Source organism: Pseudomonas sp. DSV-1 (genome assembly GCF_035830915.1).
In the GTDB taxonomy this organism is placed as follows: domain Bacteria; phylum Pseudomonadota; class Gammaproteobacteria; order Pseudomonadales; family Pseudomonadaceae; genus Aquipseudomonas.
The window spans coordinates 1,246,227-1,359,393 of record NZ_JAYMYG010000001.1; the positions used below are offsets into that span (position 1 = coordinate 1,246,227).

The 113,167-nt window shown below is 55.9% G+C and carries 108 protein-coding genes, 1 tRNA gene and 4 pseudogenes (2 of these 113 only partly in view); 75 read left to right on the top strand and 38 right to left on the bottom strand.

What is annotated here, in order from left to right:
• Positions 1–540, top strand: partial view of a 3-deoxy-manno-octulosonate cytidylyltransferase gene (gene kdsB, locus VSQ83_RS05965; RefSeq protein ID WP_326425680.1) — the 3' portion only. It extends 225 nt beyond the left edge of the window; the window shows 540 of its 765 coding nt (coding positions 226–765); its start codon lies beyond the left edge, outside the window; the stop codon is at positions 538–540.
• The gene (gene murB, locus VSQ83_RS05970; RefSeq protein ID WP_133075684.1) at positions 537–1,556 is read left to right on the top strand and encodes a UDP-N-acetylmuramate dehydrogenase; all 1,020 of its coding nucleotides are present in this window, start codon (positions 537–539) and stop codon (positions 1,554–1,556) included. The genes kdsB and murB overlap by 4 nt, the downstream gene beginning before the upstream one ends.
• Before the next feature lie 79 nt (positions 1,557–1,635).
• On the opposite strand, the gene rne is transcribed toward murB, so the two are convergent.
• Complete coding sequence (gene rne, locus VSQ83_RS05975; RefSeq protein WP_326425683.1) at positions 1,636–4,875, bottom strand: ribonuclease E; 3,240 nt, start codon at positions 4,873–4,875, stop codon at positions 1,636–1,638.
• 721 nt (positions 4,876–5,596) lie between these two features.
• Here rne and rluC point away from each other — a divergent pair.
• From rluC to VSQ83_RS05990, 3 genes are read left to right on the top strand one after another with little or no spacing between them, the layout of a single operon-like run.
• A complete protein-coding gene (rluC, locus tag VSQ83_RS05980; protein ID WP_019827927.1) occupies positions 5,597–6,556 on the top strand; it encodes a 23S rRNA pseudouridine(955/2504/2580) synthase RluC in 960 nt (319 codons plus the stop codon).
• Complete coding sequence (locus VSQ83_RS05985; RefSeq protein ID WP_133075682.1) at positions 6,543–7,208, top strand: HAD-IA family hydrolase; 666 nt, start codon at positions 6,543–6,545, stop codon at positions 7,206–7,208. The genes rluC and VSQ83_RS05985 overlap by 14 nt, the downstream gene beginning before the upstream one ends.
• 20 nt (positions 7,209–7,228) lie before the next feature.
• Positions 7,229–8,218, top strand: coding sequence for a S49 family peptidase (locus VSQ83_RS05990; RefSeq protein ID WP_133075681.1), 990 nt, complete (start codon positions 7,229–7,231; stop codon positions 8,216–8,218).
• A 207-nt stretch (positions 8,219–8,425) separates the two neighbouring features.
• On the opposite strand, the gene VSQ83_RS05995 is transcribed toward VSQ83_RS05990, so the two are convergent.
• Positions 8,426–9,004, bottom strand: a complete 579-nt coding sequence (locus VSQ83_RS05995; RefSeq protein WP_326425686.1) for a Maf family protein — start codon at positions 9,002–9,004, stop codon at positions 8,426–8,428.
• 105 nt (positions 9,005–9,109) lie between these two features.
• Between VSQ83_RS05995 and VSQ83_RS06000 the strand changes: the two genes are divergently transcribed.
• The 25 genes from VSQ83_RS06000 (at position 9,110) to VSQ83_RS06120 (ending at position 32,249) form a co-directional block, all read left to right on the top strand.
• Entirely contained in the window at positions 9,110–9,637 is a 528-nt protein-coding gene (locus tag VSQ83_RS06000; RefSeq protein WP_019827935.1) for a YceD family protein, read from the top strand.
• A gap of 13 nt (positions 9,638–9,650) precedes the next feature.
• Positions 9,651–9,833: a 50S ribosomal protein L32 gene (rpmF, locus tag VSQ83_RS06005; protein WP_003442519.1), complete on the top strand. Its 183-nt coding sequence runs from the start codon at positions 9,651–9,653 to the stop codon at positions 9,831–9,833.
• A 4-nt stretch (positions 9,834–9,837) separates the two neighbouring features.
• Positions 9,838–10,848, top strand: a complete 1,011-nt coding sequence (gene plsX / locus VSQ83_RS06010) for a phosphate acyltransferase PlsX (RefSeq protein ID WP_133075679.1) — start codon at positions 9,838–9,840, stop codon at positions 10,846–10,848.
• Between the two features lie 126 nt (positions 10,849–10,974).
• On the top strand, positions 10,975–11,913 hold the full coding sequence (gene fabD, locus VSQ83_RS06015; RefSeq protein WP_133075678.1) for an ACP S-malonyltransferase: 939 nt from the start codon (positions 10,975–10,977) through the stop codon (positions 11,911–11,913).
• A gap of 16 nt (positions 11,914–11,929) precedes the next feature.
• A complete protein-coding gene (gene fabG, locus VSQ83_RS06020; protein WP_133075677.1) occupies positions 11,930–12,673 on the top strand; it encodes a 3-oxoacyl-ACP reductase FabG in 744 nt (247 codons plus the stop codon).
• 191 nt (positions 12,674–12,864) lie between these two features.
• Positions 12,865–13,101: an acyl carrier protein gene (acpP, locus tag VSQ83_RS06025; protein ID WP_016779952.1), complete on the top strand. Its 237-nt coding sequence runs from the start codon at positions 12,865–12,867 to the stop codon at positions 13,099–13,101.
• Positions 13,102–13,212: 111 nt separating this feature from the next.
• Complete coding sequence (fabF, locus tag VSQ83_RS06030; RefSeq protein WP_133075676.1) at positions 13,213–14,457, top strand: beta-ketoacyl-ACP synthase II; 1,245 nt, start codon at positions 13,213–13,215, stop codon at positions 14,455–14,457.
• The gene (gene pabC / locus VSQ83_RS06035) at positions 14,457–15,275 is read left to right on the top strand and encodes an aminodeoxychorismate lyase (RefSeq protein WP_326425689.1); all 819 of its coding nucleotides are present in this window, start codon (positions 14,457–14,459) and stop codon (positions 15,273–15,275) included. The genes fabF and pabC overlap by 1 nt, the downstream gene beginning before the upstream one ends.
• Before the next feature lie 3 nt (positions 15,276–15,278).
• A complete protein-coding gene (mltG, locus tag VSQ83_RS06040; protein ID WP_133075674.1) occupies positions 15,279–16,373 on the top strand; it encodes an endolytic transglycosylase MltG in 1,095 nt (364 codons plus the stop codon).
• Positions 16,374–16,385: 12 nt separating this feature from the next.
• A complete protein-coding gene (tmk, locus tag VSQ83_RS06045; RefSeq protein WP_219262524.1) occupies positions 16,386–17,018 on the top strand; it encodes a dTMP kinase in 633 nt (210 codons plus the stop codon).
• On the top strand, positions 17,011–17,997 hold the full coding sequence (locus VSQ83_RS06050; protein WP_219262523.1) for a DNA polymerase III subunit delta': 987 nt from the start codon (positions 17,011–17,013) through the stop codon (positions 17,995–17,997). The genes tmk and VSQ83_RS06050 overlap by 8 nt, the downstream gene beginning before the upstream one ends.
• A 32-nt stretch (positions 17,998–18,029) precedes the next feature.
• Entirely contained in the window at positions 18,030–18,821 is a 792-nt protein-coding gene (locus tag VSQ83_RS06055) for a TatD family hydrolase (protein ID WP_133075644.1), read from the top strand.
• 430 nt (positions 18,822–19,251) lie between these two features.
• Positions 19,252–19,893, top strand: a complete 642-nt coding sequence (locus VSQ83_RS06060; protein WP_019827947.1) for a TetR/AcrR family transcriptional regulator — start codon at positions 19,252–19,254, stop codon at positions 19,891–19,893.
• Between the two features lie 125 nt (positions 19,894–20,018).
• A complete protein-coding gene (locus VSQ83_RS06065) occupies positions 20,019–20,987 on the top strand; it encodes a GTP 3',8-cyclase MoaA (RefSeq protein WP_133075643.1) in 969 nt (322 codons plus the stop codon).
• Between the two features lie 101 nt (positions 20,988–21,088).
• Complete coding sequence (locus VSQ83_RS06070) at positions 21,089–21,694, top strand: DUF4823 domain-containing protein (RefSeq protein WP_219262522.1); 606 nt, start codon at positions 21,089–21,091, stop codon at positions 21,692–21,694.
• Positions 21,695–21,709: 15 nt separating this feature from the next.
• The gene (locus tag VSQ83_RS06075; protein ID WP_133075641.1) at positions 21,710–22,270 is read left to right on the top strand and encodes a DUF1285 domain-containing protein; all 561 of its coding nucleotides are present in this window, start codon (positions 21,710–21,712) and stop codon (positions 22,268–22,270) included.
• Between the two features lie 254 nt (positions 22,271–22,524).
• Positions 22,525–23,343: an SDR family oxidoreductase gene (locus tag VSQ83_RS06080; protein ID WP_219262521.1), complete on the top strand. Its 819-nt coding sequence runs from the start codon at positions 22,525–22,527 to the stop codon at positions 23,341–23,343.
• A gap of 60 nt (positions 23,344–23,403) precedes the next feature.
• Entirely contained in the window at positions 23,404–24,408 is a 1,005-nt protein-coding gene (locus VSQ83_RS06085; protein ID WP_133075639.1) for a substrate-binding domain-containing protein, read from the top strand.
• Positions 24,399–25,919 carry an L-arabinose ABC transporter ATP-binding protein AraG gene (gene araG, locus VSQ83_RS06090; protein WP_326425693.1) on the top strand — a complete coding sequence of 507 codons (1,521 nt, stop codon included), beginning with the start codon at positions 24,399–24,401 and terminating at the stop codon, positions 25,917–25,919. The genes VSQ83_RS06085 and araG overlap by 10 nt, the downstream gene beginning before the upstream one ends.
• A 25-nt stretch (positions 25,920–25,944) precedes the next feature.
• Positions 25,945–26,913, top strand: coding sequence for an L-arabinose ABC transporter permease AraH (araH, locus tag VSQ83_RS06095; protein WP_133075637.1), 969 nt, complete (start codon positions 25,945–25,947; stop codon positions 26,911–26,913).
• 218 nt (positions 26,914–27,131) lie between these two features.
• The gene (locus VSQ83_RS06100) at positions 27,132–28,121 is read left to right on the top strand and encodes a 2-dehydro-3-deoxygalactonokinase (RefSeq protein WP_326425696.1); all 990 of its coding nucleotides are present in this window, start codon (positions 27,132–27,134) and stop codon (positions 28,119–28,121) included.
• Position 28,122: 1 nt separating this feature from the next.
• The gene (locus tag VSQ83_RS06105; RefSeq protein ID WP_219262518.1) at positions 28,123–28,752 is read left to right on the top strand and encodes a 2-dehydro-3-deoxy-6-phosphogalactonate aldolase; all 630 of its coding nucleotides are present in this window, start codon (positions 28,123–28,125) and stop codon (positions 28,750–28,752) included.
• A gap of 40 nt (positions 28,753–28,792) precedes the next feature.
• On the top strand, positions 28,793–29,941 hold the full coding sequence (dgoD, locus tag VSQ83_RS06110) for a galactonate dehydratase (protein WP_019827958.1): 1,149 nt from the start codon (positions 28,793–28,795) through the stop codon (positions 29,939–29,941).
• Between the two features lie 148 nt (positions 29,942–30,089).
• A complete protein-coding gene (locus VSQ83_RS06115; protein WP_326425698.1) occupies positions 30,090–31,400 on the top strand; it encodes an MFS transporter in 1,311 nt (436 codons plus the stop codon).
• A gap of 63 nt (positions 31,401–31,463) precedes the next feature.
• Entirely contained in the window at positions 31,464–32,249 is a 786-nt protein-coding gene (locus VSQ83_RS06120; protein WP_326425700.1) for an IclR family transcriptional regulator, read from the top strand.
• Positions 32,250–32,259: 10 nt separating this feature from the next.
• On the opposite strand, the gene VSQ83_RS06125 is transcribed toward VSQ83_RS06120, so the two are convergent.
• The gene (locus VSQ83_RS06125; RefSeq protein ID WP_133075632.1) at positions 32,260–33,324 is read right to left on the bottom strand and encodes an NAD(P)-dependent alcohol dehydrogenase; all 1,065 of its coding nucleotides are present in this window, start codon (positions 33,322–33,324) and stop codon (positions 32,260–32,262) included.
• A gap of 179 nt (positions 33,325–33,503) precedes the next feature.
• On the opposite strand from VSQ83_RS06125, the gene VSQ83_RS06130 reads away from it, so the two are divergent.
• The gene (locus tag VSQ83_RS06130; RefSeq protein ID WP_219262516.1) at positions 33,504–34,397 is read left to right on the top strand and encodes an AraC family transcriptional regulator; all 894 of its coding nucleotides are present in this window, start codon (positions 33,504–33,506) and stop codon (positions 34,395–34,397) included.
• Positions 34,398–34,550: 153 nt separating this feature from the next.
• Here VSQ83_RS06130 and VSQ83_RS06135 read toward each other — a convergent pair whose 3' ends face one another.
• The gene (locus VSQ83_RS06135; protein ID WP_219262515.1) at positions 34,551–36,215 is read right to left on the bottom strand and encodes an electron transfer flavoprotein-ubiquinone oxidoreductase; all 1,665 of its coding nucleotides are present in this window, start codon (positions 36,213–36,215) and stop codon (positions 34,551–34,553) included.
• Positions 36,216–36,762: 547 nt separating this feature from the next.
• Between VSQ83_RS06135 and VSQ83_RS06140 the strand changes: the two genes are divergently transcribed.
• From VSQ83_RS06140 to VSQ83_RS06190, 11 genes are all read left to right on the top strand, one after another.
• Positions 36,763–37,512 (top strand): electron transfer flavoprotein subunit beta/FixA family protein, encoded by a 750-nt coding sequence (locus VSQ83_RS06140; RefSeq protein WP_326425703.1) that lies wholly within the window; start codon positions 36,763–36,765, stop codon positions 37,510–37,512.
• A 2-nt stretch (positions 37,513–37,514) separates the two neighbouring features.
• Positions 37,515–38,444 (top strand): electron transfer flavoprotein subunit alpha/FixB family protein, encoded by a 930-nt coding sequence (locus tag VSQ83_RS06145; RefSeq protein ID WP_133075628.1) that lies wholly within the window; start codon positions 37,515–37,517, stop codon positions 38,442–38,444.
• 137 nt (positions 38,445–38,581) lie between these two features.
• On the top strand, positions 38,582–39,400 hold the full coding sequence (locus tag VSQ83_RS06150) for a substrate-binding periplasmic protein (RefSeq protein WP_133075627.1): 819 nt from the start codon (positions 38,582–38,584) through the stop codon (positions 39,398–39,400).
• A gap of 9 nt (positions 39,401–39,409) precedes the next feature.
• Positions 39,410–39,766 (top strand): DUF4398 domain-containing protein, encoded by a 357-nt coding sequence (locus VSQ83_RS06155; protein ID WP_133075626.1) that lies wholly within the window; start codon positions 39,410–39,412, stop codon positions 39,764–39,766.
• Positions 39,763–40,578, top strand: coding sequence for an OmpA family protein (locus VSQ83_RS06160; protein ID WP_133075625.1), 816 nt, complete (start codon positions 39,763–39,765; stop codon positions 40,576–40,578). The genes VSQ83_RS06155 and VSQ83_RS06160 overlap by 4 nt, the downstream gene beginning before the upstream one ends.
• A 247-nt stretch (positions 40,579–40,825) precedes the next feature.
• Entirely contained in the window at positions 40,826–42,298 is a 1,473-nt protein-coding gene (locus tag VSQ83_RS06165) for an aminotransferase-like domain-containing protein (protein WP_133075624.1), read from the top strand.
• A 71-nt stretch (positions 42,299–42,369) separates the two neighbouring features.
• Complete coding sequence (locus VSQ83_RS06170) at positions 42,370–42,843, top strand: translation initiation factor 2 (RefSeq protein ID WP_326398301.1); 474 nt, start codon at positions 42,370–42,372, stop codon at positions 42,841–42,843.
• Positions 42,844–42,996: 153 nt separating this feature from the next.
• A complete protein-coding gene (locus VSQ83_RS06175; RefSeq protein WP_133075623.1) occupies positions 42,997–43,251 on the top strand; it encodes a YkgJ family cysteine cluster protein in 255 nt (84 codons plus the stop codon).
• A gap of 47 nt (positions 43,252–43,298) precedes the next feature.
• Positions 43,299–43,907, top strand: a complete 609-nt coding sequence (locus VSQ83_RS06180) for an START domain-containing protein (protein ID WP_326425705.1) — start codon at positions 43,299–43,301, stop codon at positions 43,905–43,907.
• Positions 43,908–44,171: 264 nt separating this feature from the next.
• Positions 44,172–44,513: a ribonuclease E inhibitor RraB gene (locus tag VSQ83_RS06185; RefSeq protein ID WP_019827425.1), complete on the top strand. Its 342-nt coding sequence runs from the start codon at positions 44,172–44,174 to the stop codon at positions 44,511–44,513.
• Between the two features lie 642 nt (positions 44,514–45,155).
• Complete coding sequence (locus tag VSQ83_RS06190; protein ID WP_133075621.1) at positions 45,156–45,878, top strand: amidotransferase; 723 nt, start codon at positions 45,156–45,158, stop codon at positions 45,876–45,878.
• 110 nt (positions 45,879–45,988) lie between these two features.
• Here VSQ83_RS06190 and VSQ83_RS06195 read toward each other — a convergent pair whose 3' ends face one another.
• The 3 genes from VSQ83_RS06195 to VSQ83_RS06205 all read right to left on the bottom strand — a co-directional run bounded on the left by VSQ83_RS06195 (position 45,989) and on the right by VSQ83_RS06205 (position 48,735).
• Positions 45,989–46,960 (bottom strand): magnesium and cobalt transport protein CorA, encoded by a 972-nt coding sequence (locus VSQ83_RS06195; protein WP_326425707.1) that lies wholly within the window; start codon positions 46,958–46,960, stop codon positions 45,989–45,991.
• Between the two features lie 83 nt (positions 46,961–47,043).
• Positions 47,044–47,826 (bottom strand): lysophospholipid acyltransferase family protein, encoded by a 783-nt coding sequence (locus VSQ83_RS06200; protein ID WP_133075619.1) that lies wholly within the window; start codon positions 47,824–47,826, stop codon positions 47,044–47,046.
• Positions 47,827–48,045: 219 nt separating this feature from the next.
• The gene (locus VSQ83_RS06205; protein WP_133075618.1) at positions 48,046–48,735 is read right to left on the bottom strand and encodes a crotonase/enoyl-CoA hydratase family protein; all 690 of its coding nucleotides are present in this window, start codon (positions 48,733–48,735) and stop codon (positions 48,046–48,048) included.
• Positions 48,736–49,042: 307 nt separating this feature from the next.
• On the opposite strand from VSQ83_RS06205, the gene VSQ83_RS06210 reads away from it, so the two are divergent.
• From VSQ83_RS06210 to VSQ83_RS06235, 6 genes are all read left to right on the top strand, one after another.
• Positions 49,043–49,132: transfer RNA gene (locus tag VSQ83_RS06210), tRNA-Ser, on the top strand.
• Between the two features lie 164 nt (positions 49,133–49,296).
• Positions 49,297–49,815 (top strand): hypothetical protein, encoded by a 519-nt coding sequence (locus VSQ83_RS06215; protein WP_326425709.1) that lies wholly within the window; start codon positions 49,297–49,299, stop codon positions 49,813–49,815.
• Positions 49,816–50,178: 363 nt separating this feature from the next.
• A complete protein-coding gene (locus tag VSQ83_RS06220) occupies positions 50,179–51,354 on the top strand; it encodes an acyl-CoA dehydrogenase family protein (RefSeq protein ID WP_133077885.1) in 1,176 nt (391 codons plus the stop codon).
• A gap of 2 nt (positions 51,355–51,356) precedes the next feature.
• Positions 51,357–51,632 carry a MoaD/ThiS family protein gene (locus VSQ83_RS06225; protein WP_133077884.1) on the top strand — a complete coding sequence of 92 codons (276 nt, stop codon included), beginning with the start codon at positions 51,357–51,359 and terminating at the stop codon, positions 51,630–51,632.
• A gap of 46 nt (positions 51,633–51,678) precedes the next feature.
• Positions 51,679–52,470, top strand: a complete 792-nt coding sequence (locus VSQ83_RS06230; RefSeq protein ID WP_133077883.1) for a hypothetical protein — start codon at positions 51,679–51,681, stop codon at positions 52,468–52,470.
• Between the two features lie 64 nt (positions 52,471–52,534).
• Positions 52,535–53,746, top strand: a complete 1,212-nt coding sequence (locus VSQ83_RS06235) for a ThiF family adenylyltransferase (RefSeq protein WP_326425712.1) — start codon at positions 52,535–52,537, stop codon at positions 53,744–53,746.
• A gap of 102 nt (positions 53,747–53,848) precedes the next feature.
• On the opposite strand, the gene VSQ83_RS06240 is transcribed toward VSQ83_RS06235, so the two are convergent.
• Positions 53,849–54,184 (bottom strand): hypothetical protein, encoded by a 336-nt coding sequence (locus VSQ83_RS06240; protein ID WP_133077881.1) that lies wholly within the window; start codon positions 54,182–54,184, stop codon positions 53,849–53,851.
• Positions 54,185–54,394: 210 nt separating this feature from the next.
• Between VSQ83_RS06240 and VSQ83_RS06245 the strand changes: the two genes are divergently transcribed.
• A complete protein-coding gene (locus VSQ83_RS06245; RefSeq protein ID WP_326425715.1) occupies positions 54,395–54,913 on the top strand; it encodes a DUF4142 domain-containing protein in 519 nt (172 codons plus the stop codon).
• Positions 54,914–54,975: 62 nt separating this feature from the next.
• On the opposite strand, the gene VSQ83_RS06250 is transcribed toward VSQ83_RS06245, so the two are convergent.
• The 3 genes from VSQ83_RS06250 to VSQ83_RS06260 form a co-directional block, all read right to left on the bottom strand.
• Positions 54,976–55,272, bottom strand: a complete 297-nt coding sequence (locus tag VSQ83_RS06250; protein ID WP_133077879.1) for a DUF6388 family protein — start codon at positions 55,270–55,272, stop codon at positions 54,976–54,978.
• A 106-nt stretch (positions 55,273–55,378) separates the two neighbouring features.
• Positions 55,379–56,581: an MFS transporter gene (locus VSQ83_RS06255; protein WP_326425718.1), complete on the bottom strand. Its 1,203-nt coding sequence runs from the start codon at positions 56,579–56,581 to the stop codon at positions 55,379–55,381.
• 147 nt (positions 56,582–56,728) lie between these two features.
• The gene (locus VSQ83_RS06260; protein ID WP_133077877.1) at positions 56,729–57,046 is read right to left on the bottom strand and encodes a DUF883 family protein; all 318 of its coding nucleotides are present in this window, start codon (positions 57,044–57,046) and stop codon (positions 56,729–56,731) included.
• 178 nt (positions 57,047–57,224) lie between these two features.
• Here VSQ83_RS06260 and VSQ83_RS06265 point away from each other — a divergent pair, with 178 nt between their 5' ends.
• Positions 57,225–57,476 carry a hypothetical protein gene (locus VSQ83_RS06265; RefSeq protein ID WP_133077876.1) on the top strand — a complete coding sequence of 84 codons (252 nt, stop codon included), beginning with the start codon at positions 57,225–57,227 and terminating at the stop codon, positions 57,474–57,476.
• A 108-nt stretch (positions 57,477–57,584) separates the two neighbouring features.
• Here the strand turns inward: VSQ83_RS06265 and VSQ83_RS06270 are convergent, their stop codons facing one another.
• A complete protein-coding gene (locus VSQ83_RS06270; RefSeq protein WP_133077875.1) occupies positions 57,585–58,067 on the bottom strand; it encodes a GreA/GreB family elongation factor in 483 nt (160 codons plus the stop codon).
• Positions 58,068–58,191: 124 nt separating this feature from the next.
• Here VSQ83_RS06270 and earP point away from each other — a divergent pair, with 124 nt between their 5' ends.
• From earP to VSQ83_RS06285, 3 genes are all read left to right on the top strand, one after another.
• A complete protein-coding gene (gene earP, locus VSQ83_RS06275; protein ID WP_326425720.1) occupies positions 58,192–59,325 on the top strand; it encodes an elongation factor P maturation arginine rhamnosyltransferase EarP in 1,134 nt (377 codons plus the stop codon).
• 49 nt (positions 59,326–59,374) lie between these two features.
• On the top strand, positions 59,375–59,947 hold the full coding sequence (locus VSQ83_RS06280; protein WP_016780001.1) for an elongation factor P: 573 nt from the start codon (positions 59,375–59,377) through the stop codon (positions 59,945–59,947).
• A gap of 134 nt (positions 59,948–60,081) precedes the next feature.
• Positions 60,082–60,834 carry a sulfite exporter TauE/SafE family protein gene (locus tag VSQ83_RS06285; RefSeq protein WP_133077873.1) on the top strand — a complete coding sequence of 251 codons (753 nt, stop codon included), beginning with the start codon at positions 60,082–60,084 and terminating at the stop codon, positions 60,832–60,834.
• On the opposite strand, the gene VSQ83_RS06290 is transcribed toward VSQ83_RS06285, so the two are convergent.
• Positions 60,824–61,681, bottom strand: coding sequence for a LysR substrate-binding domain-containing protein (locus VSQ83_RS06290; protein ID WP_133077872.1), 858 nt, complete (start codon positions 61,679–61,681; stop codon positions 60,824–60,826). The two genes, VSQ83_RS06285 and VSQ83_RS06290, sit on opposite strands and share 11 nt — an antisense overlap.
• A gap of 96 nt (positions 61,682–61,777) precedes the next feature.
• Between VSQ83_RS06290 and VSQ83_RS06295 the strand changes: the two genes are divergently transcribed.
• Entirely contained in the window at positions 61,778–61,957 is a 180-nt protein-coding gene (locus tag VSQ83_RS06295; protein ID WP_133077871.1) for a DUF1127 domain-containing protein, read from the top strand.
• Positions 61,958–62,033: 76 nt separating this feature from the next.
• Here VSQ83_RS06295 and VSQ83_RS06300 read toward each other — a convergent pair whose 3' ends face one another.
• A complete protein-coding gene (locus VSQ83_RS06300; protein ID WP_133077870.1) occupies positions 62,034–63,380 on the bottom strand; it encodes a class II 3-deoxy-7-phosphoheptulonate synthase in 1,347 nt (448 codons plus the stop codon).
• A 158-nt stretch (positions 63,381–63,538) separates the two neighbouring features.
• Between VSQ83_RS06300 and VSQ83_RS06305 the strand changes: the two genes are divergently transcribed.
• Entirely contained in the window at positions 63,539–64,294 is a 756-nt protein-coding gene (locus VSQ83_RS06305; protein ID WP_326425722.1) for a spermidine synthase, read from the top strand.
• A 370-nt stretch (positions 64,295–64,664) separates the two neighbouring features.
• Positions 64,665–66,335: a DEAD/DEAH box helicase gene (locus VSQ83_RS06310; RefSeq protein WP_133077868.1), complete on the top strand. Its 1,671-nt coding sequence runs from the start codon at positions 64,665–64,667 to the stop codon at positions 66,333–66,335.
• Positions 66,336–66,507: 172 nt separating this feature from the next.
• Here the strand turns inward: VSQ83_RS06310 and VSQ83_RS06315 are convergent, their stop codons facing one another.
• Positions 66,508–67,275, bottom strand: coding sequence for a DODA-type extradiol aromatic ring-opening family dioxygenase (locus tag VSQ83_RS06315; RefSeq protein WP_326425724.1), 768 nt, complete (start codon positions 67,273–67,275; stop codon positions 66,508–66,510).
• Between the two features lie 101 nt (positions 67,276–67,376).
• Between VSQ83_RS06315 and VSQ83_RS06320 the strand changes: the two genes are divergently transcribed.
• A complete protein-coding gene (locus VSQ83_RS06320) occupies positions 67,377–68,042 on the top strand; it encodes a thiopurine S-methyltransferase (RefSeq protein WP_326425726.1) in 666 nt (221 codons plus the stop codon).
• 56 nt (positions 68,043–68,098) lie between these two features.
• On the opposite strand, the gene htpX is transcribed toward VSQ83_RS06320, so the two are convergent.
• A complete protein-coding gene (htpX, locus tag VSQ83_RS06325; RefSeq protein WP_133077865.1) occupies positions 68,099–68,986 on the bottom strand; it encodes a protease HtpX in 888 nt (295 codons plus the stop codon).
• A gap of 313 nt (positions 68,987–69,299) precedes the next feature.
• Positions 69,300–70,511 (bottom strand): pyridoxal phosphate-dependent aminotransferase, encoded by a 1,212-nt coding sequence (locus VSQ83_RS06330; protein ID WP_095028529.1) that lies wholly within the window; start codon positions 70,509–70,511, stop codon positions 69,300–69,302.
• A gap of 222 nt (positions 70,512–70,733) precedes the next feature.
• Between VSQ83_RS06330 and msrB the strand changes: the two genes are divergently transcribed.
• Positions 70,734–71,129: a peptide-methionine (R)-S-oxide reductase MsrB gene (gene msrB / locus VSQ83_RS06335; RefSeq protein ID WP_133077864.1), complete on the top strand. Its 396-nt coding sequence runs from the start codon at positions 70,734–70,736 to the stop codon at positions 71,127–71,129.
• A gap of 15 nt (positions 71,130–71,144) precedes the next feature.
• A complete protein-coding gene (locus tag VSQ83_RS06340) occupies positions 71,145–71,630 on the top strand; it encodes a glutathione peroxidase (RefSeq protein WP_326425728.1) in 486 nt (161 codons plus the stop codon).
• 126 nt (positions 71,631–71,756) lie between these two features.
• Here VSQ83_RS06340 and VSQ83_RS06345 read toward each other — a convergent pair whose 3' ends face one another.
• Entirely contained in the window at positions 71,757–74,072 is a 2,316-nt protein-coding gene (locus VSQ83_RS06345; protein ID WP_219262501.1) for a response regulator, read from the bottom strand.
• A 175-nt stretch (positions 74,073–74,247) separates the two neighbouring features.
• Between VSQ83_RS06345 and VSQ83_RS06350 the strand changes: the two genes are divergently transcribed.
• Entirely contained in the window at positions 74,248–75,141 is an 894-nt protein-coding gene (locus VSQ83_RS06350; protein ID WP_326425732.1) for an ATP-binding protein, read from the top strand.
• On the top strand, positions 75,134–75,616 hold the full coding sequence (locus tag VSQ83_RS06355; protein WP_133077860.1) for a GAF domain-containing protein: 483 nt from the start codon (positions 75,134–75,136) through the stop codon (positions 75,614–75,616). The genes VSQ83_RS06350 and VSQ83_RS06355 overlap by 8 nt, the downstream gene beginning before the upstream one ends.
• A gap of 6 nt (positions 75,617–75,622) precedes the next feature.
• Here the strand turns inward: VSQ83_RS06355 and VSQ83_RS06360 are convergent, their stop codons facing one another.
• Together VSQ83_RS06360 and VSQ83_RS06365 are read right to left on the bottom strand one after the other, a co-directional pair.
• Positions 75,623–78,577: an HD domain-containing phosphohydrolase gene (locus VSQ83_RS06360; RefSeq protein ID WP_326425734.1), complete on the bottom strand. Its 2,955-nt coding sequence runs from the start codon at positions 78,575–78,577 to the stop codon at positions 75,623–75,625.
• Positions 78,578–78,672: 95 nt separating this feature from the next.
• Positions 78,673–80,388 (bottom strand): annotated as a pseudogene (locus VSQ83_RS06365) (ATP-binding protein); the annotation flags it as partial.
• A 182-nt stretch (positions 80,389–80,570) separates the two neighbouring features.
• On the opposite strand from VSQ83_RS06365, the gene VSQ83_RS06370 reads away from it, so the two are divergent.
• Positions 80,571–80,873: a hypothetical protein gene (locus VSQ83_RS06370; RefSeq protein WP_326425736.1), complete on the top strand. Its 303-nt coding sequence runs from the start codon at positions 80,571–80,573 to the stop codon at positions 80,871–80,873.
• Positions 80,874–81,000: 127 nt separating this feature from the next.
• Here VSQ83_RS06370 and VSQ83_RS06375 read toward each other — a convergent pair whose 3' ends face one another.
• A complete protein-coding gene (locus VSQ83_RS06375; RefSeq protein ID WP_326425738.1) occupies positions 81,001–81,468 on the bottom strand; it encodes a helix-turn-helix domain-containing protein in 468 nt (155 codons plus the stop codon).
• A gap of 188 nt (positions 81,469–81,656) precedes the next feature.
• On the opposite strand from VSQ83_RS06375, the gene VSQ83_RS06380 reads away from it, so the two are divergent.
• The 3 genes from VSQ83_RS06380 to VSQ83_RS06390 are packed head-to-tail and all read left to right on the top strand — an operon-like array spanning position 81,657 to position 82,916.
• Positions 81,657–82,064 carry a DUF6957 family protein gene (locus VSQ83_RS06380; protein ID WP_326425740.1) on the top strand — a complete coding sequence of 136 codons (408 nt, stop codon included), beginning with the start codon at positions 81,657–81,659 and terminating at the stop codon, positions 82,062–82,064.
• Positions 82,065–82,106: 42 nt separating this feature from the next.
• Entirely contained in the window at positions 82,107–82,529 is a 423-nt protein-coding gene (locus VSQ83_RS06385; RefSeq protein ID WP_326425742.1) for a hypothetical protein, read from the top strand.
• A 24-nt stretch (positions 82,530–82,553) separates the two neighbouring features.
• A complete protein-coding gene (locus VSQ83_RS06390) occupies positions 82,554–82,916 on the top strand; it encodes a hypothetical protein (RefSeq protein ID WP_326425744.1) in 363 nt (120 codons plus the stop codon).
• A 178-nt stretch (positions 82,917–83,094) separates the two neighbouring features.
• Here VSQ83_RS06390 and VSQ83_RS06395 read toward each other — a convergent pair whose 3' ends face one another.
• Both VSQ83_RS06395 and VSQ83_RS06400 read right to left on the bottom strand, forming a co-directional pair.
• Positions 83,095–83,394 carry a hypothetical protein gene (locus tag VSQ83_RS06395; protein ID WP_326425746.1) on the bottom strand — a complete coding sequence of 100 codons (300 nt, stop codon included), beginning with the start codon at positions 83,392–83,394 and terminating at the stop codon, positions 83,095–83,097.
• 405 nt (positions 83,395–83,799) lie between these two features.
• Positions 83,800–84,177 (bottom strand): annotated as a pseudogene (locus VSQ83_RS06400) (IS66 family transposase); the annotation flags it as partial.
• A 188-nt stretch (positions 84,178–84,365) separates the two neighbouring features.
• Here VSQ83_RS06400 and VSQ83_RS06405 point away from each other — a divergent pair.
• The 6 genes and pseudogenes from VSQ83_RS06405 (at position 84,366) to VSQ83_RS06430 (ending at position 94,230) form a co-directional block, all read left to right on the top strand.
• Positions 84,366–85,382 carry a hypothetical protein gene (locus VSQ83_RS06405; RefSeq protein WP_326425748.1) on the top strand — a complete coding sequence of 339 codons (1,017 nt, stop codon included), beginning with the start codon at positions 84,366–84,368 and terminating at the stop codon, positions 85,380–85,382.
• Positions 85,383–86,041: 659 nt separating this feature from the next.
• On the top strand, positions 86,042–87,244 hold the full coding sequence (locus VSQ83_RS06410) for an AAA family ATPase (RefSeq protein WP_326425750.1): 1,203 nt from the start codon (positions 86,042–86,044) through the stop codon (positions 87,242–87,244).
• Entirely contained in the window at positions 87,228–87,920 is a 693-nt protein-coding gene (locus VSQ83_RS06415; protein WP_326425752.1) for an HNH endonuclease, read from the top strand. Before VSQ83_RS06410 ends, VSQ83_RS06415 begins: the two co-directional genes overlap by 17 nt.
• A gap of 440 nt (positions 87,921–88,360) precedes the next feature.
• Positions 88,361–88,459, top strand: a pseudogene (locus VSQ83_RS06420) (transposase domain-containing protein); the annotation flags it as partial.
• A gap of 33 nt (positions 88,460–88,492) precedes the next feature.
• Positions 88,493–89,083: a nucleotidyltransferase family protein gene (locus VSQ83_RS06425; RefSeq protein WP_326425754.1), complete on the top strand. Its 591-nt coding sequence runs from the start codon at positions 88,493–88,495 to the stop codon at positions 89,081–89,083.
• Positions 89,084–89,403: 320 nt separating this feature from the next.
• Positions 89,404–94,230, top strand: a complete 4,827-nt coding sequence (locus VSQ83_RS06430) for an ATP-binding protein (protein WP_326425756.1) — start codon at positions 89,404–89,406, stop codon at positions 94,228–94,230.
• Positions 94,231–94,416: 186 nt separating this feature from the next.
• Here VSQ83_RS06430 and VSQ83_RS06435 read toward each other — a convergent pair whose 3' ends face one another.
• The 12 genes and pseudogenes from VSQ83_RS06435 to VSQ83_RS06490 form a co-directional block, all read right to left on the bottom strand.
• Positions 94,417–95,130: a hypothetical protein gene (locus VSQ83_RS06435; RefSeq protein ID WP_326425758.1), complete on the bottom strand. Its 714-nt coding sequence runs from the start codon at positions 95,128–95,130 to the stop codon at positions 94,417–94,419.
• 386 nt (positions 95,131–95,516) lie between these two features.
• The gene (locus VSQ83_RS06440; protein ID WP_326425760.1) at positions 95,517–95,960 is read right to left on the bottom strand and encodes a TetR family transcriptional regulator; all 444 of its coding nucleotides are present in this window, start codon (positions 95,958–95,960) and stop codon (positions 95,517–95,519) included.
• Positions 95,957–97,828, bottom strand: a complete 1,872-nt coding sequence (locus tag VSQ83_RS06445; protein ID WP_326425762.1) for an integrase — start codon at positions 97,826–97,828, stop codon at positions 95,957–95,959. Before VSQ83_RS06445 ends, VSQ83_RS06440 begins: the two co-directional genes overlap by 4 nt.
• Complete coding sequence (locus tag VSQ83_RS06450; RefSeq protein ID WP_326425764.1) at positions 97,821–99,500, bottom strand: hypothetical protein; 1,680 nt, start codon at positions 99,498–99,500, stop codon at positions 97,821–97,823. Before VSQ83_RS06450 ends, VSQ83_RS06445 begins: the two co-directional genes overlap by 8 nt.
• The gene (locus tag VSQ83_RS06455; RefSeq protein ID WP_326425766.1) at positions 99,500–100,645 is read right to left on the bottom strand and encodes a tyrosine-type recombinase/integrase; all 1,146 of its coding nucleotides are present in this window, start codon (positions 100,643–100,645) and stop codon (positions 99,500–99,502) included. The genes VSQ83_RS06450 and VSQ83_RS06455 overlap by 1 nt, the downstream gene beginning before the upstream one ends.
• A 147-nt stretch (positions 100,646–100,792) precedes the next feature.
• A pseudogene (locus VSQ83_RS06460) lies at positions 100,793–102,690 on the bottom strand (transporter substrate-binding domain-containing protein); the annotation flags it as partial.
• Positions 102,691–102,698: 8 nt separating this feature from the next.
• Positions 102,699–103,325, bottom strand: coding sequence for a response regulator transcription factor (locus tag VSQ83_RS06465; RefSeq protein ID WP_219262499.1), 627 nt, complete (start codon positions 103,323–103,325; stop codon positions 102,699–102,701).
• Between the two features lie 390 nt (positions 103,326–103,715).
• On the bottom strand, positions 103,716–105,047 hold the full coding sequence (locus tag VSQ83_RS06470) for a deoxyguanosinetriphosphate triphosphohydrolase (RefSeq protein WP_219262498.1): 1,332 nt from the start codon (positions 105,045–105,047) through the stop codon (positions 103,716–103,718).
• 107 nt (positions 105,048–105,154) lie between these two features.
• Positions 105,155–105,493, bottom strand: coding sequence for a hypothetical protein (locus VSQ83_RS06475; protein ID WP_133077855.1), 339 nt, complete (start codon positions 105,491–105,493; stop codon positions 105,155–105,157).
• The gene (locus VSQ83_RS06480) at positions 105,490–105,864 is read right to left on the bottom strand and encodes a phage holin family protein (RefSeq protein WP_133077854.1); all 375 of its coding nucleotides are present in this window, start codon (positions 105,862–105,864) and stop codon (positions 105,490–105,492) included. The genes VSQ83_RS06475 and VSQ83_RS06480 overlap by 4 nt, the downstream gene beginning before the upstream one ends.
• A gap of 1 nt (position 105,865) precedes the next feature.
• On the bottom strand, positions 105,866–106,180 hold the full coding sequence (locus tag VSQ83_RS06485) for a DUF883 family protein (protein WP_133077853.1): 315 nt from the start codon (positions 106,178–106,180) through the stop codon (positions 105,866–105,868).
• A gap of 141 nt (positions 106,181–106,321) precedes the next feature.
• Complete coding sequence (locus VSQ83_RS06490) at positions 106,322–108,055, bottom strand: cation:proton antiporter (protein ID WP_326425771.1); 1,734 nt, start codon at positions 108,053–108,055, stop codon at positions 106,322–106,324.
• A 210-nt stretch (positions 108,056–108,265) separates the two neighbouring features.
• Between VSQ83_RS06490 and VSQ83_RS06495 the strand changes: the two genes are divergently transcribed.
• Positions 108,266–108,502, top strand: coding sequence for a glutaredoxin family protein (locus tag VSQ83_RS06495; RefSeq protein ID WP_046809656.1), 237 nt, complete (start codon positions 108,266–108,268; stop codon positions 108,500–108,502).
• A gap of 67 nt (positions 108,503–108,569) precedes the next feature.
• The gene (locus tag VSQ83_RS06500) at positions 108,570–109,460 is read left to right on the top strand and encodes a pseudouridine synthase (protein ID WP_219262495.1); all 891 of its coding nucleotides are present in this window, start codon (positions 108,570–108,572) and stop codon (positions 109,458–109,460) included.
• A gap of 74 nt (positions 109,461–109,534) precedes the next feature.
• Here the strand turns inward: VSQ83_RS06500 and VSQ83_RS06505 are convergent, their stop codons facing one another.
• Positions 109,535–109,756, bottom strand: coding sequence for a YgdI/YgdR family lipoprotein (locus tag VSQ83_RS06505; protein ID WP_133077850.1), 222 nt, complete (start codon positions 109,754–109,756; stop codon positions 109,535–109,537).
• A gap of 104 nt (positions 109,757–109,860) precedes the next feature.
• The gene (gene mobA / locus VSQ83_RS06510) at positions 109,861–110,430 is read right to left on the bottom strand and encodes a molybdenum cofactor guanylyltransferase MobA (RefSeq protein ID WP_219262494.1); all 570 of its coding nucleotides are present in this window, start codon (positions 110,428–110,430) and stop codon (positions 109,861–109,863) included.
• A 78-nt stretch (positions 110,431–110,508) separates the two neighbouring features.
• On the opposite strand from mobA, the gene moaB reads away from it, so the two are divergent.
• Positions 110,509–111,048 (top strand): molybdenum cofactor biosynthesis protein B, encoded by a 540-nt coding sequence (gene moaB, locus VSQ83_RS06515; protein WP_133077848.1) that lies wholly within the window; start codon positions 110,509–110,511, stop codon positions 111,046–111,048.
• Complete coding sequence (locus VSQ83_RS06520; RefSeq protein ID WP_133077847.1) at positions 111,032–112,258, top strand: molybdopterin molybdotransferase MoeA; 1,227 nt, start codon at positions 111,032–111,034, stop codon at positions 112,256–112,258. The genes moaB and VSQ83_RS06520 overlap by 17 nt, the downstream gene beginning before the upstream one ends.
• 75 nt (positions 112,259–112,333) lie before the next feature.
• Here the strand turns inward: VSQ83_RS06520 and VSQ83_RS06525 are convergent, their stop codons facing one another.
• Positions 112,334–113,167: the 3' portion of a mannose-1-phosphate guanylyltransferase/mannose-6-phosphate isomerase gene (locus tag VSQ83_RS06525; protein WP_326425777.1), read on the bottom strand. Its footprint extends 615 nt past the window's final position; only the last 834 of its 1,449 coding nucleotides appear in the window; its start codon lies off the right edge, out of view; it ends in the stop codon at positions 112,334–112,336.

Consider the following 113,167-nt stretch of genomic DNA (forward strand, 5'->3'; position numbering starts at 1 on the left):
TCAGGCACCGACCGTCTGGCCGAAGTTGCCACGCAACTGGGTTTGGCCAGTGACGCCATCGTGGTCAATGTTCAGGGCGACGAACCCATGATCCCGCCACAGGTGATCGATCAGGTTGCCGTCAACCTGGCCGCCCACAGTGAGGCGAGCATGGCGACCCTGGCCGAGGCGATCGATGATGTCGAGACGCTGTTCAATTCCAATGTGGTCAAGGTCGTCAGTGACATCAACGGGCTGGCGCTGACATTCAGCCGGGCCACGTTGCCGTGGGCGCGGGATGACTTCGCCCTGCACCCTGACACCTTGCCGGCGGGCGTACCTTATCGCCGCCACATTGGCATCTACGCCTATCGTGCAGGCTTCCTGCATGACTTCGTGAGCTGGGGCCCTTGCTGGCTCGAAAATACCGAGCGCCTTGAGCAGCTTCGGGCGCTGTGGCATGGCGTGCGCATTCACGTGGCTGATGTGCTTGAAGCTCCGCCAGCCGGCGTTGATACCGTTGAAGACCTTGAACGCGTTCGGCGTTTGCTGGAGTCATGAGTTTGGACGTGCAGGTCAATGCGTCGCTTAAACCGTTCAACAGCTTTGGCGTTGATGTTAAGGCCAGCCTGTTTGCGCAAGCCCACAGCGATGCCGATGTGCGTGAGGCGTTACTGTGCGCGGTTGAGCACCAGTTGCCGTTGCTGGTCATTGGTGGCGGCAGTAATTTGCTGCTGACCGGTGATGTTTCAGCGCTGGTTTTGCGCATGGCCAGTCGCGGCATCCGTTTGCTGGCGGATGACGGCGACCGGGTTGTTGTCGAGGCCGAGGCGGGGGAGGTATGGCATGCCTTTGTGCTGTGGACTCTGGAACAGGGTTTGTCGGGGCTTGAAAACCTCAGCCTGATCCCCGGCACCGTTGGGGCTGCCCCGATGCAGAATATTGGCGCCTACGGCGTCGAGATCAAGGATGTCTTCGCCGGGCTTACGGCCCTTGATCGACAGACTGGCGAGTTGCGTGAATTCAGCCTTGCAGAGTGCAACTTCGCCTACCGCGACAGTCTCTTCAAGCAGCAGGCCGGGCGTTGGTTGATTCTGCGGGTGCGGTTTGCCCTGAGTCGTGCCACACGTCTGCATCTGGAATACGGCCCTGTACGTCAACGTCTTACCGAGCAGGGCATTGATCAGCCGACGGCCAGCGACGTCAGTCGGGCGATCAGCAGTATTCGCAGCGAAAAGCTGCCAGACCCGGCGGTGCTGGGCAATGCCGGCAGTTTTTTCAAAAACCCGTTGGTATCGGCTGTCCAGGCTGATGAGTTGCGCCTGGCTCACCCGGGGTTAATTGGCTATCCGCAAGCGGATGGCCAGGTAAAGCTGGCGGCAGGCTGGTTGATTGAAGCGGCGGGCTGGAAAGGCTTCCGGGAAGCCGACGCAGGCGTGCACCGTTTGCAGTCGCTGGTGCTGGTCAATCATGGTTCGGCCACCGGCCTGGAGTTACTGGCACTGGCGCAGCGCATTCAGGCCGATATCCTGCAACGCTTTGCCGTGGAGCTGGAGATGGAACCCAACGTTTACTGACGTATCAACCGGTTATCTAACTCCATAAAAAAAGCCCCGCCAGTTCAGAACTGGCGGGGCTTTTTAGTGGCCTTTGGAATTAGGCGAGAGGTTTAGACTCGTGTTCCTGTTCCTGGGCTACGGCTTCGCTTGCAGGTGCATGAGCTGCTGCAGCGGCGGCTGCAGCAGCCTCTTCACGCTTGCGACGACGGACTTCGCGCGGGTCGTTAGGAGCACGACCGTTGCTTGGAGCGCTGACAACCGGAGCTGCAATCACGACTTCAACCACTTCAGACGCCACAACAACTTCAGCTTCAACTGGAGCCGGCTGTGCGGTGACTACGGTCTCGACTACGGCTTCAACCGCTACCACTTCAGGGGTGGCTGGTTCTGCTGCAGGCGCTGCTTGAACAACGGCAGGCTCGGCAACTGGCTCGCGAACAACGCGGACTTCCTTGGCAGGCTCCGGTGCTTTTTCGAAAGCAGGTGCTTCGACTGCTGGCGTCTCAACGACCGGGGTTTGCGCCACGACTTCGACTACAGGCTCTGGAGCCGCTACAACTGGCTCGGCAACAGCCTGGACTTCAGGGTGTGCTTCTTGAGCCGGTGCAACTTCAACTTCCGGTGCCTTGATCGCTTCGATCGGCGTTACGGCTTCGACAACCGGTGCTTCTGCAACTGGAGTTTCAATAACGGTTGCTTCTACAGCGGCGGTGGCTTCAACCACTGGAGCTGGAGCGGCAGGTGCTTCTGCGGCAGCCACTTCCTGCGCAGCTTCAACGGCAACCACGGTTTCAGCCGGGGCCGATTCCTGGGTTGCTTCAGTCGCACGCTCTGCCTGTTCGTGAGCCTGGGCTTCAGCGGGGGCGCTGATTACCGAGCTGGCAACGGCTTCTGTCACGGCCAGGCCGGCAGCGATTTCAAGGGTGGTAGCAGGAGCGTTTTGGGCGTTGCCTTCTTCGCTGTTCTCTTCCGAGCCTTCAATCACGTTGCCGTTTGCATCACGCTGACGTTCACGACGGTTGCTGCGACGACGCTGACCACGGGAGCGGCGACGTGGACGATCGCCTTCGGCATTGTCCTGTGTCTCGTCCTGGGATTGCTCTTCGCTGGACAGCACTTCTTCGTCTTCAGCAGCAGCCACAACTTGCTCTTCACGTGGAGCGCGTTCTTCGCGAGGGGCGCGAGGCTGGCGTTCTTCACGAGGCGGGCGGGCCGGGCGTTCTTCGGCTACGACTGCAGCTGCGGCGCCGGCAACGACAGCAGGCGCTGCGTCCAGAGGCTCACGCAGTTCGCGTACGCGCTCTTCACGGCCTTCGCCACGAGGTTTGCGGTCTTCACGCGGTGCGCGTGGGGCGCGCTCTTCACGAGGTGGACGCGGTGCGCGCTCTTCGCGAGGTGCTTGAGCAACAACCGGAGTTTCTTCGCGGGATGTACGTTCTTCACGTGGTTCGCGAGCAGCACGCTCTTCACGTGGTGCGCGCTCTTCGCGTGGCTTGCGTTCTTCGTCACGACGACCGTTGCGGTTACGGCTTTGCTGGCGGCCGTTGCGACGCTCTTCGTTGCGTGCAGGGCGCTCAGGGGTGGCTGGCTTCTCTACCACGGTCGGAGCAACAGGCTCTTCCTTGGAGGCGAACAGGCTCACCAACGACTTGACCAGGCCTTTGAACAGGCTTGGCTCGGAGATGGTTGCCGCGGGTGCAGGTGCGGCCGGGGCAGCGACGACTTCGGCAGGAACCGGAGCCGAGGTGCGTGGCGGTGCAGTTTTAACCGCGGCTTCCTGGCGAACCAGAGTGCGGGTAGCTGCAGCAGGCTGGACTTCTTCCACTTCAGCGGCAGCGGCAGCAATTTCATAGCTGGACTGGTTGGTGTGGGCTTCCGGGCTGTCATCACGCAGGCGCTGAACTTCGAAGTGCGGCGTTTCGAGGTGGTCGTTCGGCAGGATGACGATGCGGGCACGGGTACGCAGTTCGATCTTGGTGATCGAGTTGCGTTTTTCGTTGAGCAGGAATGCAGCAACCGGGATTGGCACCTGGGCGCGTACTTCGGCAGTACGGTCTTTCAGGGCTTCTTCTTCGATCAGGCGCAGGATGGCCAGCGACAGCGACTCAACGTCACGGATGATGCCGGTGCCGTTGCAGCGTGGGCAGACGATGCCGCTGCTTTCGCCCAGGGATGGACGCAGGCGCTGACGGGACATTTCCAGCAGGCCGAAGCGCGAGATACGGCCGACTTGTACGCGGGCACGGTCTGCTTCCAGGCATTCGCGGACTTTTTCTTCCACTGCGCGCTGGTTTTTGGCTGGGGTCATGTCGATGAAGTCGATGACGATCAGGCCGCCGATGTCGCGCAAGCGCAACTGACGGGCGATTTCTTCAGCCGCTTCAAGGTTGGTTTGCAGCGCGGTTTCTTCGATATCGCTACCTTTGGTGGCGCGGGCCGAGTTGATGTCGATGGACACCAGGGCTTCGGTCGGGTCGATAACGATGGAACCGCCGGAAGGCAGTTCAACGACACGCTGGAAGGCGGTCTCGATCTGACTTTCGATCTGGAAACGATTGAACAGCGGAACGCTGTCTTCGTAGAGTTTGATTTTGCTGGCGTACTGCGGCATCACCTGGCGAATGAAGGTCAGGGCTTCGTCCTGGGCTTCAACGCTGTCGATCAGTACTTCGCCGATGTCCTGGCGCAGGTAATCACGGATGGCGCGGATGATCACGTTGCTTTCCTGGTAGATCAGGAATGGCGCGGAGCGATCCAGCGAGGCTTCTTTAATGGCTGTCCACAGTTGCAGCAGGTAGTCGAGGTCCCACTGCATCTCTTCGCTGCTGCGGCCCAGGCCGGCAGTGCGTACGATCAGACCCATGTCGGCAGGGGCAATCAGGCCGTTAAGCGCTTCACGCAGTTCGTTGCGCTCTTCGCCTTCAATGCGACGGGAGATACCACCGGCACGCGGGTTGTTCGGCATCAGAACCAGGTAACGGCCGGCGAGGCTGATGAAGGTGGTCAGGGCTGCGCCCTTGTTGCCACGTTCTTCTTTCTCGACCTGCACGATAACTTCCTGGCCTTCGCTCAGGACGTCCTTGATGTTTACGCGGCCTTCGGGAGCCTTCTTGAAGTACTCGCGGGAGATTTCCTTGAGGGGCAGGAAGCCGTGGCGCTCGGAGCCGAAATCGACAAAGGCAGCCTCAAGGCTTGGTTCGATGCGAGTAATACGGCCTTTGTAGATGTTGGCTTTCTTCTGCTCGCGTGCACCCGACTCGATGTCCAGGTCGTAGAGGCGTTGGCCATCTACCAGTGCAACGCGCAACTCTTCAGGTTGAGTTGCGTTAATCAGCATTCTTTTCATGTTGTACCGTCGGTTTCCGGGCTACCGGAAACGGCGTTCGGCACACACGACTTCTCATGGTCGGTGTCAGGTGCGTCAGGAGTTGTTGGCCACTCCTGTGTACAGCGAGGTTCGAACCTTGGGGTCGAAGTCGCGACTTACGCTTCCTGCTTGCTGTGGTGCTAAAGCACCTCTTAAGCAAAAGTCTGGTCAGGAGGAGGAATCAACCGGCGGCTGTGGACGAGATGAAGCGTCTTGATAAAGCCTATTGCTACACAGTCCGGCGGTTGTGCGTCTCCACCCTACACGTATCCCTGATAATTCGGGTGCTGCCGCGCGCAGAATCCGCAGCGGGTTGGCATTTACCGTGTTCTCCAAAAGGGGAGTTCACGCATCATGGCTAATAAAGGCAATGTTTCTGAAGCTTTCGCCCGAAATTCCCGAAGCTGACTGCACTTTGTGAACTGGCCGTGAATATCGGCGTAGAAGGGGAGTTTGCACTCTGCTTTCCAGGCTCGCTTCAGGCCTCATGTCACCTGCGCTTGTTACAACTCCAGGTCTTGCGTGTGTAGCGAAAGCCCCGTGGGACGGCCTCGCGTCCTTGTTAAGAGCGTTGGTCAGGGCCGGTGATACACCGTTAATCCTCTGTCCAGGCCGCTTTTGGCGGCGTTCGCGACTATAGCAGCAATGATTAAGTGCTTCAATTCCATAAAAAATTGTTATCATCGGCGCCATGACGACGACTACCCCCCCGACCCCCAGCGTCCAGCTGCTTGAGGTCTCGCCGGAATATGCCGGCCAACGCATCGACAATTTCCTGCTTGCTCGACTCAAGGGTGTTCCCAAGACCTTGATTTACCGCATTTTGCGTAAAGGCGAAGTGCGCGTGAACAAGGGCCGGATCAAACCCGAGTACAAGCTGCAGGCGGGCGACATCGTGCGCGTGCCGCCGGTTCGCGTGCCTGAGCGCGACGAGCCTGTGCCTGTGGCCCAAGGTTTGTTGTTGCGCCTTGAGGCGGCGATTGTCTATGAAGATAAGGCGCTGATTGTCTTGAACAAGCCGGCAGGCATCGCCGTGCATGGCGGCAGCGGTTTGACCTTTGGCGTGATCGAAGCCTTTCGTCAGATGCGTCCTGACGTCAAGGAATTGGAATTGGTGCACCGCCTGGACCGTGACACGTCCGGCCTGTTGATGATTGCCAAAAAACGCAGCATGTTGCGCCATCTTCACGAGGCGCTTCGCGGTGACGGTATCGACAAGCGTTACATGGCGCTGGTGCGTGGCAACTGGGCGGCTTCGATCAAGCAGGTGCGTGCGCCGCTGATGAAGAGCAACTTGCGTTCGGGTGAGCGCATGGTTGAAGTCAACGAAGAAGGCAAAGAGTCCGTCACCGTGTTCAAGGTGCTGCGCCGCTTCGGTGATTTTGCAACCATGGTCGAGGCTCGTCCGATCACCGGCCGTACTCACCAGATTCGCGTGCATACCCTGCATGCCGGTCATTGCATTGCCGGTGATACCAAGTACGGCGATGAAGGCTTCTCCAAGGAGATCCGTGATCTGGGCGGCAAGCGGTTGTTTCTGCATGCCTACATGCTGACTGTGCCGATGCCCGATGGCGGTGAGATGAAATTCCAGGCCCCGGTAGATGAAATGTGGGCCAAGACCGTGGAGCGACTGAGTGTCCCCTACTGACTACAAGCTGCTGATTTTTGACTGGGACGGCACGTTGGCCGACTCCATTGGTCGGATTGTTACTGCAATGCAGGTTGCAGCGCAGCGAGCGGGTCGCCCTGAGCGCGATGCGCCAGCAGTCAAGGGGATTATCGGGTTGGGCCTGCCCGAGGCGATTCTGACGCTCTATCCCGACATGACGCCAGGGCAGGTGATTGCATTTCGTCAGCACTATGCTGATGTCTACATCGCCATGGATGCCGAGCCTTCGCCGTTGTTCGCCGGGGTCAGGGAGTCGCTTGAGGTGTTCCGTGAGCAGGGCTATCGCCTGGCGGTTGCTACGGGCAAGGCGCGTCGCGGGCTGGATCGTGTGCTCAAGGCCCATGGGTGGGAAGATTTTTTCGATATCACCCGTGCAGCAGATGAGACTGCAAGCAAACCCGATCCCTTGATGCTCAATCAGATTCTGGCCCATTGCGATGTGCGCCCGGATCAGGCGTTGATGGTGGGTGATGCTTCCTTTGATTTGTTGATGGCGCGCAACGCGGGTATCGACTCTGTTGCGGTAGGCTATGGTGCTCAGTCAATGGAGCGCTTGCTGGCGTTTGAGCCTCGGTTGGCGATTGACAGTTTTCCCGAGTTGCGCGCCTGGCTGGATCGTCAGGTTAATTAAAGTCTTTGCTGGGGTAGTGCATGGTTGATCAATGGAAAGCGCCCTCTGCGGCTGAGTCGACTGTCGGTGATGCAAAAAGCTGGCAACTGCTGGAAAAAACCTTGTTGGCGGGTATTCAGGAGCAGCGCCGTTCGCGCCGCTGGGGGATTTTCTTCAAGGTCCTGATGTTCTGTTACCTCATTGCGGTGTTGCTGCTGTTTACCCCGCTGCTGAGCATGGAGCGAAGTGCGGTGGGCGGTTCGAGCTATACCGCGTTGATCGATGTGCGCGGCCCGATTGCAGATAAAGAGCCTGCCAGTGCCGATAACCTGGTTACCAGTCTGCAGGCTGCATTCGATGATCCAAGGGTCAAGGGTGTGGTATTGCGCATCAACAGTCCGGGCGGCAGTCCGGTGCAGTCGGGTTATGTCTACGATGAGATTCGTCGTTTGCGCGGTTTGCATCCCGACACCAAGGTGTATGCGGTGATTTCCGATTTGGGAGCTTCCGGTGCCTATTACATTGCCAGTGCTGCTGACGAGATTTACGCCGACAAGGCCAGTCTTGTCGGGTCGATTGGCGTGACGGCGGCGGGCTTTGGCTTTGTCGGGGCGATGGACAAGCTGGGGATTCAGCGTCGTGCGTACACTTCGGGTGACCACAAGGCGTTCCTGGATCCGTTTGAGCCGGAAAAACCGGACGAAACCAAGTTCTGGCAGGGTGTTCTGAATGTGACTCACCAGCAGTTCATTGATAGCGTCAAGCAGGGGCGTGGTGATCGCCTGAAAGACAAGGAGCATCCTGAGTTGTTCTCGGGGTTGGTCTGGACCGGTCAGCAGGCGCTGCCTCTGGGGTTGATTGACGGGCTGGGCAATACCAGTTCGGTTGCCCGTGATGTGATCGGTGCAAAGGATCTGGTGGATTTCACTGTCCAGGAGTCGGCTTTCGATCGCTTCTCGAAAAAGCTCGGTGCCAGCGTGGCTGAGCAATTGGCGATGTGGATGGGCTTTCAGGGGCCAACACTGCGCTGATTGCTCTCTCTGCTCACAAGAAACGGCCTTCGGGTCGTTTTTTTTGTGGTGTCGAGCGTTCTGTAGTCGCTGCCGAGGAACGAAGGCTGCGATCGAGCGCGAAGCGTTCGCAAAATGGAACACCCGAATATGTCAGGTTCTACGTCCGCTTCGCGGCCGATCGCAGCCTTCGTTCCTCGGCAGCGACTACAGAGTATTGCGGCTTATTCAGGGCAGGTGTACGCCTTCTGCAAGCAGCATGTCCACCAGGCGTATCAGTGGCAAGCCGACCAGGCTGGTGGCGTCATCGCCTTCTGTGCGTTGAAACAGGCTCACACCAAGGCCTTCGGCTTTAAAGCTGCCAGCGCAGTCGTAGGGCTGTTCTGCGAGCAGATAGCGTTCGATCTGTTCGGCACTTAGCGTGCGCATGTGCACGGTGAAGGGAATGCAATCGGTCTGGTGGTGGCCCGTCTGGCTGTTGAGCAGGGTCAGGCCGGTCAGGAAGCTCACGCTGGCACCGCTGGCGCTCATCAGTTGTTGGTGGGCCTTGTCGTGGGTGTGGGGTTTGCCGATGATCTGTCCGTCGAGCACGGCGACCTGGTCGGAGCCAATGATCAGGTGGTTTGGATGGCTTTTGGCGAGTGCTCGTGCTTTTTCCAGGGATAGGCGCTTGACCAGTTCAATGGCGGTCTCGCCGGGGCGGTGGCTTTCGTCAATGTCGGGTGAGCTGCAGCTGAAAGGCAGGCGCAGGCGAGTCAGTAATTCGCGGCGGTAAACCGAGCTTGAAGCGAGTAATAAAGGTAGCATGCGCGGCTCCTGTGGGTGGTTGGCGATTCTAGCGGGCGTACGGGATGTCGCACAGGCACAATTTCCTTTGACAGGTGGAGGGGTCGTCCCTAGAATGCTGCGCCTATGTTGAATGACCCGATTCCACCTCACGTTGACCCGCGCAAATTAGCTGATCGTGGCACTACCCTTCAAGGTGAAGTGCTGCTGGCTGATTTGGAGAGACTCTGCGACCCGCTTTCCGACAATGTCGGTACGGTCCAGGCTAAATTTGTTTTTGAGCGAGACGAGCGAAGATCTGTGGTAATACACAGCTCCATCGACGTTGAGGTCAAGATGGTTTGCCAGCGTTGTCTTGAGCTGGTCACCCTGCCGATTCACAGCGAGTGCAGTTATGCTGTGGTGAAGGAGGGTGCAAATACCCAGTCGTTACCGAAAGGTTATGACGTGCTGGAACTGGGCGAAGATCCATTGGATCTGCAGTCACTGATCGAGGAAGAGCTTTTGCTTGCCTTGCCCATTGTGCCTGCTCATCATCCGGAAGAATGCCAGCAGCCGGCGGGTCTCGATGAGCCCGAGCCAGGCGAGGACGAGGTAACGCGGTCCAACCCGTTCAGTGTATTGGCGCAGTTAAAGCGTGACCCAAACGTTTAGGAGTTAATTAATTATGGCTGTTCAGCAGAACAAAAAATCCCGCTCTGCCCGTGACATGCGTCGTTCGCACGATGCTCTTTCGGCTAGCACTCTGTCCGTAGAAAAAACCACCGGTGAAATTCACCTGCGTCACCACGTATCGCCAGAAGGCGTATACCGTGGTCGTAAAGTGATCGACAAGGGCGCTGACGAGTAATCACTTGTCCGCTCAGGTCATCGCGATCGACGCAATGGGCGGGGACTTCGGTCCCCGCAGCATTGTTCAGGCCTGCATTGCCTGCCTGTCTGCTACTCCCTCGTTACACCTGACCCTCGTCGGTCAACCCTCCATACTTGAAACCTTGATCGCTGGCCATTCGGCTGTGGATCGCTCGCGCCTGACGATTACCCCTGCTTCTGAAGTGATTGCCATGAATGAGCGGCCTTCCAATGCCCTGCGCAGCAAGCCTGACTCTTCCATGCGTGTGGCGCTGGAGTTGCTCCGTGATGGCAAGGTGCAAGCCTGTGTCAGTTCCGGCAATACCGGCGCACTGATGGCGTTGTCCCGTCATGTGCTCAAGACCTTGCCGGGGATCGATCGTCCGGCGATGGTGGCGGCGGTGCCGACCCAGACGGGCTACTGTCAGTTGCTGGACTTGGGCGCGAATGTCGATTGCACGGCCGGGCAGTTGTTCCAGTTTGCAGTCATGGGGTCGGTGGCGGCGCAGGCGCTGGGTGTGCTTCGTCCACGGGTTGCCTTGCTCAATATCGGCACCGAAGACGTCAAGGGCAATCAGCAGGTCAAAGAGGCGGCTGCGTTGTTGCAGGCGGCGTCCGGGCTGCACTACATCGGCTTTGTCGAGGGTGATGGTGTGTACCGTGGCGAGGCTGACGTGGTGGTGTGTGACGGGTTTGTCGGCAATATCATGCTCAAGTCCAGCGAAGGTCTTGCGACCATGATTTCGAGCAGGCTTGAGGCGGTGTTCAGGCGTAACCTGTTCAGTCGCTGTGTAGGTGCGCTGGCGTTGCCGTTGATGCGGCGCCTGCAGGCCGACCTGGCGCCCGCGCGTCATAACGGTGCGAGCTTTCTCGGGCTTCAGGGGATTGTGATCAAGAGTCACGGTTCGGCAGGTGCTCAGGGCTTTCAGAGTGCGATAGAGCGCGCATTGATTGAAATCCATGAAGACCTGCCAAAGCGTTTGTATGGGCGCCTTGAAGGGTTGTTGCCGTAGGCGTTTTGCCGGGCTGATGCTTAAATGTGACCGCTCAGTCCAATCAGCCATCCAACTGTCAGTTTCTTGCGTCCACTACGGTAGGGCGTCAATTCTCCGACGACAAGATCATTAGGGGCTTGTTACATGTCTACATCCCTCGCATTTGTCTTTCCAGGGCAGGGTTCGCAGTCCCTCGGCATGTTGGCCGAGCTGGGCGCGGAGCATCCGCTGGTCCTGGAAACATTTAAAGAAGCTTCCGCTGCTCTGGGTTACGACCTGTGGGCGCTGATCCAGGAAGGTCCTGCAGAGAAGCTGAATCAAACCGATATTACCCAGCCTGCCATTCTGGCCGCCTCGATTGCCCTGTGGCGCCTGTGGCTGGCCGAAGGCGGCAAGCGCCCTGACTTTGTTGCAGGCCATAGCCTGGGCGAGTACAGCGCGTTGGTTGCTGCCGAATGCCTGACATTGGCTGAGGCAGTCAAACTGGTTGAGCGTCGCGGTCAACTGATGCAAGAAGCCGTACCGGCCGGCCAGGGTGCCATGGCGGCAATCCTGGGCCTGGAAGATGCTGACGTGCTGGCGGCCTGTGCCGAAGCGGCGCAAGGTGAAGTGGTCAGCGCAGTGAACTTCAACTCGCCGGGCCAGGTCGTGATCGCTGGCGCCAAGGCTGCTGTTGAGCGCGCCATGGAGCTGTGCAAGGCCAAAGGCGCCAAACGTGCATTGCCGTTGCCGGTGAGCGTGCCTTCGCACTGCGAGCTGATGCGTCCTGCCGCTGAGCGTTTTGCCGAGTCCATCGAGGCGATCGACTGGAAAATGCCGACCATTGCCTTGGTGCAGAACGTCAGTGCCGCTGTTGCAGCCGATTTGCCAACCCTCAAGCGCGACTTGCTCGAACAGTTGTACAAGCCAGTGCGCTGGGTTGAGTCGGTACAGGTGCTTGCGGCTGGCGGCCCGGTTGATCTGGTTGAGTGCGGTCCGGGCAAGGTCCTGGTAGGTATCAGCAAGCGTTGCGCTGAAGGCGTGACGACCCACAATTTGAATACCCCGGATGCCTTCGCCGCTGCGCGATTGGCTCTGGTCTGAATCAGGAGAAGCCTGCATGAGCTTGCAAGGTAAAGTTGCACTGGTAACAGGCGCAAGCCGTGGCATTGGCCAGGCTATCGCATTGGAGTTGGGTCGTCAGGGCGCCGTTGTCATCGGCACTGCGACTTCGCAAGCCGGTGCCGAGCGTATTGCTGCCACCCTGAAAGAAAACGGTGTTCAGGGCACTGGCATGGAACTCAATGTCACCAGCAGCGAATCGGTTGCTGCGGTGCTGGCGAGCATCCAGGAGCAGTTCGGTGCTCCGGCGATTCTGGTCAATAATGCCGGTATCACCCGCGATAACCTGATGATGCGCATGAAAGATGACGAATGGCATGACGTTATCGATACCAACCTGAACAGTCTGTATCGCCTGTCCAAGGGGGTTTTGCGTGGCATGACCAAGGCCCGTTGGGGACGAATTATCAATATTGGCTCTGTTGTGGGTGCCATGGGCAACGCAGGCCAAGTAAACTACGCCGCCGCCAAGGCAGGCCTTGAAGGTTTCGGTCGTGCGCTGGCACGTGAAGTGGGCTCGCGCTCGATCACTGTCAACTCGGTGGCTCCGGGCTTTATCGATACCGATATGACCCGTGAATTGCCAGAGGCACAGCGCGAAGCCTTGCAGACGCAGATTCCGCTGGGCCGTTTGGGCCAGGCTCAAGAGATCGCAAACGTGGTCGCTTTCCTGGCATCTGACGGTGCAGCCTACGTGACAGGGGCTACAATCCCGGTCAACGGCGGGATGTACATGAGTTAAATGTGACGGATTGCTTCAAAAAAATGTCATACGAGCTGTCTAAAATCCGTTATAAAGCTGCAATCTATTTATAGGCAGCCGGTTGTTGCGGTGTGAGTGCAAAGCTTTCAGTTGAAAAACTGAAAAGGCTTTCGATACACTTGCCCACTGGCCAGCTGCCTGAATTTGTCCATTAGGAGTGAAAACAAGGTATGAGCACCATCGAAGAGCGCGTCAAGAAAATCGTTGCCGAGCAACTGGGCGTTAAAGAAGAAGAAGTGACCAATGCCGCTTCCTTCGTTGAAGACCTGGGTGCCGACTCCCTTGACACCGTTGAGCTTGTGATGGCTCTGGAAGAGGAATTCGAGACTGAGATTCCTGACGAAGAAGCTGAAAAGATCACTACTGTACAAGCCGCTATCGATTACGTTACTAGCCACCAGGCGTAATAGTTTGTAATCGTTGCTCGCTGTCATGGAAAAACCGCACTGCCGCTCTGGCGTGCGGTTTTTTCTTTAGGCGTGATGCAAAGTGTCGTCAATAGAATAAAGGAGAGTGCTGTGTCGCGTAGACGCGTCGTAGTCACCGGTATGGGGATGTTGTCGCCACTGGGTGCGGATGTTCCGAGCACCTGGCAAGGCATTCTGGCAGGCCGAAGTGGCATTGGTCTGATCGAACACACGGATCTTTCTGCCTATTCCACCCGTTTTGGCGGCTCGGTACAGGGCTTTAACGTTGAGGATTACCTCTCCGTCAAAGAAGCCCGAAAACTTGACCTGTTTATTCAGTACGGTTTGGCAGCTGGGTTTCAGGCTGTGCGTAATTCCGGCCTTGAAGTTACCGACGCCAATCGTGAGCGCATCGGTGTGGCAATGGGTTCGGGTATTGGCGGTCTGACCAATATCGAAGAAACCAGCCGTACCTTGCACGAGCAAGGCCCGCGACGGATTTCTCCGTTTTTCGTGCCCGGTTCGATCATCAACATGATTTCCGGTTTTCTGTCTATCCACCTGGGTACACAGGGGCCTAACTATGCCATCGCGACTGCCTGTACCACTGGTACGCATTGCATTGGCATGGCAGCTCGCAACATTGCTTACGGCGAAGCCGACGTGATGATTGCCGGCGGCGCCGAAATGGCCGCCTGCGGCCTGGGCATGGGCGGCTTTGGTGCCTCCCGTGCGTTGTCGACCCGCAACGACGATCCAACCCGTGCCAGCCGTCCGTGGGACAAAGGCCGTGATGGATTTGTATTGTCTGACGGTGCCGGTGCGCTGGTGCTCGAAGAGCTTGAACATGCCAAGGCGCGTGGTGCGACCATCTACGCCGAGCTGATCGGTTTTGGGATGAGCGGTGACGCTTTCCACATGACCTCGCCTCCGGCCGATGGTGCAGGTGCGGCCCGCTGCATTACCAATGCCCTGCGTGACGCCCAGCTGAACGCTGATCAAGTGCAGTACATCAACGCCCACGGCACCTCGACCCCTGCTGGCGATCTGGCAGAAGTGTCGGCGATCAAGTCGGTGTTTGGTGATCACGCCTACAAACTGGCGGTGAGTTCGACCAAGTCCATGACCGGTCACCTGTTGGGTGCAGCGGGCGCGGTCGAGGCGATTTTCAGCGTACTGGCCATCAACAGCCAGATTGCCCCGCCGACCATCAACCTCGACGAGCCTGATGAAGGCTGCGATCTGGACTTCGTGCCGCACACCGCGCGTGAAATGCCGATCGACGTGGTGCTGTCCAACTCATTCGGTTTTGGCGGCACAAACGGTTCGTTGGTGTTCCGTCGGTACGCCGACTGATGCAAAGCTGGGTCGACGGTCAGCCGGCGAACGCTCTTGCGTCGCTCAAAGACCGTGGGCTGGCCTATGGTGATGGTCTGTTTGAGACCATCGCCGTCAAGGCTGGCACACCGCTGCTGCTGGAACTGCATATGCAGCGTCTGGCGCTCGGTTGTTCCCGGCTGGCGATTGTTGCGGATCAGGCATTGATCCGCAGCGAATTGCTGGCATATGCGCAAGCGATGGGCGAGGGCGTCCTCAAGCTCATCCTGACCCGTGGCGATAGTCAGCGTGGTTATGGCGCGTCCACCGGGGCTTTGCCTCGACGAATTCTTCAGGCCAGTCCGGCTGCGGCTTATCCCCAAGCGTACGCGCTGCAAGGGATAGCGCTGTTTGATTGCGCCACCCGTCTGGCTGAACAGCCGTTGTTGGCGGGGCTCAAGCATCTCAATCGACTCGAACAGGTCATTGCGCGATCCGAATGGCAAGACCCGGCCTACGCCGAGGGCTTGATGCGCGACACGTCGGGACGGGTGATTGAAGGTGTGTTCAGCAATCTGTTCATGGTGCGTGACGGGGTTCTGATGACCGCCGACCTGCAGCGGTGTGGCGTGGCCGGCGTGATGCGGGCTGCACTGCTGGTCGAGGCCGAACGCCTGGCCATTCCTTGTCTGGTTACTGACATCAGCCTTGCGCAGCTGCAACAGGCCGATGAACTCTTCCTCTGTAACAGCGTGTATGGCGTTTGGCCCGTGCGCGCATTTGCAGACCTGAGCTGGCCGGTGGGGCCACTCACCCGTAAACTGCAAGGCATTGCTCGCACCCTACTGGATGTTTGATTCGTGAAACGTAAATTCTTGGTGCTGCTGGAGACAGGTCTGGTGCTGGCGGGCTTGCTGCTGGGCGCTAGCGCCTGGAAGCTCAATTCTGCGCTCGACCAACCGCTCAATCTGACGCAGGAACAATTGCTCGATGTACCGGCTGGCGCCACGCCGACCGGTACGTTCAATCGTCTGGAAGCTGACGACACGCTGCGTGACGCGTTCTGGTTGCGCGTGTACTGGCGCTTCAACCTTGAGGGCCAGCCGTTGCACAGCGGTGAATACCGCATGACCCCGGGCATGACCGCCCAGGACCTTATTGGTCTGTGGCAGCGTGGCGAAGTGGTGCAATACAGCCTGACTCTGGTTGAAGGCTGGAATTTTCGCCAGGTGCGCAGCGCTTTGGCCAAGCATGAAAAAATCGAACAGACCCTCGATGGCCTGAGCGATAGCGAACTCATGGCCAAGCTGGGTCATGCCGGGGAATTTCCGGAAGGTCGATTCTTTCCAGACACCTATCGCTTTGTGCGCGGCATGACCGATGCCCAGTTGCTGGAAAAAGCCTACGACCGTCTTGAGAAAGTGCTTGCCCAGGAGTGGGAACAGCGTGATCCGAGCGTGCCTTATGCCAACCCTTATCAGGCGCTGATCATGGCGTCACTGGTGGAGAAGGAAACCGGTGTGCCACAGGAGCGCGGGCAAATTGCCGGGGTTTTTGTGCGCCGGATGAAAATCGGCATGCCGCTGCAAACCGATCCTACGGTGATCTATGGCCTGGGCGAGCGTTACAACGGCAAGCTGACACGGGCCCACTTGCGCGAACCCACGCCGTACAACACCTATACGATTCCTGGCTTGCCGCCTACGCCCATTGCCATGGTGGGGCGTGAAGCGATTAATGCCGCTTTGCACCCGGTCAGTGGCTCCAGCCTGTACTTTGTGGCCAAGGGCGATGGTAGCCACACGTTTTCCGATGACCTGGATGCGCACAACAATGCGGTGCGCGAATTCCAGATCAAGCGCAGGGCCGATTACCGTTCGAGCCCCGCGCCGACCCCTGCTGCCGAGCCGGAGAGTCCCCCGGCCGAGCCGCAAGGCCCGAAAGACACTGATTAAGGATTGCTGCCTGTGACTGGCTTGTTTATTACCCTGGAAGGCCCCGAAGGCGCAGGAAAAAGCACCAACCGTGAGTACCTGGCAGAGCGCTTGCGCGCCGAAGGTATCGACGTGGTACTGACACGCGAACCCGGCGGCACGCCGCTGGCCGAGCGTATCCGCGAGCTGCTGCTCACGCCCAGCGATGACGCGATGTGTGCCGACACCGAGCTGTTGCTGGTCTTTGCAGCCCGCGCCCAGCATCTGGCCGAAGTCATTCGCCCGGCGTTGGTCCGGGGTGCGGTGGTGCTGTGTGATCGCTTTACCGATGCCACTTATGCGTATCAGGGCGGCGGTCGGGGGTTGTCCTTTGAACGCATCGCGACTCTAGAGACCTTTGTCCAGGGTCCATTGCGTCCTGATCTGACCCTGGTGTTTGATCTGCCGATTGAAGTCGGCATGGCCCGGGCCAGTGCCCGGGGTCGACTTGACCGCTTCGAGCAGGAAGGTCGCACGTTCTTCGATGCGGTGCGCAGCACCTACCTTGAACGCGCCAAGGCAGAGCCTGCGCGTTATCGCCTGATCGATGCCGCGCAGACGCTCGAACAGGTTCAAGGGCAACTGGACGCCTTGTTGCCAGAATTGCTGGGCTTGCACCGTGGCTGAGGCCTATCCGTGGCAAGACAGCCTGTGGCAGCAAATGGCAGGGCGAGCGCAGCATGCCCACGCCTATTTGCTGCACGGGCCGGCGGGCATCGGCAAGCGGGCTCTGGCCGAACGACTGATGGCCAGTCTGCTGTGCAAGCAGCCGGTCGGGCTTGAAGCCTGCGGTACATGCAAATCCTGCTCGTTGCTGGCGGCGGGAAGTCACCCCGATCATTACATTCTTGAGCCTGAAGAAGCTGACAAGGCAATCAAGGTCGACCAGGTGCGCGATCTGGTCAGTTTTGTGGTGCAGACCGCCCAGTTGGGCGGGCGCAAGGTGGTACTGGTCGAGCCGGTAGAGTCGATGAATATCAACGCCGCCAACGCCTTGCTCAAAAGCCTTGAAGAACCCTCCGGCAACACCATCCTGCTGCTGGTCAGCCATCAGTCCAGTCGACTGTTGCCGACCATCCGCAGTCGCTGCGTGCAGCAGGCTTGTCCGTTGCCGAGCCAGGCATTGAGCCTTGAATGGCTGGCCAAGGCCCTGCCTGATACTGGCGAAGCTGAACGGGTCGAGTTATTGACCCTTGCCGCCGGATCGCCTCTGGGAGCCGTCAAGTTGCAGGCCCAGGGTGTTCGCGAACAACGGGCAGCGGTGGTGGAGGGCGTCAAGAAGGTGCTCAAGCGCGAGCTGTCGGCCAGTCAACTGGCGGAAAGCTGGAAAGCCATCCCGCTGCTGTTGCTGTTTGACTGGTTTTGCGACTGGTCGAACCTGATCCTGCGCTATCAACTGACCCAGGACGAAGCCGGGCTCGGGTTGGAAGACATGCGCAAAGTGCTGCAATACCTGGCGCAGAAAACCCCGCAGGACAAGGTTCTGAACATTCAGGACTGGATTCTTGCCCAGCGCCAGAAGGTCTTGAGCAAGGCCAACCTTAACCGTGATCTGTTGGTCGAGGCGTTACTGGTGCAGTGGGCAAGCCTGCCCGGCCAGCGCTGATTTGATTGAATTGATAAGCAGGTAATTTTTGTATGTTGGTTGACTCTCATTGTCATCTCGATCGTCTTGATCTGAGCGCCCATGACGGCTCGCTGGACGCGGCTCTGGAGGCCGCGCGTCAACGCGGTGTCGGGCATTTTCTGTGTATCGGCGTAAGCGCCGACAACGCGGCCGATGTCAAAGCCCTGACCGATCGGTATGCCGATGTGGATTGCTCGGTGGGCGTCCACCCCCTGGACGTACAGCCGGGAGCGGCGCCAGCGTTGGACTGGCTGTTGAGCGAGCTGAATCACCCCAGGGTGGTGGCGATCGGTGAAACCGGTCTGGACTACCACTACGAGCCTGAAGCCGCCGAGTTGCAGCAATTGTCGTTCCGGGTGCATCTGGAAGCGGCGCAACAGACCGGCAAACCGGTGGTTATTCATACCCGTGGCGCCCGCGCCGATACCCTGAACTTGCTGCGTGAGGCGGCATTGCCCCAGGCTGGCGTGTTGCACTGCTTCACTGAAGACTGGGACATGGCCAAGGCGGCGCTGGACATGGGTTACTACATCTCGCTGTCGGGGATTGTGACCTTTCGCAATGCCGATGCCCTGCGCGATGTGGCCCGTCAGGTGCCTGCAGATCGCCTGCTGGTCGAGACCGATTCGCCTTACCTCGCCCCGATTCCCTATCGCGGCAAACCTAACCTGCCGCAGTACGTGCGTGAAGTCGCCGATTTTCTGGCCATGTTGCGCGGTGAGTCTTACGAGCGCTTTGCAGAGCAAACCACCGAAAACTTCAAGCGCCTGTTTCCGCTGGCTCGGGTTGCACAGTCAATCTGACGTGGGAGCGGCCTGCTCGCGATAGCATCACCGCGCGCATCCATTCAGGCCGCAGCGCCAGCATCGCGAGCAAGCCCGCTCCCACAGTTTTTAAAGTAAACGGGCAGGCAAAAAAAACCCGAACTCTGGGGAATTCGGGTTAAGACCATTAGGAGTAAAACAAAGGCACACATTCCGTTGCTGCCTAAATCGGCGAGACACTTTGGGGGGGATGTCACGCCGACACGTTAAGTATTGGCCAGCTTTGTCGAACGTCCAGCCAGGATTGATTGTTTTTTAAACAGATTTGGAATACCCGAGCTTCGCTTGAGTGCTCTGCGAGCCGCGGGTAAATCGTTTGAACACATCGATATGCAGGATGATCCGTGCAATTTAGTGTGACTAATGCATAATACTCCGCTTCGATTTTGACCCGAACAGACCTTTTCTTATGCACAAAGAACCCCGTAAGGTCCGTGAGTTTCGTCGCCGCGAGCAAGAAATTCTCGATACCGCGCTCAAGCTGTTCCTCGACCTGGGTGAAGACAGTGTCACCGTCGAGATGATTGCTGATGCCGTGGGTATCGGCAAAGGCACGATCTACAAGCACTTCAAGTCCAAGGCCGAGATCTACCTGCGCCTGATGCTCGACTACGAGCGCGATTTGAATGAGCTGCTGCATTCCGCCGACGTGGATAAAGACAAAGAGGCGCTGTCCCGTGCCTACTTTGAGTTTCGCATGCGTGATCCGCAGCGCTACCGGTTGTTTGATCGCCTTGAAGAAAAGGTGGTGAAGGGCAACCAGGTGCCAGAACTGGTCGAAGAGCTGCACAAGATCCGCGCCTCGAACTTTGAGCGCCTGACCCTGCTGATCAAGGGGCGTATCAGTGAAGGCAAGCTCGAAGACGTACCGCCATACTTCCATTACTGCGCAGCGTGGGCTCTGGTGCACGGCGCTGTGGCGCTGTATCACTCGCCGTTCTGGAGCAATGTGCTGGAAGATCAGGAAGGCTTCTTTCAGTTCCTGATGGACATTGGCGTACGCATGGGCAACAAGCGCAAGCGTGACACCGATACCCCGGCTGTAGAGTAACCCCGGCCAGTATTTGCCTTCATGGCTTATGGCCTTGAGGCTTATAATCAGGCTTGGGTCTTGCCAAAACCTGATTTATGAGTCAGGTTTTGCGGCGGCCCATTTCCCCCGCGCCGGAGTCATCCATGATCGTTGATCGCCAAGGCAGACGTTTTCGCAACTTGCGTATCAGTCTGACCTCCGCTTGCAACTATGCCTGCACCTACTGTGTGCCTAACGGCAAGCGGTTGGTTGCCGCGCAGGATGAGCTGTCGGCCGAAGCGATGGTGCGCGGGGTGGCTTATCTGATTGAGGCTGCTGGCATCGAGCGCTTGCGCATTACCGGCGGCGAACCGCTGGTCAGCCCCAAGCTTGAAACCTTTATGCGTGAAGTCGGGCAGTTGGGCTTGAGCGACATCAGCCTGACCACTAACGGCCAATTGCTTGCACGCAAGTTGCCGTTGCTGCTGGATGCGGGCATCCGGCGTCTCAATGTCTCTCTCGACACCCTTGATCCAGAAGCGTTTCGCAGCATTGCCCGTGGCGGTGATCTGCCGACCGTGCTCGATGGCATGCAGCGGGCCCGGGAAGCGGGGATCAAGATCAAGGTCAATATGGTGCCCTTGCGCGGACAGAACCTGGATCAGGTGATGCCGCTGCTGGAGTACTGCCTTGAGCGCGGTTATGAACTGCGTTTTATCGAGCTGATGCGCATGGGCCACCTGGCCAGTGACAGCAATGCCTTCCTGCAGCAGTTCGTCAGCTTGCAACAGCTGTTGTCGCTGATTGGCGAACGCTACGAATACTTGCAGGCCGATGCGCCAATCGATGCCACGGCGGTGCGCTACCAGATCCCGGATCATGGTTATTTCGGGGTGATCGCCAACGAGAGCGTGCCGTTTTGCCGTACGTGCTCACGGCTGCGACTGTCTTCCACGGGATGGCTACATGGTTGCCTGTCGTCGAGCAATCGCCATTATGTGGGTGATCTGCTCAACAAGCCTCGCCACCAGGCGCTGCCTGCGCTGCAAGGCCTGCTGATGAAAGCCCTGGGTGACAAACAGGACGTGGCTTTCTCCGGTGGTGCCACGGTGATGAAGATCATCGGCGGCTAAAGCCCGTTCTCACAGCCAAACAGTGACCTGCTAAAACTGGCGCGCAATCTGCATTACGGGACTATTCGCCGGTTTTTTGTCACCGGCATCGGGAGAACGGGATGCGTGGTCTGATTGTTTGGCTGGCTTTATTGGCGCTCGGCGGCTGCATGAAGCTCAGCGATCTGGGTGAGGGCGCGCGTTATCAGCTGAGTGACGCCGGCATGCTCGATCACAGCAACACCCGGCGCAGCAACTCGCTGCGCATTCAGCCAGACTCCTTTATCTACATCGCCCAAGGGCCATTTGCCCCTGTCGGCGATCCGTACGTGCGCCCCAATGTGGTGGCCGAAGAGGCTTTCAACGGTTTTGTCGAATACTTTCCCATGGTGCGCCGTGCCAAAGCGCCGCTCGGGCTCGATCAGGCAATGACCGAAGCCAGGGGCTTTGGCGCTCACTACTTGCTGTTCACCCGTTTTGCCCGGGCCGATGACCGCATCGGCAACAGCGACGAATGGCTCGACCAGGAAGAGATCAGCCGACTGGGGATCGACAGTGGCGTGATCCAGGTGATGCTGATCGAGACCAGTACCCAGTATTTGATCGATACCGCCACCATTCGCAGCCGCGGCGGTTTGCTGACGTTCCATGACAACAAGCCCGCAGACCTGATCGGACCGCCGCTCGCCAAGTACGCTCGCAGCTTGATAGGCTTGAGCGATCAATAAGTCGAGGAGAGCAACATGAGCGAGCCGGTAGACGTCAGCAACCTGTTGGCGCAAATTCCCAGGGCCGACAAAGGCCTGCCGCCCGTTCACTTGTGGGATACCGCCTTTTGCGGCGATATCGACATGCGTATTGCCCGCGATGGCACCTGGTACTACATGGGCACGCCCATTGGCCGCAAGCCCATGGTCAAGCTCTTCTCGACGATCATTCGCCGCGACGGCGATGATTACTTTCTGATTACCCCGGTAGAAAAAGTCGGCATCAAAGTCGATGACGCGCCTTTTGTCGCGGTGACTTTGGACGTGGAGGGGCAGGGCGAGCAGCAAGTCCTGCGTTTTACCACCCATGTCGACGAGTCGATCAATGCCGGCTCCGAGCATCCGCTGCGTTTCGTCATTGACCCCCAGACCCAGGAGCCCGCGCCTTATGTGCATGTGCGGCGCAATCTTGAAGCCCTGATCCACCGCAATGTGTTCTACCAGCTGGTAGAGCTGGCGGTGGAGCGCAAGATCGATGGGCGGAACTGGCTGGGCGTGTGGAGTGGCGGGGAGTTTTTCCCGATCGGGCCTGCCTAGGCCATCCCTAGAACAATAATCTCCCACAATATGGGATGTTAAATTATATATTGAGATTTAATTAACCCTGGGTTTATAGTCGGCTTCAGCTCTACGCACTCACACTTAAAAAAACAAAACAGGTGAAGTGATGCCGAACTATCCCAGGGTGCTCCTGCGCACTAGCGCGTCTGCACGTCCCGCCCAATCCCCCATGCTTTTTAACCGGTCATCGACAGATGCCCGGTTTTTGTCGTGTCCAGGAGTCTTGATCAATGGCTGAACCTCTTGCATTGCCACCCGTAGCCGAACCACCCCGTGGTGAGCGCCTGAAGAACAAGGTCGTACTGTTGACTGGCGCCGCCCAAGGTATTGGGGAAGCCATCGTGGCCAGCTTCGTGGCGCAACAGGCGAAAATGGTCATCAGCGATATCCAGGCCGAAAAGGTGGAGAAAGTTGCCGCCCATTGGCGTGATCAAGGCGCGGATGTGCGGGCAATCAGAGCCGATGTGTCTTGCCAGGCTGACCTGCATGCCCAGGCCGCACTGGCGTTGCAACTGCACGGTCGGGTCGATGTGCTGATCAATTGCGCCGGGGTCAACGTGTTCCGCGACCCTCTGGAAATGACCGAAGAAGACTGGCGCCGTTGTTTCGCCATCGATCTGGATGGCGCCTGGTACGGCTGCAAGGCGGTTTTGCCGCAGATGATCGAGCAAGGCATCGGCAGCATCATCAACATTGCCTCAACCCATTCGAGCCACATCATTCCAGGTTGTTTCCCGTACCCGGTGGCCAAGCACGGCCTGATGGGCCTGACCCGTGCCCTGGGTATCGAATACGCACCCAAGGGCATCCGGGTGAACGCCATCGCGCCGGGGTATATCGAGACGCAGCTCAACGTCGATTACTGGAACGGTTTCGCCGACCCCCATGCCGAGCGTCAGCGTGCACTCGACCTGCACCCGCCGCGGCGCATCGGCCAGCCGCTTGAGGTGGCAATGACTGCCGTGTTCCTGGCCAGCGATGAAGCACCGTTTATCAATGCCTCGTGCATCACCCTCGATGGCGGGCGCTCAGTGATGTACCACGATTGATCGCTTGCCCGGACACAACAGGTTCTGCAGACCGTTAAAAATAAAAACAAGGAGTCAGCCATGAAACGTCGTCACGGTATCCGTTCTCTGTGTTGTGCGGCCCTGGCCGCTACCGCCTTCAGCCTCAGCAGTGGGCTGCAGGCGGGCGACCCGGTGAAGATCGGCTTTTTGGTGAAACAGGCGGAGGAACCCTGGTTCCAGACCGAATGGGCCTTCGCTGAAAAAGCCGCCCAGGATAAAGGCTTTACCCTGATCAAAATCGCCGTGCCGGACGGCGAGAAGACCCTGTCAGCCATCGATAGCCTGGCGGCCAACGGCGCCCAGGGTTTTGTGATTTGTCCGCCGGATGTGGGCCTTGGCCCTGCCATCATGGCCAAGGCCAAGCTTAACGGCTTGAAAGTGATCGCCGTGGATGACCGCTTTGTCGACGCCAGCGGCAAGTTTATGGAAGAGGTGCCGTACCTGGGCATGGCGGCGTTCGAGGTGGGCCAGAAACAGGGCAGTGCGATGGTCACTGAAGCGAAAAATCGCAATTGGGACTGGAAAGACACCTATGCGGTGATCAACACCTTCAACGAGCTGGATACGGCTAAAAAGCGCACGGATGGCTCAGTCAAATCCTTGAAGGATGCGGGCTTGCCAGACGATCACATTTTGTACTCCGCGCTTAAAACCCTCGACGTGCCCGGCAGCATGGACGCCACCAACTCGGCGCTGGTCAAACTGCCCGGCGGCGCGAAGAACCTGATCATTGGCGGGATGAACGACAGCACTGTACTCGGTGGAGTGCGTGCCACGGAAAGTGCCGGGTTTGCGCCCGCCAATGTGATCGGCATCGGCATCAATGGCACCGACGCCATTGGTGAACTGAAAAAGGCCAACAGTGGCTTTTTCGGCTCCATGCTCCCCAGCCCGCATATTGAAGGCTACAAGACGGCGACCATGATGTTTGAGTGGATCACCGAGGGTAAAGAACCGCCGCTGTACACCGCGATGGATGAGGTAACGCTGATTACCCGTGACAACTTCAAGGAAGAACTGACCAAGATCGGTCTGTGGAATTGAACGCGCCGGGGAGTGGCGCCGCCAGCCTGCGCTTCAACGGCATCGGCAAGCAGTTTCCCGGTGTTCAGGCGCTGGCCAATATCAGTTTCGTCGCTCACCCGGGGCAGGTTCATGCATTGATGGGTGAGAACGGCGCCGGTAAATCAACCCTATTGAAGATTCTCGGTGGCGCCTATCAGCCCAGCAGCGGACATTTGCAAATCGGTGAGCAGGCGCTGACCTTCAAGTCCACTGCTGAAAGCATTGCCAGCGGGGTCGCGGTCATCCATCAGGAGTTGCATCTGGTACCTGAAATGACCGTGGCCGAGAACCTGTTTCTGGGGCATTTGCCTGCGCGTTTTGGCTTGATTAACCGCCGCTTGCTGCGTCAGCAGTCCCTGGACTTGCTCAAGGGCCTGGCGGATGAAATCGATCCGCAGGAGAAAATTGCACGTCTGTCACTGGGGCAGCGCCAATTGGTGGAAATCGCCAAGGCGCTGTCCCGTGGCGCCCACGTGATTGCCTTCGATGAACCCACCAGCAGCCTTTCGGCCCGCGAAATCGATCGGTTGATGGCAATCATTGCCCGCCTGCGTGACGAAGGAAAAGTGGTGCTCTACGTCTCGCACCGGATGGAGGAAGTGTTCCGTATCTGCAATGCGGTCACGGTGTTCAAGGACGGCCGCTACGTGCGCACCTTCGAGCAGATGAGTGACCTGACCCACGACCAGTTGGTGACATGCATGGTCGGTCGCGATATTCAGGATATTTATGACTATCGACCTCGCGAGCACGGCGCGGTCGCGCTCAAAGTCCAGGGGTTGCTCGGTCCGGGCCTGCGTGAACCGGTGAGTTTCGAAGTGCGCCAGGGCGAAATACTGGGCCTGTTCGGGCTGGTGGGGGCGGGGCGTACCGAACTGTTGCGCCTGCTCGGCGGGCTGGCCCGCAACAGCGCCGGTCGCCTTGAATTGCAGGGGGCCGAACTGACGCTGCGCTCGCCCCGTGATGCGATCGGTGCCGGGGTCTTGCTGTGCCCGGAGGACCGCAAGAAGGAAGGCATCATCCCCCTCGCCAGCGTCGCCGAGAACATCAATATCAGTGCCCGTGGCGCTCATTCGATCCTGGGTTTGCTGCTGCGTGGCAAGTGGGAGCGCGCCAATGCCGACAAGCAGATCAAGGCGCTGAAAGTGAAGACCCCGAGCGCGGCGCAGAAAATCATGTACCTGTCCGGTGGCAATCAGCAAAAGGCCATTCTCGGGCGCTGGTTGTCGATGCCCATGAAGGTGCTGCTGCTCGACGAGCCGACGCGAGGCATCGATATCGGCGCCAAGGCCGAGATCTACCAGATCATCCACACCCTGGCGGCCAGTGGTATTGCGGTCATCGTGGTGTCCAGCGACCTGATGGAGGTGCTGGGCATCAGCGATCGCATTCTGGTGCTGTGTGAAGGCGCGGTGTGCGGCGAACTGCCTCGCGACCGGGCCAATGAATCCAACCTGTTGCAGATGGCCTTGCCCCGCCAGCGCGGTTGAAGGCGTGATCCCTTGAGAGGTTTACATGACAATTCAAAACACATCACTGCCGCCTGCGCGTAAGCCCCTGGACGTGCGTCGCTTCCTCGACGACTGGGTGATGTTGCTGGCGGCGCTGGCAATATTCCTGCTCTGTACCTTGCTGATCGACAACTTTTTGTCGCCGCTGAACATGCGGGGCCTGGGGCTGGCGATTTCCACCACCGGGATTGCTGCCTGCACCATGCTTTATTGCCTGGCGTCGGGTCATTTCGACTTGTCCGTGGGTTCGGTAATCGCCTGCTCCGGCGTCGTGGCTGCGGTGGTCATGCGTGACACAGACAGCGTCTTTCTGGGTGTCAGCGCTGCGTTGGGCATGGGCCTGATCGTTGGCCTGATCAACGGAATAGTCATCGCCAAGCTGCGGGTCAACGCGTTGATCACCACGTTAGCGACCATGCAGATTGTGCGTGGTCTGGCCTACATCTTTGCCAACGGCAAGGCGGTGGGGGTGTCCCAGGAATCGTTCTTTGTCTTTGGCAACGGCCAGTGGTTCGGTGTACCGGTGCCGATCCTGATCACCCTTGTGTGCTTTGTGTTTTTCGGCTGGCTGCTCAACTACACCACCTATGGGCGCAACACCATGGCCATTGGCGGCAACCCGGAAGCGGCCCTGCTGGCGGGGGTCAATGTTGATCGCAACAAAATCATCATCTTTGCCGTACACGGGCTGGTAGGTGCGCTGGCCGGTGTCATCCTTGCCTCTCGCATGACCTCTGGCCAGCCGATGATCGGCCAGGGCTTCGAGTTGACCGTGATCTCGGCCTGCGTGCTGGGCGGTGTATCGCTGAGCGGTGGGGTGGGAATGATTCGCCACGTGATAGCTGGCGTACTGATTCTGGCCATTATCGAAAATGCGATGAACCTGAAGAACATCGACACGTTTTACCAGTACGTGATTCGCGGCTCGATCCTGCTACTGGCGGTGGTGATCGATCGCCTGAAGCAACGCTGAGTCCTGGCCCTGTTTCTGTAGTCGCTGCCGCAGGCTGCGATCGTCGCAGTGGCGCACCAGCCCTATCGCAGCCTGCGGCAGCAGTTACAGAGTTTAAAGCGTATTAAATCCCTATATATGAGATGCATATTTATATATTGAGATTTGTAGCGCTGGCGGTTTATAGTCTCCTGCACGGACTCACAGCATTCACTGCTAAAAACAAAACAGGTGAAGCGATGCAGGCGCAATTGATCGCGCTCGATTGGGGTACGACCTCCCTTCGTGCTTATTTACTCGGCCCCGCCGGGCAGGTGCTGAAAATGCGCTCGCTGGCTTGCGGGATCATGCAGTTGCCGGATACCGCCCGGTTAATTGCAGGTCACTGGTGTACCGACGGCTTTGAGCTGGCGTTCGATGAGGCATGTGCCGACTGGCTGCAAGCCAACCCCGGCATCCCGGTCATTGCCTGCGGCATGGTCGGTAGCGCCCAGGGCTGGATTGAGGCGGCTTACCGCGAGACACCTGCCAGCCTCGCGGACTTGAGCACAGCCTTGCAGACGGTACGCAGCGTGCGGGGAGTTGATGTCCATATCGTGCCGGGCGTGATCCAGCGTTCAACCCTGCCCAACGTCATGCGCGGCGAAGAAACCCAGGTACTGGGCGTCCTGCAAACCCATCCTCATCTCAACGAATGCTTGATCGGCCTGCCAGGCAGCCACTCCAAATGGGTGCAGGTGCAGGACGGCCGTCTGGTGCATTTCGATACCTTCATGACTGGCGAGTTGTATGCCGCCGTCTGCGAGCACACGATTCTGGGCCGTACCCAGCAGCCTGCTGCGCAGTTTGACGCCGCTGCATTTGCCCGTGGCGTAGAGGTGGCGCTGTCCCCGGACAGCGAGCGTGGCCCGCTGTCGACGCTGTTCAGCGCACGTACCCTGAGCCTTACCGGGCAGCTAAGCCCCGTGCAGCAGCCTGACTATGTGTCCGGTCTGCTGATTGGCCATGAGCTGGCCGCGCTGGGCAATGTGTTACGCCGACGCCGGGGCGGGAAACCGCTGCCAGCGATCATTCTGATTGGCAATACGCAACTCTGTGAGCGCTACCGGCGTGCACTGGGTGCCTGCGGATTCGCCGATGTGAGCCTGGCAGAACAGGCTACCGAGCAAGGTTTATGGCACCTGGCCCAGGCGGCCGGGTTGCTCCAACACACTGATCTGGAGGCCTGAGATGCTCAAGCAAGCACTGGCAAAAAACGGACTGATCGCGATTCTTCGCGGTTTGCGTCCACACGAGGCGCAAGCTATCGGCAAAGTGCTGTATGACGAGGGCTTTCGTACCCTGGAAGTACCGCTTAATTCTCCCCAGCCCTATGAAAGCATCCGTATCTTGCGCAGCACCTTGCCTGCCGACTGCCTGGTCGGCGCGGGCACGGTGTTGACGGCGCAACAGGTCGAGCAGGTGAAAGCGGCGGGGGGGCAGGTGATTGTCATGCCCCACAGCGACCCCACCGTGCTGCGTGCGGCCAAGGCAGCGGGCTTGTACCTGTCGCCGGGTGTCGCCACGCCCACCGAAGCCTTTGCTGCGCTGGCCGAAGGTGCCGATGTGCTGAAGATGTTCCCGGCCGAGCAAATGGGCCCGGCCGTGGTCAAGGCCTGGCTGGCCGTGTTGCCCGCCGGTACGCTGCTGATCCCGGTTGGGGGCATAACCCCGGACAACATGCAGGTGTTTGTCGATGCCGGGGTATCCGGGTTCGGTTTAGGCTCCGGCCTGTTCAAGCCCGGGATGAGCCCGGATCAAGTGGCGGTTAACGCCAAAGCCTACGTGCACGCCTGGAATGCCCGGCGTCAGGCCAACTGACTGGCGCTGTGGCGCCCCATCGAACAAGAGAGACAACACGATGAAAATCACCAAACTCACCACCTATCTGGTTCCGCCGCGCTGGTTGTTCCTGAAGATCGAAACCGATGAAGGCGTGACCGGCTGGGGTGAACCCGTGGTCGAAGGCCGCGCCCACACCGTGGCCACTGCGGTGGATGAACTGTCGGACTACTTGATCGGCAAGGACCCGCGCAATATCGAAGACATCTGGACCGTGCTTTATCGCGGCGGTTTTTACCGTGGCGGGGCGGTACACATGAGCGCCCTGGCCGGTATCGACCAGGCACTGTGGGATATCAAGGGCAAGGCGCTGGGGGTGTCGGTCAGCGATTTGCTGGGTGGCCAGGTGCGGGACAAGATCCGGGTCTATTCGTGGATCGGCGGCGACCGTCCGGCCGACACGGCCAGGGCAGCCAAAGAGGCCGTGAGCCGCGGGTTTACCGCGATAAAAATGAACGGCACCGAAGAGCTGCAGTTTGTCGACAGCTTTGAAAAGGTCGATCTGGCGCTGGCCAACGTGGCGGCGGTGCGTGATGCGGTGGGCCCCAATGTCGGCATTGGGGTGGATTTCCATGGTCGTGTTCACAAGCCGATGGCCAAGATCCTGATGAAGGAGCTGGACGCGTACAAACTGATGTTTATCGAAGAACCGGTACTGAGCGAAAACTACGAGGCGCTTAAAGAGCTGGCGCCGCTGACCAGCACACCGATTGCCCTGGGCGAGCGGCTGTTTTCACGCTGGGATTTCAAGCGGGTGCTCAGCGAAGGTTATGTCGACATCATCCAGCCGGATGCGTCCCATGCGGGCGGGATCACCGAAACCCGCAAAATCGCCAACATGGCCGAAGCCTATGACGTGGCCCTGGCCTTGCACTGCCCCCTGGGGCCGATTGCACTGGCGGCCTGCTTGCAACTGGATGCGGTCTGCTACAACGCCTTTATCCAGGAGCAAAGCCTGGGCATCCACTACAACGAAAGCAACGACCTGCTGGACTACGTCAAAGACCCGGCGGTATTCGATTACGACAAAGGCTTTGTAAAAATCCCCAACGGTCCGGGCCTGGGTATCGAGATCAACGAAGAGTACGTGCAGGAACGTGCGTTGATCGGTCACCGCTGGCGCAACCCGATCTGGCGCCATGCCGATGGCAGCTTTGCCGAGTGGTAATGCCACTCATGTAGTCGCTGCCGAAGGCTGCGAAGGGTTGCGTAGCAACACGTTATATCGCAAGCACCGATGGCCCCTTCGCAGCCTGCGGCAGCGACTACAGGTTCTGCCCCCACGACCTCAATAAACATAAGAAAGAGGCATGCCCATGTCATCTGCAAGCACTGTCGCGCCCGCGATTTTAGTGGCGCCTAGCCGCAAGCGTTTTTTCATCATGGTGCTGTTGTTCATCACCGTGGTGATCAACTACCTGGACCGCAGCAACCTGTCGATTGCCGCCCCCGCACTTACTACCGACCTGGGGCTGGACCCGGTGCATGTGGGGCTGATTTTTTCGGCTTTCGGCTGGACCTACGCCGCCATGCAAATCCCCGGCGGCTGGCTGGTGGATCGGGTGCCGCCGCGTATTCTCTACAGCGTTGCCTTGCTGCTGTGGTCGGTGGCCACGGTGATGCTCGGCTTTGCCGCGAGCTTTATCGCCCTGTTCGTCTTGCGCATGGCGGTGGGCGCCCTGGAAGCCCCGGCGTACCCGATCAACAGCCGGGTGGTGACCACCTGGTTCCCGGAGCGCGAGCGCGCTACGGCCATTGGTTTTTACACCTCAGGGCAGTTTGTCGGCCTGGCGTTTCTGACGCCGGTACTGGCCTGGCTGCAGCATCACTGGGGCTGGCATATGGTATTTGTCAGCACCGGTGCGGTGGGGATTGCCTGGGCCGCTATCTGGTATGCGGTGTACCGCGAACCCCGGGACTTCAAGGGCGTCAATCAGGCTGAAATCGATTTGATCGCCGAGGGGGGTGGCCTGGTGGATATCCAGAGCCAGACCGCCAAACGCAAGGCGGCGTTCAGTTGGCTGGACCTGGGGATCGTGCTCACCAAACGTAAACTGTGGGGCATTTACCTGGGGCAGTTCTGCCTGAATTCGACGTTGTGGTTTTTCCTGACATGGTTCCCCACCTACCTGGTGAAATACCGCGGCATGGACTTTATCAAGTCCGGTTTGCTGGCTTCGTTGCCGTTTCTGGCGGCGTTTGTGGGCGTGCTGTGTTCCGGGTTCTTTTCTGACTGGTTGATTCGTCGCGGTTACTCGGTGGGCTTTGCTCGCAAGCTGCCGATCATTGGCGGGTTGCTGATTTCGACCTCGATCATTGGCGCCAACTTTGTCGACTCGACGCCGCTGGTGATTGCGTTTCTGGCGCTGGCGTTTTTTGGCAACGGGCTGGCGTCGATTACCTGGTCCCTGGTGTCGACATTGGCACCGGCGCGGCTGCTGGGGCTTACCGGCGGGGTGTTCAATTTGATCGGTAACCTGTCGGCGATTACCACGCCCATCGTGATCGGCTTTTTGGCCGCCGGCGACTCGTTTGCCCCGGCAATCACCTATATTTCGGTGCTGGCGCTGCTGGGGGCGTTGTCCTACATATTGCTGGTGGGCAAGGTCGAGCGGATCGAGCTGTAGCCGTCAGTCAGCCGGGCGACCATAATGCTGCCCAGTTCTCACCTATCAATGGAAAGGCTGGCTATGCAGGACGACTCCACGAAAATCGCTCCGACCGGTACTCAAACCTTGCTCCGCGGCCTGGCGGTGGTTCAGGCCGTGGCCAATGGCGCGCGTGACCTCAAGGACATCGCCCGGGTGATCGGGACCACGCGCAGCACCACCCATCGCCTGGCCAGTTGCCTGGTGGATGAGCGTTATTTGCGGGTGTTGCCCAAAGTGGGATATTTGCTGGGGCCCAAGCTGATCGAGCTGGGTTTTCAGGCCCGTGAAGAGCTGCCGTTGGTGACGCTGGCCGAGCCGTATCTGGATCAATTGTCAGCCTTGACCGGCGATACCATTCATTTGGCGGTGCGCGAGGGGGATGAGGTGCTGTACCTGCACAAGAACCCGGGGCGAAATGGCCCGGAGATGCGTTCGCGGGTGGGGCACCGGATGGCGATGGCACGTACCGGCATTGGCAAGGCCATGTTGCTGGATGCGCCCCTGGACGAATGGCGGCGCCTGTATGAAGCCGGCCAGAGCGCAGGCGGCAAAAACCCGTTGTGGCCCGATCATCAGGAACCGTCGTGGGAGCAGTTCGAGGAGCGCATGCGCGGGTATGTGGCGGGAGGGTATGCGTTTGACCTGGAAGACAACGAACCGTCGATCCGCTGTGTGGCTGCGCCCATACGTGATGCCAGCGGGCAGATCGTCGCGGCCATCAGTATCGCCAGCACTGTGCCGTATATGCCCCATGAGAAAATGACCGGGTTGATCCCGGTCATTACCCATGTCGCACAACAGATATCGGCGGAGTTGGGCGGCTAAAACCCTTGGCTTAGGCTTTCAGGGTTTTCATGTCGATCACGAAACGGTATTTCACGTCGCCTTTAACTACACGCTCAAAGGCTTCGTTGATGTTTTTGATGTCGAGCATTTCGATGTCGCAGGTAATCCCGTGTTCGGCGCTGAAATCCAGCATCTCCTGGGTTTCGGCAATGCCACCGATCAACGAACCGGCCAGCACGCGGCGCTTGAATACCAGGTTGAAGGCGTTGAGTGCCGGTTCAACCGGTTCGATCAGACCCACCAGAATGTGCACGCCGTCAAACGTCAGGGTTTCGAGGTACGGGTTCAGGTCGTGCGGCACCGGAATGGTGTCCAGCAGGAAGTTGAAGGTGCCTGCAGCGGCTTTCATCTGCTCGGCGTCGGTGGACACGATCACGTGGTCTGCACCTTGGCGGTAGGCTTCTTCGGCCTTGGCCTGGGAGCGGGTGAACAGCGTCACTTCAGCGCCCAGGGCCTTGGCGAACTTGATGCCCATGTGGCCCAGGCCGCCCATGCCCAGAATCCCGACCTTGTCGCCCGGCTCAACACCGTAATGAACCAGTGGCGAGTAGGTGGTGATGCCGGCGCACAGCAGCGGTGCGGCGCTGGCCGGGTCGAGGTTTTTCGGGATGCTCAGCACGAAGTGTTCGCTGACTACCATGTTGTCCGAGTAACCGCCCATCGTCAGCGTGCCGTCAATACGGTCCGGGCTGGCGTAGGTCTGGGTCATGCCTTCCAGACAGTATTGCTCAAGATCTTCCTTGCAGGCCGAGCAGGTACGGCACGAGTCGACCATGCAGCCCACGCCGACGAGGTCGCCGACCTTGTGTTTGGTGACTTTGTCGCCAATGGCCGTCACCTTGCCGACGATTTCATGGCCAGGCATCAGGGGGTAAGTCGCGAAGCCCCAGTCATTGCGCGCCTGGTGGATGTCGGAATGGCAAACGCCGCAGTACAGCACTTCGATGGCGACGTCGTCCGGGCGGGGGGCGCGACGGTTGAACTGCATCGGCGCCAGTGGGGCCTTGGCGTTCTGAGCGGCATAACCGATAGCGTTATAAGTGACAGTGGACATGAGAACCTCGCGAAACGTTGACTGTGTAGAGGGGGAGATTTTGCGCCTGGATGCTTTGCAGGACTATGACGATTCCTCCGTGTGTCATGCCTAATACTCCGGAGTAACAGGTCTGCTGTCGCTTTATTGACCAATTCTGCGAAGATGCAGCTGTCTATTCCTCCTGTGAAAATTTCTCCATGCTTTTGACCCGTCACCGGGACGAGAACGCCATGCTGGTGTCTCTGATCGAACCGCTGGCGACACAAACCGGTTTTGTGTCCACCTTGTTACCTGAAGTTCGGGTTGTTTCTGCGTGCCGGGTAGTGGCCCGTATGCCGCAGATCTATGAGCCTAGCCTAATGGTGATTGCCCAAGGCAGTAAGTTGGCCTACCTGGGGCAGCGCACGATGGAATACGGTGCAGGGCATTATCTGGTGCAGGCGCTGTCAGTGCCTTTTGAGTGTGAAACCTTTGCCTCCGAGGACGCGCCTCTGCTGGGGGTGGCAATCAGTATTGATCGCGCCGTGCTGGGGGAGTTGGTGCTGGCGATGGGGCTGGCCCCGGATCGCAGTGCCGTGGCGCAGACGCCTGAGTCGATGACTTCGGCGGTACTGGATGACGACATGCGACACGCCGTCGAGCGCCTGCTGCGTTGCCTGCATGATCCGATGGAGTGCCGGATCATGGGCCAGGCACGGCTGCGCGAAGTGCTGTTCGCGGCATTGCGCGGGCCGCAGGCGGGTGTGTTGCGGGCATTGGTCGAGCAGCAAGGGCAGTTTGCTCGGGTGGCGGCATCGTTGAGTTACTTGCATGAGCATTTCGCGCAGCCGCTGAATGTCGAGACCCTGGCCCGTTGCGCGAACATGAGTGCATCCACGTTTCACGAACATTTCAAGCGCAGCACTTTGCTGTCGCCGGTGCAATACCTCAAGCGTTTGCGGCTGTTGCGGGCACAGCAATTGTTATTGAGCGAGGGACTGGGTGTGGCGCAGGTGGCGGAGCGCGTGGGCTATCAAAGTACTTCGCAGTTCAGTCGCGAGTACAAGCGCTACTTCGAGCGCAGCCCGGGGCATGAAGGGGTAGGGTGCTAGCCAGCCGGTGTGACGGGCGTGTTGTGGGAGCGGGCTTGCTCGCGACGCGGGCAGCGCAGTCTGTCAGGCAAATCTGGGCGATCCCATCGCGAGCAAGCCCGCTCCCACAAAACCGGGGGCAATAAAAAAGGCCCCCGAAGGAGCCTTTTTGACTTACATGTTCGGGTAAGTCGGCCCGCCGCCACCTTCCGGGGTTACCCAGGTGATGTTCTGCGATGGGTCCTTGATGTCACAGGTTTTGCAGTGAACGCAGTTTTGCGAGTTGATCTGGAAGCGCTTTTCGCCGCTTTCCTGGGTGATCACCTCGTACACCCCCGCCGGGCAGTAGCGCTGTGCCGGCTCGTCGTAGAGCGGCAGGTTGACGCTGATCGGGATGCTCGGGTCGCGCAGCTTGAGGTGGCACGGCTGCTCTTCTTCATGGTTGGTGCTGGAGATGAACACCGAGCTGAGCTTGTCGAAGCTGAGCTTGCCGTCGGGTTTCGGGTAGTCGATTTTCTTGCAGTCTTTGGCCTGTTTCAGACACGCATAGTCTGGCTTGGTGTCGTGCAGGGTGAACGGCATCTTGCCGCCAAAGATGTTCTGGTCGAGCCAGTTGAAACCACCGCCTACGATTGGGCCGAACTTGTGCAGTGCCGGGCCGAAGTTGCGGCTGGCGAACAGTTCGTCGAACAACCAGCTGGCTTTGAAGGCTTCAACGTAGGTGTTGAGTGCATCGCCACCTTCGGAGTCTGCGAGCAACGAGTCAGCCACGGCCTCAGCTGCGAGCATGCCGGACTTCATTGCGGTGTGGCTGCCTTTGATCTTGGAGAAGTTCAGGGTGCCCAGATCGCAACCGATCAATGCGCCGCCGTTGAAGATCATTTTCGGCAGTGAATTCAGGCCGCCTTTGCAGATGGCGCGGGCGCCGTAGCTGATGCGTTTTCCGCCTTCGAGGTATTGCTTGAGCACCGGGTGATGCTTGAGGCGCTGGAACTCGTCGAACGGTGACAGGAACGTGTTGCTGTAGGACAGGTCAACGATCAGGCCGACAACGACCTGGTTGTTTTCCAGGTGATACAGGAAAGAGCCGCCGGTGTTTTCGCTGCTGATGATGTCCAGCGGCCAGCCAGCGGTGTGGACGACCAGGCCTGGCTGATGTTTGGCCGGGTCGATTTCCCAGATTTCCTTCAGGCCAATACCGTAATGCTGGGCGTCGGCCTCACTGTCGAGCTTGAAGCGTTCGATCAGTTGCTTGCCCAGATGGCCACGGCAGCCTTCAGCGAACAGGGTGTACTTGCCACGCAGCTCCATGCCCGGGGTGTACAGGCCTTCTTTAGGGTTGCCTTCGCGGTCAACGCCCAGGTCGCCGGTGATGATCCCGCGAACCACATTGTTTTCGTCGAACAGGACTTCTTGAGCAGCGAAGCCGGGGTAGATTTCTACGCCCAGGTTTTCGGCCTGTTGCGCCAGCCAGCGGCACAGGTTGCCCAGGGAGATGATGTAGTTGCCTTCGTTGTGCATGGTTTTAGGCACAAAAAGGTCAGGTACCTTGGTCGCAGTGCTATCGCTGCGCAGTACATAGATGTCGTCTCGGGTCACTGGAGTGTTGAGCGGAGCGCCCAGTTCTTTCCAGTCCGGGAACAATTCGTTCAAGGCACGGGGTTCGAAAACAGCACCAGATAGAATGTGAGCACCGACTTCGGAGCCTTTTTCAACCACGCAGACGCTGATTTCTTTACCGGCTTCGGCGGCCTTCTGCTTTAAGCGGCAGGCGGCGGACAAACCGGCAGGGCCGGCGCCGACGATGACCACGTCGAATTCCATGTATTCGCGTTCCACAGGTTCTCTCCTACTCAAGGCTCAACGGTATTTTTCTAATTGGAGGTTTGGCACTTCATCCATTACGCCCTCGACCCCGAGGTTGAAGAATCAATGGATGACGCACCGCTCTCTCTGATGGGCGGGCATTATATCTACACCACTAGCAGCGTCCAATACAAACGTTTGTTTGAATCCGCTGCAAGCCAGATAAATCAAAGACGCGCGGCTCAAAACTGGCCCATTTGCTGTATTGACCGCAAAAGGCGTTCCGGTCAAGATACGGGCGGTTTTGCGCTCGCCGTAGGCTGATTGTTGGTTTCAAGAGCACCTCTAAAGACAGGGCATAGGCACAAGCCTGTAGGAGCCTGCCATTTTTTGAGCGGAGTTTACACGTCCTTTCGGTGTATGACTTGTTAGTCACATCGGACAGACGGTCGCACGGGGAATCGTCGGTACTCGTCTATAAGCAAAGCAACGATCTTTGGAGGTGCCCTTGTGCTGATGAGCATCAACCGCCAGGTTCGCCTAGGCGACTTTCTTTTCACCGGAGAGTAACGAGGAATCCATGAAGGTTCTTGTAGCTGTCAAACGAGTGGTCGATTACAACGTTAAAGTACGCGTCAAAGCGGACAACTCCGGCGTTGACCTCGCCAACGTCAAGATGTCGATGAACCCCTTCTGCGAAATCGCTGTGGAAGAAGCCGTACGCCTGAAAGAAAAAGGTGTTGCGACTGAAATCGTCGTCGTCTCCATCGGCCCGACCACTGCTCAGGAACAGCTGCGTACCGCGCTGGCACTGGGTGCAGATCGCGCCATTCTCGTCGAGTCCGCCGAAGACCTGACCTCCCTGGCCGTAGCCAAGCTGCTCAAGGCCGTTGTCGACAAGGAACAGCCTCAGCTGGTGATCCTGGGCAAACAGGCCATCGACAGCGACAACAACCAGACCGGCCAGATGCTGGCTGCGCTGACCGATTTCGGTCAGGGCACTTTCGCTTCCAAAGTCGAAGTGGCAGGTGACAAGGTTGCCGTGACCCGTGAAGTGGATGGCGGCGCGCAAACTGTTTTGCTGAGCTTGCCAGCGATCGTCACCACTGACCTGCGTTTGAACGAGCCGCGTTATGCGTCCTTGCCAAACATCATGAAAGCCAAGAAGAAGCCGCTTGAAGTGCTGACCCCGGACGCGCTGGGTGTTTCCACGGCTTCGACCAACAAAACCCTGAAAGTTGAAGCGCCTGCAGCACGCAGCGCTGGCATCAAGGTCAAGTCGGTGGCTGAACTGGTCGAGAAACTGAAAAACGAAGCGAAGGTAATCTAATCATGACTATCTTGGTAATCGCAGAACACGACGGCAAGACGCTGGCTCCGGCCACGCTGAACACCGTAGCCGCTGCCGCTAAAATCGGTGGCGACATCAACGTTCTGGTTGCAGGCCAGGGCATTGGCGCTGTAGCCGAAGCCGCCGCGAAAATCGCTGGCGTGGCTAAAGTGCTGGTCGCCGACAACGCGGCTTACGCCCATCAGTTGCCTGAAAACGTTGCACCACTAGTTGCTGAGCTGGGTGCTGGCTACAGCCACATCCTGGCGGCTGCCACGTCCAACGGCAAAAACATCCTGCCGCGCGTTGCTGCGCAGTTGGACGTGGATCAGATCTCCGAGATCGTTTCGGTCGTCAGCGCTGATACTTTCACGCGTCCGATCTATGCCGGTAACGCCATTGCCACCGTGCAGTCCACTGCGCCGGTAAAAGTGATCACCGTACGTGCGACCGGTTTCGACCCGGTTGCAGCAGAAGGTGGTTCGGCAGCGGTTGAAGTGGTTGCAGCGGTTCACGATGCAGGCACTTCGTCGTTCGTTGGCGAAGAACTGGCCAAGTCGGACCGTCCTGAACTGACCGCTGCCAAAATCGTCGTTTCCGGCGGTCGCGGCATGCAGAACGGTGACAACTTCAAACTGCTCTACACCCTGGCTGACAAGCTGGGCGCTGCTGTTGGCGCATCTCGCGCAGCAGTGGACGCAGGTTTTGTGCCTAACGATATGCAGGTCGGTCAGACCGGTAAAATCGTTGCGCCACAGCTGTACATCGCGGTGGGCATTTCCGGCGCGATCCAGCATCTGGCCGGCATGAAAGACTCCAAGGTGATCGTTGCGATCAACAAGGACGAAGAAGCACCGATCTTCCAGGTGGCCGATTACGGCCTGGTAGCGGACTTGTTCGAAGCCGTACCTGAGCTGGAGAAGCTGGTTTAATCCAGTCGCTTCACTTATAAAGAGCCCGGTCATCCGGGCTGTGGGGAAGGGCAGGGCACTCAGTGTCTTGCACCGTCTTCATGGCCAGGGTGACCGGGCTTTTTTGTGGGTCTCAATTGTGTGTGGAGCGTAGGGCTATGGATGTGCGTCAACTGAGCAGGTTGCTATTGGGGTTGGCGTTATTGCCTGTGTTGTCTGAGGCGGCGGGCAAGTGTGAGCGCCTGATCGTCACTGGCAGTCCCGATGCACCGCCTTATTTGTGGCGCGACCCAGCCGACCCTGCGCACTTGATCGGCGCCAGTGCTGATCTGATCCAGCAGGCGGGTCATGAGCTGGGGATCAAGGTTGAAGTGCTCTACGGTGGCAAGCGTGCCCAGGCCCAGGACGAAGTCCGTGCCGGGCGCATGGACATGTTGCTGGATGCGCCGCTGACGGTTGGCGGACTTTCGTCGTTCGACTACATTCACCCGCCCTTGGTGCGTAACGACTATCTGGTGTGGACCCGCAAGGACTCCACCCTGGTCTACGAAACGCCTGCCGACTTGCATGGGCATGTGGGCGCTGTCTCTGAGAAAGCCCGGCTAAGCGAGACATTCAATGAGTTCGCTCAGCATCAGCTCACCCTGGAGCGTCAATCCGGCTTGACCCAGGCTTTCCAGAAATTGCTGCTCGGCCAGGTCGAATACGTTCTGGCCGGGCGCTATTCCGGTATGGCCACTGCGCAAACCCTGGGCATTGCCGATGACCTGATAGCGCGCTCGCAGCCCATTGATCAGCCCGGGCTGTTTTTGGCCATTTCCCATGACTCGGCCTGCAATGAACCGTGGTTGCGCGGACAGCTCGCCAAAAAGATGACAGAATTGCCCGCGTCCGGCCTGACCGAGGCGGTACTGCAACGCAATCTAGAGCGGTGGAAAGCCCAATTGCTACAACCGCTCAGCGCCCCAAAACAGTAGGAATCCCTAGTGACAATTCGACCTCTTTTCGCTGCCCTGGCCGTTTTGGCTCTGGCGGGGTGTGCAGCCGATCCTGCGCCGAATGAACAATTGCGTTTGACCGAACAAGCCCTGGAGCAAGCCAAGGCCGTGGGTGCCAAAGCCGATGACTTGGCTGAGTTGAAACAAGCCGAAGACAAGCTGGCCCAAGCGCTGGCAGATATGGCAGATGAATCCTACAAAGACGCGCGCATGCAGGCCGAACAAGCCGAACTGGATGCCCGATTGGCCGAAGCCCGTGTGCTGACGCAGAAAAGCCAGGAACAACTGAACGTGCTCAATACCCGTATTTCGCGCTTGCGCAAACAGCTGGCGGAGGCGCAATGAGCCTTACGTACAGAGCTTTCATGGGGGTGCTGGTTGCGGGTTGCGTCAGCCTGACCGGATGCGCCGGGCATCACAACAGCGAACTGGCCTTGCAGCAGGCCAGCACGGACTTTCAGACCGTGAAGGAAGACACCAATGTGCTGCGCATCGCGCCCAAGGACGTGATCCGTGCCGGTGAGTCCCTGGCCCGTGCTGACCGTTTGTCCAGCTTCTGGGGCAGTGGTGAAGACGTTGCGCATTACGCCTATTTGAGCCAGCGCTACAGTGAAATCGCCCGTGAGCACACGCAACAGGTGCTCAATGAGGAGCGTGGGGCCAAGCTGGAGCTCGAACGTCAGCGTCTGCAACTGGCGTTGCGTGAAGCCAAGTTGTTGAGTGTTCAGCAACAGGGGCAATGGCTGGAAGAGCAAATCATCAGCCTGGCCACTACTCAGACTGACCGTGGTCTGGTCATGACCCTGGGTGACGTGTTGTTCGACACTGGCGAAGCCGACTTGAAAAACTCGGCCAACCGCACGGTACTCAAGCTGGTGCGTTTCCTGCAACTGAACCCCAAGCGCATTGTGCGGATCGAGGGCTACACCGACAGCACCGGAGGCAAGGAGGATAACCTCAAGTTGTCCCGTGACCGCGCGCAGGCCGTGGCCGATGTGCTGGTCGATCTGGGTATCGACGAGAAGCGTATCCAGGTGGAAGGTTATGGCGATCAGTACCCGGTTGATGTCAATGCCACGGAGCGCGGCCGGGCACAGAACCGCCGGGTTGAAATCGTCTTCTCTGACGAAAAAGGCCAACTGGGCGCAGCGCGCTAAAGCCCGATATCGCTGGCTGAATATCGGAGCGGGCTTGCCCGCGATTGAATCAAAGCGGTGTGCCTGGCGCATCGCGGCGGCGAAATCGCGAGCGAGCCCGCTCCCACAACGGGTTCTGTCGCCCATACAGTTTTCCCCCGCACACCCCCTGTACGGCTTAGTTAAGTGACAACTGTGCCCGTACACTTCTAAACTGTTCCGGTATTGTTCTCCACAAAAATAAAGTTTGAACATCGAGAGCGGCGCCATGACCAACCTTTTGCTCTATCAACGTATCGCTCAGCAGTTGGCTGAGGATATTCGGCGTGGCGTTTATCAGCCTGGCGAACGTGTGCCTTCGGTTCGCAAGATGAGCTCTCAGCTCAACGTGAGCCATGCCACGGTGTTGCAGGCTTACGCCAATCTTGAAGATCAGGGCTTGATCAGGGCACGGCCGCAGTCCGGCTATTACGTGCACCAGACCCCCGCATTGACTGCGCCCACGCCTGATATCGCACGCGTGGAGCGTCCGGGCCTGGTCACCCGCAGCAGCATCATCCAGCAAGTATTGGTCGAATCCCGTCGCGAAGGCGTGTTCCCGCTGGGCGCAGCCGTGCCCAGTGTCGATTACTTGCCTGTACGGGCGCTGCATCAGCAATTGGCGAAGGTCACGCGCTTTCATAGCCCGCGGGCGTTCAGCTACATGTTCAGTCCGGGTTTTGAGCCGTTGCGCCGGCAGGTGGCAATCCGCATGCGTGACGCTGGAGTGGTGGTCGATCCCAGCGAAGTGATCATTACCCACGGCTGTGTCGATGCGCTGCAAATGTCGTTGCGCGTGCTGACCCGTCCCGGAGACCTGATCGCGGCTGAGTCGCCGACTTACTACGGGCTGCTGCAGCTGGCTGACCTGCTGGGCTTGAAAGTCATCGAGATCCCCAGCGATCCTGCTACTGGCATGAGCCTGGAAGCCTTGCAGCTGGCGGCCAATCAATGGTCGATCAAGGCCTTGGTACTGACCACGCGCCTGAGCAATCCCCTTGGCGGGACCATGCCAGAAGAGCGGCAAAAGCAGTTGCTGCGTCTGGCTTCCGATTTTGATATCCAGATTGTCGAAGACGATATCTACGGCGAGTTGATGTTTGAGGTTGGGCGCACCAAGGCACTGAAAGCCTATGATCGTCTGGATCGGGTCATTTATTGTTCGAGTTTTTCCAAAACCCTGTCCCCCGGCGTGCGTATCGGCTGGATGATCGCCGGCAAGTTTCAGCAGGAAATCCAGCGTCTGCAAACCTTTACCACCCATTCGGCATGCAGTGTGACGCAGATGGGGGTGGCGGCTTACCTTGAAAACGGCGGTTACGATCGCCATTTACGTTACATCCGCCAGGAATACAGAAAGAACCTGAGTGCGTTCCAGCTGGCTGTTCAGCAGCACTTTCCGGAAGGGACGCAGATGTCACGGCCTAGCGGGGGCTTTATCTTGTGGGTCAGTTTGCCGGGCCGGGTCAACACCCAGGAACTGCATGTCCGGGCATTGCAGCAAGGTATCAGCATCGCGCCGGGACTGATTTTCAGTAATACCGAGCAGTTTAACCACTGCATACGACTTAACTGTGCCACACCCTGGAACCGGGAAGCCGATCGGGCCCTGATGACCCTTGGCATGCTTGCCAATCAGCTGTGCCAGGAAGCCGCAGGCCTGTACGGAGGAAGCTCGGCAGCTGTCGGGATGGCATTTTGACCATAATCACCTTGTCACCCTGTGCGTAAAGCGCGAGCATACGCACCTGAACCGTTAAAGCTGTGGGAGTTATGAGAGCGACATTTTGTGTTGGCCTTATGTTGGTGGGCGCCTTGAGTGCGCTTAATGCTGTGGCCGCGACAGCGGCACCTGTACAACCTCCATCAACCTCCAGTCAGGCGCAATCTGCCCACTCGCCCGCCAAGCCTGGCGCCAGTGCGAAAAAGGCACCGGTCAAAAAGCGTGCACCCATCGCATCCAAATCCAAGTCGGCCCATGAAATCGCCAAGAAGCGATTGCCTGCGGCGACTCTCGACTTGCGTTTGCCGCCCGAGATGGTCAAGCAGCTGCATCCTTTGGGCACTGTTCCCATGCCTGTGCACAAGCCGTTGCTGCCCAACATGTTTGGCGAGAAACCCGCCGAAGACAGCCCTTTTCAGCTCAACGGGCGGTTGCTCAGCAATGAGATGAACCTGCAGTTGCGCAATGAGGCCCGTCACAATGAAATCGAAGGCGCTGCGCTGGATTTCGAGTTCAAGCAATAAGTGTCGAGTGCTCAAAAACAGGCTTCTAAACTGACTGCTCAGTCACTGTCGTTTATCAGCACATTCTGCTGAACGGTCAATTTCAAACACCTGTTCCAGCGAGTACTATCCCTTGTCATCAACACACTTTGCCCCGAATGAGGTGCTAACGTCATGAATTGCCGTGAAGGCTGTGGCGCTTGCTGCATCGCCCCTTCCATCAGTACACCGCTGCCAGGCATGCCCAATGGCAAGCCGGCCGGGGAACGCTGCCTGCATCTTTCAGCCGACTACTTGTGTGGTTTGTTCGGCCAGCCACAACGTCCTGCAGTCTGTGGCGACTTCAAGGCCGACATCGAGGTATGCGGCAATAACCGGGAAGAAGCCATTAACCTGATCGGTTGGTGGGAGCAGATGACCGCGGCATAGTGTGTTTGTGACCAGTGAACAGACCTTCAACAATAAGGAATAAGACAATGGGTTCGTTGCATCGAGTGGCATTGGTATGTGGTTTGAGTGTTCTGCTGGTGGGCGTGGCCCAGGCCGAAGACTGGAAGGTCGCCAAGGATCAGGACGGCATCAAGGTCTCGCTGAGTGAAGTCGCCGGCTCCCAATACAAGGCCTACCAGGGCGTGACGACCATCAAGGCGCCGCTGGCCAGGATCAGCAAAATACAGGAAGACGTGGCGGGCGCTTGCGCCTGGATCCATGAATGCCAATCGCAAAAGCTGCTCAAGCATGAAGGCGATCAGAGCTGGACCTACACCCAGTTCAAAACACCTTGGCCGGTCACCCCGCGGGACTCGGTGCTGCTGGTGACGACTGCACAGGGCGCAGATGGCAGCCTGACCCGTACGCTCAAAGGCATGCCGACCTACGTCCCGGAAGAAAAGGGCTTTGTGCGGGTGGCTCAGGTCAATGGTTTCTGGAAGCTTGTGCCTAAAGGCGACAACTTGACCGAGGTGACGTATCAGGTTCATACCGAGCCGGGCGGCAGCGTGCCTTCCTGGTTGGCCAACAAGTTTGTGGTCGATGCCCCGTTCAATACCCTCAAGGGGCTTAAGGAGCGTGCTGAAAAGCCATAACGCTGATCGGGCATGTCTGGTCCTGGGCAGCGCATCTGTCCAGGTGCCGGGTGCAGGTTTTGCAGGCAAGCGTAAAACCTGTTGAAATTCATGGCTTACCCCCTTGGCAGGCGCTGCGCCGTGGAGCTACTCTGCATCCAGACCAGCGAAGTAATCGACTGGCTCTGATCTTGTTCGCTACATGCTTATTACTCCCCTTGTCACGGCATACCTGCTGCCGATAGGGGAGCGCTGAATGTCTATCCATTGCGAGGAGGACGTTTCATGAGCACAGCCCATCAAGAAGACCTCAGCAGCTATGTGCTGCGCCGCATGAAAGAAGGCGGTTTTGATTTTTCACGCATCCATCCAATCGAGTTTTACGCGATCTTCCCGGACGAGGAGCGGGCGCGCAGGGCTGCAGGTAAATTTTGTGGTGAATCCCTGAACGCACAAATCAATGTGCGTGATGACGGGGCGTGGTATCTGGAATTAAGCAAAGTGATGTACGCCACCTATGGTGGTATCGGTGATTTTGAGCAGGACTTTGAAGCTGTCGTGGTACCCCTGGGCGGCATTATTGAAGGCTGGGGTGTAAAGCAGGAGGTGCGCGGCCTGTTGAATTGATAGATGTTTGACCGGTTAGCGGCTGGCCTCAGGGCTGGCCGTTCTGGTTTTTGTGCCAGGCAATTGAGCCCTCGCAACCTGTAGTCGACGAAGACGCGCAGCAGCTGCGCGTCTTCGGTATTTGGGCGAGTCTTTAGCCGATGACCTTGGTCAAGTTCGGCAAGATCAGCAGCAAGGTGGTAGCAAAGAGGATGAGTCCGGCCTGGCGTACTTTCGTATGTTTAAACATGGCTATCTGCCTTTTTTTGTTATTCCTGAACGACAATGCCTGCGCCAAGAGCGCCACGCCTTGAAAACAAAGCGGTCCTGACGACAGGCTTAACCTTAGAGCCCCCATAAGATATGGCTTAGAACCCTTTAACATCATTCAAGTGCAGTAAGTTTCTAAAACGCTATTAGGTTTCTTGAGTTCGCCCTGTCAGCCCGTTGCTAGACGCAACGGGCTCTTTGGTCGTGAATATTCTTAGCGCCCTACCGTTCGTCCGGGAGCATTGTCCAGCCAGGTTTTACCCTGCAAAAGCCCGGTGCCGTCAGGCTTGAGGGGGTATTACTACGTTCAGTACTTGCCATGAATTGCCCTTTCAAGGCAGGCTCTGTCGAGTTGCTATCACTACTTTCGCCTTTATCGTGCCAGGTACTTTTATGTCGCTACGCATCTGCATTCTGGAAACCGACATTCTGCGTCCAGAGTTTGTTGATCAATATCAGGGTTACGGGCAGATGTTCGTGCGCCTGTTCTCCACGCAGCCTATCGCGGCACAATTCAGTGTTTTCAACGTGATGCATGGCGAGTATCCGTCTGACGACCAGTCTTTCGATGCTTATCTGGTAACCGGCAGCAAAGCTGACTCGTTTGGTTCCGATCCCTGGATCCAGACCTTGAAAACCTATTTGCTGACCCGCTATGAACGAGGCGACAAGCTGCTCGGTGTCTGTTTTGGTCATCAATTGCTGGCGCTTCTGCTGGGCGGCAAGAGCGAGCGCGCTATCCAGGGCTGGGGTGTCGGAACCCATCAGTACAAGCTGGCCGCCAAGGCGCCGTGGATGAGCCCTGTGGTTGAAGAGTTGACGCTACTGATCAGCCACCAGGACCAGGTCACGGCCTTGCCGGAAAACGCCACGGTAATCGCCTCCAGCGATTTCTGCCCGTATGCCGCTTACCACATCAACGACCAGGTGCTGTGCTTCCAGGGGCATCCCGAGTTTATCCACGACTATTCGCGGGCCTTGCTTGACCTGCGCCAGGAACATTTGGGCGAGCAGATCTACAGCTCCGGCATCGCCAGCCTGGATCAGGACCATCATGGGCGCACGGTTGCCGAGTGGATGATGCGTTTTGTTTCGCACAAGCCGCAAACCGCCTGATACCCGGTTTGGCCCTTGTGGGAGCGGGCTTGCTCGCGATGGTTTCTACTCGGCATCGCTGATGCACCGAGTTGTTTGAATCGCGAGCAAGCCCGCTCCCACGGGGCAGGTTACAGCCAGCCAGAGCGCTTGAAGCTCGCCCACAGGCCGGTCACGCCCACCGCAATAAACCCCAGTACGCCGAAATAACCGTAATGCCAGCTTAGCTCCGGCATGTTCTGGAAGTTCATCCCGTAAATGCCCGCCACTGCAGTGGGGAAGGCCAAAATGGCCGCCCAGGCTGCGAATTTGCGCTGCACGATGCTCTGGCGTGAGGACTCCAGCAACACGACGATCTCAATCGTCTGGGTGGCGATATCACGCAGGTTGGTGAGGTCTTCCATCTGGCGGGTGACATGAATCTGCACATCGCGAAAATACGGGCGCATGTTCTTGTCGATAAAGGGGAACGTCAGGCGTTGCAGTTCTTCGCTGATTTCCACCATGGGCGCCACATAACGGCGCAGTCGCAGCACGTCGCGGCGCAGGCCATGCAAGTGCACGATGTCAGCTTCATTGAGGGCGTTGCCCATGATGCTTTGTTCAAGCTGTTCGATTTCGGCGTGGATGGCCTGGCTGACGGGCTGATAGCTCTCAGTCACGAAGTCGAGCAGGGCGTACAGGACAAAGTCCTCGCCATGCTCCAGCAGCAGCGGGCGAGCCTCGCAGCGCTGGCGCACGGACTTGTACGAAGCCGAGTGGCCATTGCGGCTGGTGATGATGTAGCCGTTGCCAGCAAAGATATGGGTTTCTACAAACTCCAGCTGGCCTTCATGGCGAATGGGCGAGTAGATAACGATAAACAGCGCGTCGCCGAAGGTTTCGAGTTTGGGCCGGCTATGTTGCTCAAGGGCATCTTCGATGGCCAGTTCATGCAGATTGAACTGGCGCTGCAAGTTGCTCAGCTCTTGCGCGTCGGGCTGCTCCAGACCAATCCAGACGAAGTGGTCGGGCTTTTTGGCCCACTGGATCCCTTCGTCCAGAGTGATATTGGTGACTTTCTTGCCTGCGCTGTAAACCGCAGCAGCAACAACTCTCCCCATAGTTCTAATCGCTTCTTCTTCAAAGGGTTATGGCACGAAGATGCAGCTTAGCGCGCAATCCACCACTTTGAGTCTACAAACGTTCAGAGGTTCGGGTTGGACGCAGTCGAGTTGCCCCCTGCCACGGGCGGCACGTGACGGTTTTGTTGGCTCAGCAACTCACGATCCATGGCTTCGATGCACTCGCGCATCTGCTCGTGGCACTGCTCCATGAGTTGCGGGATGTCGTCCAGAGTCAGGCCGGCGGTCGGGATCGCGGGCAAGGAGCGGATCTGGATATCGGCACTGTGCCAGCGGTTGAGCTTAAGGTGCTGGCTATAGGTGCTGACACACACCGGCACAATAGGCACTCCGGCAGTAATTGCCATCTGGAATGCGCCTTTTTTGAAGGGCAGCAGGGTTTTGCCCAGATTGCGCGTGCCTTCCGGAAAAACCCAGATGGACGTGTCTTTTTCCTGCAGGGTGCGGGTAGTGGTCAGCATCGATTTGCGGGCTTTCTGGGCGTTGCCCCGATCAATCAGCACGTTGCCCGCCAGCCAGAACAGTTGGCCGAACAACGGTACCCACTTAAGGCTTTTCTTGCCGATGCACACCGTGCGGTGCGGCACTACGTTGCCGAACACAAACAGATCGTAGTTGGATTGATGGTTGGCAATGACCACACAGCTTTGCGGCTTGTCCATCAACGGCCCAACCTCGGTCTTGAGCTTGTAGCCCAGGATCCATCTGGATGGCCAGGCATACAGTCGTGCGCACAGACGACTGTTGTCCGGGTTGAAAGGACGACAGATACCCAGCAGTACACCCAGCACGCCTGCGATCATAAAATGCAGACACATCAACAACATACGTATCGAAAGTAGCATTTACAGGCTCGCGAAAACAAAAGTCGGCGCAGTGTACGGATGTGCACTGTATTCAGCAATTACCCCGATACAACTAGGAGATGACTGAAGTTTAAGCAGTTGTTTCAACGTGCTGGTTGAGGGGCGGGCTAGAGATGTTCAGCAAGATATGGCTCAAGGCCAGGGGAGGGAGAATCCCGACCGCAGGCTGCAATCGGGATCCGTCGACAGGGGGCAGGGTCAGAGCGGGTGGAGTTGATCCTCCTCGATGGCCTTGTCCAGCGTCTCCAGCAGCGCTTTGCGTACCTTCAGTTTGGTGTTTTTGTGAGCCTTCATATTGATCTTCTTTAACTGACGGGCCACTTCGAGGGCGGCGGCCTGCAATTCTTCCGGCTTGACCACCTTGTCGAGGAAGCCTGCGTCGACGGCGGTGAGCGGGTTAAACATTTCGCCATTGATGACCGAGCGATGGAATGCGGATTTGCGCAGCCGGTCGCGGGCCAGTTCAATGCCGGCGTGGTGCATGGTCATGCCGATCTGCACTTCGTTCAGGCCGATGCTGAATGCGCCTTCGACGCCGATGCGGTAATCCACCGACAACAACAGGAATGCGCCCTTGGCCACGGCATGACCGGTGCAAGCGATAACCACCGGGAATGGGTGCGCCAGCATGCGGCGAGCCAGGGTCGACCCCTGCCTGACCAGCTCAATGGCTTGCTCGGGGCTGGCCGTCATCACCTTCAAGTCATAACCGCCCGAGAGAATGCCAGGTTGCCCGGTAATAATGACCACCGCGCGATCCTGCTCGGCGCGGTCCAGCGCGGCATTAAACGCAGTGATCACATCCGGTGAAATGGCATTGACCTTGCCATTGCTCAAGGTCAGCGTGGCGATACCGTCTTCCAGGTGGTAGGCAATCAAGTCACTCATGGCGCAATTCCTTGTTATGAAGTGGGGCAGACGTTACCCAGCCCCACGGCACAGGTAAAGGGCTATGACTGACTGGTGAGTCATGGGATTGGCCTTCACCCTCTATATAGAAGGCAGCGGGGCAGCGATCGGGGCCGAGAGAGCAGCGCGTCAGAACCGGAATTTGGCAGAATCACCCGCGAAGGGCATGCCTCAAAAACGACTATTTTCGTAAGCACATGAAAATTCTGAAAAAAACATTTGTCATATCGAAAGCTTTCGACTACATTAGCGCGCCTCGACAGACAGAACTTGTTTGAAGAGATACGGTGAAGTGTCCGAGTGGCTTAAGGAGCACGCCTGGAAAGTGTGTATACAAGAAATTGTATCGAGAGTTCGAATCTCTCCTTCACCGCCACATTAAGTAAACACAAACCCCTGATTTTCCTAGAGAAAGTCGGGGGTTTGTGGTTTCTGGCGTCTGGAAAAGGGCAGTATGGGAACAATATGGGAGCACGACCGCTGAACGGCCCGTATTCTGCTTGAAGGCTCTTCTTCGAACTCAAATGGATTTAGACGATTATGAAAGTGCTCCCCCTTGGTGTGCTGGTGTTGCTGACTGCAGGTTGCGTCCAGGTCCAGCAGTACACGCCCCCTCCCGGTGCCCCTCAGGCGCAGATCCGCAGCGAAATGGACGCTTTGAGCAATTATCGAAACTACCTGACCCTGACCGAAGCTCCGATTGTGGGCTGCAAGTACGGCAGAACCGTGGCGGTGAAGCCAGGTCGGCAATTGTTCGCCGTGCGGGACAAAACATCCCGGCCAGCAGGCTTTATCCCGGTAGAAGCGGCAAAACCCATCCATTTGGTAGTGGATGGCGCAGCGAATGCCGGCCGTAGATGCAAGATCGAATTCGTCAGCGAGTTCGCCCCGGCTGCCCGTTATGTCATTAAGGGAGGCATTGTCGAGAGCCCCGAGACTTACGATTCGTGCCAGGTCAAAATCTTCAACGAGGACACCGGAGCGCCTCTGTTGATGCTCGAGCCGGCAACGCTCAAGAACGATTGTGCTCTGGACAAGTTGCCGTTTACGGCGCGTTGATTGTTGCAGGAAAGGACGTGTAGTCGCTAACAAGCGGAGTGAGGCTGCGTCGGTCGACGCAGTCGTCGCACAATGTGCTGCTGCAAGGCACCCGCTAAATCCTAATGGCTGGATGTGTGATCGCCGCGCCAGCGGGTCACGTTAATAATGCCAACAGTCTCATCTTTAATAATGAGCGTTATCGGTAACTTAGAAGAGTATGAGCAGTGTCATATTTAACGGGTCGGGTTTATTTGCGATAAGGCGCCTTGCATGTTTTTAGTTCTGACCTAATATCTGTTCGCACTAAGCAGCGCGACACGATTCCAGGACCGGTTTTCTGTCGCGCCTGCTTTCCAATCGTTTGACGTAGAAGGAACTACGATGAATGTTGACTGGCAAGGTGCGGGTGATATTCAGGCTATTTTCGGTACACTGATCGACAAGGAGCTTAATTGCACCGTCGAAGAACGTGACCGTCTCTCTATTCCTATTTCCAACGCGCTGATAGAAAAGTTTGCACGGCGGGGGTTGTATAAATACAACTTGCCCGCCGTGTGGGGCGGTCAGGAAGTTGGTTATGCCCAGTGGGGCCGTGTGCTGGAAAAGCTCGGGTATTTATCCACGGACTTATCGTTTCCCTTTTTGATATCCGTGAGGATGTCATTTATTTCATTTTTAATTGCGGTGGGGCGGGAAGATATAAATAACGAATACCTGGTTCACCTGATTGAGGGTAAAACAGGTGGTGCATTTGCTTATACAGAAGATGCCGATGCTTTTTCTTTTGTCTCCCGTGCCGTGCCCTCTGCGGACGGTAAAACCTATACGGTTAATGCCGTGAAAAAGATCGTTACCGGCGGTGAGACGGCGAATTATTTTTTACTGTTTGTCCATGGTGATACCGCGGACATGCAAGTGTTTCTTGTGCACGCCGACGATCCGGGTGTTGTGGTGACACCGAGCGTAATGCATGGCTGTCGATCAACAGGGATTGCCTGTTTGACATTGACAGATGTGCGCCTGGATAAACACCGCTTGTTGCTGGCCACGGACGGCCTGAGTTTTGCGCAGCGTTATTTTCTTAATTGCAGGCGCTCATTGCAAACCACCTTGTTTTTAGGGCGCGCCCGCGCCGTGATTGAAACTACCGTGGCGTATTTGCAAAACACTGTGCGTTACGATCAGCAGTTGATCGATATGCAGCATGTTCAGGCCTGTATCGGTGAAATGTATATGGCGCTTGAGTCATCCCGCACCTTGGTCCATTACTCACTGGAGCGTCAGGTCAGGCAAGAGTCTGACGTGTACTGGGATGCAGTGGCTTCAATGGCCAAGTATCAGGCGGTGGAGGATGTGAACAGAATAGCCCTCCAGGCCCTGAACCTGACGGGTGGCTGGGGCTATACCGAAAGCAGCGGTATCGGCCGGGCGCACCGTGACTTTACGGCCCTGGTGGCAGGGGCCGATCCGCAGGAAAAGCTCAAGGTTGATATGGGGATTCGGATGGTGCACGACCTGGACATGATGTCCCGGCGTTCTTCAAAAAAGGAGAGTTGAACATGAAGATCAAGTTGTCAGGCAATTTGGCACGTTTTGTTAACTACAAAAAAGAGTTGCAACTGGAGGGTGATGGTATTCAGACCGTGGGCGATGCGCTGCACGCGTTGGTGGTGAGTTATCCGGTATTGAAGGACATTATTTTCGATAAGGATCGCAACGTTAAAAAAGGCTATTTGATTTCTTTGAATGGCGAAAAAGTTGACGCGGCAGCTCAGGTAAGTCAAGGCGGTGAGGGTGACTGTATTGATATTTTCACTGCGATAGCCGGGGGTTGATGCTATGCAAACCAGAACAATAAAGGTTTCCCATCCGGTAGAGTCCATGCTGTTTGGTCCTTTCCAGTTTCATGCCCATTCGCTGATGTTGCTGAGTTTCAGTTCGATGTGGTCCTGGGGCAGTACCTACCTGTCAGTTTCCTTTCCGGGGATGATCAGGGAATATCATCAGGGCATGGTGGCTGTGGGGGCCGAAGTTGAATATGTCGAACCTTTTGAAATGTTCTCGGCCGACGAGTTCTCGGTGTCGGTCGATGAGTTCAAGGTGCGCCAGGGCAACTCTGTGTTTCAAGTACTGCACCTGATTCGTGCCCAGGGCATTGTGGTTGCCAGGGTCAAGGTTCGCTGGAAACTGCTGGAACTGGATGGTGATGAAGCACTGTCCGCAACCCCAGGAGTTATTCGGCCCGCTTTTTTGCAAAAGTTTCTTCCCGAAGAAGTTGACCCTTCACGGGTTGAACGGCCTTTGCTGGCACAGCTGGAAAACTTGAAAGAGCATGGGCAACTCTGTGCCGAGTTTGAACATGACTTCACCCTGTTCCGACATCGCTGTGAAGTGGCTGATCAATGGGCGTTCTTTGAGTTGCCTACACTGGCCTCGGAAAGCAGGGAGTCATTAATAGATTCCCTGCAGGAAGACCCAGGTGAACTTGCCAGTTCACTGGGCTTGGCCCTGAATACTATTTACATGGAATGGCGTTGCCCTTTTTATCTTTTGGAAAAGGGCCGTGTTAAAACCCAGGCTTATCGGCTGCAGGGCAAACTGTATTTTGCACATCATGTTTTCAACCTGACGCGCGCCAATACATTGGCAGCGATCGTGATTGAAGCGTTTTAAATGCGAATCAGGTTTTTTGCCTGTCTCGTCAACCCGATCCTGAAAAAGTGAAGGGAGCAACACCATGAGCAGGGAGGCTAATGCGATCGAGTATGACCAGCTTACCGCGGGTGAGATGGGGATGTATTCCCGTCACTTGCTGATCCCCGCGATCGGCGTCAAAGGTCAGCTGGCATTGAAAAATGCCAGCGTACTAATGATTGGAGCGGGCGGCCTGGGGTGCCCGGCGCTGCTTTATCTGGCGGCTGCCGGGGTGGGGCGGCTGGGAATTATCGATGCCGACGAGATCAATGTGTCCAATGTGCACCGCCAGGTGCTGTTTCGCATCACCGATAAAGGTCAGAACAAGGCCGATGTCGCCAAGCGGCGTTTGCAAAAACTCAATCCCTACATCGAGATCGAAACCTGGATCGAGCGCTTTAACCTCGACAATGCCCAGGCACTTGTGGCCGATTACGACATCATTGTCGATGGCACTGACAACTTTACCGCCAAGTACTTGATCAACGATGCCTGTGTCTATGGCGGCAAGCCGCTGGTGTATGGCGCCATCATGCAGTTCGAGGGGCATGTCACGGTGTTCAACGCGCTGGATGAGCAAGGCCGTCGTGGCGCCAATTATCGTGATCTCTACGATGGTCCGCCTGACGCCGCGTTGGCGCCAAACTGTGCAGAAGCCGGGGTGCTGGGCGTGCTGCCCGGCATGATTGGCTGCTTTCAGGCCAATGAAGTGATCAAGCTGATTACCGGGATCGGGCGGCCGCTGATCAACCGCCTGATGGTCTACGACGCCCTTGAGGCCACGAGCCGGGAGATCGGTTTTTCACCTGTCGCCGATAACCCCCTCAGGGACCCGCTGCGCCCGCCAGTGCTGGAAGAGATGGCACAAGTCTGTAGCGCGCAAGGCGTCACCGATGACTTTATGCTGAGCATTGACGACTTTGCCGCGCTGATCGGTGAAACGTCGATCCATCTGATTGATGTGCGTGAAGGGCATGAGCGCGAACAGGTATCGATCGGTGGCGAACATGTACCGTTAGGGCGGGTGGGCGAGTGGGCAGCACAGTGCCTGGACGACAGGCCGATCGTGATTTACTGCCAGTCGGGGGTTCGCAGCCAGAAGGCGGCGAGAATCCTCGCGCAGCAAGCGCTCAGGTCACCGATTTTCAGCTTGAAAGGCGGTTTGAGTGCGTTTTTGGGCGCAGATAGCTATGCGCAGATGATGGCAGAACTGGTGTTCTGTGAATGTCCCATGAGCCATCAGGCTCGCATGTAAAAAACGTGTGGGTCAGGCTTGTTTGCGATGCAAATGCAGTGGTTTGTCTGGCATTCAGTCGCAAGCAAGCCTGCTCCCACAGGGTCGTGGTTAGCGCGATGATCAGGTAGACGGGCGATTGATATCCAGCGCCTTGGAGATGGCTTGCTCTGCCTCGACGAATGCAGGTGTCCTGCCAGCGTCGGCATAAATGTCTTCACCTTCTTCAACCCTGATGACCTCATTACCCTTCACGTATGGCATGGCCTCTTCCGCTTGCATGAGCGCACTGTGGATCAGGCCCCGGGTGATGGTGGCCTCATCCAGCCCGTAGGCTTGCGCGAAGGCCTTGATTTTGACCAGGTCATGTTTGTGCAGCTCAAGGGTGTATTCAACCCGCTCACTTGATTCCTGAGACCTGGATTCCCAGTTGTTGAGCATGTCCTTGAAGACGTCCATAAAGCTTCTCCTGTTTGACGGCAGTGTTTGCGGACAGTATGGCTCACGGTTCGCTGACATGATGGCAAGTCCAGCGCAGATCGTTGTTCGGCAAGGGCTGATAACTTGAAGTGCCACCCGTCAGAAAAAACGGTATTTATCTAAACCTTTGCTCCCACAGGCCTTCAGATCCTGTGCAGGGAATAAACCTGCCTTTTTTTGGAGGACGTGATGAGAACCCTGATTGGCCCTAAACGCTGGCTGGCAAGTTGTGCCTTGGTCTATTCCCTGGTCGCGACAGCTGCAGCATTCGCAGCCAGTCCGGCAGACTTTGTTGATGAAGCCCATGCAGCAGGGATTGCCGAGATTGAAACCAGCCGCATGGCGATCAGTAAAACCTCTTCGACGGACATAGAAAGCTATGCCGTGGAGGCAATCAAGGACCATACCAATGCCAACCGAGACTTGAAGGAGATTGCCAGCAAGCTGGACCTGCAGGTTTCCAGCGACGAGCAGTTACTGGACAGGGCCAAAAAGCAGATGCTTGAAGTGCAGGAGGGGGATTCTTTTGATGCGGCCTTTGCGGCCAATCAGGTTAAAACCCATGAAGAGACTATTGAGTTGTTCAAACAGCAGGCCAGCAATGCTGACTCGCCCGAGTTGCAGGCATTTGCCGAGAAATATTTGCCCAAGCTTGAAATGCATCTGGTGATGGCCAGGAAACTGATGGATGCCCATCACAAATCCTGATGCCTTGAAAAAACAACGCCCGGTGAGTGATCAACCGGGCGTTGTGTGTGCAGCTGGCTGGTTCAGACGGTGATTTCGTTGAAACCGCAGTACTCTTCCCAGCTCATGTCCAGCGCCTCGGCGACTTCCTGATGCACTTCAAGGCGCATGCTCTTGAGCTCTTCGGGGGAGCGTGCGATCAGTTCCAGCGCCAGCTCCCAGGCTTCAAGGCCGCGACTTTCGGCTTCGTCTTCAAAGGCCCACAGAATCTGCTGCTGGCGGTCCTCTGCGCTCAGATCTTTCATTTCTTCGATCAGTTCAGGGTGCGCCTTGATAAAAGTATCCAGGGCCAGTTCGTTACGGGATTCTTTAGGGATCATATGGCGTCTCGGATCGTTAGGGCGGCCTGCGTGGGCAGACCGTCGTCAGGGCGTTTTCTCGCATGCTAGCGAGTTAGCAATACGATGAAAAGCGCCATATGACCGGTCAGCCTGCGGTTTGTATCTTGCTTTCGCGTTGCAGGCTGTAGCCCCAGACCGCCAGCGCCAGCGTTGCGACCACCGAGCCAACTACCACGATGCCGTCCCAGCCGTACACCGGATAGGTCTGCGCGCCCGCCAGGGAGCCCAGTGCGCCACCAATGAAGTAGCAGGTGATGTAACCGGCGTTCAGGCGGTTGCGGGCGGCAGGACGTACCTTGAACACCGCATTCTGATTGCTGACATGGACCAGTTGCACTGCAAAATCCAGGGCCAGTACGCCGATCAGCAAGGCGATCAACGAGTGACCGGCGAATGCCATTGGCAGCCAGCTCGCCAGCAGGACCAGCAGGCCGACGGTCGTGGCCTGTTGGCCTTTGCCGCGATCGGCCATGCGTCCGGCCCAGTTTGCCGCCACCGCACCGACTGCCCCCGCCAGGCCAAACAGGCCGATAACCGCATCCGAGTAGCTGTAGGGCGGTACTGCCAGCAGAAAGGCCAGTGGGGTCCAGAACAGGGCAAACAGCGAGAAGGTCAGCAGGCCCAATAGCGCGCGCAGGCGCAGTATGGGCTCTTCGACAAACAGGGTGAACACCGATCCCAGCAGTTTTGGATAGCTCAGGCCAGCGCTCTGGTGATGGTTGGGCAGGGCGCAAAACAGGGAGATGGCACTGACCAGCATCAAGGCCGCAGCCACCAGATAGATGGTTCGCCAGTCACCCGCCGACGACAGCGCCCCGGCCACGGTGCGCGCCAGCAATATCCCCAGCAGCAAGCCGCTCATCAGCGTCCCCACCACTCGGCCTCGGTTCAGGGGGTCGGTCAGGCTGGCAGCCATTGGCACCAGTACTTGTGCCGAAACCGAAAACAGCCCGGTTATCGCTGTGCCGACCAAAAGCCACGTTACCGACGGTGCAAAGGCACTGAGCAGAAGGCCCAGTGCACTGAGCACGGTCATGGTAACGATCAGCCGACGTTGTTCGAACAGATCGCCCAGGGGTACCAGCAGCAACAGGCCGGCGCCGTAGCTCAATTGCGCGGTGATCACCACGTTACCGGCGCTGCTCATGCTCAAGCCCAATTCCTGGGCGATGGTGTGCAACAAGGGCTGTGCGTAATAGTTGCTGGCAACAGCCAGGCCGGTGGCGGTGGCCATCAGCAAAATGAGGGCAGTGCTTAAAGGTTTGGTGGCGGTTGTAGAAGCGGACATTGACTGTCTCATCGGTATTGGGAGTGCGCGGAAGTATCAGAATGCCTGCGTAGAATGTCACTGAATATGTCGATAATTTAAATCTATAAACAACAAAGCCCCTGGCTATGACGGCCAGGGGCTTTGTTTTAAGACTGGATGCGTGACCTAGTTGCGACGGCCCAGCAGCAAGCCCACGACCAGCCCGAAGCCGGCCGAGATGGCCACGGTTTGCCACGGATGGCCACCGATATAGCTTTCAGTGGCATCGACCACAGGCTTGGTACGTTCACGCACGTTAGTGACCGAGTCCAGCGCTTGCTTGAGCTTGAGACCAACCTGCGCACGCAGGGTTTCACCTTCTTCACCGACCAGGGACACGCTCTCCTTGAGCAGCTTTTCAGATTCGGCAATCAGGTCTTGAAGTTCGCTGAACGCTTGATCCTTGATTTGATCTTCAGCTTGTACGGCATTTTTGCGAGCCATTGCGGTACTCCTTGCAGTTGAAATGGGTGATGAGTAATGGAGTCAACCCAATGCCAAAAAGTTGCATCTGTTTTGAGCCGGGTGTTGTTCTGACCTGACAGCGTAGTCAAAAACCAGACGGAGACACTTCTTTGTAGGGTGTAAGATGTCCCCTAAATTTACGCCGCAGGAAATTCTCATGAGCTTCAACCTCGCCAACAAGCCTCTCGCTGAGCGTGCTGCGCTTGAAGATGAAAAATCCCGACTGTATGACCTTTGGCAGAGCAATCTGGGCAAGGCCAAAGGGGATGCGGCGCGCTTGTTCGGGGAGCGCGCCAAGCGCAAGGGCAAGTGGGCTGAATGGGTGCGTTCGGAGCTGGACGCCATGTCGCCACCCGAATACGCCAACATGGTGCGCAGTGAAGTGAATCGCATGATGGCTGCCAAGTAAGCGTTCTGCAAAACCTGTCGGAGCGGGCTTGCTCGCGATGAGGGCGACGCGGTTTACCTGAGTGCTTGAGGTGATTTCATCGCGAGCAAGCCCGCTCCCGCAGGTCGCTCAGTGAATCTCGCAGACGGTAAATATTTGCAGCGCCCCGCCCACATTGATCTGCACCTCGTCATCCAGCTGCTTGCCCAGCAAGGCAGCTCCCAGCGGTGAGCGCGGGGTGATGACGGTCACTGAGCGCCCGTCCTGTTCGAGTTTGAGGCCGGCAGCGTCAGGGGCCAGGAATAACCACTGCTCGCTGCCGTTTTCAGCCTCCAGATTGACCAATGCCCCGACTTGAATGCCCTGCGCCGCGCAGTACGGACCCAGGGTCATGCTGCGACAGCTCTTGAGCGCCTGGCGAATCTCTTCAACCCGGCGCGCCTGGCCTGTAGCCAGGTAGGATGCTTCAAGCCCAAGGGTGTCGTACTTGTTCTCGGCAATATTTTCCGCGTGGGTCGCAGCTTCGTAGGCGGTTTGTGCTGCGCGCTGGAGCACATCGAGGTCGATTTCGAGTTTGTCCAGCATCAGCAGGTGCACAGCGGTCTTGTTCATGGTCGCAGCTTGATAGTGACGAACGGTGATTGTCGCACGAGTGTCGCGCAGATTTATCCGCCATAAACCTTCTGTACGCGTTGAATTATGCGGACAATCAGCCCTTTGAATGTTGGAGCCCGGAATGAAAGCCTCCTGGGATATTTTTTGCAGTGTGGTCGATAACTACGGCGACATTGGTGTGACCTGGCGTTTGGCCCGCCAGTTGGTGGCCGAGCATCAGCAGGGCGTGCGTCTGTGGGTCGATGATTTGCGGGCGTTTGTGCCGCTGTGCCCTGAGGCCGATGTCGGCGCGGCGCGCCAATGGCAGCAGGGGGTCGAAGTGTGTCAGTGGCCGCCGCTGTGGCAATCCGTCGACGTTGCCGATGTGGTGGTCGAAGCATTCGCCTGCAAACTGCCCGAAGGCTACCTGCAGGCGATGAAGGCCCGCGAAACCCCCGCGTTGTGGATCAATCTTGAATATCTGAGCGCAGAAGACTGGGTCAGTGGTTGCCACGGTTTGCCCTCCCTGCGCCCCGATGGCTTGAAGCGGATGTTCTTCTTTCCGGGTTTTGATGCGGGCACTGGTGGCCTGTTGCGCGAAGCCGACCTGTTGCAGCGACGTCGAGCCTTTGAGCTGGATCCCCAGGCCAGGCAGGCGTTTTTGCAGGGGCTGGGTGTTTTTCCTGCAAGCAACGCACGTCTGATTTCACTGTTTGCCTATGAAAATACCGGGCTTGCCAGCTGGCTGGATGCCATGGCCGCGGGCAGCGTGGCGACGCATCTGTTGGTGCCCCAAGGGCGGATCATGGGCGATCTGCTGCGCTGGCTTGAGGTGGATCAGTTGGGGTTGGGGGATGCGCAGCAGCGCGGGGCTTTGACCGTTCAGGCCTTACCGTTCGTCCGTCAAGAAGATTACGACCACCTTTTGTGGAGCTGTGATTTCAATGCGGTGCGCGGCGAAGACTCGTTTGTGCGGGCTCAATGGGCAGGCAGGCCACTGCTTTGGCATATTTATGAGCAGGAAGAAGACGCCCATTGGGTCAAGCTCAATGCGTTCCTCGCGCTGTATGTCAAAGACCTTACGCCGGCCGCAGCCCAGGCATTTACCGGACTGTGGCACGCCTGGAATGGTGGCTGCGATATGGCTCAAAGCTGGAATCTGCTGCTTGAGCACTGGCCCGAGATCACTGCGCATGCAGAGCAGTGGTGTCTGGAACAGTCATTGCAGGCCGATCTTGCGCAAGCGCTAGTACTGTTTTATAGAAATTGGATATGATACGCGGCCTAGATTTTTGTAAATCTCAATCCAAATTCGGATACTCGCAATGAAAACTGGTAAAGAGCTTAAACCCGGTACAGTCATCAAGCTCGAAAACGACCCTTGGTTGGTTCAGAAAGCTGAATTCACCAAGTCCGGTCGTAACAGCGCAATCATGAAGACCAAGCTGAAAAACCTGCTGACTGGCTACAAGACTGAAATCGTATACAGCGCTGACGACAAGCTCGAAGACGTGATCCTGGATCGCAAAGAAGCGACCCTGTCCTTCATCAGCGGCGACACCTACACGTTCATGGACACCACTGACTACACCATGTACGAGCTGAACGCTGAAGACATCGAAGCCGTTCTGCCATTCGTGGAAGAAGGCATGACCGACGTTTGCGAAGCGATCTTCTTCGAAGACCGTCTGGTTTCCGTAGAGCTGCCGACCACCATCGTGCGTCAGGTTGACTACACCGAAGGTTCCGCTCGCGGCGACACTTCGGGCAAGGTGATGAAGCCTGCCAAACTGAAAAACGGTACCGAGCTGAGCGTTGCTGATTTCGTAGAAATCGGCGACTGGATCGAAATCGATACCCGTGACGGTGGTTCCTACAAGGGCCGCGCCAAGGTTTAAACCTTGCGTTAACCGCACGATGAAAAAGCCCGGTCTTATGGCCGGGCTTTTTTTTGCCTGTCAAAAAGCCTGGTTTAGAGCTTTGCCCTGAGTAGGGGACTGGTTAGCATGGGCGCTCATCATGAGGGGCTGTAATGCTGATCGATTTTGCAATGTATACAGCCCTGGGCCTCGCCCTTGGCGCACTGGGCGGGTTGTTCGGGATTGGCGGCGGCTTGATCGCGATCCCGGTTTTGGGATTATGGTTCGGGCTGGATCAGCAATTGGCGCAAGGCACTGCGCTGGTCATGGCGGTGCCCAATGTGTTTCTTGCCCTGTATCGCTATCACCAGCGCAATAAAATCGATCTGCGCCAGGCCGTGCCGTTGGTGCTGATGAGCTTTTGTTTTGCCTGGCTGGGGGCAATGCTCGCGGTGGGGGTGGATCCGCGCAGCATACGCTGGGGTTTCATCGTCTTTTTGCTGGCGATTACCTTCTACAACCTGATCAAACTCTATAGCTCGCCCGCTCAACCGGTTGCAGGCTCGCGTTACGGCTGGCCCTGGTATGGCGCGCTGGGCGCCTTGGCAGGCACCACGGGCGGGTTGTTTGGTGTCGGCGGTGCCGTAGTGGCGGCGCCGGTGCTGACCAGTGTGTTTGGTACCACCCAAGTGGTGGCTCAGGGCTTGTCGCTGGCCCTGGCTGCACCGAGCACTGCGGTGACGCTGCTGACGTACGCGGTGCATGACGAGGTCAACTGGGTCATGGGTGTGCCGCTGGCCATTGGCGGGCTGTTGAGCATCAGTTGGGGGGTCAGGGCCGCCCACGCCATGCCGGAGCGGGTATTGCGTGGCTTGTACTGCGCCTTTTTGTTGCTGTGTGCGGGCTTGCTGGCAATCAAAGCTTAAAGCCTTCGACGATGTACTCGGCAAAGCACTCAATGATCGGCGACGACGCACTGTTGGGTTTGCGTAGCAGCACAATACTGGCGGAGGGCAGCACGGGCAGGTTCTCCGCCTCGCCGATAATGCGCAGGTCGGGCGTCAGCAGGCTCTGCAACTGCGCGGTCACGGCCAGCCCGGTGCTCACCACGGCATTGATGGCTGCCAGGCTGGCGCTGGTGTAGGCAACCCGATACTCGCGCTGCTGGATATCCAGTGCATTGCAGGCCCAGGTTCGGCAAAAACAGTCGGTATTGAACATTGCCAGTGGCAGGGGCGTTTGTTCGTGGGGCGAGAAACCTTGTGCCACCATCCACACGAACCGCTCCTGACGCAGGATCTGGCCCATCTCGGTGCCGGGTTTGCGGGTCACAATGGTCAGGTCCAGGTCATTGCGCTGCAACAGTTGCGATGACGGTTCACAGTGCACTTCGACGTTGATCAGCGGATAGTCCTGGGCAAAACGCGACAGCACGCCAGGCAAAAACCGCATCACGTAATCATCAGGCGAGCCGATTTTGACGGTGCCCACCATCTGCGGCTGACGCAGTGTGTTGAACACTTCGCTGTGCAGCTTGAGGATACGTCGTGCGTAACCGAGCAACACGTGGCCCTCGGGGGTAAGGCTTACGTTGCGTCCTTCGCGCTGAAACAGCGCACATTGCAGCACGTCCTCTTCCAGTCGCTTCATCTGCATGCTGACCGCTGACTGGGTGCGGTTGACCACTTCGGCGGCACGGGTGAAACCACCCTGATCGGCGATCGCAGCAAAGGTGCGCAGCAGGTCGGTGTCGATACTGGGAAATTCGGCCATTGATCAATCTCGCAGATGTATCGCATAAGAAACATTCGTTGGATTGATCTTAAGCCCGGGCCGAGACTTGAGCCATACCTCAGGAGGGCTCAGGTGATGAAAGGTCAAAAAAGTGTGATGTGGTTTGCCCGTATATCCCGCTGGTATCAGCTGTCGCGGGAAAGGGCGAATCTGAGGCAGATCAGTGATGCGGCGCTCAAGGATCTTGGGCTGAGCAGGGCGGATATCGAGATCGAAAGCCATCGGGCTTTTTGGGATGATCCGTTCAACAGGTGAGGCGGGCTCACCTCAACCCACCTGTGGGAGCGAGCAAGCCCGCTCCCACAGGAGTTTCATCCGCAAGGTGTGTGGATCAGCGTTTAACTTGCTTTAACGTCTCGGCAATCAAAAATGCCAGTTCCAGCGATTGATCGGCGTTCATGCGCGGGTCGCAGTGGGTGTGGTAACGGTCCGACAAGCCATCCTCGGTAATCGGGTTGGCGCCGCCGATGCACTCGGTGACGTTCTGGCCGGTCATCTCGATGTGAATCCCGCCGGCGTAGCTGCCTTCAGCCTCGTGAACCTGGAAGAACTGCTTCACTTCCCCAAGAATCTGCGCAAAGTCGCGGGTTTTGTAGCCGCTGCTGGCCTTGATCGTATTGCCGTGCATCGGGTCGCAGCTCCACAGCACCTGTTTGCCTTCGCCCTCTACGGCGCGGATCAGCTGCGGCAGGTGATCGCCAACCTTGTCGGCACCCATGCGCACGATCAGGTTAAGGCGGCCCGGGTCGTTGTCCGGGTTGAGAATGTCGATCAGGCGGATCAGGTCTTCGTTGTTCATGCTTGGGCCGACCTTGACCCCGATCGGGTTGTTGACCCCGCGCAGGAACTCGACATGGGCGCCGTCCAGCTGGCGCGTGCGGTCGCCGATCCACAGCATGTGCGCCGAGCAATCGTAGTAGTCGTTGGTCAGGCTGTCGCGGCGTACGAAGGCTTCTTCGTAGTTGAGCAGCAGTGCTTCGTGGGCGGTAAAGAAGCTGGTCTCGCGCAGTTGTGGCGAACTGTCCATGCCACAGGCGCGCATGAAGGCCAGGGTCTCATCGATTCGATCGGCCAGTTGGCTGTATTTATCAGCCAATGCCGAGTTGGCGATAAAGTCCAGGTTCCATTTATGCACTTGATGCAGGTCGGCAAAACCGCCCTGGGCAAAGGCGCGCAGCAGGTTCAGGGTGGCGGTGGACTGGTGATAGGACTGCAGCAGACGTTCCGGGTCAGGGACACGGCTTTTTTCATCAAAGCCGATGCCGTTGACGATATCGCCGCGATAGGCCGGTAGCGTGACCCCGTTGATGGTTTCGTCGTTGGCCGAGCGCGGCTTGGCGAACTGACCGGCCATGCGTCCGACCTTGACCACCGGGCAGCCTGCCGCGAACGTCATCACAATGGCCATTTGCAGCAGCACCTTGAAGGTGTCGCGAATCTTGGCTGCCGAAAACTCCGCAAAACTTTCAGCGCAATCGCCACCCTGAAGCAGAAACGCCCTACCTTGAGTGACCTCGGCAAACTGACGGCGCAGTTCGCGGGCTTCGCCGGCGAAGACCAGTGGCGGATAACTGGCCAGGCTTTGCTCGACGCGCAACAGGTGTGCTGCGTCAGGGTAGTGGGGTTGTTGCTGAGCTGGCAGGGTGCGCCAGCTGTCAGGTGTCCAGATTTGGCTCATCGCAGACTCTAGTATTTGTAGGAGATGGCCCATGTTAGCAGCAATTAGTGCGTGACCTCTTGCGCCGCAATGGCCGACAATTGCGCCTTTGCGCTCGACATCGAGTGGCTGTTTTCTACAGCGTTGCGGGTGATGCCGGGACGCGGCAAGGAGAGGAAATGACTGAGGAGCGCGTAGAGCGTCTGCTCGCTGAAGTCCATGATGACTTCGGCATGATTCGAGTGCTGGAAGTGGCTGACTATCGCTTCCTCGAATTTGGCGATGCGATCGAGCAAAGTTGCGTGTTCACTGCGGATCCCAGCTGGCTGGAATACGACTACACCCGCTCCATGCTGATCGGTGCGCTGTGCCATGACGCCCCCGAGAGCGCGCTGTTCCTGGGCCTTGGCGCAGGAACCCTGACCCAGGCCTGTCTCAAGTTCCTGCCTCTTGAAGATGTTGAAGCCATTGAGCTGCGTCCGGATGTGCCGCGCCTGGCTATCGAGTACCTGGGCCTGGACGATGACCCTCGGTTGTATATCCGCATTGGAGATGCCATCGAACTGCTGGACAGCGCCGAGCCGGCGGACCTGATTTTCGTCGACCTTTATAACGACCTGGGGCCTGCCGCCGGGCACCTGGCGTGGACATTCCTGGAAAACTGCCAGAAGAAGCTCGCTCCCAATGGTTGGCTCATCATCAATCAGTGGGCCACCGATGACGGCAAGCCGCTGGGCGCTGCCTTGTTGCGTGGCTTGTATCACCGGCATTACTGGGAGCTGCCCGTCAAAGAGGGTAATGTCATTTTGATGGTCCCTGCCGATCTTGATCAGGATCTGGATATCGACGCCTTGACCGCTCGGGCGCAGGCCCTGGCACCCCGTTTGGGCTATTCGCTTGAGTCGTTGATCAAGGCGGTTCGCCCTGCGACCTGATGCTCAAGGATGAAACGTTTTAGCGTTTGCCCCAAGGTGGCCAGGCGTTAAACGTTTTTTTAAGGTCGAAAATATCGTTAAAGCCCGGTCTATAGAGGGATACAGACGATTGTGCCCCAAAAAAACGCTTCTTTTTTTTGATAAATCCGGTATAGTGCGCGCCGGCCTTTAGCCGGGCCACGTTTAGGTGTCGCATTTCCCGAAGCACGCTTCGGCTGCTCGTCCGTTTCGCGGACAACCCTGAACGCTCCATTCATTTAACGTTTTCGCAAATCCCCGCCGACAAAGCAGCCAGGGCGACTCTTGAGTCTTACACGGCATGCGCAGCTTTGGAGCATGGGTCTTTGCGGATGCACTTAGAGGCAGACCCATGACCCAGGAAACCGGCGGCTTCGCCGCTTTTAATCTTAATCCGAACATTCTTGCAGCTGTCATTGCGACTGGCTACGAAGAACCTTCGGCTATTCAGCATCAATCGATCCCGATCATTATGGCCGGTCACGACATGATTGGTCAGGCGCAAACCGGTACGGGTAAAACCGCCGCGTTCGCACTGCCGATCCTGCACCGCATCGATCCTGCTAAGCGCGAGCCGCAAGCCCTGATCCTGGCGCCAACCCGTGAGTTGGCGCTGCAAGTAGCAACCGCTTTCGAAACCTACGCCAAGCAAATGCCGGGCGTTACCGTTGTGGCCGTTTACGGCGGCGCCCCTATGGGTCCACAACTGAAAGCAATCCGTAATGGCGCACAGATCGTTGTCGCCACTCCGGGCCGTCTGTGCGACCACCTGCGTCGTGACGAAAAAGTTCTGTCGACCGTGAACCACCTGGTTCTGGACGAAGCTGACGAAATGTTGAAACTGGGTTTCATGGACGATCTTGAAGTTATCTTCAAGGCTCTTCCTCCAACCCGTCAGACCGTATTGTTCTCGGCAACCTTGCCGCAGTCGATCCGTGCCATTGCCGAGCGCCATCTGCGCGATCCGCAACACGTGAAGATCCAGACCAAGACTCAGACCGTTACCGCGATCGAACAGGCTCACCTGTTGGTTCACGCTGACCAGAAGACCTCGGCTGTATTGAGCCTGCTGGAAGTTGAAGATTTCGACGCCCTGATCATGTTCGTACGCACCAAGCAAGCGACCCTGGATCTGGCCAGCGCCCTTGAAGCCAAAGGCTACAAAGCTGCTGCGCTGAACGGTGACATTGCCCAGAACCAGCGTGAGCGCGTAATCGACTCCCTCAAGGATGGCCGTCTGGACATCGTTGTGGCGACCGACGTTGCTGCTCGTGGTCTCGATGTCCCACGTATCACTCACGTGTTCAACGTTGACATGCCTTACGATCCAGAGTCCTACGTTCACCGTATCGGCCGTACAGGCCGTGCAGGTCGCGAAGGTCGCGCACTGCTGCTGGTAACTCCTCGTGAGCGCCGCATGCTGCAAGTGATCGAGCGTGTAACCGGTCAGAAAGTTGCTGAAGTCCGCCTGCCGGATGCTCAAGCTGTTCTCGATGCTCGCATCAAGAAGTTGACCAACAGCCTGACTCCGCTGGTTGCTGACGCTGAATCGACTCACGGTGACCTCCTGGATCGCCTGATTGCCGATATCGGTTGCAGCCCGCGTGCTCTGGCCGCTGCTCTGCTGCGCAAGGCAACCAACGGTCAGGCCCTGACTCTGGCTGCCATCGAGCGTGATCGTCCACTGGTGCCGAACAGCGCGCCACGTGAGCGTTCAGAACGTTCGGGTGACCGTCCGGATCGTGGTGATCGTGAGCGTCGTGCTCCGGTTCCATTGGCTGAAGGCCGTGCTCGTTGCCGTACCGCTCTGGGTGCGCGTGATGGCATCGCTGCCAAGAACCTGCTGGGCGCTATCCTCAACGAGGGTGGCCTGGCACGTGAAGCAATCGGTCGCATCCAGGTGCGTGACAGCTTCAGCCTGGTAGAGCTGCCGGAAGTGGGTCTGGAAGGTTTGCTGGCCAAACTGAAAGACACCCGCGTTGCTGGCAAGCAGCTCAAGCTGCGTCGCTACCGCGAAGATTAATCACTGCTTGCTGTGATTGATCGCTAAAAAAATCCCCGACTGGTTCGGGGATTTTTTTTGTCCGTGATTTGTAGTCGCTGCCGAGGAACGAAGGCTGCGAGCTCTTGATCTTGGGCGCTGCGCAATAAAAGCGCGCAGCCTTCGTTCCTAGGCAGCGACTACGGGCCCGGATTCAACCAAATCTATAGATATCCATCCCCAGCGCACCCAGTGTCCAGCCCTGGTGGGCAATGCTGAATGGGCCACCTGCGCCTCGGGCGAAGTACAGTGGCAGCAGGTGTTCATCGCTGGGATGATTTTTGGCTGCAAAGGGCGCCAGTTTTCGGTAGTCGTGCAGCATCGTTTCGTCGTCAGAGGCCAGTGTCTCGATCATCCAGTCACGAAAGGCTTTGGCCCAGGGCTCTACGCTCTCCGGGCCAGCGTGCCAGTCCAGTTCGCGCAGGTTGTGGGTGATGCTGCCCGAGCCGATGATCAGGACTCCCTCATTTCTCAAGGTACTCAGGGCGCGCCCTATCTCGGTCTGGGCTTTCGGGCCCAATTGGCTGGGCAGTGAAACCTGGACCACAGGAATATCGGCTGCCGGGTACATCAATGACAGTGGCACCCAGGCACCGTGGTCAAAAGGGCGATTGGCGTCCAGCCGGGCCGGTAAGCCTTTGTCTGCAAGCAGTTGAACAATGCGGGCGGCCAGCGCCGGATCCCCGGGTGCAGGGTATTGCACGGCAAACAATGCATGCGGAAAACCACCAAAGTCGTGCCAGGTTTCAGGTGCGTGATGGCTGGCGACCCGTAGATCAGGGCTTTCCCAGTGCGCGGATACCAGAACGATGGCTTTCGGGCGGGGCAGTTCGTTGGCCAGGCGCGTGAGCGCCGGGCCACTGGCGCCCGGTTCCAGTGCAAGCATTGGCGAACCGTGGGAGATGAACAGGCTGGGAAGCATGAAAAACATCCTCAAGGTTAAGATGTCTCATCTTCGTCCTGATCATTGATCTAAATCCAATATAAGTTTTAGTGCTTATCTATCGAATTTAAAGGTGAATCATGCAGCCCGAATTTTGGCACGACCGCTGGGACCGCAATCAGATCGGTTTTCACCTGCAGCAGGTCAATCCGTATCTTCAGCGCCTGTGGCCCACCCTTGGGCTTGAGCAGGGCGGCCGTGTGCTGGTGCCGCTATGTGGAAAGAGCCTGGATTTGAGCTGGCTGGCGGCCAACGGCTACGAGGTGCTGGGCGTAGAGCTCGCGCAGACGGCCGTGGAGCAGTTTTTCAGTGAGCAGAAGGTCGAGCCGCAGATTAGCCAGCGGGGCGCCTTCAGGGTCTATGAGGCGGGCCCTGTGACGATCTTGTGCGGTGATGTCTTTGCACTGACTGCGGCCGATGTCGCCACGTGTGTGGGGGTGTATGACCGGGCAGCGATGATTGCGTTTCCCCCCGACATGCGCGAAGCCTACGCTCGGCATCTGACGAAAATCCTCATGCCGGGATGCCAGGGGCTGTTGATCACGCTCGATTACGACCAGTCTCAGATGAATGGCCCGCCGTTCTCGGTGCCGGACGCCGAAGTACAGCGCCTGCTGTTGCCTGACTGGGCGCTGGAAGTCGTCGAGGAGCCGGATGTACTCGACCAGGAATGGAAGTTCCTCAAGGGCGGTGTGACGCGTCTGGTGGAGCGGGTCTATCGCCTGGAAAAAACCGGCAAGGCCTGAATGCGGGCATGAAAAAAGGGCGACCTCAGTCGCCCTTTTCTTTGGTTGCCGTGGGGTTAGCCGCGGCGACGCAGTGCATCGATACGTTCTTCCAGTGGCGGGTGGCTCATGAACATCCGCGCCAGGCCTTGTTTGAGGCCGCCGTTGATGCCAAAAGCAGCCATGGTGTCCGGCATGTGAACCGGCAGGCCCTGTTCGGAGCGCAAGCGCTGCAGGGCACTGATCATGGCCGACGTGCCAGCAAGCTGTGCACCGGCTTCGTCAGCCCGGAACTCGCGTTTGCGCGAGAACCACATCACGATGGCGCTGGCCAGAAAACCCAGGACCAGTTCAGCGAAGATGGTCGCGACGTAATAGGCAATGCCGCGGCCTTCGTCGTTCTTGAAAATCACCTTGTCGACAAAGTTGCCGATGATCCGGGCGAAGAACATCACGAAGGTGTTCACCACGCCTTGCACCAGTGCCAGGGTCACCATGTCACCGTTGGCAACGTGACCGATTTCGTGTGCCAGTACGGCTTTTACTTCATCTGGCGAAAAACGCTCCAGCAAACCTTGGCTGACAGCGACCAGCGCATCGTTTTTATTCCAGCCCGTGGCAAAAGCGTTGGCTTCATATGCCGGGAAAATTCCCACCTCGGGCATTTTGATCCCGGCTTCGCGGGATAGTTGTTCAACGGTTTGCATCAACCATTGTTCATGACGAGTGCGAGGTTGAGTGATCACCTGGGTGCTGGTGCTCATCTTCGCCATCCATTTGGAGATGAATAGCGAGAACAAAGACCCTGCAAAACCAAAGACCGCACAGAACACCAACAGCTGACTGAGGTTCAGATCAACCCCGTTGGCCGCCATGAACCCGTCAAAGCCGAACAGGCTCAGGGTGATGCTGGCAATCAGCACGACCGCCAGGTTAGTGGCCAAAAACAGCAGAATGCGCATCATGGTTGTAAGAATCTCCTCGTCTTAAGGGTGTTGCCGTATGCGGGTATATAAGGTGCCGCCTCAGGCTATTCAACCGGGTGACTATTTCAAACTGTGTCCTACAGGCTGATTCTAGTGGCATGCCCGACATTTCCTAATCTGAATGAGCACTTTTTTTGAACAAGAGTTCCACCCAAACCCAGTAAATAAAGGGCTTTAACGATTTGGGTTTTTTAAAAAAGGAGAGTGCGGGTAGGGAAAGACGGCATGTGAAGAATGTTTCATCAGACACATGCTGTGCGACTTTTGATTCGTCGCACAGCATGTTCAGACGTTACTGACGGTAGGTCTTCAGGAAGTTACCGATCCGGCCGATGGCCATGTCCAGTTCGTCAACACGGGGCAGGGTCACGACGCGGAAGTGGTCAGGCCAAGGCCAGTTGAATGCCGTGCCTTGAACCACCAGCAGTTTTTCCGAGAGCAGCAGGTCCAGAACGAACTTCTCGTCGTTGAGGATCGGGCACACCTTGGGGTCGATACGCGGGAATGCGTATAGAGCACCCATCGGCTTCACGCAGCTGACGCCGGGGATATCGTTGAGCAACTCCCAGGTGCGGTTACGCTGTTCCAGCAGGCGGCCGTTGGGCAGGACCAGGTCGTTGATGCTCTGGTAGCCGCCAAGTGCAGTCTGGATGGCATGCTGGCTGGGTACGTTGGCACACAGGCGCATGTTGGCCAGCATGTCGATGCCTTCAATGTAGCTTTGGGCATTTTGCTTGGGCCCGGAGATGGCGATCCAGCCCGAGCGGAAACCCGCGACCCGGTACGACTTGGACAGGCCGTTAAAGGTCAGGCACAGCACGTCCGGGGCCAGCGAAGCGGTGCAGATGTGCACGGCGTCGTCGTACAGGATCTTGTCGTAGATCTCGTCCGAGAACACCACCAGGTTGTGCTGGCGCGCAATCTCCAGCATGCCCAGCAGGACTTCCTTGGAGTACACCGCACCCGTCGGGTTGTTCGGGTTGATAATGACCATGGCTTTGGTGTTAGGGGTGATCCGAGCTTTTATATCCTCCAGATCAGGCCACCAGTTGGCTTGCTCGTCGCACAGGTAGTGCACGGGGTGACCACCGGCCAGCGTTACGGCGGCAGTCCACAGCGGGTAGTCGGGTGCTGGCACCAGGACTTCGTCGCCATTGTTGAGCAGCGCTTGCAGCGACATCACGATCAACTCGGAGACGCCGTTACCTAGGTAGATGTCTTCAATGCCGACACCTTCCACCTGCTTTTGCTGGTAGTACTGCATCACGGCCTTGCGCGCGCTGAACAGGCCTTTGGAGTCGCTGTAGCCCTGGGCGGTCGGCAGGTTGCGGATTACGTCCTGAAGGATTTCGTCCGGCGCTTCAAAACCAAAGGGGGCCGGGTTGCCGATATTCAGCTTGAGGATGCGATGACCTTCCTCCTCCAGACGTTTGGCGTGCTTGAGCACTGGGCCGCGAATGTCATAACAGACGTTGGCGAGCTTGTTTGATTTGCTGACCTGCATGGCGATGTGATCCCGAAAATGAACGATCCAGGCAATGTGATGATCACGGCTCTGGGAAATTCTGTGTTTTCACACAGTGGCTGACACCGGCTTGCTTCAATAATCCGTTTGAATGCAACTAGTGCGGGTGCCAGACTGGCGTTTAACGAGGCGCAATCATACGTGCCACCCGACCCCTGGAAAAGCCACCGATCGGGGTTTTTCAGTTGCAGAGGCAGAACCATGGAAAAGTTGAACAAAACCCTGGACGAATGGAAGGCCATGCTCGATCCGGAGCAGTACAACGTGTGCCGCCTCAAGGGCACTGAGCGGCCGTTTTCGGGTAAATACAACGCCACTAAAACCGACGGTGTTTATCACTGTATCTGCTGCCAGGAGCCGTTGTTTGATTCGCGCGCCAAGTTTGATTCAGGCTGCGGCTGGCCGAGCTTCTATCAGCCGATTGGCGAAAGTGCGATGGTCGAGATCCGTGACGTCAGCCACGGCATGGTGCGTACCGAAGTGGTCTGCGCCAAGTGTGATGCGCATTTGGGGCATGTATTCCCCGACGGTCCGCCACCCACCGGTCTGCGCTACTGCATCAACTCGGTGTGCCTGGACCTGGTTCCCCGCGACTAATCTTGAGGCGCCGTCATGAACGACAATCTGCTCAATGTTGCATGCACCACTCTTGGCGGCGAGCCGAAAACCCTGGCGGACTACGGGGGTAAAGCGTTGCTGGTGGTCAATACCGCGAGTAAATGTGGATTTACCCCGCAGTACAAGGGGCTCGAAGCCCTGTGGCAGCAGTACAGGGATCAGGGCCTGGTGATTCTGGGATTCCCGTGTAATCAGTTCGGGCAACAGGAGCCGGGTGACGAAGCCGCCATCTCTGAGTTCTGCGAGTTGAATTTTGGCGTGACGTTCCCATTGTTCAAAAAAGTGGACGTCAATGGCAGCCAGGCCCATCCGCTGTTTGTCCAGCTCAAGAAACGCGCGCCCGGGCTGCTGGGCTCCCAGGGTATCAAGTGGAATTTCACCAAGTTCCTGATCAGTGGCGATGGCAAAAGCATCAAGCGTTATGCCCCGACCACCAAGCCGGAGGCGCTCAAGTCGGATATCGAGGCGTTACTGCGCTAAGCCGTTGTCGCTCTGAGTCCTTGTAGCCGCTGACTCGCGGAGCGAGGCTGCGTCCGGCGGCGCAGCCGTCGCAAAAGCATGCGCGGTGGTTCGCCAGTTAAACCAGGTGCCACAGGCAATGCCTTTTCAGGCTGTTTGCGGCACCCAGGTATCGATCAGCGCAGCCAGCTCTTCGCGCCTGAACGGTTTGGCCAGATAGTCGTTCATCCCCGCCGAGCGGCAGCGCTCGCGCTCTTCGGGCATTGCATTGGCGGTCAGGGCGACGATGGGTAACTTTGGCCAGCGCCCACGGTGACGAATTTGTCGGGTGGCCTCATAGCCGTCCATTACCGGCATGTTGCAGTCCATCAACACCAGATCAAAGGTTCTCTGCTCCAATTGTTTCAGCGCCTCGCCGCCGTGGGCCGCTACTACTACGTCACACCCCAATTTGCTCAACATGCCCTTGGCCACGAGTTGGTTGACCGGGTTGTCTTCGACCAACAGAATCCGTGCGCGGTGCGAGACAGGCGTGCTGCTGGTCCGATCCGCCGGGACGTCTTGATCGTTTTTCTGTAGCAGATACTGCAAGGTTTGATACAACGCATGGCGCGATAGCGGCCTGGCTTTTTGCTGCAGGGGTGCCAGTGCACTGACCTGATCACTGGGCATGAAGTTTCCATAGGCAGTGACCAGCAGGATCGGTGCGCTGATTGCCGGCCGCAGGCCAAACAGGCATTCGGGGCAATCAGTAATCAACAGATGAGGGTCTGTGCCGTCCAGACGGGCGTCCAGTGAATAGTGTGTGTAGTCGAGCCCCCACAGGGGCAAAAAGCTGGCAAGCAACTCGCTCAGGCCGCTGCTCGCCGCACTCACCACAATAACCCGCCCGGACAGTGGTTTGGGCGTGATGGCGGGGGCGTAGCAAGGCAAAGGCAGTTCGGCACAGAACTGGCTGCCAAAACCGATTTCCGAACTGATGGTCAGTCGTCCGTGCATGACCTCGCACAAGCTGTTGGTCAGGGTCAGCCCCAGCCCTGTGCCCCCAAACTGTCTGGTAATGCTGGCTCCAGCCTGAGTAAAAGGGCTGAAAATTCGCGCCTGAGCATCCTGGGCAATGCCGATGCCGGTGTCGCACACCTCGATGCGTACCTGATCGCCCTGTGCGCTGAGGCGCACATCCACCCGTCCGAACCGGGTGAATTTCAGGGCATTGGATAGCAGATTGCTGACGATCTGGCGTACCCGTGTCGGGTCACCCAGCACCAATGCGGGGAAGTTCGGGTCGATCAGGCACGTCAGCTCCACGCTGGGGGCTGCGTTCTGCGACAGCAGGTTGGCAGTGTCTTCGATCAGCGAACCCAGGTCGAAGGCAATATGTTCCAGCTCCAGTTGGCCGGCATCGAATTTCGACAGGTCGAGAATGTCATTGAGCAGTTCGACCAGGACTTTGCCAGAGTCGTGGGCTATCGACAGTTGCTGGTGTTGCTCGGCATTGAGCGGGCTGTCCAGGCACAGCGCCAGCATGCCCAGCAAGCCATTGAGCGGGGTGCGTATTTCGTGGCTCATATTGGCCAGAAAGGCAGACCGTGCCTGGGCCATTTCCAGTGCAGTGCTGCGCGCAGATTCCAGTTCTTCATTGGAGTGACGCAGTTGTTCGTTGATGGTTTCCAGCTCTTTGGTGCGCACCGAGACGATGGTTTCCAGTTGCGCCAGGTACTCGGTGAGGCTGTTTTCAGCGCGGCGCCGATACTCCATTTCACGGGCCATTGCCTCGAACTGTTGATTGGCGGCGTTGACCAGCACACCAATTTCATCGTCTTCATGGCCGCAAGGGTACTGCACCTTCGATTGGCCAGGGTCACCGGGCAGACGCTGGCTTATCTGTCGAATCACCCGTACCAGCGGCTTGGTCAGCATGACGTAAAACAGGCCCAGGAGGATAAAGGTCAGGATGATGCTGCGAATGAAACCGCTGAGCAGCGTGACTTCCGCCCGCTGCAAAAAACGCTTCCCGAAGGGATAGGTATCCACCTCGAGGTGTAAAACCCCGATGCTTTGTTCAGGCAAGTGATTGAAGTACAGTCGTTGGTCAAATGAGCGATTGGAACCAAACAAATAATCGCTGAGTGCTCGATAACGCCCGCTTTCAGGCTGATCCTGAACAGCTGCCAGGACCACATTGTCGCTGTCGACAAGTTGTGCGCCGGTGATCGCCGGTGATCGCAACAGACCGAGCAAGAGCTCTTGTGCCAGCTCTGAGTCGAGGTTGTAGGCAATGCGCGATGCCGGGTTGTGGCTGATCTCAAGCAGAGACTGGATTTCGCGATTGATGGCGGCGTTTTCACTGGCATAATCGATGCCGATTTGTAGCAGGCTAAGGATGGATCCGAGAACCAGACCGACCAGCACAGTCAGTTTTGCTTGTTTGAAAGACAGGCGATGGGTGAGTTTTATATCCATGGGGTGCTGCACCTGTTTCCATTTCCTTGCGGCGTGCAAGAGTAGTCGATGTGTAGGACAACCGGCAGGTATAACTGCGGTATTTGCCGCAAACCGGGTGAGTCATGTCGTGGATGGCGGATAAATGTACGTCATATCAATATGCCATCATTGTGTATCAGTCTGAGGAAATGTTGTGAATTCTAAACTGGATGCCTTTTTGGAGCGTGCCGAAGCAGTCCTTGCACGTCTTGAACCCTTGCTGCCAGCGCAGCGTGAACCGATTGACTGGCACGAGTGCCTGGCTGCCCGTTGGCAGCGTGAAGGTCGCTCCGGTTACCTGCTGCCGTTGCAGGTCAGTCTTGAAATGCGCCTTGCGGACCTTATCGGCATTGATAATCAGCGTGATCAGTTGGGTCGCAACACCCGGCAGTTTCTCGACGGTTTGCCAGCCAACCATGCTCTGTTATGGGGATCACGGGGTACGGGCAAGTCATCGATCATTCGTGCCTTGCTGGCGGAGCACGCAGATGCCGGGCTGCGCCTGATTGAAATCGAGCGCGATCATCTGGCCGATCTACCGCGAGTGGTCGAACTGTTACAGGGCTTGCCTCAACGTTTTGTATTGTTTTGCGATGACTTGTCCTTCGAGGCTGGCGAAAGCGATTATCGGGTGCTGAAAAGCGTCCTCGATGGCTCCCTGGAGCAAGCGCCGGATAACGTGTTGCTTTACGCAACCTCGAACCGTCGCCATCTGGTGCCTGAAAAAGAGAGCGACAACGAAAACTGGAAGAACGTCGACGGTGAGCTTCATCCCAACGAGGCCGTAGAGGACAAGATTGCCTTGTCCGACCGTTTCGGCCTCTGGCTGTCGTTCTATCCCTTTACCCAGGAGCACTTCCTGAGTGTGGTCGAGCACTGGATCGACGTATTGGCCAGCAAAGCCGGTTTGCAGTGGCAACGCGACGAAGCGCTGGATATTCTTGCCGTGCGCTGGGCGACCGGGCGAGGCAATCGCAACGGCCGTTGCGCCTATCAGTTCGCGCGTTACTGGGTGGGTTTGAAATTGTTGGAGCAAGTGAATGATTGATTTGAATGCCACAGGTGCCGGTCTGAACGGCTACACCTTGTTGCAGGCTCAACTGGAGTCGTTGTTGGCAGATGAGCGGGACTTTATTGCCAATGCCGCGCAATTTTCAGCGTTTTTGTTTCACCAGCTGGATGATCTGAACTGGGCTGGGTTTTACCTCAACCGCAATGAAGAGTTGGTACTGGGCCCGTTCCAGGGGCAGATCGCCTGTGTCCGGATTCCTTTTGGACGTGGCGTTTGCGGGGCCGCGGCTGCGAGCAGGCAAACACAGCGGGTTGAGGATGTTCACGCATTTGCCGGGCATATCGCTTGCGACAGTGCTTCCAACAGTGAGCTGGTCGTTCCGTTGATCAAGGATGGCCGGCTGATCGGTGTGCTCGATCTGGACAGCCCGAGTGTCGGGCGGTTCAGCGAGCAGGACCAGCAGGGCATTGAAGCACTGGCTGCGATCTTTCTACGTCTGAGCGAGTGCTGATACCGGTCAAGTCGTCAGCCCGGCCTTGAGCATGAGCGCATCGATGTCGACTGAATCGATTTGTTCCGGTCCGAGAAACTGCCGGGCGTACTGCATAAACACCTGTTCGTGCATAAACAGCGCGAACAGTTGGGGGTCAATATGGGCATCGCGGCACATCGTGGCCATGATGCTCAGGGCCTCACTTAACGTCTTGCTGCGTTTATAGGGGCGATCCGAAGCGGTCAGTGCCTCGAAAATGTCGGCAATCGCCATCATCCGCGACTCCAGGCTCATCTCCTCACGCTTCAAGCGTTTTGGATAACCGCTGCCGTCCATTTTTTCGTGATGTCCACCTGCGATCTCCGCGATGTTGCTCAGGTAACTGGGCAGGGGCAGGCTGCTGAGCATCAGGATGGTTTGAACGATGTGATTATTGATGATGTAGCGTTCCTCATTGGTCAATGTGCCGCGTCTGATGCACAAGTTGTACAGTTCGCCGCGGTTGAACTTGTATTGCGGTATGTCGAGTTTGAAGCCCCAAGGGTTTTGCGCAGCAATCACGTCGGCTTCGGGCCGGATGAAAAGGTGCTCCGGTTTGTCGGCGAGCAATCGCTCTGTGACCGGCAAGGCATGTTCCTCACGGGTGGACTGGCGTTTGTGCTCTTCCCAGGACACCCCAAGCCGATCGTCCAGAGTCCGGCTCCATGTGCGTCGTGAAATGGCGTTCAAACGCTCAAGATCAGCTTCCATCATGGCTTCACCTCCCACATTGCATTGGGCGACAAAGGCAAAGTCGTCATCCAGCGCCGACAAGCAGGTGTCGCGCTGCTCCGTGAGTTGTTGATCATTGCCGCCCAGGGCGCGCGCTTGCCAGTAGTCGATCCATGCATCGCGCTTGAGCACTTCAAAACGGGTGCGGATCTCGTGAATGCGGTCGTACAAGGTTTCAAGCTTGGTGGCCTTGTCGACCACATACTCCGGCGTTGTGACCTTGCCGCAGTCATGTAGCCAGGCCGCGATGCGCAGGGCCTCCCATTGTTCGTCCGAGGGGTTGTACTGCTCAAACGGTGGCTGCTGGCTCGCCGCCGCCGCTTGGGCCAGCATCAGCGTGAGGGTTGGAACTCGCTGGCAATGGCTTGCCGTATACGGGCTTTTGGCGTCAATGGCTCCAGCCAGCAGTTGAATCAAAGCATCCAGCAACTGCTTTTGCCGTGCTTGCAGGCGCTGGCTCTCAATGGCGACCGCAGCTGTGCCTGACACCGCCTGGATAAAGGCAATCCGGTCAGCCCGCAGATGATCCTGATCGTCAAGCGAGCCACTGTTGTTCAACACCAGAACCAGAATACCGACGGTCTCGCCGTGGCGGTTGTGCAGGCGAATGCCGATCAGATGGATGCTCTGGCTGTCCAGTTCGTGCATCAGTGGTTGCAAGTCGCCAGCCTGCTCGAAAGTGAGTGCGCGGGCCACACTGTCATGGCCTTCGAAAAGTGCCCGCAGCCATTCGGGGCTCTGATTGTCGTCAGGGTCTAATACCGACTGCGGCTGGGTTGTGAGGTCCTGGGGCTGGCCATTCATGATCAAGCCTTTTAACTCCAGCTGCGTACTGTCGTTTTTTGCAAGGTAGATGAGCCCGGCCTGTGCCTGCGCGATTTTGAGCGTCTCAAACAGGACCGACTGCAACAAAGGTTCAAATCGGGTATGAGCAGAGAGGCTGGAGGTGATTTCAAAAAAACTGGCGAGCGTTTCTCTCATTCGTCCCATGGAGGCTTCCAGCTGGTCAATCTCAAGCACGGGTGACTGCTTCCTGGGCGCGTAGTTGAAATCAAACCGCCGAATGGCATCGGCCTCACGCACCAGTGCCTGCAAAGGTTTGACCAGTAATCGGGACGTCACCCAACCCATGGGTACGCACAGGAAGAGGGCAATCAGCGTCATCATGGCACCTTGCCATCTCAGCTGATAGGCATCTGCCAGCAGTTCGTCTTCCGGGACCATCATGGCCAGCTGCAAACCATTGGATCCGCCGTCGTCCACCTTGAATTGTGACGTGATCCATTGGCGATTGCCGTCGTTCAGGCGATGCTCAGTGGTTGCACTCTGCTCGATCAAATAGCTCAGGGCCGGGCTTAATTCCGAGACTTTGGGCAGTTTTGCGGGATCCTGTGCGGTTAAGAGCTTGTTGAAATCCGGATAGGCAATTGCCCGGCCATCGCCATCGAATAAAACGATTTGCGTACCGGACGTTGTCTGATGGCTGGCGAGGGTACTGGACAGTTGAGAAAGGGTTACGTCGGCACCCATGACTGTATTCGTGGCGCTGCGTCTGGCTAATGTGGTGCCCACTTCCCGGGTGGAAAAAAACAAATAGGGGCTGGTGGTGGCTTGATTGTTGTCGGCGTGCACCGGGATAAACCATTTTCGGGTGCGAGGGTCATAGGTTTCACCCGGGATGTTTCGCTCTTCCAGCTGGGTCAAATGTTCATCCAGATATATTTTTTTTGACTCAACCGTACCGTTTGGTTCCGAGCGTTTTATCGACCAGACTTCGTAATTCGCTTGTGGCGGTGCATGCAACTGCAGCCTGATCGCTTGATTGCGCAAAGGCCTGACCAGGAAAAAGTTTCCGTTGTCATCTCCCAGGAACAAAGCAGACAGGGTGTGGTTGTCTTCGAGGGTTTGTACGAAGGGCTGCAACAGCCCCATTCTCAGTTCGACTCGATCAGTCATGGCATCAGGATTGAGAATCAGCAGGTTCAGTGCGTGCCTTATGGGTTGGTAGGCATTGAGCAAATCATGCTGCACATCCTGTTCGATATATCCGAACAGCTTTTTACTGCTGTCGAGAATGATGTGGGTGGTTTGTAGATAGTTAAAAACGCCCAGCACTAAGCCGAGCATGAGCAACAAAAATGTAAACATCGCACTGATGTGGACATGCAATGGGAACTGGCGTTTGTGAGAGCGCGCAGTGTTGCGCATGAGCGTTTTCTCCGCAGACAAAAGCTTGCTGGTGCATGTAAGCATAGTAAAACCGGGCCAAATTGCTCATTCCTTGGTCCGGTTCAGCCGGCGGTTCAGGTGTTGTTAGCCAGCTTTTCAAGTTGCCGGGTCAACGCCTGTTCGAGTTCCTGCATGGCGCCTTGTACCCGATTGCGAGCTTGGGTGAGGTTTGCCCGGTTTGCCTGTTCCAGCGCTTCACACTGCGTGATCAGGGTATTGGCTCCCACAATGCGGGCCGCGCCTTTTATCCGGTGAGCAATGTCGCCAAATGTTTGCAACTCCCCGTTGTCAGGAATCTCAAGCAACGCTTTGAGATCCTGCCGGTTACTGCGTATCAGTTCTTCCAGCAAGCGTTGGGTCTGTGCGGTGTTATGTCCGGAAAGTGAATAGAGGCATTCAACGTTGAACACCTGCGAGCAAGGGTAGAGGGGCTCAAGGGTAGTTATTCGTTGGCTCAGCAGGGTCAGGCTGATGGGTTTGAACAGGCAGTCGTCCATCCCGGCCTGCTCGCAGCGCTGGCGCTCTTCTGGTTGGGCATTTGCAGTAAACCCCAGCACCGTACAGGGTGGTTGTTGTAGCGTCCGCTCATGCTGGCGTATGGCTCGAGTCAGGTCATAACCGTTCATGACAGGCATGTTGCAGTCAGTAATGACCAGATCGAATGCACCCTTTTTCCAGGTTTCCAGTCCAGATGCACCATCGTGTTCTGTGGCAAAACGATGCCCTAAAAACCCCAGTTGCTGGCACATCAACAACCGATTGGCGGGATGGTCATCGACCACCAGAATGTTAAGTTGGCGAGCCGCCGGATTGATTGCTGGCTCTTGCGTCGCAACCATCGGGGAGGGGGCCAGGGCTGGAACCTTGAGTGTTATTTGAACCAGGGTTCCTACCTGGGGTTGGCTGCACAGTTCTAGACTGCCGCCCATCATTTCGCACAGGCTGCGGCAAATCACCAGACCGAGACCTGCGCCGTTGAGGGCGAGCTGCCCGCTGTTTTCCACTTGTGCGAAGGGTTCAAACAGGCGCGCCTGATCGCCCTTGCTGATGCCGATGCCTGTGTCTTTGACACTCAACTTGAGTTCAACCTGATCAGCAGTGTGGGTGGGTAGCAAGTTGAGTTCGAGGGTTACCTGGCCATGTTGGGTGAACTTGATTGCATTGCTGATCAGGTTGGTCAGGATTTGCTTGAATCGAAGTGGGTCGATCAGTACATCGGGGGCGTTGTCTTCGGGATTGAATATCAGGGAGAGGGTCAGGCTTTTTTGCCGGGCCAGGCCATCAAAGACCCTGATCACTGAATTGGCAAGACTGCGCAGGTTGACGCGTTCAGGAGACAGATTCAGCCGTCCGGATTCGATGCGGGCAATATCGAGAATATCGCCGATCAGTTCTAGCAGGTCCTTGGCCGAGTTGTAGGCAACCTCAATGGAGGGACGGTCCAGATGCCCCTGGTCGGCACGCTTCAAGGTAAGTTCAAGCAAACCGATCACAGCGTTCATCGGTGTGCGAATCTCGTGGCTCATGGTTGCCAGGAAGGTGCTTTTGGCCCGGTTGGCGTCATCGGCCAGCTCTTTGGCAGCGCGAAGTTCATCCAGGAGCTGGCGACGTTCACTGATATCGATCCAGCCTCCGATAATGCCCTGAACCTCACCCAGCGAATCCCGATAAGGAAGGATCCAGTGGTAGATGGTGAACGTTTTGTCGCCAATATTCAGTGGCCGATCAATGATAAGCGGTGTGCCTTCACTCATGACCCGCAAGTAGTCGGCCTGATAATCATGGGCTTCATTCGTTCCGGAACCTCGCTAACTGTTATATGTGTTTTATCTTCTATAAATCAGTTACTTACCTAATTTAACTTTTTTGAGGTTTTGGACGGGACAAGAGCTCGATCGTGAATTGGTGTTGCCTGTGAGCTTTCGTATCAGATCGTAGTCTCGACCTACCTCTATAGTTGAAGCCAAAAGCTATGGACGCAGGATTTGGAGATCTCGACATATTCCTCACTCGCATTCGACATCCTAAGTCGAAGGTATACTTTCTGGACGCCGTGAAGATCTGTAAGGCTGGCGCATTGCGGGGTGCACTCACCTCCGCCTGGGTTGCGCTGATGTATGACCTGATCGCCAGGTACCGAAAGCTGAGCACCTTGGGCGATACCACCGCAGCCACGTTCCTTCAGGCTTGGGACAACGCAACCAACTCAGGCGACATTATTAAGCTGCTTCTGCTCGAACGAACGACTCTGGATCTCGCCACCGGCAATACCTAGGTTGTAAACCAGATCGCTTGAAAGCACCTGAAATGCAATGCGGACTGAGAGATCAGCAAAGAGCTCAAATGGAGAGGGGGCGTGTCTGAGAGGTAGATCATCATTTCGGTAATTTCAGCGTTAACCGCTAATGAGGAGCCTTGGCCAGATACCGTTGTACCGTTGACTTAGAAACGTCCAATTCTCGAGCTATCTCTGAATTAGATAGGCCATTTTGCTTCATCTGTGGAGCAAGCTTTAGTCTTTCACTCGCAGCTAGGTTGGAAGGTCGTCCATGTTGGCGTGGCCTACCGCCGCTGGAGATCAACTCGATCACTCCAGTCTCTTTCAACGTCTCTAACTTCCTCGAGATCCGCTCCAATGCCACATCTGTCGCTTCCTCAGAAAGCAAAGAAGTTGTTAAGAGCATTAGAACAGTGGGCTCAGCGTCCAGCATTTTTGAAATTTTCAAAAGCATTTCGATCGAAACATTCCCTTTGCCGCGCTCCACGCGGCTCAGGTAAGAGCGATCAATTAAAGGCAGATCGTCCTGGGACATTCCTGATTTCTGTCTCAAGGCCCGGACAACGGCCGCAAATGCTTCGCTGAGAGACATTTATGATCCTCTACAAAACAGAGGATAAAGCCACATTGCGTCGACCCATAACACGTCATATAATCCTTGTTAGGGGTCGATTGGTTTCGTCATTCATGAGAAGGCAGTGCCAGAGGTAGTGTCGCTTCCGTGAGCTTTCCTAACGGTGATGAGCTTAAACATGTGACATGTATTGACGGGAATGAAGCATGGGACTCGAAGAAATCCAAGCAGCCAGCAAGCTCTTCTCCACCACCGGAGAGCCACGCCCTGGATCTGGAGAAAGCCAAGAAACGCTAATTCATATCGCGCAGACCCGCTTCCCAAACAAAGGCTTTTGCATCGTCCAGCAGTGGACGATCGTGCGCGCGATAGCGAGCGATGGTGATCTCACCAAAATCCACGTTCATGGCCACCTGCCGCTCTTTGTTTTCGCCGAAAAAGTCATCCTAGACAGCCGAGGACGCTTCGATTACGGGAATTGGGTTAGAAGCACCATGGCCATTTCATTCCAAGATGGCTTTCTCTTTGAAACCAAAAACACTGTGTACGTTTTGATGGGAGACGGCGACGAAAAGTCAGCCCGTCTCGCCGCGATACTGTCTCTTTATCAATGATGTCAGCTGCAACTGCGGTCTGAAGATCCACGGGAATGTGAAATGTTTAGAAGTCATGAAACCGCTGCCGACGGTACCCCTAATATCTTTGGGGATGGGTATTCGAACTGGCGGATGTTTGAACGCCACTTGGCTCATCCTTGGTATCACGTCGTCCTTGAAGAGCGTTTGGATGGCAAGGTATGGCCACGCACCATGATGATTAGTGACGTCGACATGCTTGAAGAAATACTTTCCCAACAAACCAGTGAGTTCGTTGTTGCGGACATTCAGGTCGTCTCGCCGGGGTGGATGAACAAAACCGGTAAGTGGATTATGGAGGGGCTTTCGGGGTTACTGGTCGGATATGACTCAACAGGAAGTCGGGTTTACCTTCACAACATTGAAGACGAAAAGGCATATACCGATGCGCCAGGCCGTCTTATCGACGTTCCGTCGCTCAAAGATATTCGGGTGATTATTTGAGCCGATTTCTTAAGGATTTTTCGGGTGCCTGAAATCATCGAAGTCGAATTTCATAGTAAGTATCTCAGTGACTTTCAACTGAGTCGTCTTGTACAGGCGAGTCTTCGAAAATACACCGTAGCTATTACGGCTTTTATCAGCGATGTGGTGATCATAGAAGACAGGTGCCTTGGTGTATTCTTCGATCACCTTCAGGAAGGCGAAGCTCATCGAACAGCCAATGGCGGAATCATTTTCACGACGAAAATTCAAAGAGCATGGAAAGAAGGGCGTTTCTGGCTTTTGGAAACGGGGGAGGGAAACTACCTCGTTGGTAGCTTCAAGCGCGGCGGTGGGCGACGTAGTTTTCTTGAGTTGCTTCGAGCATGTGAACGTCTCAAATCATAAGATTGAATACTTGATCTCTGGCGTAATGGCGGTATGACTGCATAGCCGTTGATGATCGCTGGATTGCTATTACGGTTTTGATCAGCAGCGCTCCGAATTAGATGTGCGGAGCGCTACAAATTGCCGCTATCCGGTGAAACTCATTTTTCCATCGGATGGACTCATAGCTCGCCTTGGTTTAATAGCCAAATTCGTTCAGCAGTTTCTGCAAAAACTCACGCCTCCGTTGGACAATGCTCAAAATTAGGTAGTCACGGTCGGTATCTATCGTCGACAGATGCCCAGCGTCCACAAGGCCATGGATGTAGCCTTCAGCTCTGCCTCTAGCTTCGAGCAACGTCTCTGTGGAAGTGCTTTTGTAGATGTCTTCCGCGATGAGCTGCCACCGCTTCATTTGACGCCGACCAACCGGGTCGTCCGAAAATTTTGGTGCATTGATCAGTGTGTTGAAATCGCTGGGTACGGTGGCTGTGCTCAAGATGGGTTCTCAGAACAGTGATGTCTGAGCCGAGGTTATCATGCGCACACTATATCGCCTGCTGTTGGCTGGTTTTTGTAGGCGCTGGCGCGAAGGGCCGATTTTAATGTTGTTACACGCTATCTGTGGCGTCTTTGAGCATTGTGGAGAATACAGACAGTACTATTTAGCGAGTAAATTCTTAGCTAGGAGTTCGGCATGGGATACCTCAGCCTAGAGGACATCTACCCCGATGACGTAGAAAAATATGGTCATTTGCGGGTGGGAATAACCGACCTCTACGTAAAAGACAATTACGCCGTTTATGGTGTGGTTACGCGTGGCGAATACCGTGAGCTGACCAGCAGGTTACTGCGTGACGAAACGGTGCAAATGATCATCAGCGCTAAGCTCGCAGCGTTGCCCATAAACCACCGCTGCCAAGTCCGAGAACTGGCTGGTGGCATAGGCCCAAACATAAGAACGGTGGATTTTCTTCGAACCGGGAGCAAGCATCTGTACGGGTGTTTCATCGGCGTGGATGACTTGCTGCCCAAGCACTACGTCGCGCAGTGCGTCGACCAGAGGCTTTAACTGCACGCCAGTCATGCAAACCCATTGAGCCAAGGTTGAAAGTGGAATTGCCAAGCCGGCACGACCGAAAATCGATTCCTGACGGTACAGCGGCAGATGGTCGGCAAACTTGGCGATCATGACGTGGGCCAGCAACCCGGCGGTCGGGATGCCCTTATCAATGACCTGCGGCGGAACCGGCGCCTGGATAAGCGTTTCGCAGTCATCGCATAACTGGCTAAGCGTAGCTGATCCTGACTGTGCTTCTTTCCCAGCGGCCCCCGTCGAGGGCAACGGCCCCGTTTTTTCTACGCTGCAATACCACCCTAATGGATTGAGGCCATTATACAGGGGGCATGTGATATCAGTAGGCCATCGAGTAAACTCCAGTGCGATCACAACCGCCCTCGGAGCGCAGGATGGAACTCAACTTTAAAAGCGGATCACTCGAAGCTGGATTGGAGGAGACGTTTCGTCAAATCCAGGTACTGCAGAACAAGGTGAATGGCACGGATGTTATCCGGCTGCAGAGGGAAGAAATTGCCAACCTCTTTCAGATTGTGCACGAGCACGTTCTGCCGGCCTATGCGGGTAAACAGCTGCTGTTGCATGGAGGGCGGCCTGCACGTTCCTTTGATACCGAGCTACAGCGTCTATGGGCCTTGGCGCTATCCGAATTCATCAATCACTTGCGACCTCGTCTTCCATCATTTCTGAATCAAATCATGGCTGCTCAGGAAAATGGAGGTGAGGCACAGCTGCAGAGCTTCATGAAAATGGTGCTTGAACGCATCACCATTCCCTTGCTGAACGGCTACGAGCAACCAGGTGACGATCTCTTCCTCCTGATCCTGGACTCGGTGGTACACCTTGAAGGTAAGAGTGTGTCGGATCACATCGCTGACACCCTTGAAACACCCCAGCAAACCCAGGCATCGGTCTATGCCATCTGCGGCCTGCTAATACAGGCCGAGAAAGCTGCGGAGGCCGACAAAGTTGACGTCGCGTACTCCTACCTGATTGACGCGAACTATCTGCTCGGGATGCGTAAGGCGTCAGATTTCATCATGCAGCGGTTCGACACAATTGCGAACACCAGGAAAGCCAAAGCCAATGCCCGGAAAAAGCACTCGAACGCAGCCCAAGTGAACTTGGGCAAAAAGAGGGTCGCCGAGCTCTACTACAGCCTTCGCGGCACAGGGCCTCTTTTAACGCTGACGCCCTGGATAAGTGCCAATATCGCGACAGACAAGATCATGGAAGTGATAGATCGGGAAGGTGATCCCAAGATAACGATCTCAGAACTAACGACTCGCAAGATCTGCAGGGAGATGATGAAACAGGAGGAGAAAGAGCGTAAACGCCAAGGGATTGTCGTCACGGCAAGCTATCGCCTGCCGGACGGATCGACTCTGACGGTTACCCCCGAGGACTAATAGTCATCGTCAGCGTTACTAGAGCAAGGATCGGAGATGATCAGGCACCAGTGTTCGGTCTCCGCCGTTCCGACCAGGCGATATACATCGTACTGATCGGGCCCCAAATAGGTTGAATAGCCCCGACGGGTCAGTGCGTTCACGGCTCTCGTGTTCGCTTCCATCCCGCCAGGCTCTCGGGTGTATGAACACACTACTGTGTATGCGTGATCCACAACCTGCCGGTGGTGGGGTTGCAGCGCGTAGTACACGCTATCGCTATTGATGGCGTCACCTTCATTATCGCCATACGGGCGTGGGATGCTGTCCAGTTGCTGAAGCACAAAGCAGGCGTCGTCGAGAGTTGGTGGTGGGTACATTTTGGATCTCTATCGTTGTTGAGGTGTGGCCATCTTGCCCACCTGTTCCCCCCATATCGATCTGTCTGCTAGCAGAGGTACCACGCGAGATGGGTGCTGCTGATCAGGTTTCCGATGCGCCGTTCTGCTCCCTTACGCTCTGCCCTAAAGCTAATTTATTCATGAGAAGCACTGCCAAATCCTCCTTGACTTACTTACAATTACTGCTGTCAAGAACCAAACCTCAGAGCAAAAATTCCGTTACTGAGCTCTGAATAATAATCGACGAAATTTTACTACTACGAAAGAATGATTAATCTTATGACAAATTTAATTGATCAACTAACAGGAATGATCGACAACTCAATTGAGGAAAATAAGGATCCAAAAATATCCTATGTAATTGGCGACAACGGCTCAGGCAAAAGTAGACTACTAGCTGAAATATGCGAACACTATGAAAATCAAACCGAAAGCAGCCTCTCAGCAACATTGTGCATAACGAACGCTGTCAGTGATAGATTTAAGTTCACAGACGGTCGACTGAGACAGTATCTAGGACTGCGAAACTCTGGCAACGCCATTTTTTTCTCTGCACTGAGCAGGCAAATGGTAATCTTAGTTGTCGAAGCTGTGGCCAAGGGTCGTTACAAGTACCTGTTAGAACTTGAAAAAACTCTTGGTAAAAAGTTTGACATAGACCTCGGAGACACTGATGACCTGAAGGCAGAAACCCTCTCATCCACGATTGACAAGAGGCGAATCAAGCCTGAGCAATTCAATGAAAGATTCAGCCTAGCGAAACGCAGAAAACTAACTAATCTGCTCAAAGGCGGGCTGAGATTCAGAGAATTAAATACCGCAGACGCAAATTTACTTATTCTTTATCTACAAACACGTCCAAATGTTACTCTTTATTTGAGAGACAAATCTGGGCTCCATGAGTTCGAAACTTTAAGTTCGGGCGAGCGAAATCTTATTGCGCTTGGTCTCAAGATTATCAGCCATGCAAGCCCATATGCACTCATCCTTATAGATGAGCCTGAGATAAGCCTACATATGCAATGGCAAATGGAGTTCCATAAAAATCTTTTGCAAATGCTACGCCCGTACAAAAATTACCACGTGGTAATCGCCACTCACTCACCCGTCCTTGTGTCGGAAGCAGCAAAAAGCAGCCGAACTGACGCAATATTCGTACTTAAAAGCGCACCTAATACAAAAAATAGAGAAGCCATTACAGAAGACTTTAAAATCATCGATGCTGATGATGTACGGAGCTGTGATGATTTGACCCTACTACATTTTCACACGCCAACGTACAACTCAAAAGCTATCGATATTCGCATCGCTGAGTTAGTATTAGATGCCACTTCGCCTGCGCCAAGCGAAACAAGTATGAAAGCACTTGAAGAACTAAGAGATACCGACAACCTCCAACCTGACAAAAAAGCCACGATCAAAGAGGCCATTCAATTAATTCAGGACAGGAGCGCACGAAGAGCAAATGAAAAAGCTAGCTGATCCAACATCTATTAAAGTATTAGAACGCTTGGAAAAATATATTGCCGCTGGCTCTATCACCGCCAGCCAGGCATGGAGTGTCTTTTCAAAAGCTGATGGCGCTCTTAAATCAGATAAAAAAGAAACAAAGATCAGCGCACGCGAATGCGAGAGCATAAACAAACTTAAAGAAATAGTAAAAAGCCGGCTTAAAAGCAAAATTTCCGGGCGTTGCGCATACTGTAAAAGAGTAATGGGCCAACACGGCATGTCATGGCATATTGAGCACATCAAAGGCAAGACCAAAAATCCAGAATTCATTTTCGACATGGACAATCTTACCTATGCGTGCATTGACTGCAACTACACAAAAAGCTCAAGTATCGACAGGCCTAATATATCCCACCTCATCATCAACCCTAATAGCGAGTCCTTCCAATACAACAAACATATAAGGTTCATACATATAGCCACCGAGAATTTGCACTATCTCCGATATACAGCCATATCGGACGAAGGAACTTTCACCTACACAGAACTTGCGTTTGAGCGGCTTGAACTCATTGAGCTGGTCACGAGCTTGAACCCGATTATCAAGGACATAGCCATTCGAATAGATACAAGAGTTGACGATCTCGATGACAGTGATGAGTCGCTGAAGGACTTTATGATGGCTCTAAAAGACGCCATTACTTGAAAATTTGAAGCTGATGGTAATTAGGAGTTTAAATAGCTCCTCAGCGCCGGAAACTATGTGGAGGTTAGCCAGGAGCCAGGGATGTTTCATGCCCAATATTCAGATTAGGCTTGGGTATCATGGGGAGACTACGATACGAGACGACTTGAACGGGATGCCGGATTCGGCGCATGCCCCTCAGGGAAGCCGGACAAGTGACCCCGAGTAACTTTTAACTACCTCCGACGCGTATCTACTGTTCGGGAAGAAAGAGCTTCGACCCTGTACTGGTGAGGCACCTAAGTGCCTTACCACCATTTACACACCCATTTACACCCAATCAACGCCATTCAGGCCGATCAGACACCCAGTGACCATCCGCGCGGCTCGAGGTATCTACGAGGTAGACTTCTTGCTTCCAGATGAAGGCTGATCATCAAGCAAGACATGTTAGGCGGACGCTTACCGGACATGATCCGTATGCCTATCTTAAAAATGTGCTGCCCCGGCTGCCGATACAGCGGGCGAGTGAGATCGGACAACTGCTGCCGCATCGGTGAATGCCTGCCTAGCTTCAATAAGGGAAATTCTGAGTGGACGATATTTCGATAATCCAAGCGATTATTTCAGATGACCCCGTTCGGTGGCGACTACTTGAAATGGTGCGCTCCCTCAATTTGCCAGACTGCTGGATAGGAGCAGGTTTTGTCCGAAACGCGGTTTGGGACTATTTGCACGGTCGCAGTTCGTATCCGGTCTCAACAGATGTCGACGTCATGTGGTTTGATGCCAGGCGTTGCACCCCAGAGGAAGATGAAGCTCTGGAGACCTTCCTCATGAGGCTAGATCCGACCGTAATGTGGTCTGTAAAAAACAAAGCCAGAATGCATATTCAGAATGGTGATGAACCGTACCTTTCTACGACCGACGCAATGCGCTACTGGCCGGAAACCGCAACGGCGGTAGCCGTAAGACTACGAGAGGAAGGTTCATGCGAGATCGAAGCACCGCTGGGACTTGATGATCTATTTGGCTTGGTTATCAGGCTAGCGGGGAGGTTTGCCACGGAGAAAAAAAAGATCTACCAAGACCGCTTCAAGTCCAAAAACTGGATGAAGATATGGCCGCTGCTCACGCTTGCGTCAGCGCCGTTACCTCCCTTCCCTTACGTCAAGGCGACTTAACCGGACGCTTACTCTTACACGACGTGATCATTGTGCCTATTCGGACTGCTCCCATCCCCTCTATCAAAGATCGATGAAAATTAGCTTGCCCCGAGCTCACCACCATTGGATTAACGTTCTGGATTGAGGAACGAGCATCGAAGAGGTCGGCGACAACACGCACATGGCGCTGGAACCGATCAGTAAAAATTGAATAGATTACCTACAGGATGCTCGCGGTAGTGATAGCAGCGGAGCGATACTGATGCCTCGTAACGCCGGTGTCTCATAATCGCTTTGCACTGGACTTTTCCCGTTATCAGTGAACATAAGGATTTGATATGTTTTCCATGGCTGCAGTAAAGGCTGCCCTGTCAATAGCTTTATCCAAGTTGCCATTTGCGAGAAAACTCAACGCTGAACGAATAGCGGGAAAAAATCCGGAAACCGCACAAGATTCTCATACCGATAGGCTGCTAGACGGCGCGCTTAAAAGACTAGGCGCTGCAGATGCAAGCGACCCATTTTGGACAAAAGCGCTCACTGCTACCGCCTCCGTGATCGTCCGCCCTGAATCATTTTCAAAACCACATGTACGCGAGTGGCTATCCTCTAAAAAAATATCCAATACATTGAAAAAACTGGCGGCCTCCAAAATAATTTCGGCTGATGAAATTGCCAGTGACCGTGATTTCCTGATCGACAGTTACATGGACACCTCAGGTGAGAATCAAGCCTTGGCTGTGGATATGGTATTCACTGCAGTTACATTTTTATCAGCTAGCATACAGGCAGATATACGAGATCCTGGCACCGCAGCGCTGATTCAAGCTGGGTTCAGCTCAATTCAACATCAGCTGTCGACGCTATCGATGGAGTTAAAAGGAGAAAAAGAAGAAGCTAGTAGTGCCGGAATCAGAGCGATGTATGAACACTCGAATATTGTGTTCAAGCGCGTTTCAGACAACGGAGCGAAGGGGTTGGTTTTTGCAAGATCCGACTTAGACAAAACCCTCGATGAGGCATCCACTTCGGCCAAGGTTATATTGATTGCCGGAGCGGCAGGTAGCGGAAAATCTGTCCTCGCCAAAAAATACGTACTTTCACAAAGCCAAACGAACGAGGTGATTGCCTTCGCCGCAGAGGAACTAAAGTTCCCGCACATTGATCAGGTACTAGCAAATTCCCAGGTAAAACTAACGTGGATCGCATTGGTAGACGCTCAGAAACCAGGAGCAAAGATTTGTTTTATTGATGGATTAGAGCGTCTTCTCGAAGGCGAAGAGCGCGGTGCATTCATCGACTTGATAAACACTGCGATCGACAATCCTGATATTAAGTTATTTATTACTTGTCGCGACTACCACGTAGATACAGTTGAGCAATCCCTGTTGGCGAGAACAGGCGTCAGCTATAAAAGAGTAATCGTACCACCGCTCAATAATTTCGAATTGGACGAGGCAAAAAATTCATTTCCACACTTGTTACCGCTGCTGAACAATCCATCACTCAGAGCTCTACTTAGAAGCCCATTCATCCTGGCAAGGGTAGCAGAAACAAATTGGCCGCAAGGCCAACCGCTTCCAAAAACAGAACGAGCACTTCGCGAACATCTATGGAACCAAGTTGTGAAACGAAGTGAACAGGCTAAGGATGGTTTACCAAATCGCCGAGCAGTTACACTTACCGAAATATCCCTGACACGCGCAAAATCGTTGCAACCATATGTGGAATCTATTCAAGATATTATAGCGCTGAACGCGTTAGCTGTGGACAGCTTAATCGTTGTTGATTCAAGCGGTCAACGCTTCGCACCCGCTCACGACGTGTTCGAGGACTGGGCTCTTATCGAATGGCTTAATAACCAATTTGTAAAAAACGAAGGAAATGCACATCAGCTAACAGATGCCATCGATAGTTACCCGGCGCTGAGGCGAGCGTACCGTAAATGGTTGCACGAGATGCTCGAAACCAATCCCGATGAAACTACTGACTTCCTGACGCAAGTAACAACAGACGCGGACATTGCTGAACATTTCAAAGACGATACCCTTATATCTGTTTTTCAGTCTTCGCAGGCAGAAAATTTTTTAGATGCATTTGGCAAATTCCTTTTTGCCGACAATGCAATACTTTTGAAGCGTGCAATTAACCTGGTTAGAGTTGCGTGCAAAACAGTTTCACCTTTAGTTGCCAGAGATAAAAACACTCATGTGAGTTTCCGTATTCCATCTGGAAGCGCGTGGCCGACTCTTATTGGGTTCCTCATTAAAAGGTGGGACGATTATCCTTCAAACTCCTACAGCCTTGTACTAAGCCTTGTGGAGGATTGGTCTAGTGGTATTAGCTGGATTACCCCGTATCCTCCCGGAGCTGAAGCAGCAGGCCAGCTTGTGGAAAAACTTTTACCAGTGGTGAGGGGTGGCTATGGTAGGGAAACTGAAAAACAAAGAGCAATAGAACTGTTAATTAAGTTCCCAAAGTCAGCCGACTCACTATTCAAAAATCTGGTTGCTCGAGCATTAACTCTCAAGTCTGATGACGACGATGCGGAAACATTCATCAAAGCGTTGCTGAAACCATGGCGCTCATTTGCGGTATGCCGTGATTACCCGAATGAGACAATAGCATTATTTACAGAGTTTTGGAAAAAGGATGAAAAAGAAGACGACGATTTGGGTATTTTTGGAAGACCTAGTTCTTACAACTCTATCGAGTCGGCTTTTGGAATAAACGAGACGTATCAATATAGACTATCGAATCCATCCGCAGACCAAGGCCCATTCCTATTCCTTCTAAGAGCACATCCGTCCAGAGCGATTCGCTACATTACTGAACTGGTTAATGAAGCCACAGTTCATTATAGCGAAGCGAGCAAAAACAATGATTATCTTGACCCGTTGGAAACAGTACCCCTGACATTCGCGAATGGATCTTCACGGGAAATCTATTGCAACGGGAAGCTTTGGGTTGCGTACCGAGGAAACTCTGTGATGCCGGGCGTCCTACAATGCGCCTTAATGGCGCTTGAAAAATGGCTGCTTGAACTTGGAGTTATACCCAGCGTACAACCCTTCCTACATACCACACTGGAATGGTTACTAGACAACACAAACAATGCTGCATTAGTATCCGTAGTTGCAAGCGTTTGTATTGCGCAGCCTAAAACATCCGGCGATGCCGCACTCAGTGTATTGGGATGCAGAGATTTTTTCGCACTTGATATTGCTAGATGTACAAATGAAAATTTTAGTCTAGCCATGGGAGGCTTCAGCGCAGAAGACAAGCACCTCCAGCAAGAAAGATTAGCGTCGAATAGGCTTCCTCACAGAGCTAAACATCTAGAGGATCTCGCACTTAATCTCCAGCTAACAGACAAAAGAGAAGACGTATTCAAAATTCTAGATCGACATAAAGCCGAGCTTCCCGCACCAGACCTTCAAGAGAATGATGATAAAGTTTGGCGACTATCTATGAGCCGTATGGATCAGCGGGAATATGAAGTAAGAAACATAACAGACGACGGTATGATACAGCTAGGCATGAAGCCACTTGAAAAAGATATACAACTCGTGATTGACGAAGCTGCCCCTAGAAACCTACGGTTCCTCGAACACATCTCGCTGAGCAATTGGTCAAATCAACAGTTCAATCGTAACCCTCAACATCAGGAGGAGGCCAAAGAGTGGCCGAAACGACTTGCCGATGCACAACAAATCTTGATGGAGTTCCCCGAAGGCCTAGATGGAAATGGTTTTCTACAGGAGGCGCCTAATGTTATTGCAGCTATTTGTATCCGCGATTATTGGGAAGAAATGGTCGACACAGATCGCGAGTGGTGTCTAGATACTGTTTCTAACCTCATTGAAAAGCCGCTCCTGGGGGATAACTCTATAGAGCTTCATGCCAAGCACCCCTCTAATGGAAGTGGTTCATGCGCGACCGTGTTAGCGCTCATAGCCTCAAGAGATATGGAAAACGCTAGTACTATTCACTCGCTCATGAATGGACTCCTACACTTCAATGAAACGGTAAGGTTGGCAACCCTAGAAGGGGTGGCGACGCATGTAATAGGCAGAAACGCAGGCCTCACTAAGCTCTGCCTTAACATTTTAATACAACAAAAAAACAGATGGCATGAAATAATTAAGATCGAATCCAAAAAACCATGGAACGCTCGAGGAGGAATGGTCTCGCACTGGAGATATGTCCTGAGCCACGTACGTGCAGACGTTAATCGTAAATGGTTCGAGGGTATGCCAGATTTTAACGGGCTAAGATTTTACGAGATGCCAGACCAGCAATTAGTTGCAGCGCTAATTAAAATTTATCATGCCAGCCCATCTGAAAACCTAGCAATTGTTGTCTTTTCTCAAATCGCAGCAGACCTCGCCAAAAAATGGGGGATGACTAGAAAGGAAAGACGAAATCATGAAGAAAAGCAAAACTATGAATTTGAGTTTGACTGCGAACACACACTAAGTGACTTCCTTGTCAGATGCGACTCCAAACAGGCTACTCTAATAATCACGCCAATAATCAACGAAGTAAAGCGAGGCCCAAAAGAAGGCGCAAAACTTCTACTTTCCCTAATAATTTCATATGACAAACAAGGAGGACTTTCCACTTTTTGGGATGTCTGGAAGGAGTTTACGATTGCAATCCGCGAGTCAGCCTGGCTAGAGGATGTCGACACAGAGCGCACAGGTGGCAAAGAACTTTTAAGCCACTCGTTCTTTAATATAGACTGGCATGAAGGCGTTCGCACCTGGTCGAAACTTGATAAGCATTCAGCTGATATCGATGACCATTTTCTAAAGTGCAAAAAATCATCTTTTCTACTAGGATGCTACGCCGAGTATCTGTTCAAGATTGGTGAAAATTCATTGCCAGGTGCGTTGGTTTTAATCACAAATAAATATGGTAGCGGTTTAGGTGAGGCACTTGTCACAGACACCAATATCTGCTGGCATCTTGACGCCATACTGTCGCGATTATTATTTGAAGATCTACATAGATTAAAGAAAACTGAAAAAATTCGAGTCGCTGTTATAGGGATTTTAGATGCCCTTGTATACGCTGGCTCGTCGGTTGCATTTCAGCTACGGGACGATTTTGTCACCCCTCATACCGCTGTAGTTTCGATGGAGCCATTAAAAGAGGTGTAGCCAAGGAAGACTACTCATCCTCAAGGAATAAGACATTTGAATTAAAAGCGACGGGGCTATTTTCAAATATTTTTTCTTCCTTACGAAATAAAGATGGGCCCGTGGGCCCCTCTTTACTCAAACCAACATCACTTAGTTTTGTCATCAATCGAACATCGTCAGTTGAACTATAAAGTCACCTAAACCTCACACCTGTCGAAGCGCATTATTTACACCACGAGTCATTCTGCGCTTGAGCTCTCCGGCAAACTGTTTGATTTCTTTCAAATCACACTCTAGCATCTGAAGATCGACAACAATTGTTTCTCCGAAAAGACTTACGCTGTTCCGATGTACAATATCGTGACGACGTTCAATGATCGGAAGCATATTTGCAACACTCAACTCATTCTCGCCCCCCTCAAACATCGCGCTAAATATTTTTTTGATTTTTTCAGGATTATGAAATACATCACTACGTAAGAGCTCGGTTAATCTACCTTCAACGCCGTTCGACAGAGACCAGGCTTGACTTAAAGTCATTTTAGGCACCGAAGCATCATAATATTTTGCCAATCCACCGATAAATGATTTGTGTCGCTGCACGAGCGAGATCAGAGACTCAGCAATGAATGCCTCAAGAAGAGTCACTGCATGCGAATAGGCCATTGCACAGGCCAGACGCTTATGCCTCCGACCTGTATTCGCATATGCCACTTCCAGTGCGTTATTTAGTTCAACCAAAAAAAGTGCGTAACCATATGCATGCGGATAAAAAGAGTTAAACTCTTCAGATGGTGCTGTATTAGATCCATAACCGCAAAATATTCTCGGATCAATGTCTTTTCTTTCTTCAATCAACACCAAAATCTCATCTCTCTCATCGCAGACCGAGAGTAAAAACTCACCCATTCGTGACATATTGACGCCTTACATAGTTAGTTTTAGCGAGGATTCAATTTCGGCCAGTCGTCACACGCAGCCATCAACGAGTCAACTCACCCATAGCGAAGCTATCGCTTCTTCGCGTAAGCTCCTAGCCTTTAATACGTAATACGCTAATCGGGACATGGGTAGCTGCATCTACACCAGCACCAAGCGATTAAGTGTGCGCATGATAGCCTCCGACACAGACGTAACTGTTGCGAGAGCCCGCTTTGAAAACACCTAATGCGCATGCTGATTTCGACACACTGATCAACGCACCGAAATTTTCCGACGATCCCGTTGGGCACTGGCAGAAAAGCGGTGGCAGCTCATCGCTGAAGTGAAGGGTCAGCTCACGACTTTCGTAAAATTGTGGGAGCTCACGCGTCATGAGACCTACTGCGCGGTTGGGATAAACCCAGTCCAACTACGTTCCGGTCTTTCAGCTTGACCTTGAGCAAACAGTTCTCCTCCAGCAGCACCTCATTTATGGATGCAATGCTAGCGAGCTTGGCTCTGAGCTCCTCAATCTCTTGACGGTACCCTGCAGACTTTTGGCGCTCGGCGATAAGATCTTGATGTTTGACATCCCGCATGGCTCGGCTGGATCGACCCTGCTTCTCTCGTATTATCTCTGCGATTGCCGGATAGTAATTATGGATCAGCGCGGTCGACACTCCGGCCTCTCTGGCGACGGCAGCGATGGTCACTTTGGCTTCCTTGGTATGACCACGTCCTTTCTCGATCCGGGAGATGGCCAGTTTGAGATCCTTTTCTCGATCTACCGCAGGCTTGTAGTTGGCTGTTTTGTCTTTGATCTTCATGTGGTCAGAGCCTCCGGAGCCACACCCAACTGCACCAATACGTCTCGACAGCGATTTAGGTCGCGCTCAACGCGTTGGCGACCTCCCTCGCCAATGTCTTTGCAATGCAGCAACCCCTTCAGATCATCGTAGAGTCGCTGATAGATAGGCGCGTGGGCGCTTCCGATCACTGAGTGGTCGCAGCCATCACAGCGGGTTCGCTCAAGGGTATTTCCGACGCAATCGTCGTTGTCTGCTGTACACCAAGCATGGCCATTGCTGCGAATAGCTGTGCTCTCAGAAATAGACTTCAGCATCGACGCGTGATCCTTGAAGATCAGCAGGTTTTTCGGTTCCCGCTGCCATCCCTTGATGGCGCGCCCGTAGCCCCCGGCCAAGGACTCATAGCCCATCCAGTTGTCGACGACGCCGAGCTTGATATCTTCCAGCTCTCCCTCGATTTCCATATACAGTTCAAGATCCAAGTGCTGTCCCCAGCTTGCATCCATGGCATAACCCAGGGTCATATCCAGCGAACAGTGAGCGAAATGTTCCTTGAGATAGCGCAGGTCGCCAAAGCGGCTGTGTGCGGAATAGTTCGCGAATTTTCGGCGAAATTGGTGGCTTGCGAGCCTCCAGGATAATCCGCATTGTTGGGCGAATTCTTTTAAGAGACCATCCCAGCCGTTGTTGCTCAGTGTGCGGGCTTGGTTGCACTCAGCGCCCAGGAAAAGAGAATTACGATGTTTGTGAGCTTCAGCAATCTCTGGATCCTGCGGGTTAGTGCGACGTCGCTGGATAATTTCGTTGGCGATCATCGCTTGATATGGCGCAGCCCAGCGCTCCATAACGCGGATAGCGCGCACTGCGGCCTCTGGAATCATCCAGTCATGGAACCCTTCATCAGTCTTCTCTGACTTAGAACGCATCCAGTGGTAGATCGTCCCCTCATCATCCTCAGTGCGGCGGTGCGCTCCCGATTGCAAGTTGGTCAGTTCGTGATTCCGGCAACCTGAGGTGCTAGCAAGGACGATATAGCATGGTGTGCGCAGGTCTAAAAGTGCCTTACTGAAAGACGTCACCCCACCTTTCCATCCCATGGAGTTCAAATACCGATTTTTTGCGTCGTACAAAGCCCTGATTTTTAGATGTTGACGCTCCGCTGCTACCGCCTCAAGACCATCGCGCAGGTCGAGCAATAGCTTTCCGCGCTCCACCTGTTGATTAGCCTGTTCGAATAAAGTGCAGAAAACGTCATCGGGGATTAGTGGCGTTTTTCCTCCACAGGGTAGACCGATAGCCCCGGCCATGGCTCTTGCGGAGGTTTCTGGCCATGGATGCTCAGGCATCCTTTCGTCCGTGTACTGGCTTAGCTCATAAATTGCTTCTACGGCGGAATAACGCGCCACAAGAGTTTCTGACTTCAGCGGTTTGTGAGATTTTGCGATCCTGTGGGCCTTGCAGGCCGCTACGTAGGTTGCTGCGATTATGGGCGTAACCTCCCCTAAATCATTGAGCCCAAGCGTATGTAGATGCCTCAAAAATGGGATTACATCATCGAAATATCGACGAATCGTCGCGCCCTTAGGCTGAATACCATCTAGGCGACCTCGCCTCATGTAGCGATAAAGTATCGCCTTCATCGGCGCCCGAAATGGCTTTGGCACAATGACGAAATTCAGCTTCCTCCTGCTGGCCGCAACGTTACTGGGCATTCCGTGTAGCTGCCAAATGTCGTCACCGTAGCGGCTGACAATAATCCATTGTCCGTCGACCTGCGTTGCATTGATGATCAGCTTGTCGCGCTCTGATGCGGCGAGCCCACGCACGTCCCCTGGCTGGGCGGTGATGCCTGAGAACTGTAGCTCTTTCGAGATATTGTTAATCACCAAAGACCTCCAAGCTGGTAATCAGGTCAACTGACCAGAATGGGTGTGGTTGGGTACGGGCGCACTCACGAGCTGCATCCACGGCTGCAGGTGTGAAGGCGCGACGGTGTAGCCCTTCAGGAACGATATAATGATCAATCAAACGCGGGATGTGGGCGTATTCACGTGCCCACCGACGCTTGTCCATTCGAGAGCGCTCAGTCAGCACTCGGAAATAGAAGCTGAAGAGCTTGTACAGGTCTTCCGCGGTCACTGCGTAGTGCTCACAACGCAGGCAGTTCATAAAGTTCATGCAAGTCGCGCCCTCACGTTTCGGGGCAAACTGGCCATTCACTGGATCGCCGCAGCGACCGAGGGGACTGTCCTTATAGGTTGCGCCGATGGTCGCTGTTAGCAGTTCCTGCACAAGTACCTCTCCCATGAATTGCCAGTTTCGACGGGCATTCTCGTTGGGCGCGAGGTAGTTTTGATCGGCTACGCGTGGGGTGTTACCAAGAGCAGAGGCAGTAGTTGCAAGATCTCCATCAGTTAAATCAAAGATGCGGTTCGCAAAAGTTTTTCGCAGACGGGAGATATTGATGCGCAGTGGCTTTCCGTCACTATCTTTGAGGTCATATTCGGATACAAGGCGGCCTATGCTTCTGTCCAATGACGCAGATGTCAACGCTGTGACTTTGCCTGCAATCGTAGCCTGGACTCGGTACAGCCATACACGTCCCTTTAGATCGTCCGGAGCTTCTGAGTCCAATGCCTCGGTCAACATCATGACTCGACGAATCAAACGTTCCACATTAATTCTAACGGTGGGCATGGCCTCCACCACACGCTCTGCTTTCGACTCAACCTGCAGAGCCACCTTGCTAGTGTTATAGCCACGGCGTTTCCACAGCACCAAGAATACGGTGTCGTCTTTAGGATGTGGGCGCAAGCAATTGCGAACCATTTCCAGCAATGGAGTGGCATTACGTCCAGTGTGAAGAGCTACGACCAGTAGGGCGTACACCAATAGGTCGCTTGTAAGCGTTATGCCATTGCTCCAAATGGGCTTAGTGGCCTGCCGCAATGCCGCTGCAAACTGCTGTCGCTCACGCTTGGATAGAGCTGTTTCGCCCTTGACCTTGCGGTTGTAGTTCGGAAATGGGTTGCGGGGAAAGGTAGCCTCATCGCCAGATGCGACAAATGGGATGATGCCGCGCTTTGCGAGGGCGACAAGCACCGCTTTGGTTTTTGAGTAATAGGTTTTTCGGGTGGTAGTTGCTGCACCCTGTCCAGATAGGTGAACAAGAAATCCGTCGATTAGGCTTCTGTGTACATCATTTACCGTTACGTAACGCTCGAAAGCCAGCGCCTGGAGAGCGCAGTAGTCAAGGAAATTTGCTAATCCAGTGCTGCAATAACTCGCCACGGTAGCAACTGAGGGAGCGCCATCTTGCCCCGCTACGAAACGCTCAATTTGACGCTGACAGGCATATGTAATGGCGTCCGTTCCAACACCGTACCATTGCGCAAAATCGAAGTTTCGACTGTTGGAAGTGTTGCGCTCGAACGCAACCACAGTGTTCGTTGGAGGGATGACCTCGGGCAGGATGACCACGTTGCCCTGTCTGTCGATACTATGCTCGACTTGCGGAACGCTGATGTCAGTCTTGGTAAATGCCTTGCGCTTCCCCATTAGGCTGCTTCTGCCATCTGATTTAACTCGTCGTCATAGGCAAACACGGCCTTATCGGCCATTTCATTGATCAGGTGCAGGTACACTATAGTGGTCTGAATTGAGCCGTGGCCAAGTTGGCGCTGCAGGAACACCAAGGGATCGAGCCCGTTCTGCGGGTCGCGCTGAAGGTTGACCAACGTATGGGTTGCGTAAGTGTGACGCAGCATGTGCGTATGGACTTCAATTCCAGCTAGCTTCCCAATCTTGCTGATGATCCGGTTCAGGCTCTTGCCGGCGCTACCATAGGGCTTTCCAAGATGGTTGAGGAGCAGTGCTTTTTGGTTCTTGCCCAGAGACGCCCGTTCGCCACGCACCTTAGACACGTAGCGGTAGAGCTCGGACATGAACTTGCGGCTGACCCAAATCTGACGCTCCTTGCTACCTTTGGTCTCCATGCCGCTGCCATCGTACGGATCAAGCAGAACTCGAAGATTGCGCTCGTTTCGCCCAGCCTTGTCCGGGTCGAAAACGTATGCCAATGGGAAAGTAGCAAGTTCGTTACGCCGTAGGCCTGTGCGCAGCGCCAGTTGAATCATGATCCGGTGGTGTGGATTGTCTGCTGCTTTCAGAAGCGACTTGGTCTGAGCCATGCTGAGGAACTTTGGAAGGGATTTGTAACAGCGTGGCATCACATCGTTCACCAAGGCTTTGCCCCCACTGGAATCGATGTGCTCAAGGAAACTGGTCTCACGTTTTACCGTGCGCTCTTCATGGCCAAACGGCAGACGCGTCACCCAGCCTTTCTGTAGAGCGAATTCGTAGAATTTGCAGATGTACGTCAATCTCTGGCGAGTAGTGTTGCGTCCCAGCTCGCACGTCACCAAGCAGTAGTCCCGGTAGGCAGCGACAAGGCTCTTGGCCTCACCACGATCTACGTTCCGCCAATCAAGCTCATGGGCCTGCAGGAAGCTGAAGTAGTCGTAAAGCGCCCGCCCTGTACTCGGCCAGGATTGTTTTGATCCGATTTCCCCTCTAAGTAGGTAGTACCGGAAGAACTGATTGGCCTGGCTGCAGCTTTCCATGGAGTCCCACAGCAGAATCGGAAACCCCTGATAAGGTTGTCCGGCGATCAAGAGATCCTTGGTGCCCCACACAATCTCCATCTTTCACCCCTCCGTCGACCAATCATTCAGTTCCCAGTCTGTCTGGATTGCATGAAGGTTCTTCTGCTGCCTATAACTCCCATTCAGTAACATCTAGTGTTTAAGTATCACAACAATCTAACGCCTGCAACGCTCCAGATCATACGTGTTGTTCAAGAGGCTGCAGGTTTGCATCACCGTTTTGCCTATGATTTCTTCTCGCTTGGCCGAAAAAGCTTCCAGATAGCTGTTATTACAGGTTTTAAGAATGCCTTCTCGATCACGCACATAAATCGGGTGAGGCGTGCCATCGACCAGCGCCCGCATGAACTCGAACTGATCATTGAGTGCACGTTCAGCCATTTTTCGTTGGCGGATCTGACGCCGCATATAGGCATTCCAGACCAGTGACAGCATCAGTAAAAGGCTTGTGCCAATGATGATCTGGTAGATCAGGCGGTGATAATTGCGCCAGTAACTGTCCGATGCCGGAATGTACCCACGCCAGCGGCTGTTGATAATGCCCAGCTCATCTGGAGCAATGCTCAACAGTGCCTTGTTGAGGATTGAGCCCAGTTCGGTGGCATCTCGTGCCGTAGCGAGGGAAAAAGTGGCGGGTTGGGTGCCGATGGTGGCGCTGATTTGCAAACGGTCCTGAAACAGCTCGGAACCCAGCAAATAATTGGCAATCACCAGAGTGCTGACCGCACCTTGCACTTGGCCTTCGGCCAGAAGTTCTGTGGCGCCATGGATATCCTCGGTTTCAATCAGGTTTATCTGTGGGTATTCACTGCGCAGGTATTCGGTCAGGGGGTTGCCTTGGGTCAAGGCCAGTTTTTTACCCGACAGCTGCTCAAGGCTTGCGGGTTGTTCATAGCCTTTTGCTGTGAGCAGGACAAATGAGTTTACGAGGTAGGGACGACTGAAGTTGAGGGTGTCCTCCCGGGATACCGACGGGCTGATGGCGGCGATGATGTCGACTTCGTGTTGATTGATCATCCGGATCATGGATCTGAAGCTCTGCGCGCGCTGTATCTCGAAGCGCAGCCCTGTGCGCAAGCGAATCATCTCCAGCAGATCGGCAGTAATGCCTCTGAAATTTCCGTTGGCGTTAAAGAAAGTCAGTGGCACCAGGGTCTCGTTGACGACTACCTTGACCACAGGGTGCTGCGCCAGCCAGCGTTCTTCCACCTTTGTCAGTTGCAGTTTTTGATCGGAGAGTAAAATGTCACTGCCTGCGCTCCAGCGTTTGGCAATTTTTTCTTGTTCGCTGTTGGGCACGGCATTGAGTGTGGCATTGATGATGTCGAGCAGCTCGAGGTTGTCACGGCGTACGGCAAAACTGAAACCGTGGGCCTCGTGCTTGCCAAAATTGGCCATTTTGATGTTCTTCAGATACCCCTTGTTGATCATGTAGTGGGTCGATACCGTATCCCCCAGAAATACATCGGCCTGATCGAAAGCCACAGCGTTTATAGCGTTTTGATAGGAAGGGTAAGACTGAATGATTGCCTTGGGGTAAAGCGCCTTGACCTCATTGAGTGGCAAGTAGTGGTAGACCATGCTCAGGCGCAAGCCTGCCAGTCCTTGGGAGAGCGAGTTTCTCCCTCCCGGGTGACCAGTACGGACTGATCAATGGCGTATGGAGTGGAAAGCAACAGGTTCTGGTTGGCGGCTTCGAAGCCATTTGAAGTGCCGAGCAGGTCGATCCGTCCCTCTTCAAGTGCCTTGATGGCAGCGTCTCTGGAAGCAAAACGCTGAACTTTTATCGAAACGTTGAGGGCTTTGGCCAGAATGCCAACGTAATCGGCGGTGAAACCTTCGTAGTCCTGACCGCTGTCGGTTATGTCGAAGGGCGGGTAGTCTGCGGTGGAGGTACCCACCAGAAGTTCGGGGTTGTTCTGTAGCCAATAGCGCTGTGCTTTATTCAGCGGGACGTCCATCTGATAGGAGCCCGAGCGGCTGAGCAATGAAAAGGTTTCAGTGCGGGGTGGCTCGGCGAACACTGATGTACACAGGATCAACCCTGCGAACAGTGATAAATACTTGTTTAACCGCGTGGGCATCCTATTTCTCACACCAGGGCGTTACGTTTGGCCAGTTCGATAAGGTCTACGAGAGAATTGGCTTTTAATTTTTGCATGAGCCTTTTTTTGTAAGTGCTCACCGTTTTGTTGCTGAGGAACATGCCGGTGGCGATTTCCTTGTTTGTTTTACCTTGTGCAAACAGTTTTAGAACCATGAGCTCCCGATCGTTAACTTGTTTGAAAAGCTCAATTTCGGAGAAGTTGTCAGTTTCATTTTTTTCAGGAGTCAATGCTTGGCTTGGGAAGTAATTGTAGCCGGAAAATACAGCTTTTATTGCACTGACAAGTTCACTCAGTTCCTCTTGCTTGCACACGTAGCCCGCAGCACCGGATTGCATGCAGCGCATGGCAAAAAGCTTGGGGGACTGAGCTGTAAGGACCAGTGTCTTAAGTGTTGAATTCATTGTGTTGAACCGTGATAACACTTCCAGGCCATCGAGTTTGGGAATGCTGATATCGAGAATTATCAGGTCTGGTACGCATTCCCGGATCATTTGCATTGCATCTACGCCATTGTCGGTTTCTCCGACTATTTCATAACCTTCATGTTCTAACAACATCCGAATGGCCAGCCGGATAACCGGATGGTCGTCGACAATAAAAACGGTGTTCATATTAACGCTCCCATAAACTAATTCATAGAAAGCGCGCACCTTAGCTCAGATATAAGAGCGTGAGCACGAATCGATATGCCTACAAGCGTAGTATGGGAATTTTCCTACGATAAATCAGGCGTGGACTCACGCTTTGTTTGAAATGGTGGAGCGTTTTAGTCGTATTTGGAGTCGTGAGTTTAAAGTGTTGGTTAAGAAGTTTGCACTTTCATGGGAATAATCCTACGTATAGCTTCTTTGTGTCTACATAACGTTTTATGTGTGTTTCTTATATTCGGGTTGTTGTTTTTTTGATTGGGCTGAAAGTTTATGGGCGCCTGCAGGCGGTAGAAACGATCAGTCCGGAAGGATGAATGCCCTCCCTTTGTAAAAGGGCGGGCAACAAGAGTATCAGCCCGGGCTGGATTGGCCCGTCATTGCCCGTGCCATTTCGGTGGCATAGCTATCGGTCATACCGGCGATAAAATCGATGATGCGCATGAAAGAGCGATGGAGTGGCCAGTGCGGATCGGGTGCGTTATTGCCCAACAAGTCGAGAATGCGACGATTTTTGAATGATGGGACTCGTCCTCCATGCTGCTCCAGTGCAGCGCCACAAAAGGCATTGAGCAGGATTTCCAGAGAGGTATAGGCGCCGATTTCATGCAGGGTCTTGCGTTTGTCCTGAAAGATTTTCTTGCGCGCCATGTCCTTGGCATCCAGTACACAGCGCTTGGCCGGGCCGTGCATGTGCTCGACCAGGTCCCCCGGCAGAGTGCCTGCCAACAGCGCATCCTGTTGCTCGACAAAGGCCTGGGCGGCAGCGTTGGTCAGATGCTCGATTGCCTTGCCACGCAGTATGGCCAGCTTGCGTCGCCGGGAATCACCGGGGCCCAGCAGGCGGTAGGTTTCAGGCAAGTCATCACCCACCAGATCCAACAGCAGGGACTCGACTTCAGCGTACTGCAGCAGGTCCATCTCCAGGCCATCTTCAAGGTCGATCAGCGCGTAGCAAATGTCATCGGCCGCCTCCATCAGGTAGACCAACGGATGGCGCGCCCAACGCTGGTCTTCTATCTGGGGCAGGCCCAGTTTTTGGGCGATTCCTTCGAGCAGGTGCAGCTCGCTCTGGTAGCACCCGAACTTGTGCTTCTTGTAACCCAGCGAGTCAGCGTGGCGCGCAGTCCAGGGGTACTTGAGGAAGGTGCCCAGCGTTGCGTGGGTCAGGCGCGTACCGCCATCAAACTGGTGATATTCCAGCTGCGTCAGCACGCGAAAACCCTGGGCGTTGCCTTCGAAACTCAAGAAATCATTGCGCTCAACGTCACTCATGTCGTCCAGCCAGCCACGTTTGGCTGCCTGTTCAAACCAGTTGCGAATGGCATCCTCTCCGGAGTGACCGAAGGGCGGGTTACCAATGTCATGGGCCAGGCAGGCCGATTGCACCACCATGCCCAGGTCGGCCGGATCGCACCATTCAGGCAAGGCGCTACGGATTGTTTCACCCACGCGCATGCCCAGTGAACGACCGACACAGCTGACTTCGAGTGAGTGGGTGAGGCGGGTATGGATATGATCGTTACTGTTGACCGGGTGGACTTGAGTCTTGCGTCCCAGGCGACGAAATGCCCCAGAAAAGATAATCCGGTCGTGATCTTTGTGGAAAGGGCTGCGCCCGAGCTCTTCGGGGCTGTGATGAGGTTTTCCCAAGCGTTCGCGATTAAGCAGGGTTTGCCAATCCAAGGCGCAGTGCTCCGTTAATGACTAATGGCGCAGCTTCTCGCTTCAGGCCGGATGCTGCAAGAGGGGCAAGCCCCGTCCTGCAGAATGAAGGAGGGTGGTTGCGCCGCTCAAGGCTTGCGCGATGCCTGGATAACCATCTTGATCAGCGGTATCAAACCTGTGGTCAGGCCTATCCAGCGGGAAGCACCTTCGGCGTTTTTACTTTTGGCGCCTCTGCCTGTCAGAAAACCAAGCAAGGTCACAATCCCGACTCCCCACAGGGGAGCGTGCTTGATTCCAAGGGTTTCCTGCCAGTTGCTGGTCATCCCGCGCATTTTTTGCAAGGGCTGCAGCAACTGTTGGGATTCATGACGAATCTCCTGGCGATGCATTTCCATGCGCAAGCGAATCAGTGTTTTACGCAATTCCTGGCGTGAGGCGTTTTTTGGCAGTTCAGGCAGGCTCATGGCAGCAAACGCTCGCGGTCTTTGGCCAGCTCTTCAAGCGTGGCGTTGAAAGGAGATGATTCATCGAACACCGCGGCTTTGAGGCGCAGCCCGCAAAAAACAGCGGCCAGCGTATAAAACAGACAAAGCCCGATGATGCCCGGGATGCGGTAACTGTCCCATAGCAAAATCATGACCAGCGCCGACAGCCCGATCAACAGCAGAAGCCCGAACACGAGTGCCAGGCCGGCAAACAACAACAGGCTGACCGTGCGCGCCTTCTGCTCTTGCAGCTCAATGCCCAGCAGCTCGACATGACTGTGCAACAGACCCAGAAACGCGGCACCCAGGCGCCGCGGTGAGGAACGGGGGGTACCTGATTCGTCTGTCATATCAGCGCCGCGTTGCCAGCAGACCAATCAAAAAGCCTACGCCTGCCGCGATACCAACGGACTGCCAAGGGTTGCTCTGAACGTAATCTTCAGTGGCGATCACGGCGGCTTCGCCACGGTCTTTCAACGATTCCTTGGTTTCTTCCAGTGTTTCACGGGCTTTGTACAGGCTGTCCTTGATCTGGGCGCGCAGCTCTTCAGCTTGATCCCCGGCCAGGGAAGCGGTGTGCTCCAGCAGCCGTTCGGCGTCAAGCACCAGAGCCTGGAAATCGGCCATCAGTATTTCTTGAGCATTCTTTGCTGTTTTGCGGGCCATGATTAACTCCGTTAGTGGCTTGTTGATCGTTCGAGTGTAGGTCTTCGGCGAAGGTTCACTCGCTTCTGCGCCTTCGCATGAGCGTTGGCAAGGCGCAGGCAAGAGATGTTTGTGTTGAACAGGGACCAACCTTAGCTTAAATCAATCGTTTTCGCGGGGGGTGGATGCATCACGGGAGTCTGTATTTTCAAAACAGCCTTCAAGCAAGTGATACCGATCATGACGCACTTGATCCACTCGGCGTTGCACGGTTTTTTCAGGCAGCCCAAGCATGATCAGTGCGTGGGAGGCGAGCATAAGGCTGGACTCCAGCAATTCGGGAACCACTTCAGTCGCACCGGCAGCCTTGAGGTCAGCCAGTTGGCTGTCGTCGCGGGTTCTGACCAGGATGGGGACTTCGAGTGTGATCAGCCGGGCCTCCTTGAGCACGCACATGGCGACCTCGGTGTTGTCGACGGCAATCACCAGCAGTCGCGCCCGATCCACGCCGACGGCACGGAGTAAATCCCCGCGACGGGCGTCGCCGTAGTGCACGCTGTTGTCCGCTTTTGTAGCCTCCTGAATGCGGTCAGGGTCGTAGTCCAGTGCGACAAAGTCCTTGTTTTCACGGCGCAAGAACCGCCCGATGGACTGGCCTACGCGGCCATAGCCACACATCACCACGTGCCCGTGCAGTTCGGCACTTTGAGTGGCTATTTCTTCCAGTTCGGCCTCCTCATAGGACTGGCGGTGCAAGCTGGCAGCAATTTTCGGTGCAGCCCTTAACAGCAGAGGCGTCAGCAGCATTGAACAGAAAGTGGCTGCCAGCAGGTAGCCTGCGATCTCTGGGGGAATGAGCGAGTTGAGCTGCATTTGGGCCATGAGTGCGAAGCAGAACTCGCCGCCCTGGGCCAGTGCCAGGCCACTGCGCCAGGCCGTCTCACCGTCACTGCCGCGCAGCTTGACCAGCAGTGCAACCACGCAGCCCTTGATCAGCATCAGGGCCAGTGTCAGGCCCAGAATCAGGAAGCCATCGTGAACGAACAGTTGCAGGTCAATCAGCATGCCGATACTGACGAAAAACAGGCCCAGCAAGATGTCGCGGAAGGGCCGGATATCGGCTTCAATCTGATGCCGGTAGTGGCTTTCGCCCAGCAACATGCCGGCAAGAAAGGCACCCAGGGCGGGTGACAGGCCGAGCAGGTGAGTGAGCCAGGCGGTGAGCAGCACGATCACCAGCGCCAACAATACAAACAGCTCGGCTGAGCGTGATGCGGCTACTTCGTGGAACAGGCGCGGCAGCAGAAAGCGGCTGGCAAACACAAGCCCGAAAAACAGAATCACTGTCTTGCCCAAGGTTATCGGCAAGGCCCAGTACCAGGCCTGATCGCTGCTGCCAGCGAATACCGGCACCAGGGTCAGCAGCAGCACCGCGACCACGTCCTGAAAAAGCAGTACGCCGATGGCGTTCTGGCCGTGACGACTGAAGATTTCTCCCAGGCTGGTGAGCTCTTTGCTCACGATCGCCGTGGACGACAAGGCGAGCCCGGCGCCCAGTAAAAATGCACTGTTGAGACTCATGCCAAACGCATACAGCAGGCCGCCCAGCGCAACGGCTGAGCACAGCACTTGCAGGCTGCCAAGACCAAACACTACCCGGCGTAGCTTGAGCATCTTGGGCAGTGAGAACTCCAGCCCCAGGGAGAACAGCAGGAATACCACCCCAAGCTCTGCCAGGTCTGGCAGATCCGGGCTGTCATTGATCCAGTCCAGTGCGGTGGGGCCGACGAACAGGCCAACACACAAATAACCCAGCACCGGTGGCAGTTTCAGGCGCCGGAACAGTGCAATGACTACCAGTGACGAGGCAAGGATGATGAGCAAATTGGCAAACACGAAAGTCTTCCCTGTCAGATCGAGTAAAAAAGCCGCGAGCATCCGGTAATTGAGAAGGGATGGCGCTGATGTGGGTCAAGCGTAGTCGCAAGGATTGCAACAGAGCGATTGTATTGCCAGGCCAGCCAAGTGACTGGTGGTGCCGGCTGCAGGTCGACGTCTTCGGGCAAGGCTCTTAAGATGAGCACTTTATTCCTCAGGTCGTTATTTATGCCTCCCGAATGTCAATTGTTCGGCACCCTGGGCTGTCATCTGTGTGAGCTGGCCGAAGCGATTCTAATGCCTTTGGTTGAACATGGGCTGATGGTCGAGCTGGTCGATATCGCCGACAGCGATGCGTTGTTTGAAACCTACGGTCTTCTGATCCCCGTATTGCGCCGGGTCGATACTGGCCAAGAGCTGGGCTGGCCGTTTGATACCGAGCAGGTGGTGAGCTTTCTCGGATAAATCCTGATGGGGTTCACCGGGTCTTTGCGCGATAATCGCCAGCTGCATTTATCGCCTGAGTGTTTCTATGTCGCCCCAGCCTTTCAACGCCGCCGAGCATCAAGCCAGCACTTTGTACCTGCCGCCGGGTAGTTGGCTCACGGTGCTCGACTGCCTGTGTGAGCACTTTCGAGCCATCAGCCGCGATCAGTGGCTCGACCGGATTGCCCGTGGCCGGGTACTGGATGCCAATGGAGCGCCGATCAGTCCGCAACTGGCCTACAAGGAAGGGCTGCGCATTCACTACTTTCGCGAAGTGCCTAACGAAACGCCGATCCCCGTGCAGGAAACCATCCTGTATGCCGATGAGCATCTGGTTGTCGCGGATAAACCGCACTTTCTACCGGTGACCCCTGCGGGCGAATATGTTGAGCAAACGCTGTTGCGACGCTTGATTCGAACCCTGGATAACCCTCATCTGGTCCCCCTGCACCGGATAGACCGGCACACGGCAGGCCTGGTGCTGTTTTCGGCCAACCCTGAGACTCGCTCGGCGTATCAGTCGTTGTTTCCCACGCGTAAAATCGAAAAGCGTTACGAGGCAATTGCTCGGGCCTTGCCTGATCTGGAGCTACCGCGCGTGCACAAAAGCCGCTTGGTGGAAGGCGAACCCTTTTTCCGCATGCAAGAAGGGCAGGGCGTCAGCAACACTGAAACCTTGGTCGATATCTGTGAGAAAAAGGGTGATTTGTGGCGCTACGCGCTGTATCCCGTGACAGGAAAGAAGCATCAGTTGCGGGTGCACATGGCGGCCCTGGGGGCAGGGATCTGCAATGATCCGTTTTACCCTGACGTGATCAAGGACGCCGTCGATGACTATGCCAATCCGCTAAAACTGTTGGCCCAGAGCTTGCGCTTTGCAGACCCGCTGACGGGTGAGGCGCGTTTTTTCGAGAGCCGGATCACGCTGGACTGGTAATAACAGAATCTGCACAAGGGGAATGCGGTTCACGAAAGGTGGGGAGCGAGCCTGCTCGCTCCCCCAAAGCCGGATTACAGCTCTTTAACGGTGCGAATCTGGTCTTTGTTGATGCGGGTTTTTTTGCCGTCCAATTGCTCGAACTGATAGAAACCCGAGGCATCATCGTACTTTGGCGCATCGACTGTCTGGATTTCACGGCCGTCGTTAAGTGTGATCACTGAAGGCGAAGAGCAGCCAGCAAGGGCAGCCAGGCCAGCAGCAAGCATCAGGGCGGCGAGAGTCCGGTGAGTCATGGTGTATCTCCAACAAGTGAATGTGCTGTTATGGATTACTGTCCCTGAGACGTATACATCGTCTGCAAGTTCCATTACTAGTGTCTGGCAGACGCCTGCGCGGTTTATTCCAGTAAATCCGGGGTGTTGAAATTGATCAGTCGGGGATCATTTTCGGCGCATTGCCAGGCCTGTGCATTGAGCTGAAGCATTATTTTTCGCGGACTGCGCTCACCCGCCTGCCAGGCGGCTTCGAAGGCAGGCGCCAGTGCAGTCGGGATTACACACAGCAGCGGCTCCCACTGTTCGCCGTGGCGCACCATCGCCGGTTGCTCAGGGTGCTGGCGGGCTGCGTCAAGCAGGGCAACGAGCAAATCGCTGTCAATGTTTGGTACGTCACAGGGCAGCACCAGCATGTGCGTGTTCCGGGCCGCGGCCAGTCCCGCGCGTATCCCTGCCAGAGGTCCGTCAAAGTCATCATTGCCATCACTGACCAGTTGATCGGCGTAGGGTGCGTATAGCTCGTGGTTGCGATTGCACGAAATGATCAGGTCATCGCTCAGCGGTCTTGCGAGGCGCTGCGCGAACTCGATCAGCGGCTGGCCCCGCCACGTCACCAGCCCTTTGTCCTGGCCGCCCATGCGCTGGCCGCGCCCCCCCGCCAGCAGCAAAATGGAGCATTGAAACAGGCTCATCCGGTACTCCGCACAACCAGCGAAAAGAAGGGCTGTGATATAACACCGGGCTGTTTATCCTACAACTGGACCTCGTCTATGAAAGCCAAGGTTGATGCACCTTTCGTACCTTTGAACATCGCTGTTCTGACGGTTAGTGACACCCGAACCCTCGAAACCGATACCTCTGGCCAAGTCTTTGTCGATCGCCTGAGCGATGCCGGGCACACCCTGGCGGCGCGGGTATTGCTCAAGGATGACCTGTATAAAATTCGCGCCCAGGTCGCCACCTGGATTGCCGAAGATGAGGTGCAAGTGGTGCTGATTACCGGCGGCACCGGGTTTACCGCCCGCGACAGCACGCCAGAAGCCGTGAGCTGCTTGCTGGATAAACAGGTTGATGGCTTTGGCGAGTTGTTCCGTCAAATCTCGGTGGCCGATATCGGCACTTCGACCGTGCAATCCAGGGCCCTGGCCGGTCTGGCCAACGGCACGCTGGTGTGCTGCCTGCCGGGTTCGACCAATGCGGTACGCACCGGTTGGGACGGGATTTTGGCCGAGCAACTGGATTCCCGTCATCGCCCGTGCAACTTCGTCGCCCATTTGAAGCAGGCGCCGGCCTGTGACACCCGTGGGTAAGCCGGGTCGTACGGGCGAGCTGATGCCTGTCGAAGTGGCGTTGGCGCGCCTGCTGGCGCTGGCAGAAGCTGCGCCGATCCGCGACACCGAGTCGGTTCTTCTGGCTGCGAGCGAAGGCCGGGTGCTGGCCCATGACCTGATCTCAAGCCTTGACCTGCCGCCGTGGCCCAACAGCGCCATGGACGGGTATGCCCTGAATGTGGCGGATTGGTCGGGCGAGCCGCTAACGGTCAGCCAGCGTATTTTTGCCGGTGCGGCCCCCGAACCACTGGCTCCTGGGACCTGTGCACGGATCTTTACCGGCGCACCGATGCCAGCGGGTGCGGACTGCGTCGAGATGCAGGAAAACGCCCAGGTCCAGGCCGACGGTCGAGTGGTTTTTACCCATGCCTTGCGTACAGGTCAGAACATTCGTCCTCAGGGGCAGGAAACCACCGTTGGTGAGGTCGTCCTGCCTGCAGGCACGCGCTTGGGGCCGATTGAACAGGGCCTGGCAGCGTCCTTGGGGTGCGCAGCACTGGACGTGATTCGTCGGGTCAAAGTCGCGGTGTTGTCCACGGGCGATGAGTTGATCGAGCCGGGCCAGCCGTTGGGGCCGGGGCAAATCTACAACAGCAACCGCGTGTTGCTGTGCAGCTGGCTCACGCGACTGGGCTGCGAAGTGGTCGATGGGGGTATTTTGCCTGATGACTTGCCTGCAACCCGTCAGCGCCTGGGTGAGTTGGGGGCGGTCGACCTGATTCTTTCCACGGGCGGAGTGTCGGTGGGCGAGGCGGACTTTTTGGGTATTGCGCTTCGCGAAGAGGGCGAGCTGGCCTTGTGGAAGCTGGCAATCAAACCGGGAAAACCCCTGACCTGCGGACATTTTCGCGGTGTGCCGGTGATCGGCTTGCCGGGCAATCCTGCGTCGACTCTGGTGACGTTCGCGCTGCTGGCACGGCCGTACCTGTTGCGCCTTCAGGGCGTGCAAGCCGTCGAACCACTGAAATTCCAGGTGCCTGCCGGGTTCGTCTGGCCCAAGCCGGGCAATCGCCGCGAATACTTGCGCGCACGGTTGGAGCAGGGGCGTGCGGTGATCTACAAAAACCAGAGTTCGGGGGTTTTGCGCAGCGCAGCATGGGCCGAGGGCCTGGTGGAAGTCCTTGAGGAACGTACTTTGGTTGAAGGCGACTGGGTGGGGTTTATCCCGTTGAGTGAAGTGCTGGGGTAAGCCTGGCGTGCTGTAGCCGCTGACGAAGGCCCTTCGATCCTTATCGCAGCCTGCGCCAGCGGCTACACAATCGAGTCATTCAGCGAGGGGCGCTCGGCCATAAATATCAGTCAGGCGCACGATATCGTCTTCGCCCACATACGCGCCGCTTTGCACTTCGATCATCACCAGATCATGTTCTCCTGCGTTGCTCAGTCGATGAGGGCTGCCGGGGTTGATCAGGGTGGACTCGTTGATGCCGAGGACGAAATCAAGGTCGCCATTAGTCACCTGCGCCGTGCCGCTGACCACGATCCAGTGTTCGCTGCGTTGTTGATGGACTTGCAATGACAGTGCGGCCTGAGGCTTGACCACGATGCGCTTGATCTTGAACCCCGGCCCTTCCTCCAGCACGGTGTAAGTGCCCCATGGGCGGGTCACTGTGCGGTGCAGACGATAAGCATCGTGGCCCTGAAGCTTGAGCGCCTGGGCGATATGCCTGACGTCCTGGCTGCGCCTGGCATCGGCGACGAGCAGGGCATCCGGCGTGTCGATAATGATCAGGTCATTGAGACCGACCCCGCCCACCAGGCGCTTGGGCGAATCGATGTAGCAGTTGTGTACATCGTGCAGCACGTTTTCGCCATTGCACTGGTTGCCATTGGCATCTGCCGGGCTCAATTCACGTACCGCCTCCCATGAGCCGATATCGCTCCAGCCCAACTGGCAGGGCACTACGGCGACTTTTTGCGAGTGCTCCATCAGTGCGTAGTCGATGGATATATCGGGCACCAGGGCAAAGCTCTGGCTATCCAGTTCCAGATGGCGCTGCTGTTTACCCTGGAACACCTGGCTGTGCTCGAGGCAGTTGATCACTGCAGCCAGAACATGGGGGGCGTGAGTCTTGAATTCGCGCAGCACACTGTCGAC

Bases quoted from the DNA above. Each gene is read 5' to 3' on its own strand.
- VSQ83_RS06345 (WP_219262501.1), bottom strand. From the start codon at position 74,072: ATGGATATAAAACTCACCCATCGCCTGTCTTTCAAACAAGCAAAACTG.
- VSQ83_RS06315 (WP_326425724.1), bottom strand. From the start codon at position 67,275: ATGCTTCCCAGCCTGTTCATCTCCCACGGTTCGCCAATGCTTGCACTG.
- VSQ83_RS06255 (WP_326425718.1), bottom strand. From the start codon at position 56,581: ATGTCCGCTTCTACAACCGCCACCAAACCTTTAAGCACTGCCCTCATT.
- VSQ83_RS06215 (WP_326425709.1), top strand. From the start codon at position 49,297: ATGAAAGTGCTCCCCCTTGGTGTGCTGGTGTTGCTGACTGCAGGTTGC.
- mobA (WP_219262494.1), bottom strand. From the start codon at position 110,430: ATGAGCCTGTTTCAATGCTCCATTTTGCTGCTGGCGGGGGGGCGCGGC.
- VSQ83_RS06380 (WP_326425740.1), top strand. From the start codon at position 81,657: ATGGGACTCGAAGAAATCCAAGCAGCCAGCAAGCTCTTCTCCACCACC.
- VSQ83_RS06300 (WP_133077870.1), bottom strand. From the start codon at position 63,380: ATGAGCCAAATCTGGACACCTGACAGCTGGCGCACCCTGCCAGCTCAG.
- VSQ83_RS06455 (WP_326425766.1), bottom strand. From the start codon at position 100,645: ATGGAGATTGTGTGGGGCACCAAGGATCTCTTGATCGCCGGACAACCT.
- VSQ83_RS06070 (WP_219262522.1), top strand. From the start codon at position 21,089: ATGCGTGGTCTGATTGTTTGGCTGGCTTTATTGGCGCTCGGCGGCTGC.
- VSQ83_RS06415 (WP_326425752.1), top strand. From the start codon at position 87,228: ATGAAAAAGCTAGCTGATCCAACATCTATTAAAGTATTAGAACGCTTG.
- moaB (WP_133077848.1), top strand. From the start codon at position 110,509: ATGAAAGCCAAGGTTGATGCACCTTTCGTACCTTTGAACATCGCTGTT.
- VSQ83_RS06290 (WP_133077872.1), bottom strand. From the start codon at position 61,681: ATGGCCGAATTTCCCAGTATCGACACCGACCTGCTGCGCACCTTTGCT.
- VSQ83_RS06465 (WP_219262499.1), bottom strand. From the start codon at position 103,325: ATGAACACCGTTTTTATTGTCGACGACCATCCGGTTATCCGGCTGGCC.
- VSQ83_RS06410 (WP_326425750.1), top strand. From the start codon at position 86,042: ATGACAAATTTAATTGATCAACTAACAGGAATGATCGACAACTCAATT.
- fabD (WP_133075678.1), top strand. From the start codon at position 10,975: ATGTCTACATCCCTCGCATTTGTCTTTCCAGGGCAGGGTTCGCAGTCC.
- VSQ83_RS06115 (WP_326425698.1), top strand. From the start codon at position 30,090: ATGTCATCTGCAAGCACTGTCGCGCCCGCGATTTTAGTGGCGCCTAGC.
- VSQ83_RS06125 (WP_133075632.1), bottom strand. From the start codon at position 33,324: ATGTCCACTGTCACTTATAACGCTATCGGTTATGCCGCTCAGAACGCC.
- VSQ83_RS06185 (WP_019827425.1), top strand. From the start codon at position 44,172: ATGAGCACAGCCCATCAAGAAGACCTCAGCAGCTATGTGCTGCGCCGC.
- VSQ83_RS06225 (WP_133077884.1), top strand. From the start codon at position 51,357: ATGAAGATCAAGTTGTCAGGCAATTTGGCACGTTTTGTTAACTACAAA.
- VSQ83_RS06145 (WP_133075628.1), top strand. From the start codon at position 37,515: ATGACTATCTTGGTAATCGCAGAACACGACGGCAAGACGCTGGCTCCG.
- VSQ83_RS06285 (WP_133077873.1), top strand. From the start codon at position 60,082: ATGCTGATCGATTTTGCAATGTATACAGCCCTGGGCCTCGCCCTTGGC.
- VSQ83_RS06130 (WP_219262516.1), top strand. From the start codon at position 33,504: ATGCTTTTGACCCGTCACCGGGACGAGAACGCCATGCTGGTGTCTCTG.
- VSQ83_RS06075 (WP_133075641.1), top strand. From the start codon at position 21,710: ATGAGCGAGCCGGTAGACGTCAGCAACCTGTTGGCGCAAATTCCCAGG.
- VSQ83_RS06250 (WP_133077879.1), bottom strand. From the start codon at position 55,272: ATGATCCCTAAAGAATCCCGTAACGAACTGGCCCTGGATACTTTTATC.
- rpmF (WP_003442519.1), top strand. From the start codon at position 9,651: ATGGCTGTTCAGCAGAACAAAAAATCCCGCTCTGCCCGTGACATGCGT.
- VSQ83_RS06245 (WP_326425715.1), top strand. From the start codon at position 54,395: ATGAGAACCCTGATTGGCCCTAAACGCTGGCTGGCAAGTTGTGCCTTG.
- VSQ83_RS05990 (WP_133075681.1), top strand. From the start codon at position 7,229: ATGGTTGATCAATGGAAAGCGCCCTCTGCGGCTGAGTCGACTGTCGGT.
- VSQ83_RS06495 (WP_046809656.1), top strand. From the start codon at position 108,266: ATGCCTCCCGAATGTCAATTGTTCGGCACCCTGGGCTGTCATCTGTGT.
- VSQ83_RS05995 (WP_326425686.1), bottom strand. From the start codon at position 9,004: ATGCTACCTTTATTACTCGCTTCAAGCTCGGTTTACCGCCGCGAATTA.
- VSQ83_RS06175 (WP_133075623.1), top strand. From the start codon at position 42,997: ATGAATTGCCGTGAAGGCTGTGGCGCTTGCTGCATCGCCCCTTCCATC.
- VSQ83_RS06080 (WP_219262521.1), top strand. From the start codon at position 22,525: ATGGCTGAACCTCTTGCATTGCCACCCGTAGCCGAACCACCCCGTGGT.
- VSQ83_RS06160 (WP_133075625.1), top strand. From the start codon at position 39,763: ATGAGCCTTACGTACAGAGCTTTCATGGGGGTGCTGGTTGCGGGTTGC.
- VSQ83_RS06370 (WP_326425736.1), top strand. From the start codon at position 80,571: ATGGACGCAGGATTTGGAGATCTCGACATATTCCTCACTCGCATTCGA.
- VSQ83_RS06180 (WP_326425705.1), top strand. From the start codon at position 43,299: ATGGGTTCGTTGCATCGAGTGGCATTGGTATGTGGTTTGAGTGTTCTG.
- pabC (WP_326425689.1), top strand. From the start codon at position 14,457: ATGCAAAGCTGGGTCGACGGTCAGCCGGCGAACGCTCTTGCGTCGCTC.
- acpP (WP_016779952.1), top strand. From the start codon at position 12,865: ATGAGCACCATCGAAGAGCGCGTCAAGAAAATCGTTGCCGAGCAACTG.
- VSQ83_RS06205 (WP_133075618.1), bottom strand. From the start codon at position 48,735: ATGAGTGACTTGATTGCCTACCACCTGGAAGACGGTATCGCCACGCTG.
- VSQ83_RS06475 (WP_133077855.1), bottom strand. From the start codon at position 105,493: ATGAGCCTGCCTGAACTGCCAAAAAACGCCTCACGCCAGGAATTGCGT.
- VSQ83_RS06165 (WP_133075624.1), top strand. From the start codon at position 40,826: ATGACCAACCTTTTGCTCTATCAACGTATCGCTCAGCAGTTGGCTGAG.
- VSQ83_RS06440 (WP_326425760.1), bottom strand. From the start codon at position 95,960: ATGAAGATCAAAGACAAAACAGCCAACTACAAGCCTGCGGTAGATCGA.
- VSQ83_RS06450 (WP_326425764.1), bottom strand. From the start codon at position 99,500: ATGGGGAAGCGCAAGGCATTTACCAAGACTGACATCAGCGTTCCGCAA.
- VSQ83_RS06485 (WP_133077853.1), bottom strand. From the start codon at position 106,180: ATGGCCCGCAAAACAGCAAAGAATGCTCAAGAAATACTGATGGCCGAT.
- VSQ83_RS06150 (WP_133075627.1), top strand. From the start codon at position 38,582: ATGGATGTGCGTCAACTGAGCAGGTTGCTATTGGGGTTGGCGTTATTG.
- VSQ83_RS06195 (WP_326425707.1), bottom strand. From the start codon at position 46,960: ATGGGGAGAGTTGTTGCTGCTGCGGTTTACAGCGCAGGCAAGAAAGTC.
- VSQ83_RS06430 (WP_326425756.1), top strand. From the start codon at position 89,404: ATGTTTTCCATGGCTGCAGTAAAGGCTGCCCTGTCAATAGCTTTATCC.
- VSQ83_RS06480 (WP_133077854.1), bottom strand. From the start codon at position 105,864: ATGACAGACGAATCAGGTACCCCCCGTTCCTCACCGCGGCGCCTGGGT.
- VSQ83_RS06140 (WP_326425703.1), top strand. From the start codon at position 36,763: ATGAAGGTTCTTGTAGCTGTCAAACGAGTGGTCGATTACAACGTTAAA.
- VSQ83_RS06260 (WP_133077877.1), bottom strand. From the start codon at position 57,046: ATGGCTCGCAAAAATGCCGTACAAGCTGAAGATCAAATCAAGGATCAA.
- VSQ83_RS06435 (WP_326425758.1), bottom strand. From the start codon at position 95,130: ATGTCACGAATGGGTGAGTTTTTACTCTCGGTCTGCGATGAGAGAGAT.
- VSQ83_RS06265 (WP_133077876.1), top strand. From the start codon at position 57,225: ATGAGCTTCAACCTCGCCAACAAGCCTCTCGCTGAGCGTGCTGCGCTT.
- VSQ83_RS06120 (WP_326425700.1), top strand. From the start codon at position 31,464: ATGCAGGACGACTCCACGAAAATCGCTCCGACCGGTACTCAAACCTTG.
- VSQ83_RS06310 (WP_133077868.1), top strand. From the start codon at position 64,665: ATGACCCAGGAAACCGGCGGCTTCGCCGCTTTTAATCTTAATCCGAAC.
- VSQ83_RS06200 (WP_133075619.1), bottom strand. From the start codon at position 47,826: ATGCTACTTTCGATACGTATGTTGTTGATGTGTCTGCATTTTATGATC.
- rne (WP_326425683.1), bottom strand. From the start codon at position 4,875: ATGCTGATTAACGCAACTCAACCTGAAGAGTTGCGCGTTGCACTGGTA.
- VSQ83_RS06055 (WP_133075644.1), top strand. From the start codon at position 18,030: ATGTTGGTTGACTCTCATTGTCATCTCGATCGTCTTGATCTGAGCGCC.
- VSQ83_RS06060 (WP_019827947.1), top strand. From the start codon at position 19,252: ATGCACAAAGAACCCCGTAAGGTCCGTGAGTTTCGTCGCCGCGAGCAA.
- VSQ83_RS06340 (WP_326425728.1), top strand. From the start codon at position 71,145: ATGAACGACAATCTGCTCAATGTTGCATGCACCACTCTTGGCGGCGAG.
- VSQ83_RS06360 (WP_326425734.1), bottom strand. From the start codon at position 78,577: ATGCGCAACACTGCGCGCTCTCACAAACGCCAGTTCCCATTGCATGTC.
- VSQ83_RS06280 (WP_016780001.1), top strand. From the start codon at position 59,375: ATGAAAACTGGTAAAGAGCTTAAACCCGGTACAGTCATCAAGCTCGAA.
- VSQ83_RS06170 (WP_326398301.1), top strand. From the start codon at position 42,370: ATGAGAGCGACATTTTGTGTTGGCCTTATGTTGGTGGGCGCCTTGAGT.
- VSQ83_RS06100 (WP_326425696.1), top strand. From the start codon at position 27,132: ATGCAGGCGCAATTGATCGCGCTCGATTGGGGTACGACCTCCCTTCGT.
- araH (WP_133075637.1), top strand. From the start codon at position 25,945: ATGACAATTCAAAACACATCACTGCCGCCTGCGCGTAAGCCCCTGGAC.
- VSQ83_RS06295 (WP_133077871.1), top strand. From the start codon at position 61,778: ATGAAAGGTCAAAAAAGTGTGATGTGGTTTGCCCGTATATCCCGCTGG.
- VSQ83_RS06500 (WP_219262495.1), top strand. From the start codon at position 108,570: ATGTCGCCCCAGCCTTTCAACGCCGCCGAGCATCAAGCCAGCACTTTG.
- VSQ83_RS06240 (WP_133077881.1), bottom strand. From the start codon at position 54,184: ATGGACGTCTTCAAGGACATGCTCAACAACTGGGAATCCAGGTCTCAG.
- msrB (WP_133077864.1), top strand. From the start codon at position 70,734: ATGGAAAAGTTGAACAAAACCCTGGACGAATGGAAGGCCATGCTCGAT.
- VSQ83_RS06000 (WP_019827935.1), top strand. From the start codon at position 9,110: ATGTTGAATGACCCGATTCCACCTCACGTTGACCCGCGCAAATTAGCT.
- rluC (WP_019827927.1), top strand. From the start codon at position 5,597: ATGACGACGACTACCCCCCCGACCCCCAGCGTCCAGCTGCTTGAGGTC.
- VSQ83_RS06105 (WP_219262518.1), top strand. From the start codon at position 28,123: ATGCTCAAGCAAGCACTGGCAAAAAACGGACTGATCGCGATTCTTCGC.
- VSQ83_RS06085 (WP_133075639.1), top strand. From the start codon at position 23,404: ATGAAACGTCGTCACGGTATCCGTTCTCTGTGTTGTGCGGCCCTGGCC.
- htpX (WP_133077865.1), bottom strand. From the start codon at position 68,986: ATGATGCGCATTCTGCTGTTTTTGGCCACTAACCTGGCGGTCGTGCTG.
- VSQ83_RS06235 (WP_326425712.1), top strand. From the start codon at position 52,535: ATGAGCAGGGAGGCTAATGCGATCGAGTATGACCAGCTTACCGCGGGT.
- VSQ83_RS06220 (WP_133077885.1), top strand. From the start codon at position 50,179: ATGAATGTTGACTGGCAAGGTGCGGGTGATATTCAGGCTATTTTCGGT.
- VSQ83_RS06405 (WP_326425748.1), top strand. From the start codon at position 84,366: ATGGAACTCAACTTTAAAAGCGGATCACTCGAAGCTGGATTGGAGGAG.
- VSQ83_RS06320 (WP_326425726.1), top strand. From the start codon at position 67,377: ATGCAGCCCGAATTTTGGCACGACCGCTGGGACCGCAATCAGATCGGT.
- VSQ83_RS06305 (WP_326425722.1), top strand. From the start codon at position 63,539: ATGACTGAGGAGCGCGTAGAGCGTCTGCTCGCTGAAGTCCATGATGAC.
- murB (WP_133075684.1), top strand. From the start codon at position 537: ATGAGTTTGGACGTGCAGGTCAATGCGTCGCTTAAACCGTTCAACAGC.
- VSQ83_RS06190 (WP_133075621.1), top strand. From the start codon at position 45,156: ATGTCGCTACGCATCTGCATTCTGGAAACCGACATTCTGCGTCCAGAG.
- VSQ83_RS06385 (WP_326425742.1), top strand. From the start codon at position 82,107: ATGTTTAGAAGTCATGAAACCGCTGCCGACGGTACCCCTAATATCTTT.
- VSQ83_RS06355 (WP_133077860.1), top strand. From the start codon at position 75,134: ATGATTGATTTGAATGCCACAGGTGCCGGTCTGAACGGCTACACCTTG.
- VSQ83_RS06230 (WP_133077883.1), top strand. From the start codon at position 51,679: ATGCTGTTTGGTCCTTTCCAGTTTCATGCCCATTCGCTGATGTTGCTG.
- dgoD (WP_019827958.1), top strand. From the start codon at position 28,793: ATGAAAATCACCAAACTCACCACCTATCTGGTTCCGCCGCGCTGGTTG.
- VSQ83_RS06505 (WP_133077850.1), bottom strand. From the start codon at position 109,756: ATGACTCACCGGACTCTCGCCGCCCTGATGCTTGCTGCTGGCCTGGCT.
- VSQ83_RS06065 (WP_133075643.1), top strand. From the start codon at position 20,019: ATGATCGTTGATCGCCAAGGCAGACGTTTTCGCAACTTGCGTATCAGT.
- VSQ83_RS06375 (WP_326425738.1), bottom strand. From the start codon at position 81,468: ATGTCTCTCAGCGAAGCATTTGCGGCCGTTGTCCGGGCCTTGAGACAG.
- earP (WP_326425720.1), top strand. From the start codon at position 58,192: ATGAAAGCCTCCTGGGATATTTTTTGCAGTGTGGTCGATAACTACGGC.
- VSQ83_RS06330 (WP_095028529.1), bottom strand. From the start codon at position 70,511: ATGCAGGTCAGCAAATCAAACAAGCTCGCCAACGTCTGTTATGACATT.
- VSQ83_RS06270 (WP_133077875.1), bottom strand. From the start codon at position 58,067: ATGAACAAGACCGCTGTGCACCTGCTGATGCTGGACAAACTCGAAATC.
- fabG (WP_133075677.1), top strand. From the start codon at position 11,930: ATGAGCTTGCAAGGTAAAGTTGCACTGGTAACAGGCGCAAGCCGTGGC.